We start from the raw sequence: 115,343 nt of genomic DNA on the forward strand, positions 1-115,343 counted from the left end.
TGTGCGCGTCTGCTGTTACAGGCCGGCGCCGATCCCAATCAGCACATCAGCAGCCGCTGGCCGCCGGGATCGCTGGACGCGCCCGATGACAGCAATCCGCTGTCGGCCCTGTATGGCGCCGCCGGGCGTAACCACGATCTCGAGCTGACAAAACTGTTGCTCGAAGCGGGCGCCAATCCGGATGACAATGAATCGCTGTATCACTCGCTCGAAGGCTCTGTGACGACGGGCGTCCTGCTCGAGCACGGCGCGCGGATCGCCGGCACCAACGCGATGTACAAGGTGCTCGACGACGAGAACGTGGCGGCGCTCGAATTGCTGCTGCGGCACGGCGGCGATCCAAACGAACCCGCGCGCAATGCGCCGCTGACGGATTCCGGCTCGCCGCTGATGTGGGCGATCCGGAGGCGGCGGTCGCTGACGTGCATCGCGACACTGCTCGACGCCGGCGCGGACCCGCGCATCACGACACCGGACGGACTAAGCGCCTACCGGTATGCATTGCAGTTCGGTTTGACCGAGGTCGCCGCACTGCTGCGCGAGCGCAGCGGCGACCAGACGCTGGCCGATGACGAACGGTTCGTCGCGGCGTGCAGCAGCGGCGACGCGCGCGAGGCGCGGCGAATCCAGGCCGGGAGGCCCGATCTTCCGGGCTCGCTCTCAGCACAGCAATTGCGATTGCTTCCCGAGCTCGCCGCGGCCGGCGGCGACGATGCGGTGCGGCTGATGGTCGAGCTCGGCTGGCCCATCACGGTGCGCGGCGGCGACTGGGATGCGTCGGCACTCAATCATGCGGTGTTCCGCGGCAATGCCGGGCTGACACGTTTCCTGCTCGAGCACGGCGCTGACTGGACCGAGCAGCACGGCTTCGGCGACAACGCCTCCGGAAGCCTGTCATGGGCCTCCTGCAATGAGCCGGTCAGCGGTGGCGATTGGGTGGGCTGCGCGCAGGCCCTGCTCGATCACGGCATGCCGCGCGCTATACCGGATCGCGACGATCCGGAATGGGTGCTGCTGGCCGGCCGCAGGAAGCTGTTCTCCGACGAGGTCAGGGACATTCTGCTGGGCAACGCTGTGTGAGAGGCTGTATTTCTATCCATCCCGTCATTGCGAGCGAAGCGAAGCAATCCATTGCGCGGCAAATGCGGAGATGGATTGCTTCGTCGCTATCGCTCCTCGCAATGACGAGGTTGATAGCTTCAAATTCTCTGAGGAGCTGAGCCTAATCGATCGAATGCCCGATCATCGTGCTGAGTTCGTGCACCAGTCGATCGGACATCTGTCCGGTCACCGGCAGCTTGCGTGCGCGCTCGAATTTCGCGATCGCGGTCTGGGTGTCCGAACCGATCGTGCCGGTCGGCTTGAGCTGGCCGTAGCCATATTCGGTCAGCGTCCGCTGGACCGCGGCGATGCGCTTGCCGGCCGGGCTCAGATGCGCGGTCGGGATCGGCGCCGGCGGACGAACGACGTTCGACGGTGCCGCGGCCGGCGGCGCGGCGGTCGACTTCAGCACCAGGTTGGCCATCGGATCGACCGGCTTTGCTTCGCCCCTGGGCTCCGCCGGTTTGGCTTCAACGGATCGGGTCTCGGCCGGTTTCGTCTCCACCGGCTTCACATCGACCGGCCGGGACGGCTCCATGGCAGCGGGCTCCACCGACCGGGCAGCCGCCTCGGCCGGGCGCGGGCGCGGCATCGGGCTGGCGGCCGCGGCAGCCGGGGCCGGCGGCGGCAGCGTCACCACCGAACCGCCGAACATCGGCGACGGATGACGGCCGGCCTGCAGGAACAGCGCATTGATCAGGATCGCAACGATGGCAGAGGTCGCCAGCACGCCTGCGAGCAGATCCTTCGGACTGTGCAGCAGCACGCGCAGGACGAGGCCACGCTCTTCCTCGACCGCGATTGCCGCCGCCTTGGCGCCGCGGCGACGGCGCGGCGTTTCGTCATCATCCAAAGTCTGTCTAGGCACTCTTCTTCACCTGATGGGTTTGCTCTTGTAATCCAGACCGCAGCGCGGGCTTCAGGGTCGAGACATTGCTTGATGGTTCGACGGCGGCCGGCGGGGTGAACGCCAGCGGCAGTGCGACCGACACGATGGTGCCCTCGCCGACCTTGCTCTCCACATTCATGTCGCCGTTGTGCAGGCCAACCAGTCCCTTCACGATCGACAGGCCGAGGCCGGTGCCCTCGTGGCGGCGTTGATAGGTCTTGCCGGCCTGGAAGAACGGGTCGCCGATCCGCTTGAGGTCGTCGGCGGCGATGCCGACGCCGGTGTCCGAGACCCGCAGTATGAGCCGCGATCCCTCGACGCCGGCGGACACGGTCACTTTGCCGCCGCGCTCGGTGAACTTGATGGCGTTGGAGACGAGATTGAGCACGATCTGCTTGAATGCGCGCGGATCGCCATTCACGATCGGCAGGTCGTCGGGCACGCGGGTGACGAGATCAACGCCGCTCTCGCGCGCTTTCAACGCCACCAGATTGCAGCAATTGAGCAGCGCCGGCCGTGGCGCAAACGGCTCCGGCGAAATCTCGAAATTGCCGGACTCCATCTTCGACATGTCGAGGATGCCGTTTACCACCGACAGCAGATGCTGGCCGGAATCGTTGATGAGCTGGGCGTATTCCTTGCGGCGGGCCGCATCGAGCCCGAGCACGTCTTCCTGCGCGATCATCTCGGAGAAGCCGATGATAGCGTTGAGCGGGGTGCGCAGCTCGTGGCTCATGGTGGCGAGGAAGCGCGTCTTCGACGCATCGGCCTGCTCGGCGACGTTGCGCGCCTGTTCGAGCGCCTGCTCCTGCACCTTGCGATCAGTCACGTCGCGGATCACGGCCACGACTTCCGCATCTGCCGCGCTCTGATCGAGCGGACGGCAGCGCATCTCGGCCCAGATGAATTCCGCGCCGGCCTCGCCGCGCGCGGCATCGCGCCGCACCCGGAACTCGACGCTGCGGGACTCGCCGCGCGCGGCGTCCGACAGTGCGGTGAGATAGGCCGGGCGATCGGCGACATGAACGCGGTCGAACAGGCCGTGGCCCAACAGCCGCGCCGCCGGCACGCCGAGCATGATCTCGACCGCGGGCGAAATGAAGCGCACCGCGCCGTTGCGGCTGTGTCGCGACAGCACGTCGCTCATGTTATGGGCGAGCAGGCGGTAGCGCTCTTCCTCGACATAGAGCAGCGCCACGCTGGTGCGTGCGAGTGACTCCGCGCCAAAGGCGAGCCCCGCCGCATAGAAGATCGCCGACACCACGCCGAAGCCGACCAGCGTGGCGTTCGACGCAACCGCGGGATCGACCCCCGGCAGCACGTGATAATGGCCGAGCACGCTCAGCAGCGCCGCGCAGATCATCGCCAGCGCGAACGCAAAGGCGACCACGCGCCGCGACGCCGACAGCGCCGCCTCGATCGGAATCACGACGAGCCAAACGGCAGCGAACGATGCGATGCCGCCGGTCGACGCCGCAATCATCATCACGAGGCCGGCGAGCGCCAGCGACGACAGCACATGCGCGCCCTCATAGCGGCCGGTGCGCGACAGGAACCAGGACAGCAGGATCGGTGCGATCAGCCAGGCGAATGCCGCGACCTCGATCGCCGTCGGCGCGCCACGCATAGCCAGGAAAGCCGGGAACGAAGCCAGCGCCGCCAGGCTGCCGAGCAGCCGCGGTGCCATGAAGGCACGATGGCGCGCACGCGTCAGGGCATCATATTGCGCCGACGGATGCAGCAGCGCATCCAGGCAATCGCGGATCAGACTCAAACTACTCACAGCACTCGCGCTTCGGCTCGATCGTCAGACAGACGCGCCGGAACGCCTCCTTGGTGATTGCAGGTCAACGTGTCAGAGCGAACTTAAGCGAACGCTAAGGCTGGGCGGCCTGCTGCCAAACACCGTGCATTGGCGAGGCTTCGACGCTGCCATTCACCGGTCATTTGCCCGGGATGGTGAACGGCTGGTTTCCGGATGCGACAATCTATGGTTTCGAAATGGTGGATGCGGCTCGCGGAGAGCATCCGGCGCCGGTCAACGGCCATCAATCGAAAATTTACGGCGAATCAATTCAGGCGGATTTTCCGCGATTTTTCGGCGGATTTACTTCAATGCACATACTTCCGATTTATCGACCGATGCTAACCGTGAGGGCAAGAGCGGCATCGACCGCGCAAGAAGCAAAAGACAAGATAGACGACCGGGATCGCGCCATGTTCTTCCTGCTCCGTTTGGCATTCTGGCTCGGGCTTGTGCTCGTGCTGCTGCCGAGAGACAAAACACCTGAAGCGGACAAGACGCCGCAGATCAGCGCGTCCGACGCGGTGTCGGCCGCGACCGCGACGATCAACGACATGGGTCAGTTCTGCAAGCGCCAGCCGTCCGCCTGCGAAGTCGGTGGCCAGGCCGCGACAGCGATCGGGCAGCGCGCGACCGATGGCGCCCGCAAGCTCTACCAGATCATCACCGACAAGAAGCCGCCGGACCACACCGGCTCGATCGGCAACGACGATACCGGCCTCGCCAGCGCGTCCCGCGACACGCTGACGGCGGACGATCAATCGATCGACTTCCGCCTGCCGCCGACGCCGTGAGAGGAAATTAGCTGCGGAACCGGTTCCATTTTCGTCGCTTTCGCGGCCCGCCTTCCTATATAAGCCGTTAAGGATAGGACGCGGACCACGATGACGACGATCGACGAAATCAGGGACAATTTTTCGCTGCTGGACGAGTGGGATGACCGTTACCGCTATGTCATCGAGCTCGGCCGCACCCTCGAGCCGTTGTCGGAGGCGGAGCACTCGGCCGAGAACAAGGTGCAGGGCTGTGTCAGCCAGGTCTGGCTGTCGAAGCGGATCGAGCGCGATGCCAATGGCGAACCGCGCCTGATCTATATCGGCGACAGCGACGCCCACATCGTGCGCGGCCTGGTCGCGATCGTGCTGACGCTGTTTTCCGGGCATACGCCGAAGCAGATCCTCGACACCGACGCGCTCGCGCTGTTCGACGAATTCGGCTTCCGCGACCATCTGACGCCGCAGCGCTCCAACGGCCTGCGCTCGATGGTCGATCGCATCCGCAACGATGCGCGCGAGGCGCTGGCGTCCGCCGCGTGAGGTATTACTTCCGCTTCCGCGCCTGCTGGCCCAGTCCCATCTTCTTGGCGAGTTGCGATCGCGCCACCGCATAGTTCGGCGCCACCATCGGATAGTCGGCGGGCAGTCCCCATTTGTCGCGATACTGCTCCGGCGTCATGTTGTACTGGGTGCGCAGATGGCGCTTGAGCGACTTGAAGCGCTTGCCGTCCTCGAGACACACCAGATATTCCGGCGTGATCGACTTCTTCATCGACACCGCAGGCTTGGCCGGCTCGCTCGGCGCGTCATTGCGCCCGCTCGACACCCGCAGCAAGGCCGCATGGACCTGGCTGATCAGGTTCGGAATATCCGAGGCCGGCGTCGGGTTGTTGCTGAGATAGGCCGAAACGATGTTGGCGGTCAGCTCGACCGGCGTTTTGCCTGACGTATCGGACATGGCTCAACCTTCCCCGGGCGCTCGACAGCGCGGCGTTGCGGGCCGTTCGGACAGTATCCGAGCCCGGCAATACATTAAGAGAATCGCTTACTACTTCGCGAATATGAGCGGATTACCGCAAGCCAGACAAGAACGGCCCTGTTTTAGGCTTCGCGCCGCCGGTTCGCAAGTATTGCCGTAGATCTACGGCCGCTGCTCCAGATGCGAGCGGAGCTCGTCGATCGAGGCAAACCGCATCATGCCCTCCGGCATTTGCGCCTCGATCGATCCGTCCGAATAGAGCGAATAGGCCATGCCGTCGACAACGCCCGATTTGAGCACGGTCACCGGGGGCTGCTCCTGCGGCGGCGGCGGATGGCCTGATGACGGCTGTGCGGCCGCGGACTGGGTCTCGCCGAAGGTTGACGGCCGGGGCGTGCGCCGTGGAGCGACATCGACCGATCGCGGCCGGTCGGCCTTCGGCCAGGCATCGTCGAACGTTGCCGGCGCCGGTTCGTCCGCGGCACCCGGACTCGGGCGCAGTTCCGGTGACAACAGATCCGGCGTCAGCGGCTCGGCGGTGCGCCCTTGGCTTCGCTCTCGCTCCTTCCGCGAGGACGAAAACAGCAGGTTGCGCCGCTTCGGCGGCGCTGCGTCGCCATCTGTCGCCGTTGCGCCGGGCATCGGCGGCGGCGCCTCGCCTGAGGCACTGCGTGGGGCGATCTCGTCGTGCCATGGCGGCGGCGCCGCGGGCGCGGACGGCGGGGCCGTTGGAGCCAGTGGCGGCGGCGCCGCGACCCTCGGCTCGGGCGGCGGCGGGAACACCGGATCGTCGGGACCGTTGCGCGGAGAAGTTGCAGACGGCGAGGCTCCGGACCGGAGACCCAGGCCAACCACCGCGTCGAGCCGTGCGCCCATGGCCTGGAGTTCGCGAAGGATGGCCGCAAGGGCCAGAACAATCGCGCCGGTGCAGACGCCGGTCACGCCCGTCGTGATCAACGTGCCGCCGACGCTGAATTCCTTGTAGGGGATTCCAAGGGCAACCGCCGCCAAGCCCACCACGACCAGGCCCGCGCCGACGACCAACAGACCAACCTTCATCGAACTAACCCCCGGAGACCCAACCGAAAATCGGCGCGGGCCGCCAACGCCACGATACCGTCATATTGCCCACACCGCCAACCGCCAATTGTAGACAGAGTTCCCTAAAATCCCGCTTAACCGCGGCGGCGCACCGGAATCGCGATCCGGATCGACTGCACCGCAGCGCGACTCCCGTAGATTCACTGGCTACGAATTGCTGCCAATTTATTGCAACGCATCTGGGAAATTACGCCACAATTACCAATTACTCGGAAACGGAACTGCGCTATGGATGCCGGGGAATGAGGCCCTAAAGCGCCAAACTGGGCCACAGGCACGCCGGTATCACTAGCTATGTCATCGATTACGACGTCTGCCATCGAGGCGCCTGCGCGGCGCTCCGTGGAGAAGACCTGCGACGATCTCGCTTTCCTCGTCCTCGGCGTGGTCGCCGTGGTCGCAGGGCTCACATTCCGCGATTACGGCCTGGGCTGGGACGACTACACCCACGCTGAATATGCCGACCTGCTGCTGCGCATGTACGAGTCCGGCTTCAAGGACACCGGCGCGCTGTCATTCGCGAACCTCTATATGTACGGCGGCGGCTTCGATATGGCCGCGGCCCTGCTGCACAAGGTCATTCCGCTGGAACTGTTCGAGACGCGCCGCCTGCTCGGCGCGATCGTCGGCGTCATCGGCCTTGCCGTAACCTGGCGCCTGGCGCGCCGCGTCGGTGGCCCGCTGGCGGGACTGGCGGCGCTCTTGCTGCTGGCGCTGTGCCCGATCTTCTACGGCCACATGTTCATGAACCCGAAGGACGCGCCGTTCGCCGTGGCGATGGTGGTGCTGATCCTCGGCCTCGTCCGCCTGATCGAGGAATATCCGGCGCCCTCGCCGCGCACGATCCTGATCGTGGGCTTGGGGGCCGGCCTGTCGATCGGCTGCCGCGTGCTCGGCGGGCTCGCCTTGATTTACGCCGTGATCGGCTTCATCCCGCTCTGGATCGAGGAACTCCGCGCGCAGGGCCCGCGCGAGGCGACCCACCGCTTCGCCCACGTGGTCTATGTGCTGCTGCCGGGACTCGTGCTGGGCTATCTCGTGATGGGCCTGATCTGGCCGTGGTCGATCATGGAGCCCGGGCATCCGCTGGAGGCGGTGACCTACTTCTCGCACTTCTTCGAGAAACCGTGGAAGGAGATGTTCGACGGCGCGCTGGTGTCGGTGCCGGACATGCCGTGGTCCTATCTGCCTACGCTGTTCGCGTTGCAGCTTCCCGAAGTCATGCTGGTGCTGCTGATCGCGGCCGTGATCGCCACCTTCATGGCGCTGTCGCGCAATGATGTGGCCGCGAAGCGCAAGTCGATCATGCTGATGCTGACGTTGGCGGCGACGCTGCCGCTGGTGATCGCAATGGTGAAGCGGCCGGCGCTCTACAACGGCATCCGCCACTTCATCTTCGTGATCCCGCCGATGGCGGTGCTCGCCGGCGTCGCGTTCGCGCGCGGCATGGACTGGCTCGGCGAGAACCGCCGCGCCTGGCAGCCTGCGGCGCTCGCGGTGTTCGCATTCGGCCTGCTGCTGCCGCTCAGCGAAATGATCCGCCTGCATCCGTATCAGTATACGCACTTCAACCACATCGCCGGCACGGTGCGGACCGCCGACAATTTCTTCATGCTGGACTATTGGGGCCTGGCGCTGAAGCAGGCATCCGACGGGCTGCGCGAGCAGCTGGCGGAGCGGCAGGAAGTGCCGCCGCAGAACCGCAAGTGGAAGGTTGCGGTGTGCGGACCGCAGCGTCCCGCGCAGGTCGCGCTCGGGCCCGACTTCACGATCGGCTGGGACAGCAATGCCGCCGACTTCGCGATGACGCTCGGCGAGTTCTACTGCAAGGGCCTGGCCGCGCCCGTGATGGTGGAGATCAAGCGCGACGACGTCGTGTTCGCCCGCGTCTACGACATCCGCGGCCGCAGCATCTCGAGCCTGCTGGCGATCCCGGCGCCGTAACGTAAAGCACGTCCGTTACGCTCCTGCCCACTTCCGGAGCATGATCTCCCCGATCGTGGGCCAGCCGTCGCATGCTGACATGACTGTCACGCCGTTACGCTGCCTTGCTGCGCTCGGGCGGCGGCGCTAGGTTTGATGCAGGAAACAGCCATCAACGGAGGAATCGGCCATGTCGCCAGTAGAAGCGCGCCTGAAGGAAGTGCCGTCGAATATGAGTGCGGCGGAATGGGAGCAGCGGATCAATCTCGCCGCCTGCTACCGGCTGGTCGCGCTCTACGGCTGGGACGATCTCGTCGACACCCATATCTCGGCCCGCGTGCCCGGCCCCGAGCATCACTTCCTGATCAACCCCTACGGGCTGATGTTCGACGAGATCACCGCGTCGAGCCTGGTCAAGGTCGACCTCGACGGCAACCAGCTCTCGCAGAGCGACTACAGCATCAACCCGGCCGGCTTCACCATTCATTCGGCGATCCACGAGGTGCGCGAGGACGCCGGCTGCGTGCTCCATCTGCACACGGTCGACGGCACCGCGGTGTCGAGCGGTCCCGACGGGCTGCTGCCGCTGAACCAGACCGCGCAGCTCGTCACCCACGATCTCGCCTACCACGACTATGAAGGCATTGCGCTCGATCATGACGAGCGCCCGCGCCTGCAGCGCGATCTCGGCGCCAAGAACCACATGCTGCTGCGCAATCACGGCACGCTGACGGTCGGCCGCTCGGTCGCCTCCGCCTTCGAGCGGATGTACCATCTGGAGCGCGCCTGCTCGATGCAGGTCGCAACCCGCGCGCTCGGGCCGATCGCCTATCCGGTCGACCAGCTCGCGATCGACAAGAACACCGAGCTGCTGTCCAACCCCGACCGTGCCGAGTTGCGCTCGACGCAGCTGGTCTGGCCGCCGCTGCTGCGCAAGCTCGACCGGGTCAATCCCGGCTATCGTGATTGAAATTTCACAAACTTGGGGTAGGCTCCTTGCCAACACCCTCTGCACTATCGGAATCAAAACGCCGCCCAATTCCGGGCGGCGTTTTTACGTTCGGTGCGTCTCGCTCTATTTGGCGTCGGCGAAAGCGGCCAGAATGCGCGCCCAGGAGCGGATGCCCTTGTGGTAGCTCTTGAGATCGTACTTCTCGTTCGGCGAATGGATATTGTCGTCGTCGAGCCCGAAGCCGACCAGCACGCTGTCGAGGCCGAGCGTGCGCTTGAAATCGGCGACGATCGGGATCGAGGCGCCGGAGCCGATCAGGAGCGCCTCCTTGCCCCATTCATCGGTCAGCGCGCGGCGGGCGGCTGCCAGCGGCTTCATGTTCCAGTCGAGCGCGATTGCCGGCGCTGAGGAATGATCGGTAAACTCGGCGTTGCAGTCCGCCGGCAGGCGCGCCTTCACATAGTCGCGGAATGCGTTGCGGATCTTCTCGGGATCCTGTCCCTCGACCAGGCGGAACGAGACCTTTGCCGACGCCTCGGCCGCGATCACCGTCTTCGAGCCCTCGCCGGTGTAGCCGCCGATGATGCCGTTGATGTCGCAGGTCGGGCGCGAGGACACCTGCTCGATCAGCAGCCGATCCTTCTCGCCCGCGGGCACCGAAAGACCGATCGGCTTGAGGAAGCTCTCCGGCGTCAGATTGAGCTGCTTCCACTGCGCCAGGATGTCCGGCGGCAGATCCTTCACGCCGTCGTAGAAACCGGGGATGGTGATGTGGCCGTTGTCGTCATGCAAGCCGCCGAGGATCCGGGTCAGCACGCGGATCGGGTTCTGCGCGCCGCCGCCGAACACGCCCGAATGCAGGTCGCGATTGGCGGCCTTGATCTTGACCTCGTCATAGACCAGGCCGCGCAGCGAGGTGGTGATCGCCGGCGTGTTGGGGTCCCACATGCCGGTATCGCAGACCAGTGCGAAGTCGGCCTTGAGCTCGGCCTTGTTCGCCTCGAGGAACGGCACGAAATTCTTCGAGCCGATCTCCTCCTCGCCCTCGATGACGATGGTGATGTCGACCGGCAGCGATCCCGTCACGTTCTTCCAGGCGCGGCACGCCTCGACGAAGGTCATCAACTGTCCCTTGTCGTCCTCGGCGCCGCGCGCGACGATGATCTTGCGCCCGTCGGCATGGTCGGTGACCACGGGCTCGAACGGCGGACGGTGCCAGAGGTTCAGGGGGTCGACCGGCTGCACGTCGTAGTGGCCGTAGAACAGCACATGCGGGCGCCCATCGGTCGAGCCGTTCAATTTGCCGACCACGGCCGGATGGCCGGCGGTCGGCCGCACCTCGGTCTTGAAGCCGAGGGTCGCGATATCCTTGGCGAGATGATCGGCGGCTGCCTTGCAGTCATTGGCGAAGGCCGGATCGGCCGAGATCGACTTGATCCGCAGCAGCGTGAACAGCCGCTCCAGGCTGTTGTCGAAATCGGCATCGATGCGGTCGAGGACGGGCTGCAGCTTGGCGTTGGACATCGCGGATATCCTGTTTCATTGGACGTTGCGCCAGTTTGTAGCGCGCCGGCCGCCGCAGGCAAAGCCGGTTGCCCGCTCCACCGTCGCGCGATGTTACCTGCGCAGAATGCCGCCGAGCGCGCCGCGTACCAGCGCGCGGCCGATCGAGCCGCCGACCGAACCGCCGACCGACTTGCCGAGATCTGCGACCACGCCGCCGATCACCTTGTCGGTCACCGAGCGCGTGACGTTGCGCGCGATCACCTGCCCGGTCGAGAGCCGGCCGCGCTTGACATTGGTGCCGAAGATCGTCGCGGCGATCGAACCGATCTGGCCGAGGATGCCGCCCCCCTCGCCGCCACCCGCACCGTCAGCCGGCGCCGCCGCCCCCGACAGCCGCTTCTGGATGATCTCGTAGGCGGATTCAGCGTCGATAGCAGTGTCGTATTTTCCCTTCACCGGGCTTGCATCCATGATCGCCTTGCGCTCCTCCGGCGTGATCGGCCCGATCCGCGCCGACGGCGGCCGCACCATGATGCGCTCGACCATCGACGGCGTGCCGCCGCCCTCGAGGAACGACACCAGCGCCTCGCCCTTTGCGAGCTCCATGATCACCCGCGCGGTGTCGAGCTTCGGATTGGGCCGGAAGGTCTGCGCGGCAGCGGCAACCGCCTTCTGGTCGCGCGGCGTGAAGGCGCGCAGCGCGTGCTGCACGCGGTTGCCGAGCTGCGCCAGCACCTTGTCCGGCACGTCGATCGGATTCTGCGTGACGAAATAGACGCCGACGCCCTTGGAGCGGATCAGCCGCACCACCTGCTCGATCTTGTCCATCAGCGCCTTCGGCGCATCGGTGAACAACAGATGCGCCTCGTCGAAGAAGAACACCAGCTTCGGCTTCGGCAGGTCGCCGGCCTCCGGCAATTCCTCGAACAGTTCCGAGAGCATCCAGAGCAGGAACGTGGCGTAAAGCCGCGGGCTCTGCATCAGCTTGTCGGCGACGAGGATATTAACCATGCCGCGGCCGTCACGGTCGGTCCGCATGAAATCCTTCAGCGTCAGCGCCGGCTCGCCGAAGAATTTCGCGCCGCCCTGGTTCTCGAGCACCAGGAGCTGACGCTGGATCGTTCCGACCGTCGCCTTCGACACGTTGCCATAGCTCTGTGCCGCCTTGCGGATCGGCGCCAGCGGATCATCGCCGTCGTCGGCCCCCTTCTTGCTGCCGTCGGGCGCGATCGCATCCAGCAGGGCGCGCAGATCCTTCATGTCGATCAGCGTGAGGCCGTTCTCATCGGCGACACGGAAGGCAACGTTGAGCACGCCCTCCTGCACATCATTCAGATCGAGCATCCGCGACAGCAACAACGGCCCCATCTCGGTGACGGTGGCACGCACCGGGTGGCCCTGCTCGCCGAACACGTCCCAGAACACGGTCGAGAACTGATCCGGCTGGAAGGTCAAGCCCATTTCCTTGGCGCGCTTCAATATAAAGTCTTTGGCCTCGCCGACCTCGGAGATGCCGGAGAGATCGCCCTTGATGTCGGCTGCGAAAACCGGAACGCCGGCGCGCGCAAATCCTTCGGCCATGACTTGCAGCGAGACGGTCTTGCCGGTTCCGGTTGCGCCCGTGACGAGGCCATGCCGGTTGGCCAGCGCCAGCGTCAGCCAGGCGGTCTCCTCGCCCTTGCCGATAAAAATTTTCTCGTCGGTATCGGCCGACTTGTTGTCGGAGGTCGTCATCGCTTCGCCTCTTCGCGCAGATTAGATCGGTTCGATCGTCGAATCCGGCATCAATCGTTCGAACCGATGCCATCATATTGCATCTTGCAGGTCGATTAAAACTATTGACGGGTGCCGACGTATAATGTCGCGCCAACAGTTCCTCATACTTTATTCCCGTCCAAGTGACGAAAGGCATTGCGCATTGCGACAAGATGGTGTGAATCCGCCGCTCACTCTTGCAGCGAGGCCACAGTCACGGCGCGATTGAAAAAGAATACGAACTGAAATGCGCGGATCGCTTGTATTTCGTGACACAGGCGCTCAAGATAAATCCTCAAGAATGATCCGGCAAAGTCCGGTTGAGGCGGGGCAAGATGGACGAGTTGGTTGGGCAGCTGGCCGCGAAGGCCGGCATCGATAGCGCTGTCGCTGAAAAAACCATCGGCATCGTTCTGGGTTTCCTCCGTAACGAGGGACCTTCCGACAAAGTCCAGGCTCTGATCGACCAAATCCCCGGCGCCGAAGCGGCTATCGCCGCCTCCAACAACAGCGGTGGTCTATCGCGGTTGATGGGCGGCGGACTGATGGCTGTCGGCACCCGGCTGATGGCGCTCGGACTGAGCATGAGTGAAATTCAGAACGTTGCGCGTGAACTTTTCAGGTTCGGTCGCGACAAAATCGGAGCGGATCAAATGGGCGAGATCATCTCGGGGACACCGGGCCTCAGCCAGTTTGCCTGAAGCACCCCTCGCAACGCCCTTGCACGTGCGCTCCCTTCTACCTGCATACGAGTATCATGACATACCCCCTCTCCGAGATCGAAGGCCTGTCCGCCTATTGCGCCACCAAACTGAAATCGCAGGGTATCCGCACGACCGACGCACTGCTTGAAGCCGCCCGCACCGTCAAGGGACGCAAGGCGCTCGCCGCCAAGACCGGAATCAGCGAACAACAACTGCTCGAATGGGCCAACATCTCCGACTACATGCGGATTCCCGGGATGGGCAAGGCGAAGGTCGGCCTGGTCCGCGCCGCCGGCGTCACCACGGTCCGCGAGCTCGCGCACCGCAACCCGTCGCGGCTGGCGCAGAGCATGAAGGACGCCAATGTGCGGCGGAAGCTCGTCCGCGTGATGCCGTCGGAGAAGTCGGTCGAGCTGCTGATCGAAGAGGCACGCAAGCTGCCTCCCAAGATCACCTATTAGCTGCACCTATTAGCATCACCTATTAGCCTGTCTTGACGGCATCCGGCGCCGCCGGCGCCGCGCGCGTCCGCGACACCTTGACTTGCCGCGGCCGTCAGCGCAAAGCCTCCGCATGATGGCAACCAAGCCCATAGCATCTGTGGTGACCGGCCCGGCCGTATCCGCGGTGCTGCCGGCGCTGCTGTCGCGGCCCTACCCGGCCGTGATGGGCATCCTGAACGTGACGCCGGATTCGTTCTCCGACGGCGGCCAGTTCATCATGCCCGAACAGGCGCTGGCGCAGGCCCGCAGGCTGGTCGCTGAGGGCGCCGACATCATCGACATCGGCGCGGAATCGACCCGCCCCTATGGCTCGGAGCCGGTCACGGCCGAGGCCGAACTGGCGCGGCTGCAGCCGGTGCTGGCCGAGGTGATCGCGCTCGGCGTGCCGGTCTCGATCGACAGCATGAAGTCCGAGGTCGTGGCCTGGGCGCTCGACCAGGGCGCTGTCATCGCCAATGACGTCTGGGGCCTGCAACGTGATGCCGGCATGGCGCCGCTCGTCGCCGCGCGCGGCGTGCCGGTCATCATCATGCACAATCGCGAGAGCGCGGATCCTGCGATCGACATCATGCAGGACATCGCGGCCTTCTTCGAGCGCTCGCTCGCGATCGCGGCAAGCGCCGGGATTGCGCCCGACAAGATCGTGCTCGATCCCGGCATCGGCTTCGGCAAGACCCCGGAGCAGAGCATGATCGCGCTGGCGCGGCTTGCCGAGCTCGACGTGTTCGGCCTGCCGGTGCTGGTCGGCGCCTCGCGCAAGCGCTTCATCAGTACGATCGTGCCGTCGGAGCCGCACCAGCGGATCGGCGGCTCGCTCGCGGCGCATCTGATCGCCGGGCAGAAGGGCGCCCGCATCATCCGCGCGCATGACGTCGCCGAAACCGTTCAGGCGCTGCGGGTGGCCGCGGCAATCGAGGGACAGCAATGACCGACACGATCTTCATCACCGGGATCGTCATCCATGCCCGTCATGGCGTGATGGAACATGAGACCGAGGTCGGACAGCGCTTCGTCATCGACCTCGAGCTCTACACCGACCTCTCGGAATCCTCGCGCACCGACCGCCTCTCCGACACGGTCTCCTATTCCAACGTGGTGGCGACCGCGACGTCGGCATTCAAGAACACCAACTACAAGCTGCTCGAGCGCGCCGCCGGCGCGGTGGCCGAGGACATCCTGGCGAGCTTCCCGCGCGTCAGGGCGGTCAAGGTCACCGTGCACAAGCCGCATGCGCCGATCGCGGCGATCTTCGACGATGTCGGCGTTGTGCTGACGCGCTCGCGCCATCCGCTGCCTCACGGGTAACCTCGATGGCCGACGTCCTGATCGCACTCGGCGGCAATGTCGGCGACGTCCGCACGACGTTTCGCAAGGCGATCGCCAATATCTGCGGCATGACGCAGGCCGCGCTCGTGGCGCGCTCGTCGGATTATTCGACCCCGCCCTGGGGCGAAGCGCAGCAGGACAGCTTCGTCAATGCCTGTATCGAGATCGACACCAGCCTCGATCCGCATGCACTGCTGTTCACGCTGCACAAGATCGAGAAGAAATTCGGCCGTGACCGCGCCAGCGAGCAGCGCTGGGGGCCGCGCACCCTCGACCTCGACCTGATCGCCTATGACGACGTCACACTCGACAAGCCGGAACTGACGCTGCCGCACCCGCGCCTGTTCGAACGCGCCTTCGTGCTGGTGCCGCTGGCCGAGATCGTTCCCGACCGCGTTATCGCCGGGCGCCGCGTCGCGGATGCGCTGGCAAAGGTCTCTACCGACGGTATTTTCCGTCTTGCGGACCTCGATTAAAGCCGCACGGCCGCAAACAAAAGTTTGGCTTGGCCGCCCGCCCGTGGCAATTTCCGGCCAAATCAAGGAGCCTCTCGCGGGGCCGACGAAGGACGATTTGGGCGGATGACGACCTCGACTGACGATTTGCCTCTGGCCTCGGATTTTGCTCCGGCAACCTATGACGACTGGCGCAAGCTGGTCGACGGCGTGCTGAAGGGCGCGCCGTTCGAGAAGCTGGTCGGCAAGACCTATGATGGCCTCAAGATCGATCCGATCTACCGCCGCGCCACCAACGCAAGCCCGCTGCCCGGCCGCGCCGCCGCGGCCCCCTGGCAGATCCTGCAGCGGGTGGACCATCCCGATGCCGCGCAGGCCAATGCGCTGGCCCTGCATGATCTCGAGAACGGCGCGACCGGCCTCGAATTCGAGTTCGCCGGCGGTCCCGGCGCGCGCGGCTTCGGCCTCGCCGATGCCAGCAAGAAGACGCTGGCGCGGGCCTGCGGCGGCGTCCATCTCGATGCCGGCATCATGATCGCGCTCAACCCGGTGATCGGGCGCGAGAACGCCGGCGAGACGTTTGCCGACATGGTCGAGGCCCGCAAGCTCGACCCGGCCAAGCTCGACCTGCATTTCAATTACCAGGCGCTCAGCACCATGGCGGCGCGCGGTGCCGCGGCGATCGCCTGGCCGAACTACGAAAAGTCGTTCGGCCAGGTCGTCAACGGCCTGATCAAGCGCGGCTTCAAGGGACCGTTCGTGCTGGCCGATGGCCGGCCGGTGCATGATGCCGGCGGATCCGAGGTGCAGGAACTCGCCTTCACGCTCGCGGTGGGCCTCGCCTATCTGCGCATGCTGGAAGCCTCGGGTCTCGATCTCGATGCGGCGCGTGCGGCGATCTCGTTCCGGCTCAGCGCCGATGCCGACCAGTTCCTGACCATGGCCAAATTCCGCGCGCTGCGGCTGTTGTGGGCGCGGGTCGAGCAGGCCTGCGGGCTTGCGCCGAAGCCGGTCTTCGTCAACGCACAGACCGCCTGGCGGATGCTGACCCAACGCGATCCCAACGTGAACATGCTGCGCGCGACGATCGCGACCTTTGCCGCCGGGCTCGGTGGCGCCAATGCGATCACCGTGCTGCCGCATACGCTGGCGCTCGGCCTGCCGGACGATTTCGCGCGGCGGGTGGCGCGCAACACGCAGCTCGTGCTGCTCGATGAGTCCAATCTTGCAAAGGTCTCCGATCCGGCGGCGGGTGCCGGCGGCATCGAGACGCTGACCTCGCAGCTCTGCGAGGCGGCGTGGACGCTGTTCCAGGACATAGAGAAGGCCGGCGGCATCTTCGCCGCGCTCGAACAGGGGCTGCTGCAAAACAAGGTCGCCGCGACGCGGGCGCGGCGCGAAACCAATGTCGCCAAGCGCCGCGACGTGCTGACCGGCGCCAGCGAATTCCCCAACCTGCACGAGGCCGACCTCGCGGTATTGGATGTGAAGCCGGCCGCGCCGGTGTCATCAGCCGGTGCCAAGGTCACCTTCGATGCCCTCGCGCCGATGCGGCTCGCCGAGCCGTTCGAGGCGTTGCGCGACAGGTCGGACGCCGCGCTGAAGGCGCGCGGCGCACGGCCGAAGATTTTCCTGGCCAATCTCGGCACGCCGGCTGATTTCACGGCCCGCGCGACCTTCGCAAAAAGCTTCTTCGAGACCGGCGGGATCGAGGCCATCGACAGCGAGGGCTTTGCCGACCCGGCGGCGCTCGCCGCGGCCTTCAAGGCCTCGGGTGCGGCGATGGCGTGCATTTGTTCCTCCGACAAGGTCTATGCCGCCAGCGCCGCGGAGGCCGCCAAGGCCCTTCACGGCGCGGGAGCAAGGCATATCTATCTGGCAGGGCGGCCCGGCGACCAGGAAGCGGCGCTGCGGGCGGCCGGCATCGGTGAGTTCGTCTTCGCCGGCGGTGATGCGCTGGCGACATTGCGCGACGCCTATCGGCGGATGGAGCAGGCATGACGGCAGAGGCACCAGCAAAACCCGTTCTGACCGGCGGCTGCCAGTGCGGCGCCGTGCGCTTTGCGGTGTCGGCGGCACCGAACCGGGTCAGCATCTGCCACTGCCGGATGTGCCAGAAGGCCTCCGGTGCGCCGTTCGCCTCGTTCGCCGACATCAACAAGGAGGATTTCGCCTGGACCCGCGGCAAGCCGGCGGCGTTCAAATCCTCCTCGATCGCCGAGCGCGACTTCTGCGCCGCCTGCGGCACGCCGCTCAGCTTCCGCCGGATCGACGGTCCCCGCATCGAGATCATGACCGGCGCCTTCGACCGGCCCGACCGGGTGATCCCGACGCAGCAGTTCGGAACCGAGTCCCGCCACGGCTGGGTGGTCGGGATCGCCAATCTGCCGAGCCAGACCACGATGCAGAATTACGGACCGGACAAGATGGCGACCATCGTCAGCCACCAGCATCCGGATCATGATTAAGGAAGCCGAGGGATGACCCGCATTCCCAATTTCGCCGATGTCGCCTTCCAGCCCGTTGCCGCGGCGATGCCGGGCGCGAGCGCCGAACCTTGGCTGACGCCCGAGGGCATCCCGGTGAAGTCCGTCTATGGCGAGGCCGACCTCGAAGGCATCGATTTCCTCGAGACCTGGCCGGGGATTGCGCCCTATCTGCGCGGCCCCTACCCGACCATGTACGTCAACCAGCCCTGGACCATCCGGCAATATGCCGGGTTCTCCACGGCGGAGGATTCCAACGCGTTCTATCGCCGCAACCTCGCGGCAGGACAAAAGGGCCTGTCGGTCGCGTTCGACCTCGCCACCCACCGCGGCTATGACTCGGATCATCCGCGCGTTTCCGGCGACGTCGGCATGGCCGGCGTCGCGATCGATTCCATCTACGACATGCGCACGCTGTTCGCCGGCATCCCGCTCGACCAGATGAGCGTGTCGATGACCATGAACGGCGCGGTGCTGCCGATCCTCGCGCTGTTCGTCGCGGCTGCCGAGGAACAGGGCGTACCGCCGGAGAAACTGTCGGGCACCATTCAGAACGACATTCTGAAAGAGTTCATGGTGCGCAACACCTACATCTATCCGCCGGCGCCCTCGATGCGGATCATCTCCGACATCTTCGCCTACACCTCGCAGCGGATGCCGAAATACAATTCGATTTCGATCTCCGGCTACCACATGCAGGAGGCCGGCGCGACGCAGGACCTCGAGCTCGCCTACACGCTCGCCGACGGCGTCGAATATCTGCGCGCGGGCTTGGCCGCGGGCCTCGACGTCGATCGTTTTGCGCCGCGGCTGTCGTTCTTCTGGGCGATCGGCATGAACTTCTTCATGGAAGTCGCCAAGATGCGCGCCGCGCGGCTGCTGTGGGCCAAGCTGCTCAAACAATTCAACCCGAAGGATCCGCGCTCGCTCAGCCTGCGCACGCATTGCCAGACCTCGGGCTGGTCGCTGACCGCGCAGGACGTGTTCAACAACGTGATGCGCACCACGATCGAGGCGATGGCGGCAACGCAAGGCCACACCCAGTCGCTGCACACCAACGCGCTCGACGAGGCCCTGGCGCTGCCGACCGATTTCTCGGCGCGCATCGCCCGCAACACGCAGCTGTTCCTGCAGCAGGAGAGCGGCACCAACCGCATCATCGATCCCTGGGGCGGCTCCTATTATGTCGAGCGGCTGACGCAGGATCTTGCGGAAAAGGCCTGGGGTCATATCCAGGAGGTCGAGGCGCTCGGCGGCATGGCCAAGGCGATCGAGGCCGGCGTGCCGAAACTCCGGATCGAGGAAGCCTCCGCCAAGACCCAGGCGCGGATCGACGCCGGCCGGCAGGCGGTGATCGGCGTCAACAAGTTCAAGCCGGAGAATGAGCGGCCGATCGACGTGCTCAAGGTGGAGAATTCCACGGTGCGCCGGCTGCAGATCGACAAGCTGGCGCGGCTCAAGAAGGAGCGCAACCAGAACGACGTCGATGCGGCGCTGGCCGCCCTCACCCGTTCGGCGGGCGAAGGCAACGGCAACCTGCTGGCGCTTGCCATCGATGCTGCGCGCGCCAAGGCAACCGTCGGCGAGATTTCGGACGCAATGGAAAAGGTGTTCGGCCGCCACCGCGCCGAGATCAAGTCCATCACCGGCGTCTACAAGCGAGAGGCAGCGGCGATGTCCAACAAGGTCGAAAAGGTGCAGGCCCTGATCGATGCGTTCGAGGAGGCCGAGGGCCGCCGCCCGCGCATCCTGGTGGCAAAGATCGGCCAGGACGGCCATGACCGCGGCCAGAAGGTGATCGCATCCGCCTTCGCCGATGTCGGCTTCGACGTCGATATCGGACCGCTGTTCGCAACCGCCGACGAGGCCGCACGGCAGGCGGTCGAGAACGACGTCCACATCCTCGGCGTCTCCTCGCTCGCGGCAGCGCATCTGACCGCGGTGCCGGAACTGAAGGCCGCGCTGAAGAAGCACGGCCGCGAGGACATCATGATCATCATCGGCGGCGTGGTGCCGCCGCAGGATTACGACGCACTGTACAAGGCCGGTGCCGAGGCGATCTTCCCGCCGGGCACCGTGATCTCCGACGCCGCCGAGGAGCTGATCCACAAGCTCAACGCCCGGCTCGGCCACAGCGCGGCGGCGGAATAGCGCCGCCGTATCCCTCTCCACAAAGACTCATGCCCGGGCTTGTCCCGGGCATCCACGTTTCTGGTGCCGATTCAAGAAAGACGTGGATGGCCGGGACAAGCCCGGCCATGACAACGCGGAACTGGTGGCTCTAGAACCCTACCAGCGTTATACGCGATTGCTCCAAAGGGAGTTTTCCATGCGCGCCGCTCGCTTGATGACGCCTGCCTGCATCATGGGCCTTGCTGGCCTGCCTGTGCCTTCCGGCGCGTGCCGCCGATCAGAAGCCCGACGCCACGATCAAGAACGCGAGCATCGAGGCCAACGTCTATCTCGACGACAAGATCAAGGCGGACAGCGCGCTGGCGGCCGATTGCCTTGCCGAAGGCAGGAAGTGGATCGACAAGCAGGCGGCGGAAGCTGCCTCCGACCGCAAGCAGGATCCTGATCTGTTCAAGGACCGCGGCGGCTATTCGTTCGAGCGCAAATATTCGGTTCGCTCGGTCGTCGACGGCCGCTATGTCAGCATCCTGCGCGACGACTACATGAATACGCTCGGCGCGCATCCGAACACTGACGTCAACACCATCCTGTGGGACGCGACGGCGAAGAAGCGCATCAGCATCCGTCCGTTCTTCACCGAGACTTCGGACAACGGGGCGACCATGAAGGCCATGCTCAAGGCCGTGATCGCGTCGCTGAGCATTGAAAAGAAGAAGCGTTCCGAAGGCGAGCCGATCGCGGCGAACTGGCACGACGATCTGAAGCCGACCCTGCTCAAGATCGGTGCCGTGACCCTGGCGCCTTCGACGGACGCCGGCAAGAGCTCCGGCCTCACCTTCCATTACCCGCCCTACGCGCTCGGTCCCTACGTCGAAGGCCAGTATGTCGCCTTCGTGCCGTGGGAGACGCTGAAGCCGTATCTGAGCCCTGAAGGCACGAGGATCTTTGCCGGCGCGCGGCCGAAGGGCGACGCGGACGATCAGCACTAGGCGTCATCAACAAGCCGCGCCGGTGCCGATCCGCGTTCCCCTCGCCTGCAATGGCCAGCCGTTGTAAAGCAAGACCATGAACGCCTCGAAGCCTGCCGCTCCCGACATCCACGCCCTCGCCCGTGACCTGCGCGCCGGCCAGCGCGCGGCGCTCGCACGGGCGATCACGCTGATCGAGAGCCGGCGTGGCGATCACCAGGCCTCCGCACGCGAGCTGGTGCAGGCGCTGCTGCCCGACACCGGCAAGGCGGTGCGGGTCGGCATCACCGGCTCGCCCGGCGTCGGAAAATCGACCACCATCGATGCGCTCGGCATGTTCCTGATCGCGCGCGGCCACAAGGTCGCGGTGCTCGCGGTCGATCCCTCCTCGGCGCGCACCGGCGGCTCGATCCTCGGCGACAAGACGCGGATGGCGCGGCTTTCGGCCTCCGACCGGGCCTTCATCCGCCCCTCGCCGTCCTCGGGCACGCTCGGCGGCGTCGCGGCGAAGACCCGCGAGGCGATGCTGTTGTGCGAGGCCGCCGGCTTCGATGTCGTGCTGGTTGAGACCGTCGGCATCGGCCAGTCCGAGACCGCGGTCTGCGACATGACCGACTTCTTCCTGGCGCTGATGCTGCCGGGTGCCGGCGACGAGCTGCAAGGCATCAAGAAAGGCCTCGTCGAGCTCGCCGACATGATCGCGATCAACAAGGCCGACGGCGACAACCTCAAGCGCGCCAATCTCGCCGCCGCCGACTATCGCAGCGCGCTGCACATCCTCGCGCCGCGCTCCGAACACTGGCATCCGCCGGTCGAGACCTATTCGGCGTTGACCGGCGCCGGGCTCGACAAGCTCTGGCAGAAGATCCTCGACCACCGCACCGCGATGAACGCCTCCGGCGAATTCGCGGCCCGCCGCCGGGAGCAGCAGGTGAAGTGGATGTGGTCGATGCTGGAGAGCCGGATGATGGCGCGGCTGCGCAGCGATGCCGCGATCCGCGCCAGGGTCAAGAAGATGGAAGCCGAAGTCGCCGGCGGTCGCATCTCGCCCGCGGTCGCCGCCGAGCAGATCGCGGAGATGCTGCATTGAGCGGCGGGCTGCGCATCCTGCTCACCGGCTTCGGGCCATTCCCGGGCGCGCCGTTCAACCCGACCATGCCATTGGTGAAGCGCCTGACCGCGCTGCGCCGCCCCGCCTTCGACGACATTGCACTGACGAGCCACATCTTCGACGTCACTTATTCGGCCGTCGACCGCGAATTGCCGGAGCTGATCGCAAGCCGTCGCCCGCACGCGCTGTTGATGTTCGGCCTCGCCGGCCGCACGTCCTATCTGCGGATCGAAAGCCGCGCCCGCAACGCGGTGACCACGCGCTTTCCCGATGCCGGCCGCCAGCATGCGCGCAAGGGAGCGATCGCAGGCGGCGCCGATGCGCAGATGTTCGGGCCGCACAGCGAAAAGCTGCTGCGCGCCGCGCTGGCCACGGGCATCGATGCGCGGCTGTCACGCGATGCCGGCAGCTATCTCTGCAACTATCTGAGCTGGCGCGCGATCGAAGCGGTGAACCGGGACAATGGCCTGCACCTCGCGCAGTTCGTCCACGTTCCGCCGCTCGCCCACGACGGAATGGCTGCACCGGGCAAGTCGTCCATCACGCTGGAAGCGCTGGTCGATGCCGGCGAAGCCATGCTGCTGGAGTTCGTGAAATTGACGCGGCAGGCCGCGCGCAGGTGAGCGTGCGGATTGGGGCGAGCAAGTACACGCGCTTAGTCGGCATCCTCCAACTCACGCGTCCGCAAGCTGCGCATCATTTCAATAAATTCAGGCTCCGCGGGATCGATCTTGCGGAATCTGTAGGGCTCGAAGCCGATCATCGGAGGGGGCAACGCGACACCCGCCAGCCCGACGGTCGGAGTCCCTCGACGACTCGTCCCGATGAAATTGACACGGTAGACCCGTCCCTTGCGCAGCAAATGATGGATAGGCACTATCGGCGGAATGGGTCCCTTCTTTGGACCATTGTCGATGCAGACAACCAAATCCCCCACGTCAAACACCGGCCTCTCCTGTCAAGCTAGCAGGCGAGCAAATACTCCAAACGCGTCAACCGCAAATCCCGCCAAATACTAAAATTGGATCGAATGACGATGTCTGCAACGGCCATTCAGTTTCGTCCCGGCGAAGGCCGGGACCCATAACCACGAAAGATCATTGTTGAGCGTCGCTGCAATGACGATTCCCGTTCACAACACAAGCCGCGGCGTAGCGGCGTATGGGTCCCGGCCTTCGCCGGGACGACGTCTGGGAAAGCGCCGTAAGCTCTCATTCTCCCCGGTGTCAGGCCCGCGAATGCGGGGCAGTACGACGCGGCCTCTCGGCTCTAGCAGTGCCGTCGATGGAATATTGGTTCACCCGCATGCGCAGGTGATGACATCGAGTGAGCTGTTCGACATGTGAATCCGGGTTCTCACCCCGTCATTGCGAGCGAAGCGAAGCAATCCATTTTGCCACAAGCGGAGACATGGATTGCTTCGTCGCCATCGTTCCTCGCAATGACAGCGGAGAGCCATCAGTTCCACCCGCGATTAACCCTACCGCCAACAATCGCCCCGCTGCGGCGGCGTGTTCACCATGCCGCGCCGTGTTTCGCGCTACCACTCGACCCGCGAACGTCACCGCTCGCGAATGTTTGCGAGGGCCACGCCCATGGACGTCAACCGCCGCCATCTCATCGGAGCATCCGCCGCCGCCGGCGTCGCCGGCGCGCTTGCGATGTCGCCGGATGCCGCGCGCGCTGCGCAATCGGCCGGCTCGCTCGGCCGCGACGTCACGCAATATGGCGCCCGCCCCGGCAGCTCCGACGATCAGACCCGCAATTTGCAGCGCGCGATCGACGACGCCGCGCGGGCGCAGGTGCCGCTGGCGTTCCCGCCCGGCGTCTACCGCACCGGCCTGCTGCGGCTGGCGCCCGGCAGCCAGCTGATCGGCGTGCGCGGCGCCAGCCGGCTGGTGTTCAACGGCGGCGCGTCGCTGCTGGAGGCCGAAGGCGCCGGCGGCATCGTGCTGATGGGCCTGTCCTTCGACGGCGGCAACGTGCCGCTGCCGGCGCGGCGCGGCCTCGTGCATTGCCTGTCCGGCCGCGACATCCGCATCACCGACTGCCAGTTCACCGGCAGCGGCGGCAACGGCATCTGGTTCGAGCAGATGTCGGGCGACGTCAGCAACAATATCTTCACCGACATCGCGACCACGGCGCTGGTGTCGTTCGACGCGCTCGGCCTGATGGTCGCGCGCAACACCATCAAGGGCACCAGGGACAACGGCATCGAGATCCTGCGCAGCGCGATTGGCGATGACGGCTCGATCGTCGCCGACAACCGCATCGAGGACATCAAGGCCGGCCCCGGCGGTTCCGGTCAGTACGGCAACGCCATCAACGCGTTCCGCGCCGGCAATGTGATCGTGCGCGGCAACCGCATCAAAAACTGCGACTTCTCGGCGGTGCGCGGCAATTCGGCCTCCAACATCCACATCACGGACAACAGCGTCAGCAATGTCCGCGAGGTCGCGCTCTATTCGGAGTTCTCGTTCGAGGCCGCCGTGATCGCCAACAACACGGTCGACGGCGCCGCGATCGGCGTCTCCGTGTGCAATTTCAACGAGGGCGGCCGCATCGCGGTGGTCCAGGGCAACATCATCCGCAATCTGCTGCCGAAGCGTCCCGCAGGCACCGATCCGAACGACGGCGCCGGCATCGGCATCTATGTCGAGGCCGACAGCACCGTCACCGGCAATGTGATCGAGAATGCGCCGACCTTCGGCATCGTCGCCGGCTGGGGCAAATATCTGCGCGACGTCGCCATCACGGGCAACGTCGTCCGCAACGCGCCGATCGGCATCGGCGTCTCGGTGGTGCCGGGCGCAGGCTCCGCGCTGATCAACAACAACATGATCTCGGAAACCCCGCGCGGCGCGGTGGTCGGGCTCGACCACGCCCGCCCGGTCACATCGGATCTCTCGGTGGGCGGCGCCCAGCAATATGCGCAGCTAATGGTCGGCGCCAACGCGGTGCGGCGCTAATCGGTTGTTTGAGCTTGATCTCTGCGCAAGCGCTCCGCGCTTGCTCTACAGCGCGTTGCGCAGCAGCGGGTAGCGCCGCTGGATGGTGTCGAGGTCAAGCACCGGCGGCGGCATCACCTGAGGCGGCATCGCCGGAGGGGGCATCTCCAGCGGCGGCGCGTCGGCGACGACGGGCCGCTCCTCGAGGACCTCGGCCACCGTCTCCAGCGCGGCCGCCACTGCGGTCATCGCGGCCTCCGCCAAGACTGCGGCCTCCGAGCGGCGCTCCGGCATCGGCGAGATGTCAGGCGGCGGCAATTTCGACTTGCCACGGCCGAGCCACGACAGATCGATCGGCGAATTGTCGAGCGCGGCTTCGCGCGTCAGCAATTCCCGCCAGATATCGACCGCGGCGCGGGCTTCCCTGATGTTCTCGAGAAAGGCCTGCTCGCTGTGATAGCGGCGCCAACGTCCGGTTTCGAACAGTTCGCTGAGGTGCTCCAGCCTTTGCTCGGCGAGGTTGCACCAGCGCGCAACGATCTCCTGGCCTCTGGCCACGTCGGTCCGATGTGTCATGGAAACTTGCCCGCAGGAAAAGAGACGGACGCAGACGCAACCGAACCGAACCGAATCAACTGGACGTGACACTGATATTCTGTGGAAAAGGTAAATAAAGTCTAACTAAATTCTTAATCTCAACCGGGCGATGAAAGAAGTCCGCTCGACTACGGAGTTTCTCGCCCGAACCATCGTCAAGTCATCGACTTGCACGGTGACGATGCGCGTCGCTGCCGTGCGCTGCGCTGGGCGAATGATCCACAGCAAACGGTGATGGCCATCGCACTTGCGCTCCGCAACGCCGCAGCCATCGGCCGCGTTCGCCCAATCCGTCATGCAAGGTGGTCCCCAAAATGAAAGACCCGTCCGGGGGGACAACCGGACGGGTCAAAGCCATATGGGCGCTTGGGGTGGATGGGCGCTCGCGCCTGATATAGCCGGGGAGGGATAAACCGCTCCCACGCATATAAGTCGTGACAGGAAGGCGGACGTTCAAATCGCCGGCGATTTTTTTAACCTTGGCGCCGTCTGGTTCCAGCGCACCGTCGCTGGCCCTCGACGCCAAAAATCGCTGCGCATCAAGGCGATCTGCAGCTGAATCGTCGACGGCGCGGCATCGTGCAACGCGCGGCTCACGGAAGTGTTATTGCCGTCCGGGGACTTGCAGGGGCTGCGACGGTTTGTCCATGCCGCGGACAGGTAAGCGGGGCGCGGCCGTCGGTAGTCACGAACGACCGCAACGCGGCGCAGCGTGTTCGGCCGAGGCTTACGGCGTTTCGACCGCCAGGCTGACGATCTTCTCTTTCTGCAAACGGGCAATCAGCGCAGCGACGCCATCCTTGTCCATCGCGCGGAACTGCAAGCGGAACATGCCGCCCTTCCCGTCGAGGATCGAGCCCTGGTAATTGTCGAGCAGCGACGTGATGTCGGCGATCCTGGCTTCCGGCGTGAAGCGCACCAACAGCCGCGTCGGCGTTGCCGCCACGCTGGCGCCGAGGTCACGGGTGATCGGCGCAGGCGCCGCCCTTGGCGCAACGGGCGCGCTGCGCTGTTCGGCGACATCGAGCGAGGCGGTCTGGAACGAAGCCGGTGGGCTGCGCATCAGCACCGCGCCGATCACGCCCGCCTGCAACAGCACCACGAGCGCGCCGAGGCTGGATGACCAGGCGAGCGTCCGCGGCGACAATTTCGAAAAGAACTCCGAGATCCCGGCCGACGCGCGCGCCCCCGCCGACGGTTTCCGCTCCGGCTCGGCATCGATCGCGGCAAACAGCTTCTGCATGGCGCGCGCCGAGGGTGCACCGAGGCTCTCGTTGAGGCCGATGGTCTCGGCATATTCCTCGCGGATGACGGCATATTGCCGGGCCAGATCCGGATCGCTCGCGAGCGCGTCCTCGACGCGGCGCGCGTCACGCGCGTTCAGCGTGCCGGCCGCGTGCCAGGGCAGCAGCATCTCGACATCGTCAGGATCTTGCCCCTGCACCTTCTTGTTGCTCGCAGCCATCATGGCCAACCTCGCTCGACACCGGCTGCCTTCAGCAACTCGGCAAGTTTCTTGCGTGCATAGAACAGGCGCGTCTTCACGGTGTTCTCCGGAATCCCGACGATCTCAGCAACATCTTCCACGGATTTCTCGTGATAGTAGACAAGATCGACGATCTCCCGATGTTCCGCTGATAGTCCCTTCAGGCACTTACGCAGCGTGTCACCGGTGTCCTTCTTCTGCACTACCGTTTCCGGATCGTCGGACGTGTCCTCGATCGCGTTCGCGGCCTCATCGTCCAGTTCGGCGTCCTTCCTTCGCCGCAGCGAAGACAACGCCTTGAACCGGGTAATCGCCAGAAGCCAGGTTGAAACGGCGGATCGTCCCTCGAATTTGCCCGCCTGACGCCACACGTCCAGGAAGACCTCGCTGATGAGGTCCTCCGCCACCTGTTCGTCCCGCACGAGCCGAAGCCCGAAGCGGTACACCCTGACATGATGCCGTCCGTACAGCACCTGCATGGCGAGCCGGTCGCCTTGAGCGATCCGAGCGATCAGAACCTCGTCTGAAGCCGCCTGTGTCGCGCTCAATGGCCGTCTCGCAAAGTTGGTCTGAGGGGGGTGGTGCGTGGTTCGACGCGAGAGCCAAGATTCTTCACATTACGGCAATGTGCGGACCGCATGTGTGATCTATGACACAGTCGGCGATCCAGATGAGAAATAATCGCCGAAGCCCCGTCTAACGGTATCATATTACTAAGAACTCTCGCGGACGCCCACCGTCCGGCAGAACCATATCAGGGCTTTTCCGGCAAGCCAGCACCGTCGCGAAGTCGGCGCCGGCGGAGAGCCCCGGCACGATTGCTCCCGCCTCGCCTCGACGCACGGATTCTCCTTACGAAACAAGGGTGATGACCGGATTACACCGGAGCAGATTCGGTTCCAAAAGATACCAAACCTAAAGGCTTTCCCACTTAGATTTTCGCCGGATTTCACCAATGGCGAGACCATGGGCAGCGCTGCGTCGTCACTTCCCAGCCCGGCCGCGGGCGCATCGGAAAGCGGCCGTCCGAGGTTGACGGTCGAGCGGCTGGCGCGCCGGGCCCGGCAACGCCGCCAGATCCAGTCGATGATCGCCGCCTGCTTCGTGCTCGATGCCGTCGTGCTGCTGATCTACGCGCATGCCGGCACCACGACGGTTCTGGTCGCCGCCGGCTATGCCCTGACCGGCCTCTGTTTGGTCGCGATCTATGTGCTGCTCTCGGAGCGCGGCTTCCACGAGCGCTTCCGCGACCACTACCTGGTCGCGCCGCAATCGGCCGTCAACATGGTGAACCTGCTGGTGTTCACCTACATCGCGCCGGAAGTCGGCGTGCTGTTCCTCTGCAACCTGTTCGTGGTGTTCGGCTTCGGCGCGCTGCGCACCTCGGCGCGGCAGACCGCTGTGGTCTGGACCATCATGGTGCTCGGCCTCGCCGCGCTGTTCCTCGGCACCGACAAGGCGATCGGGATGCCGACCGCGACCCGGATCGACCGCCTCGCCACCATGCTGGTGTTCGCGCTGACGATCGGGCGCTGCATGTATCTCGGCATCTTCTCGAGCTCGATGCAGCAATCGCTGTATCAGAGCGGAAAGAAGCTCAAGGAAGCCTATCGGCGCATCGAGGAACTCGCCGAGCTCGACGAGCTGACCGGCACCTCCAATCGCCGCAGCATCATGCGCACGCTCGAGGAGGAGATCGCGCGCTGCGCCCGCAACGGCAGCTCCTGCGCCGTGGCGCTGATCGATCTCGATCATTTCAAGCGCATCAACGACGTCTACGGCCATCCGACCGGCGACGAGGCGCTGCGCACCTTCGCCATCGGCATGTTCGCCAATCTCCGCAGCGTTGATCGGTTCGGCCGCTACGGCGGCGAGGAATTCCTGCTGGTGCTGCCCGACCTGACGCAGGATCAGGCGATGCGCGCGCTCGAACGGCTGCGCGCGATCATCGCCGATCTCGACTGGAGCGCATTCTCGCCGGGCATGCGGGTGACGATCTCCGCCGGCGTCACGACGCTCAAGCCGTGCGAAAACTCCGACACATTGCTCGCCCGCGCCGATAGCGCGCTTTACGCAGCCAAGGCGAGAGGACGCAACCGCATCGCCAGCGCCTGAAATCCTTTCATTTCCCTATTCGGCGCCGGAGAAGCCGTCGCCACCGCTCCAGGACAGAGTCATGAGTTCGAAGCCCGCGACCGCCCCCGAAAGTCTGCTCGACGAGTTGCAGACAACCCTTGCCCACGGCACCGTCGCGCGCCGTGTCGAGACGCTGCGCCGCGTGACCGACCTCTTCATCAACGGCTCGGTGAACTATTCGGACGAGCAGATCGTGCTGTTCGACGACGTGTTCCAGTGCCTGCTGGAGCACATCGAAAACTCGGCCAAGGCGCTGCTCGCCAACCGCCTCGCCCCGCTCGACACCGCGCCGCCGCAGACCATCCGCACGCTTGCGTTCGACGATTTGATCGAGGTCGCGGGCCCCGTGCTGACACTGTCGCCGCGGCTCGACGACGACACCCTGATCGAAACGGCGCGCAGCAAGAGCCAGGCGCATCTGCTCGCGATCTCCAACCGCAAGACGCTGAGCGGTGCCGTGACCGACGTGCTGGTGCTGCGCGGCAACGACGAGGTGATCCAGAGCGCGGTCAACAATCCCGGCGCGGAATTCACCGAGCGCGGCTTCACCCGCCTGGTCAGCCGCGCCGAGGGCGACGACAATCTGTCGACCTGCGTCGGCCTGCGCCCGAACATCCCGCGCCATCTCTATCTCAAGCTGGTCGCCAAGGCCTCGGACACGGTCAGGCAGCGGCTCGAGGCCGCCAATCCGCAGCAGGCCAAGGAGATTCCGAGCGCGGTGAAGGAAGCCACCCGGCGCGCGCGCTCGGCACCCTCCGGCGTGACGCCGGACACCACGATCGCGCATGCGCTGGTCAAGTCGCTCTTCCAGGACGGCCGGCTCGACGAATTCCAGCTCGCCGCCTTCGCCGAGGCCGGCAAGTTCGACGAGACCAACGCCTCGCTTGCCGCGCTCGCCAACGTCTCGGTCAGTATCGCCGAGAACATGATGATCGAAACTCGCGCCGAGGGCGTGATGATCTTGGCCAAGGTCTCGGGCCTGTCATGGTCGACGGTGCGTTCGATCATCAACCTGCGCGACGACATTTCGGGCGGCGAGCCGACCGATTTGCAGGCCTGCAAGGACACCTATGAGCGGCTGCGGCCGTCGACCGCGCAGCAGGTGCTGCGCTTCCATCGCATGCAGCAGTCCGCGCCCGCGGCCTAGTACCGCAACGCTCGATTTCCCATCAGCGCGCCGACGCTCGCGACGATCGCGGTCGCCAGCGTGTACCAGGTGGCGACGAACAGCGGGGAATCATCCGTGCAGTGCGACGCATAGACGGTTGCCGCGAGCCCTGCCGACAGCAGGCCGGCAATGGCGCCGGCGACGGCCGGCCGCGCCGGCGCACCCTGCCGCAAGCCGTACAGCGCGCCGACCAGCAGCGGCAGCGACATCGCGGGAATCGCGGTCATGCAGGCCATCGAGTTCTTGCCGATCAGGCGCGTCATCATCGGCGTACGCTGCGGCATCATCATCTCGCCGCTGATGGCGGCAACGAGGATGCCCGCGGGGATCAGCAGCCACCAGCCGAAGCCGCGCAGCGAGGCTTCCGGCCGCGACAGATGCAGACTGACCGCGATCGCCGAGGCGGCGAGCGCCAGCGTCACCGCGAACTTCAGGTCGAAGAACGGATTATGCATCGCGGTCATCACGTCGGGCCGCACGCCGAGCTCGGCGAAGAAGATCAAGAGCGAGACCGGCGCCGCCGCCAGCAGTGCCAGCATCAGCGCGAGACCGATCGGACGCGTGCGATAGGCGTTGTCGGCGGTAAGGGTTCGAATGAGTTGATCGGTATCCATGCTCATCGGTCCCGTAATTTCGCGGTGAGGCTCGCAAGCCCACGATGCAGCGCGACCCGCACCGCGCCCTCGGTCATCGAGAATTTCGCCGCGGTATCCTTGATCGAGGCGCTGTCGACCGCGATCGACTGCAGCACGTCGCGCTGCCGCGCCGGCAAAGCCTGCAACTGGGCGGTGACCTCGCTGGGCGACGCCGTCGGCTCCGGTGTTTCGCCCGGCAGGGTCTCGGCAAAATCATCGATATTGACGAAGATGCGCCTGCCGCGGCGGCGCAATGCGTCGATCAGCTTGTTGCGCGCGATCGCGAACAGCCACGGCGCGAACGGAGCGCTCGTGTCCCAGGTCTGCCGCTTCAAATGCACCGCCAACAAAATGTCCTGCACGATGTCCTCGGACTGATCGACCGGTTGTCCCGCGCGCGCCAGGCCACGTCGCGCCGCGGCACGGAGTACCGGCGTGATGGCCCTGAGCAGGCGATGATAGGCCGCGTCATCGCCTGAAATGGCCGACCGCATCAGGTCGGTCCATTCATCCTCACGTTCGCGCACGCAGGCTCCTGAATTGCAATTCGGCCGATCTTTCAGTTCGTTACGCGGCAAGCCAAGGCATCACGAATTCGTGATAACGATCCCTCCGGCAACACCACGCCGATGATCAGCCTCAAAGAATCGCTCCGGCGGGTTTCCAGACGTCACGGCTCATAACACCGATCGGTCCGACAAGCATCGGGGCTCGCTGCCGCCGAGCACCTACTGGGAGGAAATTGCCCAGCTTTCGCCCCCTGAGGCCCGAAGATTCCCTTTTTTTGCCCCGGTGTGGACACGCAACGGGGTCTCATTTCGCCCTTGGGCGGGCAAAATGGGGAGATCATCAGAATGAAGATCAAAGCCAGCGGGCGCTTGGCCTTGATGGTTGCGACGGGGCTGACAGGGCTTGTCGTGTGTCTCGCAGCTCCGTTGCCGGCGCATGCCGCTCCGGACGCAGCAGCATCGAAATCCGACACGGCGACAACCGACACGTCCGCGCAGCAGAGTTCACGGCACAGCCGGCGCCATGCGCGCCATCGCTCATCCAAGCCGGACAAGACGGCCGACAAATCCGAGAGCAGGAACGCCGCCAGCGGTGCGGGCAGCGTGACGTCGGCGGGCATGCCCGCCACGGTCGCCAATGCCAATGCGGAGCTGACCTCCGGCGACGACAACGCGGCCGCGACGACGGTCAAGGCCAATGCGTTGATTGCCGCAGCCGACAAGCCCGCCGACCAGCAGCCTGAAGGCAATGTCGTCGCATCGGACCAGCTCAACGACGTCGACCGGGCCCTGCAGCAGGAGCAGCCGGCGGAACAGCCGCAGCCGGTTCAACCGCAGACCGCCGAGCAGGAGGCGCCCCAGGCGCAGCCACCGGCTGCCCCCGTCGCCGCACCCAAGCCGGCCCCGGTGCTGGCGAGCAGCGACAGTTCGAGCCTGGACCAGACGTCGCTGATCGGGAAGATCTTCATCGGCTTCGGCGCCCTGCTCACGATGGCCTCCGCCGCACGGATGTTCATGGCCTAGCCGAGGCGCGACCGGCGTGCGGCGCGGGTGCGCCGCACCGCGGCCCCAAGACCTCGTTTCAAGACCTCGTTTCAGCCACTTGATGCGCATCCCGCCAGCAGGCACATTGCCCGCCAAATCAGGCACGGGGTTTGCGCCATGGCTACGTTTGAATTCATCATCGTCGAAAGCAAGGGACCGGTCGGCGTGATCACGCTGAACCGGCCGAAAATGCTGAATGCACTGTCGTTCGGCGTGTTCCGCGAGATCGCCGCGGCGGTCGACGATCTCGAGGCCGACGACAAGATCGGCTGCATCCTGATCACCGGCAGCGAGAAGGCGTTTGCCGCCGGCGCCGACATCAAGGAGATGCAGCCGAAGGGCTTCATCGACATGTTCAACAGCGACTTCACCGCCATCGGCGGCGACCGCGTCGCCCGTTGCCGCAAGCCGACCATTGCGGCGGTCGCGGGCTATGCGCTGGGCGGCGGCTGCGAGCTTGCGATGATGTGCGACATCATCATCGCCGCCGACACCGCCAAGTTCGGCCAGCCGGAAATCACCCTCGGCACCATTCCCGGCATCGGCGGCACGCAGCGCCTGACCCGCGCGATCGGCAAGTCGAAGGCCATGGACCTCTGCCTCACCGGGCGGATGATGGACGCGGCCGAAGCCGAACGCTCGGGCCTGGTGTCGCGGATCGTTGCGGCCGACAAGCTGATGGAAGAGGCGCTCGCGGCCGCCGAGAAGATCGCCTCGATGTCGCGTCCGGCGGTTGCGATGGCCAAGGAAGCCGTCAACCGCGCGTTCGAGACGCCGCTTTCGGAAGGCATGAATGTCGAGCGCAACCTGTTCCACTCGACCTTCGCGCTCGAGGATCGCTCCGAGGGCATGGCGGCGTTCATCGAGAAGCGCAAGCCGGTCAACAAGAACCGCTAAAGCGCGATGAAATGAGGTTGAAGCGTCATCGCGCTTTAGCTTTTTGTTTGCGCATGATCTCATCGGAAAACCGCTTCGCACTTTTCCGGATCATGCGTTGCCTCCCCGGCTCCGTTGCAATGCCGCGGTGACGAGCGCGCGATAGGCGCGCTCGGCAAAATGCGTCGGCTTGTCGAGACCGAGCCGCGCCAGGCATTCGCGGTCGGCGGCATCGGGCGGATGCCGCATCCCCTGCCACAGCAGGCCGGCGAGTTGCAGCGGCGTGCGCTGAGCCTGCTGCAAGATCTGCAAGGCCGGGATCAGCCGCTGCTCGACATCGGTGAAGTCGCTGCCGAACGGGAATGACGGCAGGAGACCGGCGTCGCGCGCGGGCTTCAGCGCATCGCGGATACGCTCCGGAAAATTTTCGCGATGAGCCGCTGATATCTCATGGCTGCGCGGCAGCTTGCCGGCGTCCTTGGCCTGCCGCATCAGCTCGCTTTGGAAGCGGGAGTCCGACACCTGCAACATTGCGGCGATCACGTCCGCATCGGATTTTCCGCGCGTATCCGCGACGCCATATTCGGTGACGAAGATATCGCGCAGATGCCGCGGAATGGTCTCGTGGCCATAGGACCAACGGATGTTCGACTGCGTCTGCTTGCCGGACGGATGCGTTGCTTCCAGCGCCAGCACCGAACGCGCACCCTCGAGCGCGAAGGCCTGCGCCACGAAATTGTATTGGCCGCCGACGCCGCTCACGACCTGGCCATTCTCGAGACCGTCCGAGATTGCGGCGCCCAGCAGCGTCGCCATCATCGCATTGTTGACGAAGCGCGCGTCGAGGCGGGCGCGGCGCTTGGCCTCCTCGTCGCCGAAGATCTCGTTGGTGAAGGACACCGGCATCATCTGGATTCGCGTCAGTTGCTCGGCTGTCATCTCGCGCAGGGCGCGATAGAACGATTGCGGACCGAGGAAGAATGCGCCGTGCAGGATCACGCCGCCAATCTCGCGCTTGAGGATGCCGGCGTCGATCAGCCCGAGGAACGCCTCGAACAGCATCTCGCTGACGCCGTAGAGGCCCTTCTCGAACGGGCCGGTCTCAGCCGCCGCGAGTTGTTCGGTATCGGGAGCAAGGCGCCGCATGATTCCGCGGAATTGGGCGTTGTCGCGATGACGCACCACGAGCCCTTGCGCCAGCGCATCGCCGACCTGCCCGATCCCGATCTGCAGCGTCCCGCCGTCGCGGACCAGGCCGGCAGCATGCAACCCGATCGCGTATTTGGTGTCGCTGATCGGCTCCGACGGCGGCGCGAACAGCGGGAAGTCGGTATCGGGACTGTCGAGCACCGCGGCGAACTCATCGGCAGGCAGATCGCCGGGCCCGGGCATGAACGGCAGCTCCGAATTGACCTGGCCGATCAGCTTGAACGACGCCCGCCCCTGCGCACGGGCGCGCAGCACATCGAGCGTCGTGTCGGTGTTGCAGCTCAGGCTGTAGCGCGGCACGCCGTCGACCACCCGCTTGGCGACCAGCTGCGGCACGACATTCAATCCGCGCGACAACAGGTATGACGCCGCATGCGTGTAGTTGGCGGAAATGTAGTGCTGCTGGGCGAACGGCTGATGCAGCCACTGCCCTGCCAGGAAGAAGAACTCGATCACCTTGATGTTGGGCGGCAGCGCCCCGCGATGCAGCGCATCCGCATAGGCGAGATCGGGATAGCCGCCGAACAGGCGATCGATCACCGGACCGATGAAGCGCCGCTCGAGCAGGCTCTTCGGCTTCGGCTTTTCCAGCGTCAGTGCCGAGAACAGCGTCAGATTGATCGAGCGGTCGGCGACCGCCCGCGCATACAGCGCGTTGACGATGTGGTTGGCCTTGCCGAGGCCGAGCGGCAGCCCGACCACCAGTTCGGTTCCGACGTCGCGGATGATGTGCTCCGCGATCGCCTCGGGATCAGAGAAGAATGTGGGCATCTGCAGTGAACCCGGGCAGGCAGTGGATAACCGGTGCCGCTGAATCGGCGGCGGATGGTTTCGACTTATACTTCATACGACTGTTACGTTCGCCTGTGACGAACCGGCAACAGACAAGAACTGAAATGATGTGCAGATGTCGCACGGCGGTTTGCCTGTGGCGGCGCTGCCCCGTAAACAGGTAGATGTGTCGACGGCGTCGGCGGGGGCGGACTGCCGGGGTTTTGGTTTGCGGGATCACATGGTTGAGCGTGCCGCTGAGATTGGCGACGTAGCGAGGCGCGTGCTTGTGTCGGGCATCGGCCTTGGCGCATTGGCGTGCGCGCTGCTGGCCGGCGCCGCCGCTCGCGCCGAAAGCCTACCGGAAGCCCTGGTCAAGGCCTATCAGACCAATCCGCAGCTCAATGCCGAACGGGCGCGCCAGCGTGCGACCGACGAGAATGTGCCGCAGGCGCTGGCGGGCTACCGCCCCCAGATCATCGCCGGCCTCTCGGTCGGCCTGCAGGCGGTGCGCGACCAGCTGCCCGGCAACGTGATCCAGACCGCAACGCTGAAGCCATGGCAGATCGGGGTCACGGTGACCCAGACCCTCTTCAACGGCTTCAAGACCGCCAACAGCGTCCGCGTCGCCGAGTTGCAGGTGCAGTCCGGCCGCGAGGCGCTGCGCAATGTCGGCCAGGGCGTGCTGCTCGACGCCGTCACCGCCTATACCAACGTGCTGGCGAACCAGACGTTGGTCGAAGCCCAACGTGCCAACGTCGCCTTCCTGAAGGAGACCCGGGCAATCACCGAGCGCCGCCTCAATGCCGGCGACGTCACCCCGACCGATACCGCCCAGGCGGAGGCCCGGCTCAACCGTGGCCTCGCGGATCTCAACGCTGCCGAGGTCAACCTCGCGATCAGCCAGGCCACCTATGCGCAGGTGGTCGGCAGCCCGCCGTCGCAATTGCGGCCGGCCGACGCCATCGACCGGCTGCTGCCGCGCAGCCGCGAGGACGCGATCGCGTTCTCGCTCCGCGAGCATCCCGCCGTGACCGCCGCGGGTTTCGACGTCGACGTCGCCTCGACCTCGATCCGTGTCGCCGAGAGCAGCCTGATGCCCAACGTCTCCGTACAGGGCAGCGTCAGCCGCGCCCGCGATACCGACTCCACGCTCGGCACCTTCGGCACCGATCAGGCCTCGGTGATCGGCCAGGTCACGCAACCGATCTATGACGGCGGCACCGCCGCATCGCAGACCCGGCAGGCCAAGGAGGTGGCGGCACAGAGCCGGCTCGTGCTGGACCAGGTCCGCAATCAGGCCAAGACCGCCGCGGTCAGCGCCTGGGTCGCCAATGAGGGCGCCAAGATCGCCGTGTCGGCCTCCGAGTCCGAAGTGAAGGCCGCCGAGGTTGCGCTCGCCGGCGTGCAGAAGGAAGCCGCTGGCGGCCAGCGCACCACGGTCGACGTGCTCAACGCCCAGCAGGATTTGATCACGGCGCGGGCACGGCTGATCGGCGCGCAGCGCGACCGTGTGATCGCCTCCTACACGCTGCTCAGTGCGACCGGACGCCTCGACGTCAAGACGCTCAATTTGAAGACGCCGGACTACCTGCCCGAGGTGCACTACCATCAGGTCCGCGACGCCTGGCACGGCCTGCGCACGCCGTCGGGTCAATAGACCTTGTGGAACCGTTCGCACGGCGAACGGACCCTTTCCGCCCGCTCGCTCCGCCGATAACCTCCTGCCCCGCCGGCAACCGATAATGCCGGTGCGCGGTTCACGCGCATAACAGCCGAGCACGCAGGGAGACGTCCAATGCTGACGCGACGCGATATGATGCTGGCTTCCATCGCAGCCGGAGTGACCATGACCAGCAGCAACGCATTTTCCAAGGCGGCACAACCATCGACCCCGGTGAACTTCGACGTGCCTGCCGGCGCGTGCGACTGCCACACCCACATCCATGGCGACCCCGAGAAATTCCCGTTCTTCGCCGGCCGCGTCTACACGCCGGAACCGGCCTCGCCGGAGGAGATGAGCGCGCTGCACAAGGCGCTGCGGGTCGAGCGCGTGGTGATCGTGACGCCGAGCGTCTACGGCCCCGACAATTCGTCGACCCTGTTCGGCATGACGGCCCGCGGACCGACGGCGCGCGGCGTCGCCGTGATCGACGACAAGACCAGCGAGAGCGATCTCGATGCGATGCAGAAGGCCGGCTTCCGCGGCATTCGCCTCAACCTTGCGACCGGCGGCGTCAACGATCCCAACGTCGGCCGGCAGCGCTTCGCGGCCGCGATCGAGCGGATGAAGGCGCGCGGCTGGCATGTCCAGCTGTTCACCAGCCTCGCGATGATCTCCGCGATCAAGAACCTTGTCGCCACAGCGCCGGTGCCGGTCGTGTTCGACCATTTCGGCGGCGCCGAGGCTGCGCTCGGCACCGGCCAGCCGGGGTTCGACGAACTGGTCGCGCTGGTCAAGTCGGGCAAGGCCTACGTCAAGATTTCCGGCGCCTACCGCGCCTCCAAGCTCGCGCCCGACTACGCCGACGCGACGCCGCTGGCCCAGGCGCTGATCGCGGCCAATGCCGAGCGCGTCGTCTGGGGCACCGACTGGCCGCATCCGGATTCGGTGACGCCGCAGGGCGGGAAAGTCACCGAGGTGACGCCGCTGTACCAGATCGACGACGGCCGCCTGCTCAACCAGCTTCCGCTCTGGGCGCCGGACGCCGCGGTCCGCAAGGCGATCCTGGTCGACAATCCGGCACGGCTCTACGGCTTCACCTGACGTTGTCCTTCGGCCGGCGCGAGAAGTAGGAGATCAGCACCGGCAGCGTGATCAGGATCACCAGCGGCGCCAGCATCATGCCGGTGACGACGACGATGGCGAGCGGCTTCTGCACCTGCGAGCCGATGCCCTCCGACACCGCCGCCGGCAGCAGGCCGACGCCCGCCACGACGCAGGTCATCAGCACCGGGCGAAGCTGCAGCTCGCCGGTGCGGATCACCGCGCGCATCCGGTCATAGCCTTCGTCGATCAGCTGGTTGAACTGCGACAGGATGATGATGCCGTCCATCACGGCGATGCCGAACAGCGCGATGAAGCCGATCGCCGCCGACACGCTGAACGCAATGCCCGAGATCAGGAGCCCGAGCACACCGCCGAAGATCGCCATCGGGATCACGCTCATCGCGAGCATGGTGTCGACCATCGAGCCGAAATTGAAGAACAGCAGCACCGCGATCAGCACGAGGCTGATCGGCACCACGATCGACAGCCGCTTGATCGCGTCCTGCAGATTGCCGAACTCGCCGACCCATTCGAGATGCGAGCCGGGCGGCAACTGGACCTGCTCGTTGACCTTCTGCTGCGCCTCCAGGATCGCGCTGCCGAGGTCGCGGTCACGCACCGAGAACTTGATCGGCAGATAGCGCTCCTGCTGCTCGCGATAGATGTAGGCCGCGCCGGAGATCAGCTTGATCGAGGCAACCTCGCTCAGGGGGATCTGCGTGACCCCGCCATTGGGATTCGTTGCGCCGATCCGCAGGTTCTGGATCGCCTCCGCGCTCTTGCGGTATTCCGGCGCAAGGCGGACGATGATCGGGAAGTGCCGGTCGGAGCCGGGTTCATAGAGATCGCCGGCGGTGTCGCCGCCGACGGCGACCTTGATGGTGGCGTTGATGTCGCCAGGCGACAGCCCGTAGCGCGCCGCCCGCGCCCGGTCGACGTCGATCTGGACGGTCGGCTGGCCGAGCGAGGTGAACACGGCGAGGTCGGTGACGCCCTGCACCGTCGACAGCAGGGATTTGATCTTGTTGGCGGTGTCGGTCAGCGCCTGCAGATCGTTGCCATAGAGCTTGATCGAGTTCTCGCCCTTCACGCCGGACACCGCTTCCGAGACGTTGTCCTGCAGATATTGCGAGAAGTTGAATTCGACGCCGGGAAACTTGTTCTGCAACTGCGCCAGCAATTGCGCGGTCAGCACGTCCTTGTCGTGCGTGTCGGGCCAATCGCTGGCCGGCTTTAGCGGGGCGAAGAATTCAGCATTGAAGAATCCGGCGGCGTCGGTGCCGTCGTCGGGACGGCCGTGCTGCGACACCACCGACACCACCTCGGGACGGCTGCGGATCAGCTTCCGCATTTCGTTGACATAGGCGTTTCCTTCCTGCAGCGAGATCGTCGGCGGCAGCGTGGCCCGGATCCACAGATTGCCCTCTTCCAGCTTGGGGAGGAATTCGAGGCCGAGGAAGCGCACGAAGATGATGGTCGTGACCACGAGGCCGGCCGCGCCGGCCATCACGATCTTGCGGTTGCCGATCGCCCAGTTCAGCGCCGGCAAATAGATCGCATCGAGCTTCTTGACGATCCAGGTCTCGGTCTCGTGGATATGCGCCGGCAGGATGATCGCGCTCAGCGCCGGCGTGATCGTGAACGTCGCCAGCAATCCGCCCGCCAGCGCATAGGCATAGGTTCGCGCCATCGGTCCGAAGATGTTGCCTTCGACGCCACCCAGCGTGAACAGCGGCAGGAACGCGGCGACGATGATGGTCGCGGCGAAGAAGATCGAGCGCGACACGTCGGCCGCCGCCGACAGGATCGCATGGCTCTTCATCCCCATCACCGTATCCTCGGAGATGTGGCTCCGCTCCTCTTCCGACAGTGCCGTAGTCTGCGACAGCCGTCGGAAGATCGCCTCCACCATGATCACGGTGGCGTCGACGATCAGACCGAAATCGATCGCGCCGACGGACAGCAGATTGGCGGATTCGCCGCGCAGCACCAGGATGATCACGGCGAAGAACAGTGCGAACGGAATCGTCGCGCCGACGATCAGCGCGCTGCGCAGGTCGCCGAGGAAGATCCACTGCAGCAGCACGATCAGGAGGATGCCGACCACCATGTTGTGCAGCACGGTGTGGGTGGTCAGCTCGATCAGGTCCTTGCGGTCGTAGATGCGCTCGATCTTGACGCCCGGCGGCAGGATCGAGGAATTGTTGATCTGGTGGACCAGCTGCTCGACGCGGGCAATCGTCGGCGAGCTCTGCTCGCCGCGACGCATCAGCACGATGCCCTGCACGATGTCGTCGTCACTGTCGATGCCGGCGATGCCGAGCCGCGGCTTCTCGCCGATCGTGACAGCGCCGACATCCCTGACCAGAACCGGATTGCCGCCCGATTGCGAGATCATGGTGTTGGCGAGATCGTCGATCGAGCGGATCAGGCCGACGCCGCGCACCACGGCCGATTGCGAGCCGATGTTCACGGTGTTGCCGCCGACATTGATGTTGGCGTTGGAAACCGCCTGCAGCACCTGCGGCAGGGTCAGGCCGTTGGCGACCAGCTTGTTGAAGTCGACCTGGATCTCGTAGGTCTTGGTCTTGCCGCCCCAGCCGGTGACGTCGATCACGCCGGGCACCGCGCGGAAGCGGCGTTGCAGCACCCAGTCCTGCAACGTCTTGAGGTCGAGCACGCTGTAGTTCGGCGGGCCCTTCAGCCGGTAGCGGAAGATTTCGCCGATCGGGCTGGTCGGGGAGATGCCGGGCTGCACGTTGCCGGGCAGCGGTGCGAGCTGCGACAGCCGGTTGAGCACCTGCTGCAGCGCCTCGTCATAGGTGTAGTCGAAAGAGAACTGCAGCTTGACGTCGGACAGACCGTACAGCGAGATGGTGCGGATGGTCTTGAGGTTCTTGATGCCGGCGACCTGGGTCTCGATCGGGATCGTGATGTAGCGCTCGATCTCCTCGGCCGAGAGGCCCGGGCTCTGGGTCACGATGTCGACCATCGGCGGGGTCGGATCGGGATAGGCCTCGATGTTGAGCTGCTTGAACGCAAGCAAACCGCCGATGAAGACGGCGACGAACATGGCCACCATCAAGTAGCGGCGATTGACGGCAAGGGCGACGAGGCGATCCATTCAGATCGGCGCTTTCAGCTGGAAGGATTTTTCTTGTTGAGCATGGTCGATCCGGAAAGCCGGTTTCCCCTTTTCCGGATCATGCATCTCAAGTGCCGGACGCGGCGCGGTCGATGAAGAGGCTTCCCTTCGTCACGATCTGCTCGCCCGGCTTGAGGTTGCCGGCGACCTCGACGAGATCGCCATTGATGAGGCCGGGCTTGATCTGACGCAATTCGATCGTCTTGTCGTCGGTCCGCGCGACCCAGACGCGGACCTGATCGCCCTCATAGATCAGCGCCTGCTTCGGCACGCCGACCGCCGGGTGATCGCCCTTCGAATACAGCGTCACGTTGGCAAACATCTCCGGCTTCAGCCGCATGTCGGCATTGTCGATGGTGGCGCGGACCAGGAGGCGGCGCGACGTCGCGTCGATCGCGGCCGCGACATAGTTGACCCGGGCGTTCAGCACCTTGCCCGGCAGCGCCATCACGCTGAAGGTGAGGTCCTGTCCGACCGCGACATTGTCGGAGTCGGATTCGCGAACGAAGGCGATCAGCCAGACCGTCGAGAGATCGCCGATTACATAGACCGGGTCGCTGGCACCGGTCGAGACATACTGGCCGGGACCGGCCTTGCGCTGAACCACGGTGCCGCCGATCGGCGCAAACACCGTCGTCTCCGGATTGAGGCGGCCCTTCTGCTGCAGCGTCGTGATGGCTTCATCGCCGAAGCCGAGGATGTGCAGCTTGTTCTGCGCGGCTTCCAGCAGCGTCTGCGCCGAGCGCGCATCGTTCTGCGCCTGCACCAGCGCGGCCTGCGCCTGCTGATAATCCTTCAGCGGGATCGCCTTGCCCTCGGACAGGTCCTTGGCGCGCTTCTCCTGGATCTGCGCCAGATCAAGCGCCGACTGCGCCTTGTTGAGGCCGGTCATCGCGGCGACGTAATCGTTCTGCGCCTGCACGGTGTCGGCCGCCTCGATCACGAACAGCGGCTGCCCCTTCACCACGGCATCGCCCGGCCGCACCAGGAGGCGGGTGACGCGCCCGGTGTAGGGCGAGTAGACCGGCGTGGAGCGGTCCTCGTCGATCCCGATCTTGCCCTCGGTCACCAGCTCGGAGCGGAAGGTGTGCTCTGTGACGGTCTGGAAGGTCAAACTGGCCCATTCGGCCGCCGACGGCGTGTAGCGCGTGCCGCCCTTGCGCGACTGGCTGGAGACCTCCGAAGGTGTCTGGTTTTCCGAGCCGAAACGCGTGTAGCCATAGGCCCCCGCGCACGCGACCGCCAGCACCGCCGCGGCCACGACCAGGCGCGGGCGGCTAAAGCTCTGCATTCTCTTGGTAAAGTCTTTCAGCATGCGGTCCGCGGGGTCGATCGTTGCAGCTTCCGGCGGGACAGCCCCAGCGGTGCGCTAATAGTGCCGAATTGGCGTTTCAAACAACCTAAAAATCGCACTTCGGCGACGCCCGTTGTTAAAGTTTGCATAGCCTGAACGGCTGCTGAATGTCTCATCCGGGAAACTCCGGGGCAGGAAACTTTGGGGTAGGAAACGCCGGCGGGTGGCAGCCGAGCGGCATGGCGGGACGGGACCAGTGCGCCGGGGTCCTCGACAGGACCGCCGCGTGCCGGACCGAACTCAGCGTGCCAAAGCCGGACGGCAGCTGCTCGATGAAGGGCCGCACCGCCTCTGCCTTGAGGTCCTCGGTCGCAAGCCCCGCTTCGAGGCGGCCGAGATACCACAGCCAGCGTCCGGTTTGTGCCAGCGACACCCGGACGTGCCAGCTGCCGCCCTCGCGCGCCTGGCGGGCCTTGGCCATCATGGCGCCGAACGCCATGAAGTACCCGGTGGCATGGTCGAGCATCTGGGCCGGCAATTCCTTCGGTCCATCGACGCCGGCGGCCTGCCCTTCGGCATGATTGAGGCCGGTCGTGGTCTGCACCAGCGAGTCGAAGCCGCGGCGCTCCGCCCACGGGCCGGCATGGCCGTAGGCCGAGAGCGTCACATAGACGATCCCGGGATTGATGCGCGCCGCCTCCTGCGGTGAGAAGCCGAGCCGCGCGATCGCCTGCGGGCGATAGCCCTGCGAGAGAATATCCGCCTGCGCCACGAGATTGCGCATCACATCCCGCCCCTGCTCGTTACGCAGCTCCACGAAGCTCGAGAGCTTGCCGCGGCCGGTGTCGATGGTGAGCCACGGGATCGCTGGCAGATCGGGACCGGAGATCAGCAGCACGTCGGCGCCATGCGCCGCGAGCGTGCGGCCGGCGACGGGACCGGCGATCACGCGCGACAAATCGAGCACACGGATGCCGGCCAGCGGCCGGTCGCCTTCCGGCCACGGCTTTGGCGCGGCCTCGCCGATCTTTTCGATCGAGATCAGCGGCAGCTTTGCCAGCTCTTTCGCATGCGGGGTCGCCGACCATTCGTCATAGGAGCGCATCAGGGCAACGACGCCTCCGGCGGCATAGGCCGCGGTCTCGAACGCTTCGCCGTCCCATTGCAGCAGCGCGGCCTGGACCGCGTCCCGCTCGGCATTGCAGCCAAGCACCTTGCAGACGGCGTCGCGGTGATGCGGGAAATTGGTGTGGAGACGGACGAAGCGGCCGTCGCGGACACGGTAGACGCCGGCGATCTTGTCCCAGGCCGGTGGCGGCGGCTTGTCGTCGACGCGCAAATAGCGCTCGCTGCGGCATTCGACGACGGCATGGCGCATGTCGACCGCGACGTCCTGCGTCTCGCCGCTGCGGGCCTTCCAGATCTCGGCCGCCGCAAGGCCGGCTGCCGCGATCGGAGCCTGTGCCGCGGCCGCGACCCGAAACGACGACGGCAATTGCGGCTCGCTGCCGGTCAGCGTCACCGCATCGAGCGCGGACGGCGCGCCACCGGCGCCGGTCCAGACATCGGAAAGGATTTCACGAATGTCCTGCATGCGCATTCCCGTTTGCGATTATTCTATGCCCGGGCATGATGACAAAAAGGCGGTGCCGATCCCAATCGTCTTTCAGGAAACCGTTTCACGTTTTTCCGGATCATGCCTTGTTTGGGCATGATCTCTCCGGAAAACCGTTTCACACTTTTCCGGATCATGCCTTCTGCCTGACCCATACAGGAGTTGCAATGGCTGCCATCGATCCCATCACTGCCGGCGCGGTCTTTATCGCGACCGCGGCCACCGACGCGGTCTATGTCATGTTTACTTCGGCGGTCGTGGCACGCAAGCGCGTGCCGGCGGCGACCTGGAGCAGCATCTGGTATCTGCTCTCCTCCTATGCGGTGATCAGTTACACCGAAAACTGGGTGTATGTCGCCTTCGCCGCAGCCGGCTCGTGGGTCGGCGCCTATGCATCGATCACCTTCCTGCACCGCCCGCCGGGCGGACCGCCGGTCGGCGCCGCGGTGGAATAACAGGCTGGACACACGATATCACCCCAACGTCGTCCCTGCGACGCAGGGACCCATACGCCGCGGCAGATGTTGCGATGGCGACTCCTCGTTCCAATGTCGCGCAATAATCGGCATTTGTGGTTATGGGTCCCTGCTTTCGCAGGGACGACACCGAATTTGGGATCACTTGTCAGCTTCACGTCAGCATCTTGTAAGCTACGTGTCAGCATTCTCGCGACACGATCCGTCCGAGCTTTGCTTTTCGTTTCGCCCTCCTCTCACAGAGGGCGCAGGGAAAGCCGGGTGCCGATCGCACCCATGGGCCCCGAGCAAAAGGTAGAAAGCTCGGGGGTAGGACCACAGGTGTAACCGGAGCAGTCCGGCTTTCCCTGCGCGATGGGTTACGGCTTATACGTGCTCTCCCCGGCGAGACTGGGCTTTGTTGTCACCGTCTTCGCAACGCGCATTGCGCAATCGGAAAAGACACCTACCACTAGGGCGTCAGGCCTGCACGACTTCGCCGTCCGCCTTGCGTGCTCTCGTCAGTACCACGCTCGGCGTCCACCGCATCTCGACCCGCGTTCGTGACGATCGCGAAACGCCCCTCGATCGGGTGAGACGGGCATATTGAACATCTGAGTTGGGGTACGCGTCAAGTTAAATTCCGAAAATCAGAACATATTAATTGACGGTGCGTAGAGTTGTAGGATGGGTGGAGCGCAGCGAAACCCATCCTACGATCTTGTACAATTCTGCGAAGCTTTCTGCCGGGACCGGGAGGCCTCGGCAGAAGCATCGCGTCATTGCCCGCTATTTCAGCGCGGCCTGGCCGGCGAGCGAGATCACATTGTCCTGCGAGCCCGAGCCGCCGCTGACGCCGATGGCGCCGACGACCTTGCCGTCGACGATCAGGAGATTGCCGCCGCGCGAGGCGATCACGTCGTCGAGCGTCGCGAGATAGGAGAAGTACGGTCCCTTGCCCATCAGGTTTTCGAACGTCAGCGTCGGCCGGCGATAGCGCGTCGTGGTGCGCGCCTTGTGCTGCGAGACGCCGATCGAGGCATATTGGCAATTGTCCTGCTTCTCGAAATAGACGAGCTCGCCGGCCGGATTGACGATCGCGATGCAGAACGCATTCCAGTTTCGCTTCTGCGTCTCGGCGACCGCCGCAGCCGCAACCTTCTTGGCGGTTTCGAGGTTGATCGGCTCGCCATAGGGCGGCGGCGCGAGGGCATCGGGGACGACGTCGTTGGGATTGTCGGGATTGGAAGGCACCTGGGCAAAGGCGCCGGTGGCCGTGACGAACGCGACGCATGCCGCGCCGATGAGCGCAGTGAGATAACGCATGGAATGCTCCCGAATTGTTGTTGTTGCAGACCCCGGATCGATCGCCCGGGCGGCCGGGACGATAGCAACTGGCCGATGGCGCACAATCGATGTGCGGCGCGGTATGTGTGCCGTTGCGATGAAAATCGCGTGAGGACGGCCAGCGTTCGAGGTCGCGCGATGCGGCGGTGAAGGATACGGGCGATCTCGAAGTGGCGGAGTTCTTGAGAGCATATTCAACGTCGTCCTGGCGAAAGCCAGGACCCATTACCCCAATTGTCGAACGTTGCACGACGCTGGGGCCACGATCCCTGCGACAACAAAATTCGGTGGCTATGGGTCCTGGCTTTCGCCAGGACGACGTTGGGGAGATAGCTGGCTCAACAGCAGCGCGATCGCGCATCCCCTCAATGAAAGTCGCGCGACGGCGGCAGGATGCGGACGTTGCGGGGGTGGCGGATCTTTTGCGGCGAGTTGTCGCCGTGATCGCGGCGGTCGTCGTTGAGCGGCTCGATCAGCGCGGGGCCCGCCGGCACCGGATGCTTGCGGCTGAGGGATTCATTGGCGAGGCCGATCAGGTCGTGGGAGCGATCGGTCATGCGCTGCGCCACCAGATGCGTCACGCCCTCCGGGCTGCTCTGGATATAACCCTCGACCAGGATCAGGCGCGCGCCCATCACCTCCTTGCGGTACTGCTCCATCACCTTCGGCCACACCACGATGTTGGCGATGCCGGTCTCATCCTCCAGCGTCATGAACACGACGCCCTTGGCGCTGCCCGGCCGCTGCCGCACCAGCACGACGCCGGCGCAGGCGACGCGGCGGCGGTCGTTGCTGCGGTTGATGGTGTGGCAGGCGACGACGCGTTCCCTGGTGAAGGTGTCGCGCAAAAACTCCATCGGATGGCCCTTCAGCGACAGGCGGATGGTCTGATAGTCGGCGACTACCTGTTCGGGGCGCGGCATCTCCGGCAGCGGTTTTGTGCCCTCATCCGGCTGCTCGCGCGCAATGGCGGCCTCGAACAGCGGCAGCGGCACGTCGTCGGGCAGCCGCCGCACCGCCCACAGCGCCTCGCGGCGGTCGAGCCCGAGCGAGCGGAACGCATCGGCGTCCGCAAGCAGGATCAGCGCGCGCTTCGGCAGGCCGGTATCGCGGGCGAAATCTTCCAGCGAGGTGAAAGGCCGGCGGTTGCGCGCCGCGACGATGCGGTCGGCCCAGTCGAGATCATCTCTGTCCAAGGCCGCGCGGGAGGTGGGCGGGTTCCCTCCCCCCTTGCGGGGGAGGGTTAGGGAGAGGGGTGAGCCGCACAGGCGGTGGTCGTGGCTTACCCCTCTCTCCAACTCTCCCCCGCAAGGGGGGAGAGAGCCCATCCATTCGTGCCTCCCTGACTCACCTGCACTACGCAGCGTCTGCTGCTGAGCTTTCAACCTCTCCTCATCCTCATCCAGCCAGTGAAAGCCGTCGATCTGGCGGAAGCCGAGCCGCACCGCGCAATAGTCCCCATCGCGCTCCTCCAGCGTGTTCTGCGCAAAGCTGAAGGAGACATCGACCTCGCGCACCGTGACGCCGTTCTTGCGGGCGTCGCCGACGATCTGCGCCGGAGCGTAAAAACCCATCGGCTGCGAGTTGAGCAGGCCGCAGCAGAACGCGTCGGGATGATAATGCTTCAGCCATGAGGAGATATAGACCAGCTGGGCGAAACTCGCGGCATGGCTTTCCGGGAAGCCGTAGGAGCCAAAACCCTTGATCTGGTCGAAGCAGCTGCGGGCGAACTCCGGATCGTAGCCACGCGCCACCATGTTGCCGACCAGCTTCTCTTCATAGCTGCCGATGGTGCCTAGATTGCGGAAGGTCGCCATCGAGCGGCGCAGGCCGTTGGCCTCTTCCGACGTGAAATGCGCCGCCTCGATCGCAATCCGCATCGCCTGTTCCTGGAACAGCGGCACGCCGAGCGTCTTGTGCAGGACATTGTAGAGTTCATCCTTGTCGCCATGATCCGGCGATGGCGATGGATAGCTCACCTTTTCCTGGCCGTTCCGCCGCCTGAGATAAGGATGCACCATGTCGCCCTGGATCGGGCCGGGGCGCACGATCGCGACCTCGATGACGAGATCGTAGAAGGTGCGCGGCTTCAACCGCGGCAGCATGTTCATCTGGGCCCGGCTCTCGACCTGGAACACGCCGAGCGATTCCCCGCGGCACAGCATGTCGTAGACCTCTTTGTCGTCCTGCGGGACCGAGGCGAGCTCCCAATGCTCGCCCTTGTGGTCACTGATCAGGTCGAAGCATTTGCGGATGCAGGTCAGCATGCCGAGCGCGAGCACGTCGACCTTCATCATATGAAGCGCGTCGACATCGTCCTTGTCCCATTCGATGAAGGTGCGGTCGTCCATCGCGGCGTTGCCGATCGGCACATAGGTGTCGAGCCGGTCCTGGGTCAGCACATAACCGCCGACATGCTGCGAGAGATGGCGCGGAAACTCGATCAACTCGGTGGCGAGCTCGACCGCGAGGTTGATCATCGCATTCGCAGGGTCCAGCCCGGCCTGCCGCACCTGCATGTCGTTGAGTCCCTTGCCCCAGCTACCCCACACGGTGTCGGCGAGCGCCGCGGTGACGTCCTCGGTCAGCCCGAGCGCCTTGCCGACATCGCGGATCGCGCTGCGCGGACGATAATGGATCACGGTGGCGATGATCGCCGCGCGATGGCGGCCATAGCGGCGATAGACATATTGCATCACCTCCTCGCGCCGCGAATGCTCGAAATCGACGTCGATGTCGGGCGGCTCCAGCCGCTCCTTGGAGATGAAGCGCTCGAACAGGAGATCGACCTTGGTCGGATCGACCGAGGTGACGCCGAGCACGTAGCAGACCGCCGAGTTCGCCGCCGAGCCGCGCCCCTGGCACAGGATGTTCTGGCTGCGCGCATAGTGCACGATATCATGCACGGTGAGGAAGTAATGCGCGTATTTCAGCTCGGCGATCAGCGCGAGCTCCTTGTTCAGGGTGGCGCGGAGCTTGTCGTCGATGTTGCCGCCGAAATATTTGTCGACGCCGGCCCAGGTCAGGTCTTCCAGATGCTGCTGCGCGGTCTTGCCCGGCGGCACCGGCTCGTCGGGATACTGGTATTTGAGCTGGTCGAGCGAGAAGTGGATGCGCGCCGCAAAACGCATGGTCTCCGCGATCGCGTCCGGCAGATCGCGAAACAGCCGGATCATCTCATGCGCCGGCTTGAGGTGCCGCTCGGCATTGGCCTCGAGCCTGCGGCCGACAGCCTCGATCGTGGTCTTTTCGCGGATGCAGGTCAGCACGTCCTGCAACTGCCGGCGCGCGGGATGGTGATAGAGCACCTCGTTGGTGGCGAGCAGCGGCACATTGGCCGTGGCAGCGAGATCATGCAGCCGCGCGAGGCGGCGCTTGTCGTCGCCGCGATAGAGCAGGCTTACGGCGAGCCAGACGCCGTCGGCGGCGCTGGCCTTCAGTTGCGCGAGCACGTCGAGCGCCTTCTCCGCCTCGAAACGATGCGGCAGCGCCAGCACCAGGAGCTGACCTTCGGCGAAGTCGATCAGATCGGACAGCGTGAGCCGGCAGTCGCCCTTCTCGATCTTCACAATGCCATCGCCGCGCTTGCCGCGGGTCAAGAGCTGGCACAGCCGGCCATAGGCGGCGCGATCGCAGGGATAGACCAGGATGTCGGGGGTGCCGTCGATGAAGACGATGCGGGCGCCGACCAAAAACTTCGGCGGATGGGCGACCTTCTCGCTGTCGAGCTCCTTCCAGGCGCGCACCACGCCGGCCAGCGTGTTGTGATCGGCGAGCCCGATCACGGGAATCCCGAGCTCGCTCGCCTGATGCACATAGGCGCGCGGATCGGAGCCGCCGCGCAGGAAGGAGAAATTGCTGGTGATGCCGATCTCGGCATAATCTGTAATGGGCGTCTTCATGCGAACAGCCCGTGCACATACCAGTTGGCCGGAACCGGCGCGCCGGCCTCGTCGCGCAGCTCGCTCTCATAGAGGCCGTCGCGAAAGATCCAGAAGCGCTGGCCTTCGGCGTCCTCGACGCGGAAATAGTCGCGGGTCAGCGCCGCGCCGTCCTGCTTCCACCATTCCATCGCGATGCGCTCGGGACCTTCGACCCGCACCACCGCGTGCAGGGCGCGCCGCCAGGTGAATTGATGCGGCGGACCGTCCGGCACGCTCGCGAACGGCACCTTGATCGGCTCGGGCCGCTCGAACAGCCTGAGCGGCCGCAGCGGCGGCTCGCCCGCGACGCGCTCCGGCCAGGCGGCCGTGCTCGCGGCTGCCAGATGATGCTGCGCCGGCAGCGCGAGTGCGGCACGCTCGGGGATGTGGCTCTCGAGCGGCAGATGCACAACGACGCGCTTTCCCCCGATGCGGGCGGCGATGCGGTCGATCAGCGCCGAGATCTCGTCATTGTCGTGCACGGTCGCGTCGAGGTCGCGCTGCTGCTGCACCACGATCTCGGTACGCCCTGCGGCGAGACGGATGAGATCGAAGCCGAAGCCGGGATCGAGCGGATCGTTGAGCGCATCGAGCCGCTCGCGGAACAGGCGGTCGATCATCTCGGGCCGCGTCACCGGCCGCCCGGTCTCGACCATGATCGTGCGCACCGCACCGTCAGTGCGGAAGAAGCTCGCTTCCAGTTGCCTTGCGCCCTTGCTCTGCTTGTCCATCGCCGTCACCAGCATTTTGGCAAGGCTCGAGAGCGTCAGCGCGATCACGGTGTCGGTCGCGATCGGCTCGGGGAAACGCTTCTCGACGATGTAATCGGGCAGCGGCTTGCGCGGGCTGATCGGGGCATCGCCCTGCCCGAGCGCGTGGCTGAGCAAGGTCGTGAAGGCCGCACCGAACCGCGCCGAGATTTCATGCGGCGCGCGCGCGGCGACATCGCCGATGGTCTTCAGGCCGGCGCGGCGCAGGCCGGTGGTGATTGCGGCATCGGCACCGAGCGCCGATACCGGCAGCGGCCCCACCGCTTGCGCCTCCTCGCCGCTGGCGACGATCTGCCCCGAAGTGTAGCGCGTCAGCGTGCGCGCTGCTATCGAGGTGCCGGCGATAGCCGCGCTGACGGCAAAGCCGCGCCGGTGTAACGCATTGGTCACGATCTGCAACAGCGCGCGCTCGCCGCCGAACAGATGGGCGCAGCCGGTGATGTCGAGGAACAGTCCGTAAGGCGGATCGAGCGCGACCAGCGGCGTGAAGCGGTCGCACCAGTCGGCGATGTCGTTCAGCGTCTTCAAGTCGGCGGCGGGATCCGCGTCGTAGACCGTAAGCTCCGGACAGATCGCCCGCGCATTGGCGAGCGGCAGCCCGATCGACAGCCCGGCGCGCACCGCGACCTCGTCGATCGCATGGAGCAGGATCGCGTTGTGGTCTTTTGCGACCACGACGCTGGGGAGTTTGTTGCTTGCTTCGTTCGTAAGGGACGCATGGACAGATGGGTTCCCTCCCCCCTTGCGGGGGAGGGCTAGGGAGAGGGGTGAGCCGCTCGGGCGGTGCTCGTGGCCACCCCTCTCTCCAACTCTCCCCAGCAAGGGGGGAGAGAGCCCTGCCGATGTGCTCGCCTCACTTGAGGCTTCATCAAGCTCACTTGCAACAAGCTCAGCTTGCGAGGCGATGTCCTGCGCGAGCTTGCGCTTGATGCGGTCGATGGGCAGGCGTGGCAGCCACAGGCTGAGGATACGCCGACGGTTCACTGAATTGGCACTCATCACATTTCCATTCCATGATCCATCGCCCGACCGGGCCATGACGGTTGCGCACGAGTTCGGCCTCGACGCGCGGCGCGCCCCAGGCGCTTGCAGCATTGCCGGGCGGCGAATGCGCCGCGCGCACGATCCAGCGGGTCTCCGCGGTCGAGGGGATCGGGGTGACCGCGATCCGCAGCACCAGCGCGGTGACGCCGGAGGCTTGGGCGGCGAGCGTCAATTTGCGGCTGGCGACGAGATCGAGCTGGCGCGCAGGACCCCAGACCTCGAGCACGACAGCGCCGAGCGCATCGCAGGCGAGCGCATCGGCCGCGGTGCGCAGCCCGCTATCGACATCGGCGGCGCGCACCGTGACCAGGAGGCGCGGATCGAGCCCGAGCTCGGCGAGCCCGCGCATCGACAGCGCGCCGTTCTCGCGATCGGAAAAATCCTGCCGCACCCAGACCAGCGGCTTGCGCGCCGATATCAGTCCGGCAAGCCCCGCGATGAAGCCGGTCGCAGCACTTCCTTGATGGCCGGCCGCGAACACCTCGTGCAGCACGGCCGGCGCAAGCCCGCCGCGCAGCATCGCGTCGGCGCCGGCATGGCCGAGCGCGACGCGGTTCGGCATCGCTGCCTCCGATGGCGCCTCGATGCGCGCGATGCTGCCGCGCAGAGACGCAAGCGTACCCATGCGTGCGCCATTCATATGCGCCGCTCCTTCCAGGCAAAATTTGAAGCCGTCACTGGTCGAACAGAGAACCAGGGACTGGCTCATTTGTTCATGATATGTTCTAATATAAAGCTAACAGGGCCCGCGGAGTCAACCGGATTGGTGAGCTCAGTGATTCATGAGTGGAATCAATGGGATTCAGCAGTCATCGAACTCGACAGGCCGTGATCTTCCGCAAGTCAGCACGCAGGCCCCCGAAAATGGCGGCGTGACGGAAACGGAGCCATCGCATGCGTATCATCGTGCTCGACAACGACACCGATTTCGAGGGCTGGCGCAGGGCCGCGCGGCGCTTGGCATTGAACGACGTGAAGCCCGCGGAGATCACCTGGACCGTACGCCGCGACGACGAATTGTCGTTGGCATCCTGCGTGAATGAATTGCCCGATACGCCGCAGGCACAGTTCAACGTGTCAGCCAAATTCGTCGAGCTCGCAAAGGCTGCGATCCTGCATCGCAATGACGAGCGCTTCGCCCTGCTCTATCGCCTGCTGTGGCGGCTGCGCAGCCGTCACGACCTGCTCGCTGCGACTGACGATCCCGATGTCGCCGAGGTCCACGCGATGGCGCGCGCGGTCTATGGCGACATCGACCGGATGCACGCGCAGCTCCGCTTCCGCGAGATCGGCCGCGAGCGGACGGCGCACTACGTCGCCTGGTTCGAGCCGGAGCATCGCATCGTCGAACTCGCCGCGCCTTTCTTCGCCGGCCGCTTCGCCGACATGCCGTGGTCGATCCTGACGCCCGACGTCTGCGCCCATTGGGACGGGCACGCGATCTCGATCACGCCGGGCGTCGCCAAATCCGAGGTGCCGACCGAGGACCGGCTCGAGGAGGCCTGGCGGCGTCATGACAACGGCTTCTCCAATCCCGCGCGGCTGAAGATGATGGAGATGCCGCAGGCCTATTGGAGGAACCTGCCCGAGGACTCGATCATTAAGCCGCTGATCGAAGACGCCATGCGCATGACCAGCGGCCCCTTCATCGCACGCAAGGCGGCCGAGCCGCAGCAGCGGCAGGATGAACCGATGCCCCGCAAGCAAACCCGGGATGTGCGAGCTCACGACACGATTGCCGCCTTGCGCGTCGAGGCCGCCGATTGCCGCGCCTGCCCGCTGTGGAAAGACGCAACCCAGATCGTGTTCGGTGAAGGGCCGCAAGAAGCGACACTGATGCTGGTCGGCGAGCAGCCCGGCGACAAGGAAGATCTCGCAGGCCATCCCTTCGTCGGACCGGCCGGGCAGATGCTCGATCGCGCGCTCGAGGACGCCGGCATCGATCGCGGCAAGGTCTACATCACCAACGCCGTGAAGCATTTCAAATTCGTGCCGCGCGGCAGGATCCGGCTGCACCAGAAGCCGAATACGCCGGAGATCCGCGCCTGCCGCCAATGGTATGAGCGCGAACTCGCCGCCATCAAGCCGGCGCTCGTAGTGGCACTCGGCGCCACCGCGGCGCAGAGCGTGCTCGGCAAGATCACCCCGGTCAACAAGAACCGCGGCTGCCTGATCGACCATGATGGAACCAAGGTGCTCATCACCGTGCACCCGTCCTATCTGTTGCGGCTGCCCGACGAGAAAGCCAAGACGCTGGAATATCAGCGCTTTATCGACGACCTGAAAATCGCCGCAAGTCAGTTGCAGAAATCAGCTGACGCGGCTTGAGATCCGCACGGCGCGCGGAACCGCAGATGCCGCAATTCAACGTGAAATTGTTCTAAAGCCCGACAAATACCTACAACCTTTAATTGATCCATGATAGGGTAACGTGCTCCGCAGGTATCGGGCGTCATGTTCACGCCATGACGTACCCTGAGGCGGGCGCGCTGCGCGGTTTGCTAGCCCCAATCGTGCGGCGCGCCACCTCATCTTGCAATCCTCCCCTCCTTATTCGCTCGCACACGCACGTCCCGCACGACCGGCGACGTTGAGCTTGGCGACGTTGAGCTTTGTGACGTTGAGCTTGGTGACGTCGAGCTTGTCGACCTGGATTGCTGCGACCTGGCCAGGTGCCCACTACCTCGAGAGCCCGACGTCTCGCCGCCGGCCTCCTCGCCTCCCAGATTGTCTCGTTCCATGAAACCCGGGCGGCGAATTCCGCCCCGATCCTTCCGCGATCGGTGATGGTCTGTTGCTGAAGATTGCCACGACGCCGCGAAGGCGCGTGGACCTTCAATGCGTTGCACAAAAAATCGGCGCGATGTCCACCGGCATGGGTCGCCGGCTCATTTCACGAGCCGGATTTCAATTGCTTGTCATATGCATCGATCAAAATCGGAGCCATTGGGACAGGAGTTTACCATGAGCGATATGGCGTTACCCGGCTCGATCGAGCCCGCCTTGAAAAAGGGACCGGACCTCGACAAGGGCTTTCATCCTCTGACCGGCGTTATCTATTTGGGCGTGGTCGCGGCCGCGCTGCTGTTCGTTGCCTACAGCATCTATGCCGACGTCGACGCCACCGGCACGCGCATCACTTCGTTCCTGCCGTACATCCTGCTGTTCGTCGCGCTGCTGATCGCGCTCGGCTTCGAATTCGTCAACGGCTTCCACGACACCGCCAACGCTGTCGCGACCGTGATCTACACCCGCTCGCTGCCGGCGCATATTGCCGTGGTCTGGTCGGGCATGTTCAACCTGATCGGCGTGCTGCTCTCGAGCGGCGCCGTCGCATTCGGCATCGTGTCGCTGCTGCCGGTCGAACTGATCCTGCAGGTCGGCTCGAGCGCCGGCTTTGCGATGGTGTTCGCGCTGCTGATCGCCGCGATCATCTGGAACCTGGGCACCTGGTGGCTCGGCCTGCCGGCCTCGAGCTCGCACACCCTGATCGGCTCGATCATGGGCGTCGGCATCACCAACGCGCTGCTGCGCGGCCGTGACGGCACCTCGGGCGTGGATTGGTCGCAGGCGGGCAACATCGCCAAGGCGCTGCTGCTGTCACCGCTGTTCGGCTTCGTGCTCGCGGCCGGTCTGCTCTACATCCTCAAGATCGTGCTGCAGCGCGCGACGCCGGCGCTGTTCGGCGAGCCGGTCGGCAACCAGCCGCCGCCGTGGTGGATCCGCGGCATCCTGATCCTGACCTGCACCCTGGTCAGCTTCTTCCACGGCTCCAACGACGGTCAGAAGGGCATGGGCCTGATCATGCTGATCCTGATCGGCACCGTGCCGACCGCCTACGCGCTGAACCGCGCGCTGCCGGCGAGCCAGATCGAGCAGTTCGCCGCGCGTTCCACCGCGGCCAGCAAGGTCATCGAAGGCAAGGCCGCCGGTTACAGCGTGATCGGCAACCCGCGCCCGGCCGTGACCAACTATGTCGCGCAGCACCAGATCAACGAAGGCACCTATCCGTCGCTGGCGGTGCTGGTGCGCGACATCGGTCAGCAGGTCGCCCAGTATGGCTCGCTCGCCAAGTTCCCGGCGGACGCGGTCGGCAACACCCGTAACGACATGTATCTGGCGTCCGAGGCGATCCGCTTCCTGATGAAGGACAAGGAAGCCGAGCTGACCGCCGCCGACATCTCGACGCTGAACGAGTACAAGGGCTCGCTCGATGCCGCGACGAAGTTCATCCCGAGCTGGGTGAAGTTCGCCGTCGCCATCGCGCTCGGCCTCGGCACCATGGTCGGCTGGAAGCGCATCGTCGTCACCGTCGGCGAGAAGATCGGCAAGACCCACCTGACCTACGCGCAGGGCGCCTGCGCCGAGATCACGGCGGCCGCGACGATCGCGGCGGCCGACGGCTACGGCCTCCCGGTCTCGACCACGCACGTGCTGTCGTCAGGCATCGCAGGCACCATGGCCGCCAACGGCTCCGGCCTGCAATGGTCGACGATCCGCAACATCGCGATGGCCTGGGTCCTGACCCTGCCGGCCGCGATGATCCTCTCGGGCTGCCTGTACTACGTGTTCTACCACGTGTTCTGATGCCCCATGCTTTCGGCGCGGCAACGCGCCGGAGACGAAAGGCCCGCATGTCGAATGCGGGCCTTTTGCTTTGCAGCCGCGGCGCACGCTCAGGCAGCGTAAGCCCGGGCCTCCTCGGCCAGCAGGCCACGCGCCCATTTGTGCAGGCCGGATTTGGCCGTCCTGGCGCTCCAGTACATGTCGATCGAGATCGGTACGCGGAACGGCAGCGATGCGACGTGCAGGCCGCCGCGCATCGTCCGCGCCAGATGATGCGGGATGGTCGCAACCAGCCGCGTGCCCGTGACGATACGCTCGAGGCTGTCGTGGTTCGGCAGGCTGACCACCGGCTCGATCTCGATCTTCCTCGCCTTCAGCGCCGCGAGATAGAGCGGCTGCCACTCGCCGCTGTGGGTGATGAAGACATGCTCGGCCTTCGCATAGGCCGACAGCGCGATCCGGCCACGCGCCAGCGGATTCGCCGGATCCATCACGCAGACATAGTGATCGGTGAGGATGTGGCGCCGGAAGAAGCTCTCGCCGATGATGCCGACCGGACCGAGGACGATGTCGCACTGGTTCTGCTTGAGGTGGATGTCGCCGTGGCCGGCGGCATCGAGCAGGACGAGACGCACCTTTGGCGCGCCGGCATGCAACCGTGCACAGAACTGCGGGATCAGGGTCTGGCGTTCGTGATAGTTGCAGGAGATCATGATGGTACCCTGCGCCGTCGCCGGATCGAACTCCACCGGTGAGGCAAGCCCGTCGATCTCGCCGATCATGTCCCGCGCCCAGGCAACCAGCGCCGCACAGCGCTCGGTGGCCGTCACGCCGTTGCCGTTACGAACGAACAGCGGGTCATGCAGCGCGCCGCGCAGCCGCTCGACCGCATAGCTGATGGTGGACTGGTTGACGTCGAGCCGCTTGGCGGCGGCCGAGAACGATTGCAGGTCGTAGACCAGCACCAGCGTCCGCAAGCTCCTGATGTCGATCGGATCGATCGAGGAATTGGCCGCCACGCTGCACCTCCCGCTTTGCCGGCGGTCCAGCCTATCACAAGGTCATCAACTATTTCGATGGGCTATATCGGCACCATCGAATTGAGCGATTGCCTCCCCGGCGCTAGCCTTCGCAAAAGCTCCCGGGAGGACCAATGACCAGCGCCGTGCCTGTCGTGACCGACATCGCGTATCAGGATCTGCTCGACGACCCCTATCCGATCTTCCGCCGCCTGCGCGAGCTGGCGCCGGCGGTCTATGTCGAGCCCGCGAAGCTGACGCTGGTGACGCGGTTTGACGACATCATGCGGATCGAGCGCGATCCCGCGACCTACTCGGCCGACAATCCGGCCTCGCTGGTCAACAGGGTGATGGGGCCGACCTTCATGCGCAAGGACGGCGCCGAGCACGCGAACGGCCGCAAGGCGATCGAGCCCTCGTTCCGCCCGGCGACGATCAAGGAGTATTGGGCGCCGCAATTCACCGCGATCGCGCAAGAGCTGATCGACGATCTGGCGGCGGCCGGCGAGGCCGATCTGTTCGCCGCGCTGGCCGCGCCGATGGCTTCGCTCAGCCTGATGGCGATGATCGGCTTTCGCGCGATGCCGTGGCAGTCGCTGGCCGAGTGGTCGCAGGCGCTAATCGACGGCGCCGGCAATTACGCCGCCGATGCCGAGACCGAACGCAAGGCGATGCAGGCGAGCGCCGATGTCGATGCCGCGATCGACGCGGTGCTCGACGACCACCGCAACCAACCCAATCCCTCGATCCTGTCCTCGATGGTCAATGCCGATCCGCCGATGCCGATCGAGGGCATCCGCGCCAACATCAAGGTCATCATCGGCGGCGGGTTGAACGAGCCGCGCGACGCGATCCTGACGCTGGTGCTCGGCCTGTTGGAAAACCCGGCGCAGAAGGACAACGTCCTAGACAGGCCGGAGCTGTGGCCAGCCGCGCTCGAGGAAGCGGTGCGCTGGATCTCGCCGATCGGCATGTATCCGCGCCGCGTCGCCCGCGATGTCGAGCTCTCCGGCACCGCCCTGCCCGAGGGCCATCAGATCGGCCTCTGCGTCGGCGCGGCGAACCGCGACGGCAGGCGCTTCTTCGAGCCTGATCGCTTCGACGTGGCGCGGCCGAAGCAATCGCACCTCGCGTTCGGCGCTGGACCGCATTTCTGCGCCGGCACCTGGGTGTCGCGGCTCACCGTCGGCAAGATCGTGGTGCCGATGTTGTTCGAGCGGCTGCGCGACTTGCGCCTCCGCGCGGAGGCGCCGCCCGTCGTTCGCGGTTGGGTGTTCCGCGGACCGGTGTCACTGCCGGTGCGATGGGATGCGTGAGGCGGTGCGCCGGGCTGACGAGTGGTGCGAGCCTGGCGCCGCAAGCGCCTCTTCCGAGACGTTCAGAGCAGCTCACCAAGATGTTGGCGAACCCATTTCGCCTCCTCGGACGCCGTGCGCCGGAAGTGCCGCTTGAAATCACGGCTGAACTGGGCGGGACTGACATAGCCGACCAGCGCCGCGACCTCGGCGATCGTCTTGTCCTGGCGCGCGATCATCAGCCGCGCCTCGTGCAGCCGCATCGCCTTCACGTACTGGATCGGCGTGCTGCCGGTCAGGGCCTTGAAATGGACGTGGAAGGAGGGAACGCTCATGCCAGCTTCACTTGCCAGCGCGGCGACCGAGATCTCGGAGCTGTAGGTTTCGCGCAACCGGGCGAGGCTTTGCACGATCCTCCCGGACGTGCCGCGCTGCTGCAGGGCTGAGATCATCGCACCGCCCTGCGGGCCGACCAGCACCCGATAATGCAGTTCGCGCAGGATGCCGGCGCCAAGCACCGCAAGCTCAACTGGATCGCGCAGCGCTCGCAGCAGACGGAGCAGCACATCCTCGATACCTGGCTCCATCGGGCTCGAGATCAGACTTCTCACCTGGTCGGCCGAGGGTTCAGTGCGCCTCGCCCGTACTTCCGAGGCGATCTCGGCGGCCAATCCCATGTTGAACTCGACATAGACCGCAAGCAGGGGACGTCCCGCGCTGGCCACGGACGCCATCCGAAACGGAACCGGCACCGATACGGCGAGATAGTGCTTCTCGTCGTAGAGATAGACCTCGCCCTCAAGCATGCCGTGCTTGCGGCCTTGCAACACGAAAACTGCGCCGGGCTTGTAGAGCACGGGGACATCGCGAAGCACCGCCTCGGTCCTGAGAATGCGGACCCCTTCGAGCGCTGTTGGATTGTATCCCTGGCAAGGGGCAAGCAGCCCGGCAAGCTCCACCAGTTCGTGGCGTTCCGGCCTTCGCTTCGCGATCTTCATAGGATTTGGCAAGATTTTTGGAGCTTTGCGGATCGATGACCACCGGTCCCAAGACTATCAGTCATGGCAGTCGACCATCAAGACGAGAGCCAATCGATGTCACCGAAGACCTTCTTCATCACCGGCGCGAACTCCGGTTTCGGCTTCGCGATCGCGGCGGCCGCGAGCCGCCAAGGCCACAAAGTCGTCGGCACCGTCCGCTCCGCGCAATCGCGGGCAGCGCTTGCGGAACGCTTGCCGACGGCAGCATCCATCCTGTGCGACGTGACGGAGTTCGATCGCATCAGCGACGTCGTGCGACAGGCAGAGGATGACCATGGACCTGTCGACGTGCTGATCAACAACGCCGGCTATGGGCACGAGGGCATCCTCGAGGAATCGCCGCTCGACGAGATGCGGCGCCAGTTCGACGTAAACGTGTTTGGCGCCGTTGCGGTCGCCAAGGCATTCCTGCCGCGGTTCCGCGCGAGGCGCCGTGGATTCATCGTGAACGTGACGTCGATGGGCGGCATGATCACCATGCCGGGCATCGCCTATTACTGCGGAAGCAAGTTTGCCCTTCAGGGCATTTCGGAAGTCATGCGCGCAGAAATGGCACCGTTCGGCGTCCACGTCACGGCGCTCTGCCCCGGTTCGTTCCGGACCGACTGGGCTGGACGCTCGATGATCCGAAGCGCGCGATCGATCAGCGACTACGATGCGCTGTTCGATCCGATCCGGCAGGCACGGCAAGCCAAAAGCGGCAAGCAGCTTGGCGATCCCGATAAGCTCGCGGCGGCCGTTCTCGGCTTGATCGAGACCACCAGCCCTCCACCACAGCTCCTGCTCGGCAGCGATGCCCTTGGACTCGTGTCCGAGAGGATCGAACGCCTGGAGCAGGAGATCGCAGCGTGGAAATCGGTGACCATTTCGACCGATGGCTGATGAGGCGGCTCACGCCGCCAGCGCGTTCTCCACGATCTTCACGAAATACGAGGTGCCGTAGACGATCGCCTCGTCGTTGAAATTGTAGGCGGGGTGATGCAGGCCGGCGCTGTCGCCATTGCCGCAGAAGATGAAGGCGCCGGGCCGGACTTCCAGCATGTAGGAAAAATCCTCGGCGCCCATCAGCGGCGGCATCTCGTGCACGTTGGCAGCGCCGGCGACGTCGCGCGCGATGCGGCTCGCAAATTCGGTCTGCGCCTCATGGTTGACGGTGACCGGATAGCCGCGCTCATAGGTCAGATCGATCTTCGCGCCGGTCATCTTGGCAACGCCATCCACCACCTCGCGCACGCGCTTCTCGATCAGATCGCGCACGTCCCGGGTCAGCGTGCGCACGGTGCCGCGCAACTCCGCGGTCTGCGGGATCACGTTGCGGGCGTTGCCGGCGTGGAACTCACACATCGAGATCACGGCGGAGTCGAGCGGATCGACGGTGCGCGCGACGATCTGCTGCAACGCGGTGACGATCTGCGCACCGACCAGAACGGAATCGATGCACTTATGCGGCCGTGCGGCATGACCGCCGAGCCCCTCGATCTTGATGTCGATCGCATCGGTCGCGGCCATGATCGGGCCGGTGCGGATCGCGAACGAGCCGATCGGAATCCCCGGGCCGTTGTGCATGCCGTAGACCTGCTCGATGCCGAAGCGGTCCATCAGGCCGTCCTTGATCATGGCGGCCGCACCGGCGCCGCCCTCCTCGGCCGGCTGGAAGATCACCACCGCATCGCCGGCGAAATTGCGCGTCTCGGCGAGGTAGCGCGCGGCGCCGAGCAGCATCGCGGTGTGCCCGTCATGGCCACAGGCGTGCATCTTGCCCGGCGTCTTCGAGGCGTAAGGCAGGTTGGTCTGTTCGTGGATCGGCAGCGCATCCATGTCAGCGCGCAGGCCGATCACCTTGACGTCGCCCTTGGCCGGCCCCTTCTTGCCTTTGATCACCCCGACCACGCCGGTCTTGCCGAGCCCGGTCGCGACCTCGTCGCAGCCGAATTCCCGGAGACGGTCGGCCACGAATGATGCAGTGCGGTGCACATCGTAGAGCAGCTCGGGATTTTCGTGGATGTCGCGGCGCCAGGCCTGGATATCGGGTTGCAGATCGGCGACGCGGTTGACGATGGGCATGAGAATTCTGGCCTCAGAGGTTGGACGTAGGTGCTGTTTAGCATGCAAGAGCCAGTCCACCCAAACAGATGTGGCATGCTGCCGGCTGGGACCTGCTTTCAAAAATTGCGATGACCGATGTTCCGCGAACACCGGACCGAATGACGATGTGCAAGGCCGCCAGCGCCAAGGCCTGATATGATCGCATCCGACCAAAGCCTAATGGTGTAGGAAATATCCCGCACGGATACTACTGTAGGTTTCCCGCATCGAATCCTCTAGCCTTCCAACGAGGGGCGGCTGTAATGACGCCGGATCAAGCGGTCTTGTTTTCCACCGTCATCCTGCTGGTGCCGATGGGCTACTTCCTGTTGGCCGCGCCGGCGTTCCTGCTGGTGAAGCTCGACGTCCCCCCGGTCACCCGCCTGCTGCGCGGCATGTTCAATGCCTATTTCCTGGTGCTGACCGTATCCGGCGTGATCGGGACCCTCGCGTTTGCCGTGGCGGGCCGGCCGGCCGTCGCGCTCGGCATCGCCCTGATCGCGGCGTTCGCGGTGCTGGCGCGGCGATGGTTTCTGCACCGGCTCGATGCCGAGGCGGATGCGCGCGACTCGGGTGACCCGACCGCGGTGCGGCGGCTGCGCCGGCTGCATTGGGGCGGCATGGCCTGCAATGCAGTTCAGGTGCTCGCGCTGGTGGCCAGCATTCCCTACATGGCGCCGCTGCCGTGAACGCGGTTCGCTCCGCTAAGCCTCGTGCTTCCGATGCGGATCGTATTTCGAAAGCACGTCCTTGAGGTAGTCGCGGCTTTTCCATTCCGGCGCAGGCGGCTCGTATCCGGGCCGGGGCACGAACAGATTCGCCGGCACGTCCGCTGAAGCGCTCATCAAATCGGGCACATAGCGCGGGCAATTCGGGAAGATCTCGCATTTGACGCGCACGACAACCTTCGCACCGTGATGGCTGGCAAGCGTTGCCGCGTCGTCGTGGATCGTCGCCTTGCCCCGAATGCGGGTGCGAAACGTCTTGCCGTCGAGCCGCACGAACAGCAGCCCGACGTTCGGGTTGCGGTGAATATTGCCGAGCGTGCGGTACATGTTGTTGCCGTCATACTCGGGGAACTCAATCGTATCGGGCCCGGTGATCTTGACGAAGCCCGGATCGCCGGAACGCATCGAACAATCGACGTTGTCCTGATAGCTCGTCGCGATGAAAAAGAATCGCGTCTCCTCGATCAGCTTGCGATCCTGTTCCCAGAACTCGAAGTGGAGCCGATACTTCTCGAGGCCGTCGGCGACACGGCGACCATCGAAGCGGTCCTGCAGCTCGCGCATTCCGTCGTGGTAGAAAGGGGCTCGGACCGGGTCTGCCACGGCAATCCTCCAGCAAGTTGCGCAGTCCATCTGCGATATTTGACTCGGCCGGAATTTTTCCTGGCAGTTCAGCCGGCCGACAGGAGCAAGCCTATTCATTCGGCGTGGGCGTGAAAAGCCGTCCATGTCCGAATTGGGTGAAAAGGCGGCGCCGACGGCCGCGCCCTGATCGGCTGGATGAATGTCGCGACCGGGAGCATCTATGCACCGCTCGCGCTCGTCGGCGCCGTGCCCGGCATCGGCTGCTGACGCTGATCGTCTGCGTTCCCCGAGCGAGACATGAGGTCACACTGGCCGAACCGATCCGTCCCTGATCACCCAGCGCACGCCCGGCTGCATCGGCCGGGCTTGTCTCGACCGGCCGCGTCTGGATAGAACTCGGTTCTGACTCTGTCAGAACCGAGTTCTATTTTCTTGTTTTGACGCGTTTTCTTCACGCGAACCGGGCTCCACTTCGCTCGAAAACGCTATAGAAGGCAGTCAACAACAGACGCTTGCCGGGAACGAGGACATGCCGCGAAGGCTCGAGGGTGATTTCGACTACATTATCGTCGGCGCAGGCACGGCGGGCTGCATCATGGCCAACCGCCTGTCGGCCGATCCGAAGAACCGCGTGCTGCTGCTGGAAGCCGGCGGCAAGGACAACTGGATCTGGTTTCACATCCCGGTCGGCTATCTCTTCGCGATCGGCAATCCGCGCTCGGACTGGATGTTCAAGACCGAGGCCGAGCCCGGCCTCAACGGCCGCGCGCTCGCCTATCCGCGCGGCAAGGTGATCGGCGGCTCGTCGGCCATCAACGCCATGATCTCGATGCGCGGCCAGGCCGCGGATTACGACCACTGGCGGCAGCTCGGCCTCACCGGCTGGAGCTACAGCGACGTGCTGCCGGCGTTCAAGCGGCTGGAGGATCACTTCCTCGGCGAAAGCGAGCACCACGGTGTCGGCGGCGGCTGGCGCATCGAGGCGCCGCGGCTGTCGTGGCAGATCCTCGATGCGGTCGGCGATGCCGCCGAGGAGATGGGCATCAAACGCATTCCCGATTTCAACACCGGCGACAATGAAGGTACGAGCTACTTCCACGTCAACCAGAAGCGCGGCCGGCGCTGGTCGTCGGCGCGCGGCTTCCTCAAGCCGGTGCTGAACCGCAGCAATCTCAGGCTCGAGACCGACGTGCTGGTCGATCGCCTGATCATCGAGAGCGGCCGCGCCGCCGGCGTGCTGTTCCGCCAAGGCAATGGGCAAGGCAATGAGACCGTGGAGGCGCGCGCCAAAGGCGAAGTGATCCTCTGCGCCGGCTCGATCGGAACCACGCAGGTGCTGCAGCGCTCCGGCATCGGCCCGGCCGAATGGCTGTCGCCGCTCGGCGTCGACATCGTGGCCGACGTGCACGGCATCGGTCATAATCTGCAGGACCATCTGCAGCAGCGCGCGATCTACAAGGTATCCGGCGTGCGCACGCTGAACGAGACCTATTACAACCTGGTCCGCCGCGGCCTGATGGGCCTCGACTATGCGTTCCGCCGCCGCGGTCCGCTGACCATGGCGCCGTCGCAGCTCGGTATCTTCACGCGCTCGGATGCAACGCGCTCGCGCGCCAACATCCAGTTCCACGTGCAGCCGCTGTCGCTCGACAAGTTCGGCGATCCCTTGCATCGCTTCCCGGCGATCACCGTGAGCGCCTGCAATCTGCAACCGACCTCGCGCGGCACGGTACGGATCCGCTCGACCGCGCCCGACGACAAGCCGTCGATCGCGCCGAATTACCTCTCGACCGAAGACGACCGCCAGGTCGCGGCCGATGCGATCCGCACCACGCGCAAATTGATGAAGCAGAAGGCGCTCGAGAAATATCATCCCGAGGAATTCCTGCCCGGCCCTTCCGTCGGCGATGACGACGCCTCGCTCGCCAAGGCCGCGGGCGACATCGGCACCACGATCTTCCACCCCGTCGGCACCGCGAAGATGGGCATGGCCAACGATCCGATGGCCGTGGTCGACGAGCGTCTGCGCTTCTACGGCCTGCACGGCCTGCGCATCGCGGATGCCTCCGTGATGCCGACGATCACCTCGGGCAACACCAACACGCCGACCGCAATGATCGCCGAGAAGGCGGCGGCGATGATCCTCAGGGATGCGCGATAGCAAACAATGACGCAGCCGCAGCGAATTCTGGTTGGCGATGCCGGCGCGCAGATCGCGGTGGCGCGATGGGGCGAGCCCTCGTCCGGCAAGCCGGTGGCGCTGCTGCTGCACGGCACGGGCTTTGTCGCCGAAGTGTGGACCGAGGTCGCGGAGGCGCTGGCCACTGACTACACCGTCTACGCGCACGACCGCCGCGGCCACGGCCTGAGCCACAAGCCGCCGGCCGAGCGCTATCACTTCCAGGATTTCGCCGCTGATGTCTGCACGGTGGTCGAACGCCTCGATCTCCAAGGCATCTACGGCATCGGACACAGCGCCGGCGCGACCGATCTGCTGCTTGCAACCAAGCTGATGCCGGACCGCTTCGCGCGGCTGTTCGTGACGGAACCGACCGCGATGGACCCGAGCGCGCCGCGCAGCGGCGACCTGAGCGACATCTCGAACGCGTCCATGCAAGGCGTGCTGCGCCGCCGGACCGAATTTGACAATGCCGACGATTTATTTCGGCGGCTACGCGCAGCGCCGACCTTCGCGCCATGGACCGAACGGTCGCTGTGGGCCTATGTGCATCACGGCTTTGCGCGGCTCGACGACGGCCGTCTTCGGCTGCGCTGCACGCCCGAGATCGAGCAGGCGATGCTCAAGCCGATCTACCAGGCCATCGAACAGATCTACACCGGCGACGCCCGCGGCAATCCATTCCCGTGGCTCTCCGAGATCGCCTGCCCCGTCCGCATCGCGACCGCCGAACAATCATGGCCGGTCTACAAGGAGATGGCCGACCGCGCTTCGGCGCTGATCCCGCACGCGAGCCGCTGGAGGTTCGACGGCGTCGGCCATTGCGCCGCGCAGGAGGCGCCGGAGTTGATGATTGCGGCGCTGAGGACGTTCGCGGTGCGCAGCAGCTAGGTGGTGCACGCACAAAGCCGTTGTGTCCGCTCCTCGCCAAGGCCGAGGCGACATGGGTCCATAGACGTTACTGACCAATTGCGCGCTGCTGGCAGCCGATCATCAAATCATCGGTGATCGCCGAATGGCCTCGCCGGGTAGACCGATGCACGCACCGGCTGGATCGTCAGCCGATAGGCGATCAGATTGGTGCCATCGAATGCTTCGAGCAAGTAATCGCAGACAGGGCAGTGATACTCACCCTTGGCGCCCGGTTCAGACCATAGCTCCAACCGCCGGAAACCTGCGCCACAGCACGCGCACGTTACATCCGTTTTCCGCACGTTCATCCTCTTGGTCGCTCTGTAAGAAATTGGTGAAACTCGGCAAAGAAACGGAGGTGTCGCCGGACTGAGGCGAGACCGAATGTCATGGAACTCCCAAGCTTGCATTCTAGGCAAGATGCCTCGGCTGCAAAGTGCAGATTGTGCCTGAGCAGGATAACGACAGACGGCCGCCGTCGTTCAAACGCGCGCTCCGCAGGGCGAGCCATTTTGAATGGCGATTGCATTTCGTTGATCTACGTCAAGCCTGCGCACCGAAATTGTCGCAGTTTCGCCGTTCGCCATCTCGTCCGTTAGGGAGGACACGCCATGCTTCGTTGTATCCTCGCCGTTCTGGCAGCTCTGGTGCTCGTCGCAGTCTGCCTGATCCCTGATGATGCCTTTGCCCGTCGTGGAGGCGGAGGCGGCGGCTTCCGCGGTGGCGGAGGCGGCGGATTTCACCGCGGAGGCATGCATGCCGGTGGCGGACGGATGCACGCCGGTGCCGGACGGATCCACGGCGGACATCGCGTTGCCGGCCGCCCGCGCCCCTCACACCCGATCGCCGGCCGTCCGGGCTATCCGGGCCGACCCATTGCAGGGCGTCCGGGCTATCCCGGTCGACCGGTTGCAGGTCGCCCTGGCCGTCCGGTCGCAGGTTATCCCGTATACGGCGGAGGCTACTATCGACCCGGTTACGGTGCAGCGGCGGCCGGCGCTGCGGCCGCGGCCGGCGCGTATTATGGCAGCTATGGCTATTACGGGAACCAAAACAACTGCTACTACAACGAATACAATCAAATGATCTGCCCGCAACAGCCGTATTGACGGCAGCGCGAATGAGCCGTGACGGCCGGCTCCTTCGTGCCGTCACATCGCATGGTCGCGTTGATCAGACTTGTGGAGACGTCTTGCGCTTGCATCTCTGGGAGACCAACCGATGGAGTACGGCGCCTTTAGCGACGCGAGCCTGAAGATGATGCACGAGGCGGTTCGCGGCGCCCTCCAGGCCGATGATGAATTCGAGCGTCGTGGAGACGAGCCGGTTTTCCGGGTGCGAACAACGGCCGAGTGGAAGCGTCACGCCGCCAATCTCGAGGACGAGATGTCAAGACGAGGCCTCCAGGTTGACGCCATAGACTGGACGAGCAGGCAGGGAGAGCTGGCACTTTGAGCTTGCCGCCGCGCCGGTCCGGGCGCCGCAAGTGCTTTGTTCTTCCCTCCCGGAGGCAACAGGAGCGGCTTGATCCAGATCAACGGCTTCCCGGGCGTATGGCGTTCAAACCACGCCGGGTAGGACCGCAGGATTGGAGAACAGGCATGAAGGCGAATCCAAAGGCATTCGCGTTAGCTGCGACCATCGTCGCATGTGCCACGCTGCTGTCCGTTGGCTGGTCGGAACAAGGCGGCGTCTCGGTTTCCGTCGAACGCGCGCAAGCGCGCGTCGGCCGTCCCTTGACGCCCGTAAGCGTCGCCGGTGTTGCCCGCCGCCAGACACGACGGGCGGTGTACGGCACCGCTGCCGTGGGAGCTGCGGCCGCAGCCGGCGCGTATGGCTATTACCACTATCCTTCCAACGGTCAGGGCTTCGTCTGTCAGCCCGGCACGTATTTTCGCGGCGAGGACGGCCGCCAGCATCTCTGCCAGTAGACAGAGATAATCCGCGATCAAGCGGACGCGTTGCCGATCAGATCGGACCGTGCGATCCCGGTGGCACCATATACAGTGTCATGGCAAAAATCGCGTAGATGAACACCAGCAAGGCGCCGATGAACCACGCCGACCTTCCGCTGTTGGTGATGAAGCAGGACGTGACGGAGGCGATCATGACCATCGTCACGGCACCCGGCCAGAACTGCAGGTCCATTGGCTTCGGACCGACGACGTAGCTGAGAAGAACCAGCGCCGGCGCAACGAACAGGGCGATTTGAGATGCGCTTCCGAGCGCGATGCTGACACTCATGTCCAGCCGGTTCTTGCGCGCGGCAGAGAACGCGACCGCCATTTCAGCCGCGGCGCCGACCAGCGCGACGATGATGAAACCGACAAACGCCCCGCTCAGTCCCAGCGTCTCACCCGCCTTCTGCACCGAGCTCACGAATATCTCGCTCACCAGGGCAACCAGCACGGTAACCACGATGAGCGTGCCCGAAGCCAGTCCGATCGGCCAACCAGCGCCATCCGTCTCGCCATGGTCCCCGCTCTCAAACAGTTCCTTGTGGGTCTTGAGCGAGAACAGCAAGCCAAGTCCGTAAGCACATATCAGCAGCACGGCGAGGCCGGTGCTGAGCGTCTGCGCCATGACCTCGCCTCGTGCCTGATCAAGGTCGGCAACGGCTGCTGGCGCAAGCAGCGCAATCGTGGCCATCAACAGCAGCGCTGCGTACATCCTCCCGCCGGCCCTATTGTACTCCTGAACATGATAACGAAGCCCACCGAGCAGGAATGATGCGCCGAGCATGAAAAGCGAATTGGTGACAATCGCGCCGGCGATCGATGCCTTGACCAGCATGTATTCCCCGGCGTGCAGTGCGGCGATCGCGATGATCAACTCCGTCAAATTTCCGAGGGTTGCATTGAGCAATCCTCCGATCGCATCGCCGGTCTTCTCAGCGACGCTCTCCGTTGCGTGACTGAGAAGGGCGGCCAGCGGCACGATGCTCAGGACCGCGAGCACGAACAGGGCCGTGTGAGCGGTGGGAGCCACATGTTCGACCACCAGCACGACCGGCACGAAGACCAGCATCCAAAGTATCGGATTGTGACGAATTTCCTTGAGCAAAAGATGCATCGGACCGCTCAATCGCAGGAAGCTTGACGGCGATTTCTGCGCGCCACGCGCCGATCGGGCTTGATCTAGCTCAATCCGCCGCCGGGAAGTCGCCGGTCACGGCGAGCCGAAATGCCCGTGTTTTTCGACCGGTCAGGAGCGTGTCCCCATGTACCGCTCGTGACTCCTTGACTTAGGTCAACCCGCGCTGATCCGGCCGTGTCTTTCTGCGCGCGGACATCACCAATGGTCACATCAGGAGTTTGCCATGACGAGGAACGCAGCTGTCGCAGCGGTTGCACTGTTGGTAACGACCTCGTCTCTCGCCCTCGCGGCGGAGACATCCTCGACTGTCGGAGTGGCGCCACCCAACGCCGCCGACCTGAAGAGCCTGACCGATATGCGCGTCGGCATTGTCAAAGCCGCCTTGCAGCTTACACCCGATCAGGAGAAATACTGGCCGGCCATCGAGGATGCGATCCGCACCAGAGCGAAGAATCGGCAGGCCCGGTTGGAGCAGGTCGCCGAACTGCACCAGAACGGCCCGATGGACGGCCTTCATGACGGCAATCCCGTCGAATTGATGCAGCGCAGAGCCGACCGGCTCATTCAGCGTGGGACCGACCTCAAGAAGCTCTCCGATGCCTGGGAGCCGCTCTACAAGACATTGAGTGATGATCAGAAGAGAAGGATGGCATTCGTATCGTTCGCCGTCATGCGCGGCGTACGAAATGCGATCGAGCAGAACGGCGGCCCGGAAGACGAGGACGAATAAGGACGAACGGTCGCGGTCCGCGCGCAAATGAAAAACGCCGCCCCCTTGCGGGGACGGCGGAAGCTACGCACGCAGTACTGGAACGGTTAGAGCGTTTTCGAGCGAAGTGGGCATCGGTTCGCGTGAAGAAAACGCGTCAAAATTAAAGAGCTAGTGCTTGCCGTGGTGCTCGGCGTGATGCCGGCTCGCCTCGGTGTGGTGGTGCTGGGCATGGCTGGCATGGCCATGGGCGCTGTGCGCGTGGTGCGCCGCCTTCTCGTGATTGCCCTCTTCGTGATGCTTGGCGGCTTCGCGGTGGTGCCGCGCCGCGTGCTCGTGATGCTCAGCTGCCTTGTGATGATGCTCAACGCCTGCGTGGTCGCTCATGATGATCTCCCGGTCTGGCGAATGAAGTCCGCCATCTTTAAGCAGCAGCGCTGACATTATGCTGACGGCTGCAAGACAGCTTTGTTGCGGCCGTTCATCTACCTTGCAGACCAGAACCATGTTGCGGCGCGCATCGTCGCCACAGCGTGCATCGGCCCCCGGTCACTCCGTCGGTGGAAAGCGATCGAAGGCCGGCAACGCATGCGCGGTTTCCATCCAGCGCAGGCGCTCGGCGACCTGGATATGCATGGTAGCCGGCAGCGCATCGGGATCATCATAGGTGCCGCTCTGGATGTCGATGAACCCGGGCAACATGTTGCTGTTGGTGTAGAAAAGCCCGCTGCCGCAATTCGCGCAGAAGTGCCGGCGGCCATGCTCGGAGGATCGGTAGATCGTGGGCTGCCCCTTGGTCAGCTTGAGTGCATCCTCGGCGACCATCACCCAGCCGACCATCGGCGCGCCGGCGTGGCGCCGGCAGTCGGTGCAGTGGCACAGCGCATGGACAACCGGTTCCCCGATGACCTCGTAGCGAACCTCGCCGCAATGACAGCCTCCGGTCACATTGCCCATGGTTTCCTCCGGTCGATCAGTGGTTTACCGGGTGGATAGCGCCGCACGCGCCCGAGCTTCAATGCCGCATCTTGCCGTTGCGTCCACCTGTCGCGCGGACGCTCACGAAATCGTCATCCCTGCCCTCGGCGCCCTCCCGGGCCCCGGGAATAAAGCCCCGGCCGCGCCGATCACCTTCCCGGAAACCCAATCCCTGGGACCACGGGAGACTTGTCATGAGCGGACACGATCACAATCACCACGATGAGGAGAAAGGCGTCAGCCGACGCAAGGTGCTGGAATGCATGACCTGGGCCGGCACCGGCGTGCTGTGGACGGTCACCGGCGGCGTGCCGCATTCGCTCGGCATCGTCGGCTCGGCGGCGGCAGCGGAAGCCACCACCGGCATGACCTTCATGCAGATCAGCGACAGCCATGTCGGCTTCGACAAGCCGGCCAATCCGAACGCCATCGGCACGCTGGAAGAGGCCATCAACAAGGTCAAGGCGATGCCGGTCAAGCCGTCCTTCATGATCCACACCGGCGACATCACGCATCTGTCCAAGGCGTCTGAATTCGATGATGCCGATCGCATCATCTCGCAGGCCAAGCTCGACGTGCATTACGTGCCGGGCGAGCACGACTTCATCGACGAGGAGGTCAAGCTCTACAAGGAGCGCTACGGCAAGGGCACCAAGGGTCCGGGCTATTATTCCTTCGACGCCGGCGGCGTGCATTTCGTCGGCCTCGTCAACGTCGTCGACCTCAAGGGCGGCGGCCTCGGCAATCTCGGCAACGAGCAGCTCGAATGGCTCGAGAATGACCTCAAGGGCCGCTCGAAGTCGACGCCGATCGTGCTGTTCGCCCACATCCCGCTGTGGACGGTCTATCCGCAATGGGGCTGGGGCACCGAGGACGGAGCCCGCGCGCTGGAATACGTCAAGGGCTTCGGCTCCGTCACGGTGCTCAACGGCCACATCCACCAGGTGATGCAGAAGGTCGAGGGCAACGTCACCTTCCACACCGCGCGTTCGACCGCCTTCCCGCAGCCGGCGCCGGGTGCCGCCCCCTCGCCCGGCCCGATGAAGGTCGAGGATGCCAAGCTGCGCAGCATGCTCGGCGTCGCCAGCATCAACTTCAAGCAGAACAGCCAGCCGCTGGCGATCATCGACACGCCGCTGCAAGGCTAAGGGACGAGACCGATGAGTTCGATCAATCGACGCGACTTCGGCATCGCCGTGGTCGCGGCCATGCTGCTGCCGGTCACGGCGGCGCGCGCCGAAGACACCGCGGTCCACATCGACAACTTCTCGTTCACGCCGAACCCGCTCGACGTGAAGGTCGGCACCACGGTGACCTGGACCAACCGCGACGACATCCCGCACACCGTGGTGTGCGCGGGCAAATTCCGCTCCAAGACCATGGATACCGACGGCACCTTCTCGTTCACCTTCACGGAGCCTGGCGAGTACAAGTATTTCTGCTCGCTGCATCCGCACATGACAGGCAGTATCAAGGTTGGGTAACGTGATCACCCATACAATCACAACCATGCCCGGCCGGTGGCCCTCAGCCCCCGGCCGGGCACAAGCCGTCTCTCGACATGCCGGGCAGGACACGATGGTTGTCAACGCGTCGCAAGACGATCCCGAAAAGGCGCGGCGCTTCCGCGAAGCCGCGCTGCCGTACCTTGACGACGCCTACACGCTGGCGCGCTATCTGCTGCGCGATGCCGCCGATGCCGAGGATGCGGTGCAGGAATGCTATCTGCGCGCCTACAAGCATTTCGACAGCTACCGGGGACCTGCGATGAAGCCGTGGCTGTTTGCGATCCTGCGCAATGTCTGCCGCGCCGAATATGCACGGCGCAAGACCGCCCCCACCGCGGTCGAGGAGCTGCCCGAAGGCGGCGAGCAGACCCCGCTGTGGAACGAAGCCCCGGAGACACCGGAAAAGCAGCTGCTGCGCCGCTTCGACGGCGACACCGTGCGCAAGCTGGTCGCGGCGCTCGCCGAGCCGTTCCGCGAGACCTTCGTGCTCAGGGAAATCCAGAATCTATCATACCGCGAGATCGCCGATGTCGCCGCCGTGCCTGTCGGCACCGTGATGTCCCGCCTCGCGCGCGCCCGCGCCATGCTGCGATCGGCATGGCTTGCGGAACAGGAGCAAGTGAAATGACCTGCGAGGAAGCCGAAGTGCTGGTTCACGCGCTGATCGACGGCGAACTCGACGCCGGCCATGCGCGCGAAGTGGAAGCCCATATCGAGGGGTGCGCGCATTGCGCCGCCTTGATGAAGGAGTATCAGGAGATCCGCCAGGCGATCGCCGAGAGCGACGTGCGCTACAAGGCGCCGCTCGAGCTGCGCCGCAAGATCGAGAAGGCATTGCCGCAACCGCAGACGCAGGCGCAGGCGGCGCCGAGCCGGCGCTCGGTGCTGCGCGGCTTCGCGATGGGCTCCGCGGTGTCGGCGATGGCCGCAACCGGCCTCGTTGCGATCGTGCTGCGCAGCGACGACGAGCAGCGCATCGAGAACGAGGTGGTGTCGGCGCATCTGCGCTCGCTGCAGGCCGGCCACCTGATCGACGTGGTCTCGACCGATCAGCATACGGTCAAGCCGTGGTTCAACGGCAAGCTCGACGTCTCGCCGCCGGTGATCGACCTCACCGCGCAGGGCTTTACGCTGATCGGCGGCCGGCTCGACTACGTCAACGCCCGCGAGATCGGCGCCGTGGTCTACAAGCGGCGCCAGCACGTGATCAATTTGTTCGTGGCGCAGACCGCGAACACCGAACGGAAGAGCGCGAAGATCTCGACCTTGCAGGGCTTCAATATCAGGCGCTGGAGCGACCGTGGCCTGAACTACTGGGCGGTCAGCGATCTCGGCGCCGACGAATTGACCGAGTTCGGCGACAAGTTCGAGAGCGCGATGCGCGCGAACAAGGAAGGGTGATTTTCGCCCCACTCATCGTCATTGCGAGGAGCGACGGTGACGAAACAATCCACACCTCCGCTTGCCGCGGGATGGATTGCTTCGCTCCGCTCGCAATGACGAATGAGATGATCGTGTAGCCCGGATGCAGCGCAGCGCAATCCGGGAACGATTTGACCCGTGTCGAGAAACCCGGATTTCGCTGCGCTGCATCCGGGCTCGACTAGTCGCAGATCGGGTATGACTGCTGGCGACCAACGATTCTGGGCAAGCGAAGGGTTTTCTCTCCCTTCTTCCGATTGGTCCAATTGCTGTTGTCAAAATTGCCGGTCAGGGCTTGAGCCGTTACCTTTCCCCTAAAGGTCATGACCTGTCCGTTGGAACCCTCAAGTGCAACCTTAAAGAGGATGTCCCCCTTCTTTGGATCGACGGTCGCCGCTCCAATCTGGGGATCACCGAGCTGCCCTTCGGCCAGCTGGTGGACGACGTAGTCACCTTCCTTCAGCCGAAGGAGAACAACTCGCATCCCGAGCAGGTCGCCCGACTCGGGATGATAGCAAACGTCGGAGTAAACGGCGGCGACGCTATCATCGGTCGGCGCGGCGTTGGCAAACGTCCCAGCAATCAATGAAAACGCGCCAGTAATCAACACACAGCGCAAACTACAAGCGATGGCCATGGACCGCATTGTTTGTAGCCCGAATGGAGGGAAGTGTAATCCGGGAATGGACTCACCAGTTTTGAGAACCCGGATTTCGCTGCGCTGCATCCGGGCTACAGGTTCGAACTCACGCCGACTTGCGCACCGCGTTGTCGACCAGCGTTTTGCCGAGCGACCAGATCGCGCCGGGCACCTTGTGGCTGCCGGCGATCACATCGTCGAACGACTTCTCGATCCAGCTGCAGTCCTCTTCGGTGATCGTGAGCGGCGGCAGCAACTTGATGGTGTGCAGGCCGTGGCCGGCGACTTGCGTGAGGATCTTGTGATCCTTGAACAGCGGCACCGTGATGAGCTGGCAGAACAGGCCCTTGTTGGCGGTCTCCAGCAGATTCCACGACGCCTTCAGGCGCAGCGATTTCGGCGGCCCGAACTCGACGCCGATCATCAGGCCCTTGCCGCGGACTTCCTTCATCAGTTCGTAGCCGGGCACCATGCGCGTCAGCGCAAGACGGAGCTCGGCGCCGCGCTTGGCCGCGTTCTCGACCAGCCGCTCGGCCTTGATGACGTCGAGCGTGGCGATACCGGCAGCCATCGCCAGATCGTTCTTGGCGAAGGTCGAGCCGTGCACGACCGCGCGGTCCATCTGGTTGAAGATCTTGTCGAAGATGTTCTTGCGCGTCAGCAGCGCGCCGATCGGCACGTGACCGCCGGAGAGCGCCTTCGCCAGCAGCACCATGTCGGGCTCGATGCCCCAGTGCTCGATCGCGAGGAACTTGCCGGTGCGGCCGATGCCGGTCTGAATCTCGTCGGCGATGAACAGCGTGCCGTATTTGCGGCACAGTGCCAGCGCGCCGGGCAGGAACTCGTCGGTGGGCATGTTGACGCCCTTGCCCTGGATCGGCTCGACAATGAACGCACTGACCTGGCGCGACGACAGCGCCTTCTCCAGCGCCTCGAGATCGTTGAAGGGGATCGCGGTGCAGCCCGGCAGCAGCGGCTCGAAGCCGCCGCGGAAATTCGAATCATCGGTCAGCGACAATGCGCCGTAGGACAGGCCATGGAACGAATGCCCGCAATAGACGATACCCGGACGACCGGTCGCGCCACGCGCGAACTTGATCGCGGCTTCGACGGTTTCGGCGCCGGAATTGGCGAAAAACACCTTGTCCAGGTATGGAACATGTTCCAGAAGCCGCTCCGCGAGCACGCCGGCGAGCGTCGAGACATCGAGCTGCACCAGATTGGGCAGGTCGGCGTCGAGCACACTCTTCAGCGCCTGGCGCAGGGCCGGATGATTGCGGCCAATCGCAAAAACGCCAAATCCACTCAATAGATCAAGGTAACGAGCCCCCTGACGATCGAAGAGGTATTGGCCTTGCCCCTTCTGGAAACCGACGTCGTAGCCGATGGTCTTGAGGACGCGAACGAGCTGCTCGTTGAGGTGACGCGTGTGCATGGCACCGCGCTGCCCCTCGCGCTCCACAAAAATCTCGGAAACGTCTAAATTGGAACTTACCATTCGTTACATACGTCGGTTGATGGCCATCTCGTCAACTTAAAACGCTCGCTAGCGGCGTTTTGACCCCCGCTCGGATCGTCTAGTTAAGCACAGGTTTGGACCATGTTGCACTGCCCAAGAACTTTCGCGCGTACAATAGCCTTTTCAGGTTTATTTTTGGCCACCGTATTATCACCGGCACTCGCAGCCGACCCGACCGGCGACTGGAAGGTCGCGGACGGTGTCGCCACCATCCGCGTCGCCCAGTGTAATGGCAACATGTGGGGTGCTGTGTCCTGGGAAAAAACCCCTGGCGGCAAGGATAAGAACAATCCTGATCCTGCAAAGCAGACGAGGCCGACGCTCGGCATGCCGATCCTGATCGACATGAAGAAGAAGGCCGGCGTCGATGCTTGGGAAGGCCAAGTCTACAACGCGAAGGACGGCCAGCTCTATAGCTCGACCATCAAGCCCGTCGGCACCGACCAGCTGGAGATCCAGGGTTGCGTGCTCGGCTTCCTGTGCGGCGGCGAGACCTGGACCCGCGTCGGCCCGCCGATCCCGGTGAGCGCGGCCGGCAATCCGGCCGCAGGCGCTTCGGCTGCGAAGGGCGCCAAGTCAGCAGCGCCGCAGAAGACCACCGGCTCCGTGGCGCCTGCCACCAAGCCCGGTCAAAAGCAGGGGACCCACGCGCCGGCCAACGCCAATGCGCAGGCCGACACGGTGGGCGATATCTGCCTGCTGCCGGACATCGCGCGGCCGACCCAATAACACAGGTTAACGGGCAACCCGGCCCGCTGACATCGCGGCTCGGCGGCGCTTGCCGCCAAGCCGGAGCGAAAGCGAACCGCCAACGCGTCAGGTGACGTCGTTGGCGATATCCTCCTCCTTGAGCGCCTCGCGCGGCTTGCCCATCAGCGCCGGCTGGAACAGCAACACCGCAGCCAGCGTGGTGACCAGCGAGAGTGCAAGCAGCTTGCCCATGCTCGCGGTGCCGGGATGGCTGGACAGCCACAGGCTGCCGAACGCGGTCGCGGTGGTCAGCGCGCTGAAAAAGATCGCACGCGTCAGGCTCGACTGCAGCAGATTCGTCCTGCCCTGCCGCCACGCCGTGACATAGTAGATCTTGAACGCCACGCCGACGCCGAGCAGCAGCGGCAAAGCTACGATGTTGGCGAAGTTGAGCGGCAGCCCGATCAGCACGCAGATCTCCAGCGTGACGATGCCGGCGACCAAGAGCGGCACCAGCGTCATCAGCACGTCGACGACGCGGCGCAGCGTCAGCCACAGCAGCAGGCTGATCGTGACCAGCGCCAGGATGCCGGCGTGGATGAACGCGTTCACGATCACATCGCCCGACTTCAGGATCGAGACCGGACCGCCGATCGCGGTCGGCTCGGCGGCGAGCACGGCGTCGGCAAAGCGGCGCAGATTGTCGTTGTCGTTCGGATCGCCCTTCGGCTCCGCCTCGACGCGCATCAGGCCGTCCTTGGTCTTCCAGCTCGCGACCAGTTCCGGCGGCAGGGTCTGCAGCGTGACGGTCTGGGCCTGCAATGTGTTGCGGAGCTGATCGAACACGATCTTCATCGGCGCGACGAAGACCTCCTGCGCCTTGTCGCGGGTCGCCTGGGTCGAATCGGCAAGCTTCTGCAGGGCGTCGGCGAGCCGGCGCGCGGCGACCGCACCCGGCCCCTTGCCGTCGCCTGCGGTCCTGCGCAGGCTGTCGACCGAACTCTTCAGCGACTCGACGTTCTCCTGATCCGACGGCGCCGGATCGACCGAGTCCGGGTTGAGCGCCGGGCCGAGCGTCTTGGCGGCCTGCGCGATCAGCTTCAGCTTGGCCGGCTGGTCGTCAGGCACGAAGCTGTCGAGCGACATCACGCGCGACACTTCCGGCAGCTTCTCGAGCTTGGCCTCGATCTTCTTGGCGTCGGCTTCCGAGCGCGTCATCACGTCGATGGCATTGGCGCCGGTGTTCGGATCCTTCCTGAGGTCGAGGAAGGTCGCGATCGATTCCGCCTGCTTGTTGCGCAGGTTGATCGGGTTGAAGTCGAACTTCATGTAGTGGAGCAGCGGCAGGCCCGCGACCGTGACCAGCAGCGTGCCGACGATGATCGGGACGCGATGCTTCTCCAGGAAGTGATCGACCGGCGCCAGGAAGGCGTAGCCGACCGGCTCCTTCTCTCCCGGAGGGTTGAGCAGGTCGAGCAGCGCCGGCAGCACCGTGATGCTGGTGATGAAGGCCACCAGCATGCCCGCGCCGGCGATCTTGCCGAGCTCGGAGATGCCCTTGTAGTCGGTCGGCAGGAAGCACAGGAAGCCTGCGGCGGTCGCCATCGCCGCGAGCGACAGCGGCACCGCGGAGCGGCGCGCCGCGTTCTCCAGCGCCAGCGTCAGATTGTCGTTCTTGAAGCGCTCGGAGCGGTAGCGCACGCTGAACTGGATGCCGAAGTCGACGCCGAGGCCGACGAACAGCACCGCGAAGGCAATCGAGAGCAGGTTCAGCGACCCGACCATCATCAGGCCGACCGCCGTGGTGATGGCAAGGCCGATGAACAGGTTCACGAACACCGCGAAGATGATCTTGCCGGAATGCAGCGCCATCCAGAGGATGATCAGCACGATCACCACGGTGCCGATGCCGTTGGTGATCGCGCCATCCTGCACGGTCGCGTATTCCTCGTTGGCGATCGGCACCGGACCGGTCAGGCGCACGCGCGCGTGATAATCGGTCGGAAATTTCAGATCGGCGGCCGCCTGGCGGATCGCATCGGTCGCGGCCTTGCCGGGCTCCAGCGCCGAATAGTCGATGATCGGCTTGACCTCGATGAAGGCGCGCTTGTCCGAATCGGTCAGCGGCTTGTCGCTGGTGAGCTCGCGCCAGGAGAAGGTCGCGTTGCCCTTGGCGAGGATGGTCTCGACGGTCTCGGAGATCAGGTTGAAGGGCGGGGCTGCGTTGTCGAGCTTGACCTGCCCGCGCTTGACGCCGGCAAGGCCGGTCTCGAGCGCGCCGGTCAGTCCGCGAATCGACGGATCGCCGGCCATGATCTCGATCAGCGGCGCGGCCGATTCGAGCTGCCCCGCGACCTTGCCGACTTCTTCGGTCGGCAGGAACAGGAGGCCGTTCTTCTCGAAGAATTCGCCGGAGCCGAGCGCGGTGATCGCCTCGAAGTTCTTCTTGTCGGCTTGCAGCTTCGCGGTGAGCGCCTTGGCGGCCGCGCTGGTCAGCTCGGGCGTCGCCGCCTCGACCACAGCCAGGATCAGCCGCTCGCGATCAAACGCTTCCTCGAACTGGTTGTCGCGCTTACGCCAATCCAGATCCGGCGAGATCAGCTTGTTGATGTCGGTGTTGATCGAGAAGTTGCGGGCCGTATAGAAGCCGGCCCCGATCGACAGCAGCACAGAGATAATCACAACCGGAAGGGCAAAACGCGTACAGGTCCTAACAACGGAGACGACAATATTTGTCAGCACTTCGTTTCTTTCTAATCTCGGGGAAGCATGGCCGAAAACGCTCGCTCTGTAGCGGAGTTCCCGGGACCGATCTAATGTTGTTTTGGTTACCCTCCTCGACGGAATGGCGAGGAGGTTCCAAACGACAGGGACGGCCACGAAGGGCCGGTATAAACCGCATCAGTGGGCAATAAAGTGACGAACAAGTGAGGGGGACGGAGGGTCGCAGGGCCCGAAATCCATACCATATTACCTCACATGAGCCTCTTTACTGATCGGACGGCCGCTAGAGGCGCTACCTTTTTGCCACAAATCCCTGTATTTCCATGCGCTTGGGGCGGCGATCCCATGCAGGAACTGTGACGGCGCGGACATTGCAACTGACGTTGCGACGTCCGACGTGAGGAGTGCGTTGCCGAAAAGGCCGCAGGGCATTGAACGGGATTGGTGCAATTTGCGTAACGGACGTCCGATGGAAGTTTTTCTTGCTCAGCCGCGCGGCTTCTGCGCGGGCGTCGTGCGCGCGATCGAGATCGTCGAACGCGCGCTTCAGAAGTATGGCCCGCCGGTCTATGTCCGCCACGAGATCGTTCATAACAAGTACGTGGTCGAAAGCCTGAAGAAGAAGGGCGCGATCTTCGTCGAGAACCTGTCGGAAGTGCCGGCCAGGGCCGTGACCGTGTTCAGTGCCCATGGCGTGGCCAGGAGCGTCGAGGAAGAGGCGGAAGCGCGCGACCTCCCGGTGCTCAACGCCACCTGCCCGCTCGTCACCAAGGTCCATAACCAGGGCAAACGCTACATCTCGCGGGGCCGCACCCTGATCCTGATCGGGCACGCCGGCCACCCCGAGGTCGAGGGAACCATGGGCCAGGTTCCGGCACCGGTTCTGTTGGTCCAGAGCGTTCAGGATGTGGCGGAATTGCGGCTGCCGACCGACGCGCCGGTCGCCTACATCACCCAGACCACCCTGTCGGTGGACGATACCAAGGACATCATCACGGCTCTTCAGGCAAAATTTACAGATATTCAAGGCCCGGACACCCGGGATATCTGCTATGCGACACAGAACCACCAATCTGCGGTAAGGGACCTGAGCAAGCTGGTGGACGTCATTCTGGTGGTGGGGGCCGCCAATAGTTCCAACTCGAACAGGCTTCGTGAGATCGGCACCGAGGTCGGCGTCGCGAGTTATCTCATTGCCGATGGGAGCGAGCTCAACCCGGATTGGCTGAAGGATGCGAAGGCCGTCGGCATCACGGCGGGTGCATCGGCACCTGAAGTCTTGGTCGACGATGTCATCGAGGCCCTGCGGCGCATCGGACCGGTGTCGGTCTCGGTCGTTCCGGGCCGAGAAGAGAATATCGAATTCCGGCTGCCAGCCGAACTGACTGCGGGCTGATCTGAACCCACTTCCCTTTGAATAAGTGCAGAAAGAAAATCGTCTAATGGCTATACCGTTCTTCAAGGAAATGCGTATCGGCGGCTATCTGATCAAGCAGAAGCTGCTTGGCCGCAAACGCTATCCGCTCGTGCTGATGCTGGAACCCCTGTTCCGTTGCAACCTCGCCTGCGTCGGCTGCGGCAAGATCGACTATCCGGATGCGATCCTCAATCGCCGCATGACTGCGCAGGAATGCTGGGACGCGGCCGATGAATGCGGCGCGCCGATGGTGGCGATCCCCGGCGGCGAGCCGCTGATCCACAAGGAAATCGGCGAGATCGTGCGCGGCCTCGTGGCGCGCAAGAAGTTCGTCTCGCTGTGCACCAATGCGCTGCTGCTCGAGAAGAAGCTCGATCTGTTCGAGCCGTCGCCCTATCTGTTCTTCTCGGTGCATCTCGACGGCCTGAAGGACCATCACGACAAGGCCGTGTCGCAGAAGGGCGTGTTCGATCGCGCCGTCTCGGCGATCAAGGCGGCCAAGGCGCGCGGCTTCACGGTCAACGTCAACGCCACCATCTTCGACGGCCATCCGGCCGAAGAGATCGCCAAATTCCTCGACTTCACCACCGAGCTCGGCGTCGGCGTCTCGATGTCGCCGGGTTATGCCTATGAGCGTGCGCCCGACCAGGAGCACTTCCTCAACCGCACCAAGACCAAGAAGCTGTTCCGCGACGTCTTCGCCCTCGGCAAGGGCAAGAAGTGGAACTTCATGCATTCCGGGCTCTTTTTGGACTTCCTCGCCGGCAACCAGGAATACGAGTGCACGCCCTGGGGCATGCCGGCGCGCAACATCTTCGGCTGGCAGAAGCCCTGCTATCTGCTCGGTGAAGGCTACGCCAAGACCTTCAAGGAGCTGATGGACACCACCGACTGGGACACCTACGGCACCGGCAAGTACGAGAAGTGCGCCGACTGTATGGCCCATTGCGGCTACGAGCCGACCGCGGCGACCGCTGCGATCAACAATCCGCTGAAGGCGATGTGGGTCGCGCTGCGCGGCATCAGGACCTCGGGCCCGATGGCGCCCGAGATCGACATGTCGAAGCAGCGTCCGGCGCAGTACATCTTCGCCGAACAGGTGCAGAAGAAGCTCTCGGAGATCCGCCGCGACGAGGCGGCTGCCGCCGCCGCCAAGCAGCAGCAGAAGGCTTCTACCGCCGCCTGATGCGCGCGGAGCACGGAACGATGAAAGGCCCCGGTTCAGCGAACCGGGGCCTTTTCCTTTGATCAGGATGCCGCCTGCTCTTCGCGGCGCGCTCGCAGCAGCTTTTCGATCTCTGCGGCGCGCGGCGCGCTGAGTGTGCCGCGCTCGATCCCGAGCGGGACATTGCGCAGAGCCAGTTCGCGATACAGCGCACCCGAGGAGGGAAAGCGTTCGTCCAGCGCGCTGATATGCTTGCCGATCGTTCCAACGTCGCCGCGCGCCACGCAACCGCCCATGCCGTTGGCCAGCCCCCCGTCGAGCACGGCCGCGACCGTCCCCCGCAGCAGCGGCATCATCGCACGCAGCGCGTCGGCCTCGCTGGCGCCAAAGCTCTTCCAGAGCTCGACGCCCTCCTTGAGGAGCGAGATCAGGAACGGACCGACATAGTAGGCCGAGGCATGATAGAGCGCCCGCACACCGGCCGGCAGCGCCAGCGGCTCGCACCCGATGCTGATGGCGAGCCGATCCAGCTCGCGCCTGAAGTCGGGCTCGGCCTCGATGCCGACGGTGCATCCGCGCAAACCCTCGAGCGCGACGTCGGGATTTGCAAACATCTGCATCGGATGGAATCCGCCGGTTGCGGCGCCCGCGGATTTCGCATGATCGAGCGCGGCCAGTTCGGTCGCGCCGCTGCAATGAACCACGCGGTGATGCGGCTGCCAGCGCAAATCGCGGCAGGCCGGCAGGATGGCGTCGTCGCTCACCGTGAGGAAAATCATGTCGCAGCTGTCCACGACCTGCTGCGCGTCCGTCATCGCGGTTGCCGACGGCACCCGGGAGCCGAGCTGCTGCGCGGCGTCGGCACCGCGGTTGTGGAAAGCCGCGACATTCAGGTTTGCGCGGGCGAAGGCCGGCGCCAGTGTCTGCGCCACGCGGCCGGCGCCGACGAACCCGATCCGCAACGCGGCCTGCGACGCGCTCATTGCGCGTAGCTCCCGTCGAGGCGATCGAGCCTGCGCCGCAATGCCGGCCATTCCAGCAGGCCGTAACCGGCTTGCTGGTTTTGCGCCGCTTCATTCAGCACCGGATTGGTGTCGCGCTCATTATCCAGTGTGATCTCGGTGCCGGCAAAGCAGGTCACCGTATTGCCGATCGCCAGTTCGCTCGGCGCGTGCAGCGGCCGGCCGCAGCCGAGCGCATCGACCTGGATGCGGCAGGCCTGCTCCAGCCAGTAGATCGCATTGAACGCCTGCGGAATCGTATTGCCGCAGACCAGGAGGCCGTGATTGCGCAGGACCAGCACATTGTTGCGGCCGAGATCGGCGACCACCCGATCGCATTCGTCGCGATCGATCGCCGGCCCCTCGAAATCGTGATAGCCGATCCGCCCGTGAAACCGCATCGCGGTCTGCGACAGCGGCAGCAGCCCCTCGGCAAGCGTGCTGACCGCAGTGCCTGCCCTGGTGTGGGTATGCAGGACGCACTTCACGTCGGGCCGCGCGCGATGGATCGGGGCATGCAGATAGAAACCGGCCACGTTGACGTTGTAGCCGTGGTCGGGCTGCAGCAAGGTGCGGCCCTCGATGTCGATCTTGACGAGGCTCGACGCCGTGATCTCCTCGTACAGCATGCCGTAGGGATTGATCAGATATTGATCGTCATGTCCGGGGACCTGCGCGCTGATGTGGTTGTAGATCAGGTCGGTCATTCCATAGAGCGCGACCAGGCGGTAGCACGCCGCGAGATCGACCCGGGTCGCCCACTCCTGTTCTCCCACGCGGGCCCTGACATCGTGGACGGCACAAATTTCGGTCTGAAGCATGTGACTTCGGCCCTTAGTGATGGATGACGGAAGCGCGCGCGACGATCCCGGCGAGGCCTTCCGACGAAGGCAGCGTGCCGAAGACATGCATCCCGCCCGCGCCAAGCCTCGAATGCACGAACAGATCGGCGGCAGCGGCGTCGCCATGCCTCAACATCTCGGCAGCCTGCAACGCATGCGCCATGCGGGTGACGAGCACCCTCGCATGCCCGTCGTCGGGATATCGTGCATGCAATCGATCGGCGAGATCGTCCGTGCTCTTGTCATAGACCGGGTTGAGGCCCCGGCTCGCGCGCAATTCATCGATGAACGCGTCACGGCAATCGGCGTCCCTCTGCATCGCTCGCAGCACGTCCATGCACATCATGTTCGAGGTACCTTCCCAGATCGAATTCAACGGCGCCTCGCGATAGAGCCGCGCCATCGCATTCTCCATGATGAAGCCGTTGCCGCCGTGCACCTGCAGGCACTCATAGGTGAACGCCGGCGCGCGTTGGCAATTCCAGAACTTCACCACGGGTGTCGCGACCCGCGCCAGCAGCCGCTCGTGGTCGCTGGTTTGCATACCGTCGGTCGCGCGCGCGACGCGGAATGCGCCGAGCATCGCCGCCTCGCTCTCGAGCGCGAGGTCGGCGAGCACGTTGCGCTGCATCGGAAGCTCGGACATCGGCTTGCCGAACGCGGTTCGCGTCTGCGCGTGGTTCAGGGCCAGGCTCAACGCCTGCCGCATCAGCCCGGCCGAGCCGACCGCGAAATCCAGCCGCGTCAGATGCGCATGCGAGAGGATTTCGGCGATGCCGCGGCCTTCTTCGCCGACCAGGATCGACCAGGTGTCGTGGTACTCGATTTCGCTCGACGCGTTCGAACGGTTGCCGCATTTGTCCTTCAGGCGCTGAATGTGGATGCGGTTGGTGCTGCCGTCCGGCAGCAGGCGCGGCACGAACAGGCAACTGACACCGGATTGGGTGCGCGCCAGCGTGTAGAATCCGTCGGCGACCGGCACCGAGAAGAACCATTTGTGCCCGGTGATCGCATAGATCTCGCCATGCGCGCCGCGCTCGACGAAGCGCGCAGTGGTCTGGGTCTCGCGCAGATCCGAGCCGCCCTGCTTCTCGGTCATCGCATAGCCGATCACCGCCGCACGCTTGGCCTCGATCGGAAGCCTACGCGGATCGTAGTCCGCGGCCAGCGTCCGCTCGCGCCACAGGCTGAATTGCGGCTTGCCGGAAAACCCAGCGATCGCGGCGTAAGCCATTCCGGTGGGACAGCCGACGCCGTTCTCGATCTGATTCCAGAGATAGCTCAACGCCGCGCGCGCCAAATGGCCGTGCGGTTCGCTCGTTGACCAGGCCAGGCTATGGACCTCGCTCTGGAACGCCAGCGCCATCAATTGATGCCAGGCCGGATGAAATTCGACCCAGTCATTGCGGTTGCCATAGCGGTCATGGGTCAAGAGCTTCGGTTCGTGCTCATTGGCGAGCCGCGCGGCCTCCTGCACAGATTCGGAGCCGGCATGGGCGCCGAGCGCGGAGAGCCTGGCCTGCGCCCACGGCGCCATCTCTGCGATCACGCCGCTCAGCGCGCGGTCGTCATCGAACGCGTTGAAGCCGAGCGCCGGCCGCGCCTGATTGCGAACCTCATGGGTCGCGAACGCACTGGCTTTTGCATCCGCGACGATAACCGGCTGAACACGCTCATTCATGCGGAGACTCTCGATACAGGGGTCAATTCAGGCGTGGCGTGGCGAAACAGCATGCGCGCGGACAGCCCTGCGATCGCCTGCGCGATCGTCCTTGCCGCATCGGAATCGGGGGCCGCTTCGGGCGCCAACGGGCCGACCAGTGCCTCCATGAAGGCGCCGGCCACGCAGGACGCCGCGACGTTGGCGTCGATCTCGACGAACTCGCCATTGGCGATGCCGCGCCGGACCAGCCTTGCGATCTGATCGGCCAGCGCCGCCCGGTATTTCAGGCGAGCCGCGTCGATCTCGGGGTCACAGGGTTCGGCGATCAGCGCGTAGGCCAAACGGCGGCCGCGCATCGCCCGGACCGCGAAGGTGTAGATCGCATCCACCAGACATTGGGACGCAGATCCCTCGGCCTCGACGATCGCGGCCACCACGGCCACCTCGCGCTCGGACACCAGGGCGAGCACCTGCGCGTACAGATCCGCCTTCGAGTCGAAGTAGCGATAAACGCTGCCGGTGGCCACGCCCGCCCGTGAGGCGATCAGGGCGATCTGGGCATCCTTCCACCCGCTCAGCGCCACGGCTTCCCTGGCGGCATCCAGAATGCGCGCCTTGGTCTCGACGAGTTGGTTGAGACGAACCGCAGCGATTGCCATAGTGAACCTTAATTCATGAACACAGGATCATAGTTCATAGTCAGCCGAATGCCAGTGCCTGTCAAGCATCCCCCGGCCACCTGCCGCCGCAAGACGGCACCCGGTCGTGCCAACGCGGCGGCGAGCGGGTGCCATAGGGCCTATGGATCCATTGGGAGCGTGGCGAGGGCGACAGCATGGCGGTATGCCCCTCGCCTCTCAGCAGGCAATACGGGCTGGCAGGTTCCCGCTGAGCGTGCGGAGCCGGAACGGCCTGGCGTCGACCCAACCGTCAGCGCCAAAGCAAAAGGCCCGATCGCGAGGCGATCGGGCCTTTGTTGTTTGGGCTTGATGCGGCGAGAGCCTCGGGACCTGGATCAGGCCGCCTTCGCCGTGATCAGAACGTCGTCCACCGGCATCAGCACGTCATTGCCGAGCAGGAAGCCGCGGCAGCTGCGCAGCGAGCGCAGCGCGCGGTTGAAATCGATCCCGGTCGACACCAGCGCCCGCAGCGTGCGCGGATTGCGCGCGATGCCGCGCAGCACCTTGCGCAGGTCGATGTCGCCGTTCGGCTTCACCGCGGATTTCGCCAGCTCCGGCAGCGCCCGGTGCGCGGGATCGCTGATCACGCGCAGTGCGGCGAACGGAATGCGTGCTTTGGCGGCATAGGCCGCCGCGATATGGCTCTCCATATCGACTGCGGCTGCGCCCGTCATCGAACGCAGCGCGGCCTTGCAGGCCTTCGCCGCGATCACCTCTTCCACGCCGGCGAGGCCGCCGCGGACGATCCGGCGGCGCTTCAGCGCGGCGCTGGCGATCATCTCCTCGTTCAGGGCGGATGCTGCCAGGAAACGCGTATCGCCCGACATCACTTCGGTCGCGACCACGACGTCGCCCGATTTGAGCGACGGGTCGAGCCCGCCGGCCACGCCGAACGAAATCACGCCACGGAAGGTGGTCGGATCCAGTGTCGCCAGCAATTCACGCAGCTGCTGCGGATCGCTGGAGCTACAGATGACGATCATGCCGGGGCCTGCCGCGATGCGGGCCTCCTGCACCAATCCAGTCACAATCAATACCGGCCGAGGATCAATTCTACTGCCCACGGTCTCGGCGGCCCCCGCCTCAACAATCACATCCCGACCCCTACCACCCTGCTATTGGTGCTTCTCAAATTCCGATACCGCGCCAGCGCCCAGAGCGGAAAGAACTTCGAGTAGCCATGATATCGCAAGTAAAATACCCGCGGAAACCCCGTAGCCGTGTATCGCTGCTCGTCCCACAGCCCTTTTTCCGTCTGTGTTGCCTTTAGGTACTCCACCCCCCGCGCAACCGCGGGATTTTCGACCTCTCCGGCCGCCATTAATCCAAGCAAGGCCCATGCCGTTTGCGAGGAAGTCGATGGCGCAACTTCATAACCCTTGTAATCCAGCCGGTAACTGACGGCGTCCTCGCCCCATCCGCCGTCCTGATTCTGGACCGACGCCAGCCAGTCGACCGCCTTCCGAATCATCGGATCGTTGCGATCGACGCCTGCGACATTTAGCGCACAAAGCACCGACCAGGTGCCGTAGACGTAGTTCAGGCCCCAGCGGCCGTACCAGGAGCCCTCGGCGAGCTGGGTGCGACGCAGGTAGGCAATGCCGTCGGCCATCACCTTGCTGCTCTCCGCAGTCTCGCCGAGCTGGCCCAGCATCGAGATGCAGCGCGCGGTGACGTCCTCGGTAGGCGGATCGAGCAATGCGCCGTGATCGCTGAACGGGATGTTGTTGAGGTAATATTCGAGGTTGTTGACGTCGAACGCGGCCCAGCCGCCGTCGCGGCTCTGCAGCCCCTCGATCCACTCGCGGCCGCGTGCGATCGCCTCGTCATATTCCCGGGTTCCGGTATGACGCCGCACGCGATCCATCGCCATCACGACGACGGCGGTGTCGTCGAGATCGGGATAGTGGTCGTTGTTGTACTGGAACGCCCAGCCGCCGGGACGGACGTCCGGCGCCTTGACCGCCCAATCGCCCTTCAGCTCGAGCACCTGGCGTGGCTTCAACCAGTCGAGGCCTTGCTTGGCCTTGGCGAGCGTATCGTCGCCGCCCGCTTCCTGCAGCGCATGGCAAGTCAGCGCGGTGTCCCACACCGGCGAGACGCAGGGCTGGCAATAGGCCTCGTCGTCGCCGATCACGAGCAGCTTGTCGATGCCGCGGCGGGTGATGGCGCGCGGCGGGAAATTCTCGTCCTTGCCGAGCGCCTCGTACATCATGACGATGTTGGCCATCGGGGGATAGATCGCGCCCATGCCGTCTTCACCGTTCAATCGCTCTTCGGTGAAGGCGAGCGCGGCGTCGATCGCGCGCTGGCGCAGGCTGTTCGGAAACATCGGCTCGATCGCGCGCAGCACGGCGTCGAGCGAGCGGAACAGATAAAACCAGCTCGCGCTCTGATGCGGCGCCTTCGGCGCCATGCGCACCGATTTCGGGTCCTCCAGGAACAGTTCGTCGATGCCGACGCCCTTCGGATTCTTGGCGCGCGGCTTCAGCGCGGCGAGCACCATCAGCGGCACCATCGTGGTGCGCGCCCAATAGGAGATCTTGTTGATGTGGAACGGCGACCACATCGGCAGCAGCATGATCTCGATCGGCAGCACCGGCGTCGCGCGCCAGGTGACGACGCCGTAGAGCGCGAGCAGGAAGCGCGTGAACACATTGCTGCCCGAAGCGCCGCCGCGGGACCGGATCGCCTCGCGCGCCCGCACCATATGCGGCGCGTCGACGGAATCGCCGATCATCTTCAGCGCGAAATACGACTTCACGCTGGCGCTCATGTCGAACGGGCCGTCATGCACCAGCGGCCAGCCGCCATGCGCGCCCTGAACGCGACGCAGATAGTTGCCGAGCTTGGCCTCGAGGGCGGCATCGACGGGCTCGGCGAGGTAGTGACGCAGCAGGATGTATTCGGCCGGAATGGTGCTGTCGGCCTCGAGCTCGAACACCCAGTGCCCGTCGGACTGGCGATAGCCGAGCAGGGCTTCCGTTGCCTTGGAGATGCTCTTCTCCAGCGCGACCGGATCGACTGCAACGCCGTGATCTCTCGAAAGCATTTCGCTCGATATCCTCTTCATCGCGGGCCGGCTGGAGCCGCGCCCACTCAACAGGTCGAATCTAACGCCTGGCCAGAACCAGATCTGCGGCGCGATCACCTGATCGCACCGATCCCTCGATGGTTGCTGGCAACCCGGTAGCAGTCCAATCGCCGGCAAGGAACAGGTTTTTCTGCGCCGTTGCGGCCCCAGGTCGCAGCGCGTTCTGCTCCGGCGTCGCCTCAAATGTGGCGCGACGCTCGCGCACGATCTGCCAGGGCGGCAAGTCGCCGGACACGCCGGACGCCTTGCAGATATCCCGCCAGATCGCCTGCGCGAGTTCCTCGCGCGGCATGTCGACCAGGCGATCGCCGTTGCTGATCGTGATCGATAGCCGCTGCGGGAACGCGAACAGCCACTCCACGAGGCCGCCGACCACGCCGAGAATGGGCGCGGCGTCGCGCGGCGGATCGACGCGGAAATGCGCGTTGACGATGGCGCGGAATTTGGTCGGCGTTTTCACGCCGGGGAGCAGCGATGCCGCAGCACGCGGCGGCACCGCGAGCACGACGGCATCGTCGGTCGCCAGCACGATCTTGTCGCCACCGCCAAAGTCGAGCTCGCTGACGCGATCACCGGACATGCCAAGCGTACGCAATTCGTGACTGAACTGGACGCTGTGCCCCCGCTCCTGCAGCAGCTTCACGGCCGGCTCGATCAAGACCGAGCTCAGGCCGTCGCGCGCGATCAGCGGACGGCAGGCCTGCCCGCCGGCAAGCAGCGTCTCGCGCACGATGGCGCCGGCAAGCCCGGCCGAGCCCTCCGGCGGATCGACGTTCAATGCCGCGAGCAGCAGCGGCTGCACCAGGCGGTCATACAGCGTGCCCTTGCAGGGAATGGTGTTGCCGACCAGCGCCTCGGTGCCGGCCCAGGCCAGCGGCGCCAATGCCAGATAGTCGCGCAGGGTGGTGTCCGGCACGCGGCGCGCCTCGTCGAACACCCACAGCGGCAGGCGGGAATCGCCGAGGTCGAGCTGCCAGCGCTGGCCGGTGGCCAGATCGACGAACGGAAACTGTGCGCGCGCGGGTCCGACGAGGCCGGCCTCGGTGCCGATCGAGCGCGCGTAGCCCAGCGCATGGCGATTGCCCGACAGCAAGAGATGGTTGCCATTGTCGATGGTCAGATTGGTCGCGGCGTCGAAATAGGAGCGGCAGCGTCCGCCGGCCTGCTGCGTCGCCTCGTGGACGGCCACCTTGTAGCCGCCATTGGCGAGCCGCACGGCGGCAGAGAGGCCGGAAATACCGGCACCGATGATATGAACGGTCTTTTGCATCAGATGATCGCGTAACGGAGAAGAATGCCGATCTTGGCCGCCTTGGACACACGCACCGGCTCACGCGGAGCGGCGAAGCCGCGCGCGATCAACAGATCGAGGATCGCACGGTAGTATTTCGACATGATCCGCGGCGCACGCACGGCGCGGCGCGAATTGCGCTTCATGATCTCGTCGGACTTCTGGAAATGCATCTTGGCGCGCTCGGCGAGCGGCGTGCACACCTTCGGCAGCGCGCGATCGGCGGTGACGCGTGCCGGGTCGTTATTGGTAATGCCGGCGTGCCAGAGCCATTCGCGCGGCAGATAGAGCCGGCCGAGCCCGGCATCCTCGTCGATGTCGCGCAGAATGTTGGTGAGCTGCAGCGCGCGGCCGAGATGGTAAGCGAGCTGGATGCCATCGTCCTCGGGCAGACCGAACACGCGCACCGACAGCCGGCCGACCGCGCTCGCGACGCGATCGCAATACAAATCGAGCGTCGCGAGATCCGGCGCGCGAATGTCCTGCGGCACGTCCATCTCCATGCCGTCGACGATCGCGACGAAGTCCTCGCGCTTCAGGCCGAAGGTCTTCACCGACGCGACATAGTCCTTGAGGCGCGCCGGCGGACGTCCCGCATAGAGCGCGTCGATATCGTCGCGCCACTGCTGCAGCGCGGCCAGCCGCTCCGGCCGCGGCCCGTCGGAATCGGCGATGTCGTCGACCTGCCGGCAGAAGCTGTAGATCTGGAACATCGCCTCGCGCTGCGCGCGCGGCAGGATCCGCATCGCGGCATAGAACGAGCTGCCCGACGCGGTGCTGTCGTAATTTGCGTTGGCCGCCGCCTCAGCACTCATGCGCCTGCCGCCGTCCTGGATGCTGCACGCCGTCCGGTCGCGCGCTGCGCGGTCTCGCCGGCGACGCCACCGAGGCTCTGCAACAGCAGCTCGACCTTGCTCAGATGCACACGCTCGCTGAGCGGATCGCGCACCTTCAACATGTTGACGATCTTGTCGGCGAACGCCTGGATCACCGAGATCTCGAGCCCGAGCCGGAAATCCTTCACCTCAGCGGCGAGCGACTTGCTCTCATCGAGCAGCGCTTCGGTCCGCACCGCGAGTGCCTGCAGGCACTTGAGCAGGGCCGGCTGCGACTTCGCCTCGCCGAGCATCTCGACGGTTGCGCCCGCGGCGGCCAAGGCATCGCGCGGCAGATAGACGCGGTTCAGGTTGCGGTAGTCCTTGCCGCAGTCCTGAAGATGATTGTTGATCTGCAGACCCGCGCAGAGCGCATCCGACGCCGCCCAGGTCGAAACATCCTCGCCATGCACGTCGAGCATGAAGCGTCCGACGGGCATCGCCGAGTACCGGCAATAGTCGATCACGTCATCCCAGGTCTCGTAGCGCAGCTTGGTGACGTCGAGGCGGAACGCGACCAGCACGTCGAGCGCGTGCCGCGGCGGCATGCCGCGCTCGGCCAAGGCCCGGCGCAGATTGACGGCCTCCCTCTGCGTCTCGCCATTGCCGAGCAACTCGGCCTCCATGAGGTCGAGGTAGCGCAGCTTCTCCTCCGCCGGCAGCGTGGCGTGGTCGGCGATATCGTCGGCGGTGCGGACGAAATTATAGAACGCCAGGATCAGGGCACGATGCCGCGGATGAATGATCCACGATGCGACCGGAAAATTCTCGTCGCGATGGGTCTTTCCGGATCGCAGGTCGCTCGCGGTGGTCATGGGAAATTTGGGCTACACCTGGTCAGGGCACGACGCAGGCGCGAAAGCTCGGCGCATGCGGGGGATTTGCGAGCCCCATATAGGGGAATACGCCACCAAAACCAATGCTATCTGTGACCGCCAGCATATGTGGCCGCGGCCGGCATGGCTGCCAGCCGCGGTGTCGATAGCGGTCCCTTGAGACCTGAATTCGGTCTTACTGGCCGTGGGTCTTCAGCACCTGGTCACAGGCGGCGCTGATCTTGCTGCGGTTCTGCTGCAGGCAGGCGAGAATGGTGAAATCGCCCTGATCGATCACGGAGCGGCAGTGACGCTGCACGTCGCGCGTGCAGGCCTTTTGCTCATCGGGTGTACCGCGTCCCTGCTGCTGCTGGGCGACGGCGCTGGACGCGAGCGGGATCGACAACAGGGCAAGTGCCAAGAGAAATTTACGCATCGTATTCCTTCATTTCCGACAGCAGAAAATCTGTTCCCGAAAAGCGCTTCGGCATGGCCGGGACGGATTTTGGGGATTTCAGACGCCACGTAACGCGGCAACGGACTGACGACAAGCACCGCTAAATGCGGCTAAATTTGCGGCGCTGTAAACCCCCGCATAAGCCGTTGATTCACAACAATGATTCATGCCATCACTTTGTCGCGTTCAGGTATTGCGGATGGCACCCGCGCAAAGCTACATCGATCACAGAGGCCGACGGTTTCTGATTCTGTTCGGTGACAATATTCGGCGTCGCGCGCCGATTCTGTCGTTTGAACCTAACATTCTTCGGTGACACTAAACCTTCGATGCGGCGAGACGCTTTCTTGCGTAAGGAGCGTTGATTTTGATGGGAAAATTCACAATGAAACTGTTTGGTTCCAGCCTTTATGGTCAGGCTCTCAGGGCTGTGGGCGTCGGCGCCGCGCTGATGCTGTCCGCCTCCGCCGTCCATGCCCAGGCCAGCGGGCCGTTTGCCGGTTTTGCCGGGTCGTGGACCGGAACGGGCACGGTGGCGTTGTCCAACGGCACGACCGAACGCATTCGTTGCAAGGCGGATTACAAGGTCGCGCCATCGGGCATGAACCTGAAGCAGTCCCTGCATTGCGCCAGCGACAGCTACAAATTCGACCTCTCCAGCGACGTCACCAGCCAGGGCGACCGGATCTCCGGCAACTGGAGCGAGGCGAGCCGCAACATCTTCGGTAATCTGCAGGGCACCGCAGGCGGCGGACGGATCGACGTGTTCGTCGAGGCGTCCGGTTTTGCCGCGAACCTGAACTTGCAGACCAACGGCTCCAAGCAGGTCGTGCAGATCGACTCCAAGGGTGAGATCCGCGGCGTCTCGATCACGATGACGAAGAGCTGACGCTCCCGCCGATTTCGCAGGCGAATAAAAAAGGCCCGGTTCCGAACCCTTCGGAACCGGGCCTTTTGTTGTCAGCACATCAGGCCTTTTCGATCGGCGCCGGCTGCCCGCCTTTGCCGCGCAGCTTTTGCGACAGGTTGATCAGGAACATCGAGGTCGGCCGCAGGATGAAGAGATCCGCGACCAGCGCTGCGACCATCGAGAACGCGCTGAGCCAGCCGAACAGACGCAGCGACGGCAGGTCGGAGAACACGGTGACGACGAGGCCGCAGGCCAGCACCACCGTGGTCAGGATCAGCGCAGGACCGACCAGGACGGTGGCACGCTCGACCGCGAGTTCCGGCGTGACACCGGGCTTGGTCTCGAGCCGCAGGCGGTTGAGGAAGTGGATGGTGGCGGAGAGCCCGAGGCCGAACGACACGGTCAACGCCACCACGCTGGCGAATTGCAGCCCCTCCCCGAGCAGCCACAGCACGGTGCCCGACAGCACCACGGGGAAGATGCCGGGCAGGATGCAGGAGAACATCACCACGACCGAGCGGAACGCGAGCCCGATGAAAACTGCCACCAGCAGGAATTCAACGGTCAGGCCACGGTTCAGTTTTTCGATCATGTTGGCGCTGTTGCGCGCTGCGATCACCGATAGGCCGGTGACCGCGATCTCGTAACCGGGATGCTCGGCGCGGACCTTGTCCAGCGAGCTATCCAGCTTGTTCACCACCGGAAGCAGCTGGCTCGAGTCCAGATCCGGAACCCGGCCCGACACCACCACCGCATCCTGATCCGCCGAGATGAAGCGGCGCACCAGATGCTCGGGAATCACGCCGACATACTCCTTCAGCGTCGCGACATCGTTGCTGCCGGCCTTTTCGGCGAGCCAGCGGCGCAGGGTTTCCAGCGACCAGACGTTGCCGACGCCCGCCGCGGTTTCGACCATCGCGTGGACGTCGGCGATCGTCTTCAAGGTCTCCGGCGAGTAGAGCGATTGACCCTTGGGGAATTCGATCAGCACGTCGACCGGATTGGCGCCGGTCAGCTTGGCGTCGAGCCGGCTCGACGCCGCCACCGCCTGCCGCTTGTCCGGCACCTGGTCGGCGAGCCGGTAGCGAGGCTCGAGATTGGCGTAGATGATGCCGAGACCGCCGACCACGATCACCGCGATCAGGCTGAACAGCCCGGGACGGCCCACCATGCGCACCGCGATCCAGTAGCAGAAATTGCGCAACGCCTGGACGCCGGCATCGGCGCCCTGGAACTTGACCGCGAACACTTTTTCGTTGCGTACCAGAAGCATTCCGAACGCAGGCACCAGCGAGAGCACTGCGATCAGCGCGATGATGGTCGCGGCGAGCCCGGCCTCGCCGAACTTGCGGATCAGGTCGGAATTCGAGAATTGCAGCGCGATGAACGAGATGCCGGCAGTGCCATGAGTCAGCACGCAAGCCGGACCGACCACCATCACCGCGTTCCTGAACGCGGTGTACTTGTCCTGGCCGGCGATGAGGCGGTCTCGTGCCGCAAACGTCAGCTGCATCGAGTCGGAGAAGCTGATCACCATGATGAGCGGCGTCATCACGTTCAGGAACATGTTGAGATTGAAGCCGGCCCAGCCGAGGCCGCCTAGCGCCAGAAGGATCGCAATGATCGGCGGGAATGCGGCGATCACCATGAACGATATCTTGCGGAAGAAGATGATCGCGATAATGCAACCGGCCAGAATGCCGAGGATATTGTAGGTCAGCCCGTCGCGCTTGACCGCGTTGCGGATCTCGAGCTGCATAACCGGAACGCCGGAGAGCTGGGCGTTGAGTCCGCTACCGCTGAGATCGTCGGCCATGATCTTTCTCATGTCCGCGACGACTTTGCTGAGCTTGTTGCTGCCGACGACCTCAGGCTCGAGCGACAACACGATCAGCGCGAGCGTTCCATCCTCGGACAACAGCTTGCCGCGAATGATCTCGTTGGATTTGACGGTCTCGACGAATTTGTCGTAGGCGGCGCCTTGCGGCAGCTCGGACGGGAACAGCGCGGCCGGCAGCTTGCCGGGCTCGGGCGCCTGACGCGCCGAAAACAGCGAGACCAGACCGCGCACGCCCTCGACCAGCTGTAGGTCGGTGACCATGTCGCGCACCTTTTCGAGGTTCTCGCGCGCAAGGAGCGTCTTGCCCTCGATCACAACGAGCACATCGAACTCGGTCGCGGGGAAGCGTTTGGTGACCGCTTCGTACTGCTTGTAATCCTTGGAATTGGAACGGAACAACTGGCTGAGCGAGTCGTCGATCTTGATGCGCTCGATGCCGAAAACGGCCGCGACCATCAGCGCGAGCAGGATGATGACAGACAGGACCGGCGCCTTGATCGCGATCAGGCCAATACGCTCCAGCCCGAATGCGATGCTCGGGCCCGCGTGTGGCTCTTCGACCTTCTCGACGTGGACCTGACTTTCGGTGTTCTTTTCGAGCATGCCCTGTCCAGTTCTGAAAACGGCTCAATCTGTCTAGCTTGGGTCTAAAGCGCGATGAGATCGGGTTGAATCATCGCGCTTTAGCGTCTTGTTTGCGCATGATCTTTTCGGAAAACCGCTTGGCACTTTTCCGGATCATGCTTCAGGGGCGCGAATGAGGCGGGTGAGCGCAACCGATCGGCGCTAGTCCTTGAAAACACGCGAATATTGACCGGCGCCGGTTTTACCTGTCCGCCCCTTCGCTCGCAAGCGCGAGGCTCGCGCCAAATCGACCGGGAACCGCCGATCCCCAGCATTAAGTAACTGATTTGCCACACCCCGGGAGCGCATTCTGTGACGATCCACCGCCGCTTTCATCTTTCAGCGCGACCCCCGTGATCTGGCGCGCCAGTCCCTCACGCACAAGCCACGAAATCCTGAACGCGGCTTCCGCATAGCTCAGCCCGGCGCGATGGATGTTGGAGACACAGTTGCGGTCGGCGTCGGTGAGACCGATCCGCGGCGCGAAGGTCAGATAGGCGCCAAGGCTGTCGGGCGCGGAAAGGCCGGGCCGCTCGCCGATCAGCATCACCAGCATGCGAGCGCCGAGGATGGCGCCGATCTCGTCACCGAGCGCGACCCGCGCGCCCGATGCTGTGATCACCGGTCCCGCGTCGATCCTGTCGGCCGCAAGTTGCGGCACCAGATGCCGGACCAATTCGACGGCATGCACATTGACCGCGGTCGGGGACAGGCCGTCACCGATCACGATCGCGCAGGAGCACGCGGTGATACCGCTCCCCTCCAGCGATCGTCGTGATGCGGAATCCAGCATGCGGCCGAGATCGGGCCGGCGCAGATAGTCGCGCCGGCTGGGCGCCTGGCTCGACACCTCGCGCGGCGCGAGGCCGAGGCCGGCAAGACCGGCCGCAATCCCGCTGACGTCGAAAGCCGCGTGAACCGCGTCGCGGGCGCGGGCATGGTCGAGCGTGAAGGAGAGCAGCGCATTGGTCGGCAGGCTGGCCCCGGATCGGCCGAGACCGACGCGGGCCGGCGTCAGGTCGCGCAGATCGGGCAGCGAAGGGGATGATGGCGCCGGCGGTGTCGTCATGCTGTTATTCGGCGGGAACGGAAGCCTCGCGCAGCCGGATCGAGTAGTTCGAGGCGTTCTGCCGGCCGCTGGAGGCGGCACGCGCAAACGTGATCAAGTGATGGGCAACCAGCGTCGCCGAGATCAGCCCCTCGATGTCGCCGCGCTTGAGCCGGCCCAGCGCAAATTTCCAGAACACGCGCCTGTAGTCGCCGAGCACGCCGACCTTCCAGAAGATGTTGCGCAGCATGATCAGGCCGCGCCGGATGTTGGCCCAGCTCTTCATCTCCGGGCTGACCGGCACCTTGATGCGGTTGGCATAGGTGTAGTTGCACTGATGCAAATAGCGCGCGAACAGCGTCTTCGGCTCGTAGGCGATTTCCATGCATTTGCGCCAGGAACTGACCACGTCCTCATAGGGCAGCAGGAACTCGACATTGGAGTCGCGACCGTCGTCATGGACCAGCCGCCCGGCCTTTTCGAGCCGGTCCCACAGCGGCGTCTTCGGCAGCGCCTGCAGCAAATTGATGGTGAGGAGCGGAATCCGGGACTCCTCGACAAAGGAGATCAGCGCGTCGCCGGTCTGGGGCTTGTCGGTATCGAGCCCCATGATGATGCCGGAGACCACCTCCATGCCGAACGAATTGATGGTGCGCACGCCCTCCAGGATCGGAACCATCATGTTCTGATCCTTGTGCATCGCCTTCAGCGCATCGGGATCGGGCGTCTCGATGCCGACGAAGATCGTCACGAAGAAGGCTTCGCGCATCTTCTCCAGGATCTCGGGGCGCTTGGCGATGTTGAGCGTCGCCTCGCAGGCGAGCCGCGTGACGTAGCCGGTCCGCTTCTGCCACTCGATCAGATGCGGCAACAGCTCGCTCGCCGCCTTGCGGTTGCCGATGAAATTGTCGTCGACGAAATAGACGGTATCGGTCGCGCCGCATGCGCGCAGCTTGTCGAGCTCGGCGATGATCTGCTGCGGCGACTTCAGGCGCGGATTGCGGCCATAGAGCCCGGGGATATCGCAGAACTCGCACTGATAGGGACAGCCCGAGGAGAACTGGATGCTGCCGAGGAAGTACTTCTTGGTTTCGGCGAGCTCATAGGCCGGCAGCGGAAAATCCGTCATCGGCAGGCGGTCGATGGTCTTCAGCACCACCTGCGCGTCGGGACGGCTGGTGTCCTCAGCGAGGCGCTTGATCAGCTCATTGGTGGCGTCGCCGAGCTCGCCGACGTGAAGGTAGTCGAATGACGGATAGTAGTCCGGGCAGGCGCTGACCGACGGACCGCCGATCGCGACCACGAGATCGTGGTCATGCGCGCGATGACAGATGTCGTTCATCTGCTGGCGCTGGATGTGCATACCACTGACGAACACCGCGTCCGCCCACTCAAAATCCTCCGCCGTTGCCGGACGCAGGTTCTCGTCGACGAAACGGACCGGCCAGTTCTCGGGAAGATAGGCGGCGATCAGCAGCAGGCCCTGCGGCGGCATGAACGCCTTGACGCCGTCGGTCAGGGGGTAGGCGTGCTCGAAGGTGCCAAACGACGACGTATAGCGCGGAAAGACGCAGAGGATACGCCGAACTGTGTTTATGCCCTCAGCTCTCATCAAATGACCCCGAAGCACCTGCAAATCTAACCACGGCGCGGAACGCTGGGCCAGAAATTCTTCAACATTGTGGCACTACTTAACGTCACAACGATGAGATAGTTGCTCTGCAGAATATCGCTATCCCGTCACGTCAAGAGCCTGGCAGCGAGGTCGGGCAGCCGCGCCGTATCGGCAATCAGGCGGAAGTCCTGCCCGGCAAGGCCTGCGCGCAACAGCCAGTCGTCGAATTCGGGCGCCCGCCTCAGACCGAACAGGTCGCGGATGTAGAGCGCATCGTGAAACGATGTCGACTGATAGTTCAGCATAACGTCATCCGCGCCCGGCACGCCCATGATGAAGTTCACGCCGGCAGCCGCGAGCAGCGTCAGGAGATTGTCCATATCGTCCTGATCGGCCTCGGCGTGGTTGGTGTAGCAGACGTCGATCCCGAGCGGCAGGCCGAGCAGCTTGCCGCAGAAATGATCCTCCAGCCCGGCGCGGATGATTTCCTTGCCGTCATAGAGGTATTCAGGACCGATGAAGCCGACCACGCTGTTGACGAGCAGCGGATCGAACGCGCGCGCCACCGCATAGGCCCGCGCCTCGCAGGTCTGCTGATCGACCTGGTGGTGGGCATTGGCCGACAGCGCCGAGCCCTGCCCGGTCTCGAAATACATCACATTGTCACCGACCGTGCCGCGGCGCAGCGACAGCCCCGCCTCACGCGCCTCCCGCAACAGCGACAGGTCGACGCCGAAGCTGCGGTTGGCGGCCTCGGTGCCGGCGATCGACTGGAACACGAGATCGACCGGCAGCCCCCGTCCGATCAGTCCGAGCGTGGTCGTGACATGGGTGAGCACGCAGCCCTGCGTCGGGATCTCGAGCCGGGTGATGATGTCGTCGAGGAGCCGCAGCAGGGTGCCAATGACCTTCGGATCGTCGCTCGCCGGATTTATGCCGATGCAGGCATCGCCCGATCCGAGCAGCAGCCCGTCGAGGATCGAGGCGGTGATGCCCTTGGGGTCGTCGAACGGATGGTTGGGCTGCAGCCGCGTGCTCATGCGCCCGCGCAAGCCGACGGTGTTGCGGAAGCGGGTCGTCACCTCGCATTTCTTCGCCACCAGGATCAGATCCTGGTTGCGCATCAGCTTCGACACCGCCGCCACCATCTCCGGCGTGATGCCGCGCGAGATCTTCCTGAGCGCATCAGTGGTGGCGGCATCCGACAGCAGCCAGTCGCGGAAGCCGCCGACGGTCAGCGACGACACCGGCAGGAAGCCGGCAACGTCGTGGCTGTCGAGGATCAGCCGGGTGACTTCGTCGTCCTCGTAGGGGATGACGGGCTCATCGAGGAATTGCTTGAGCGGCACGTTGGCCAGCGCCAGCCGTGCGGCAATCATCTCCTCCGCACTGTCGGCTGCGACGCCGGCCAGGCGATCGCCGGAACGCGGCGGCGAGGCCTTGGCAAGCAGGATGCGCAGATCGTCGAATGCGTAATTGGTGGCCTCGATGGTGTGACGATAGAGCATGGGAATTCGCGTCGCGGGCTGGGGCAGCGTAACCTAGCACCTCTTTGCGAAAGTCGCGCCATCAGCTTCGCCCGGTGCGCCCGCTGATGTTGATGGATGATGATGATGGCGGCGCGTCATTGGACAGCGCGGCCAGGCCAGCGGAACCCGGCAGGCTCGGTGCGCCATGTAAGACCTTGGTATTATTTAGAGATTTTAACGGTTGCGGCCACGGAAAACGCACGCATTAAGAAATTGTCCATGAAGATTTTGCATAAGCTTTAGTCGGCCGAAGGTACTCCCCGGCCTCTTGGAGTGCCCGCAATGCCCGCCCCCGCCACATCCCCCATCTCCACATCCGGGCCTCAAATGGCATCCCGATTCTCGCTTGCTGCCAGGCTGTACTCGACGTTTGCGCTGATTGCGGCGCTGACCGCGGCCATCACGTTCCTGTCCGAATACAATGCGCGGCGCAATGCCGAACTGACCGAGGCGGTCGACCTCGCGAGCCGTGCCGCACTCAATGTCGAACGGGTCAATTCACTGGTCTATGCCGTGGTGATGGAATCCCGCGGCATCTACATGTCGACCGACCCAGCGGCAGTGAAGAAATACGGCGCCGGGCTGCTGGCATTCAACGAACGCATTCTCGGCGTGGTGAAGAATTGGGAAACCCTGGTGCAGGCCGACGACGCGGCCCAGTTCGCCGTGTTCAAGAAGCGCATCGAGCAGTTCGTCGAATTTCGCAAAGAGCTGGTCCGCCGCGGCATCGAGATCGGCGCCGCAGCCGGCCGCGAGTGGGGCGACAACGACGCCAACCGCGACGTGCGCACCGCACTGAACAAGGATCTCGAGGCGCTCTCCAAAGTCTATGCCGAACGCAGCAAGAGGCTGGCGCAGCAGACCGACGCCAACCGCACGATGGCGCTGGTGCTGACCGGGCTCGGCGCGGCCGCCCTGATCGTGGTGCTGCTCGGCGTGCTGATCATCGCCCGCTCGGTGGCCCGGCCGCTGTCGCAGATCACCACGACCATCAAGCGCGTCGCCGAGGGCGCCGACCATGTTGAAGTGCCGCATGTCAATCGCGGCGACGAGATCGGCGCGCTGGCACGCGCCATCAAGGTGTTCCAGGAGGCGATGGACCGCAATCGCAGCCTGAACGCGCAAGTCGTGCAGGATTCCGCGGCCCGCGACGAACGCGGCCGGCACATCGAGGACTTCGTCGAAGCATTCCGCGGCACCATCGGTGAGGTGCTGCGCGCGGTGCACGACAATGCCGCGACGATGCGGCAGACCGCGCAGACCATCGCAACCGTCGCGACGAGCGCCAGCGGCCGGGCGGTTGCGGCGGCAGGCGCGACCGAACAGGCCTCGAGCAACGTCTCCGCCGTGGCCGGTGCGGCCGAAGAGCTGTCCGCCTCGGTCGAGGAGATCGGCCGCCAGGTCAAGCAATCCTCCGGCGCAGTCGATCAGGCCGGTGCGCGCACCGACCGGTCGATCACCGAGATCGAGAGCCTTGCCGCCACCACCCAGCGCATCGACGGCGTGCTGAGCCTGATCCAGGCGATCGCCGAGCAGACCAATCTGCTTGCCCTCAACGCCACCATCGAGGCTGCCCGTGCCGGCGATGCCGGCCGTGGCTTCGCTGTCGTCGCGCACGAGGTCAAGGCACTGGCCGGGCAAACCGCGAAGGCGACCGCCGAGATCAGCGAGAATGTCGGCCTGATCCAGGCTTCGACCCGCAACTCGGTAGCCGCCGTGCGCGAAATCGGCCAGGCCGTGCGCGAGATCAGCGACGTCACGTCGAATATCGCAAGCGCGATCAGCCAGCAGGACGCAGCCACGCGTGAAATCTCCGCCAACGCGCAGATGGCCGCCCAGGGCAATGAAACCCTGGTAACGAATGTCGGCTCGCTCCGCGACGACATGGACCAGACCAGCAAGGCGGCGGAATCAGTGCTTGCGGCATCGAATGATCTGACCGCAACCGCCGAGACGCTGTCGCGCGAGGTCGAGCAGTTCTTCCGCAACCTGCGCAGCGACGCCGCCGACGGCCTGCAGCGGACCGGAACCTGAACGGATCAGACCGACCGTCGCGGTGCCCGCGACCGGTTCCGGCCAATCCGGAATGGTTAAGACTCTCCCAATCCGCGCGCGCAAATTGCCAACGCTTGAGGTCGCCTTTCTCAATTTGATGCCCCCATAGAAAGTGGCAACGCGCGGGGGCGCCGAGAATTGGAAGCGAGCAATGAACGGGCTCATGCCAAAGCCGAAGGCGGTGCCGACCAAACGGCTCCTTGCGCTCGGGATCGGCCTCGTTTTGTGTTTTTCGGCGATCTGCGCATCCATCCTCTGGGAGATGGCTGGCAAGGACTATCAGCATGCGAAGGAAGGCGCGACCAACCTCGTCGCCTCCATCGCGAGCGAGATCGACCGCAACATCGAGCTCTACGACCTGTCGCTGCAGGCCGTCGCCGACGGCGTCAAGCTGCCGGAACTCGCCAAAATCAGCCCCGAGCTTCGCCAGGTCGTGCTGTTCGACCGCGCCGCCACCGCCAAGGATCTCGGCTCGATCCTCGTGCTGAATGCGGCAGGAGACGTCACGCTCGATTCCCGGACATTGACGCCGCGGAGCGCAAATTTCGCCGATCGAGACTTCTTCCGGGCGCACCAGACGCGCGCGAACGGCGGACTGTTCATCAGCGCTCCCTGGGTTACTCCGGACGGCGAGTATCTGATCAGCCTGAGCCGCCGCATCAGCAATGCCGACGGATCTTTCGCCGGCGTGGTCGCGGGCAGCATGCGGCTCAGCTATTTCCACAACCTGTTTCGCAAGCTGAACTTCGGCTCCGGCGACAGCATGGCGCTGTTCAACACCGATGGCATCATGCTGATGCGAATGCCTTTCGACATCGGCAAGATCGGGCAAAGCATCAAGGACTCCCTGGTCTTCAAGCAGTATCCGGCACGGCAATCCGGCTCCTACGTGACGAAATCGATCGTCGATCATGTCGGCCGCCTCTTTGTCTTTCAGGCGGTCGGACAGCATCCCCTGCTGATCATCGAGGGTCTCGCGTTGGACGGCATCTATGCCGACTGGTGGCAACAGCTCTGGCTGATCGGCAGCGTCGTGGCGGCGCTCTGCGGCTTCTCGATCATCCTGATGTTCTACCTGCTGGCCGCGCTCAAACGGCGGGCCGCTGCAGAAGGCCGGCTTGCGCACCTCGCGAGCACGGATGCACTGACCGGCCTCGCCAACCGCCGCAGGCTCGACGATACCCTCGACGTCGAATGGAGTCGCGGCATGCGCGCAAAGTCGCCGGTCTCGCTTCTGATGATCGACGTCGATCATTTCAAGGCGTTCAACGACACCTACGGACATCAGGCCGGCGACGTCGTGCTCGCCACCGTGGGACGGTGCATCGCAGACAGCACCAAACGCGCAACCGATCTCGGAGCGCGCTATGGCGGCGAGGAGTTTTCGGTGCTGCTGCCCGGCATCGGCAAGGCGGGCGCATTGGAAGTCGCCGAACGGATTCGCGCAAAGCTGACGGCCGCGCGCGAGTCCGAGCATGAATTGCCGACCGTCAGCATCGGACTGTCTTGCCTCGTCCCCGACCACGAGCGCACGTCGCGCGATCTGGTCAAGGCGGCGGACCTCGCGCTCTATCAAGCCAAGGCCGAAGGCCGCGACCGCGTCATCGTCAGCCCGATCGGGTGGGACAAATCGGGCAAACGGCACGTGGCCTGATCGAGATCGCGCCGGCGCAATCGCGCGCCCGCGCCGTCCTTCTCACTCCACCGGCAGCACGTCGACCGCGACGGCAAGCTTCTGCTTGCGCGCGCCGACGATGACGCCGTCGACCGGCGAGACATCGGCAAAGTCGCGGCCGATCGCGAGAATGATGTGGTCGCCGCCGACCATCAGATCGTTGGTCGGGTCGAAGCCGACCCAGCCGAGCTCGCTGCCGCACCAGACCGACACCCAGGCATGGGTCGCGTCGGCGCCCTGCAGCCGCGGCTGGCCCGGCGGCGGGATGGTGCGCAGATAGCCGCTGACATAGGCCGCAGGCAGGCCGAGGCCGCGCAGCCCCGCGATCATCACATGGGCAAAATCCTGGCAGACGCCGTGGCGCTTCTCGAATACATCGCGCAGCGGCGTCGAGATCACCGTCGCCTTCGGATCGTATTTGAAGTCGCCGCGGATGCGGCGCATCAGGTCGGCCGCCCCAGCGAGGATGCCGCCGCCGGGCGCAAAGCTCGCGGACGCATAGGCCGTCACCGGCCGCAGCACCGGCACAAGCGCGCTGGCAAAGACGTAGCCGACCGGCGAGGCCGCGTCGAGGCTCAACGCCTCGAACGCGTTGTCGCGCACGCTCTCCCAGCCAGGGCTCGCCGCGTCACGCGCCGGCGGCTGCCGCGTCACGGAGACCCGTGAGCGGGAATCGATGCGAAGGCTGCGATGCGCGGTCTCGATCAGGACGCTTTCGGTCAGCGTGCCGAAGAAGTCGCGCCGCGCGGTGCGCTCCGCGGGCCTCGGACGAATATCGATCGCATGCGAGATCAACTGCTGGCCGTCGCCGCTGATCGGCTCCAGCCGCAGCGAGCAGCGCGCGAAGCTGACCTGGGTCTCGTAGCTGTAGGTCGTGACGTGGCGGATGTCGTAGATCACGCCAGCCCCGTGAGCTTCTCCGGCCGGCTGGCATTCGGTCCGTGCGGGAAGTAATGCAGCCCGACCGCGTCGGCGAGATTGAGCAGGTCCTGCTCCAGTGCAAACAGCCTCTTGACGTCGAGGCTCGAGGCTTCGGCCGTCGTCAACATCGCCTCGACGGCGACCGCGAGCCGCTGCGGTCGCTCGATCAGGCCGTGCTCCTTCAGGCTCGGCAGCGCGGCGATATGCTCGTTCAGCGCCGCGACCTGGAATGCCACCGAGCGCGGATTGTAGGGGTCGAGCACCGCGAGATCGCGCACCGGTGTCAGCAGCGGCTGCACCAGATAGCGCGAGCGATAGGTGATCTGGCAGTCGACCAGTGTAAGCAGGACGTCGAGGTCCTCGTCACCGGCCTCGTCATAGGCGAACTGCCGGGCGAAGCGCGTGGTGTTGATGGCGCGCTCGGCGCGGCGCCCCATTTCGAGGAAGCGCCAGCCGGCGGCGCGATTCATGTTCTCCTGCGCAAGCCCGGCGAAGCTCGCGAGCTCCTGCAAGGTCAGTTCTGCGGCGCTGACGACGCCGTCATCGTCATGAACCTCGATCGCGAGCCGATCGGCCATCTCGGTGATGACCTGCCAGGCGTCGGGCGACAGCCGTTCGCGGAGCGACGTCGCAGTACGCTGCGCGGATCGCACCAGCGACAGCGCCGAGCCGAACTTCTCGTCGCTTTGCAGCGCTTCGAGCGCGACCTTGGCCGGATTGGTGCGCGCGGTCTGCGAGGCCCCGCCCCAGGCCACCAGCATGCGCTGGATGCGCTCGGCCGAATGCATTGCCGGTGCCGAACCATTCGAATTCGCCCGCGCCGGATCGCGCAGCGGCGTGCACAGCGCGCGGATCAGCCGGATGGTGGCCTCGGCGCGCTCGAGATAGCGGCCGAGCCAGAACAGATTGTCGGCGGCGCGGCTCGGCAGCACGCCGGCGATGCGACGGATGCGCACGGTGTCGCCCGCGGGCAGCAAGGTCGAGGTCGCAACCGCCTTGTCGGAAACCACCCAGACGTCGGCGGACACCGCGCCATCGCCCATCGACACGGCGCGCGCATCCGCCCGATCGGCAATCCGGCAGAAGCCGCCGGGCAACACGGTCCAGCCGTTCGGCGTCGCCGCCGCGAACACCCGCAGCACGAACGGCCGCGGCGCGATGCGGCCGTTCTCCCACACCGGCGTGGTCGACAGCCGCACCAGCTCCTGGCCGACATAGTCGATGCCGCGATGGCTGATCGCATCCTTCAGACGGTCGCGGTCCGCCGCCGACAATTCGCCCGGGAGCACTGGGCCATCCCCTGGAAAATCCGCAACGCCGCGGCCATAGGCTCCCTCGATCGCGAATTCGTCGAGCCGTGACAGAACCTGCTCGCGGGCGGATTTCTGACCGCACCACCAGGTCGCGATGTGCGGCATCATCAGGTCTTCGGAGAGCAGGCGCCGGCACAAATTGGGCAGAAAGCCGAGCAGCGCCCTCGCCTCCATCACGCCGGAGCCCGGCATGTTGGCGACCACGGCGCCGCCCTTGCGCAGCACCTCGACGAGGCCGGGCACGCCGAGATAGGACGACGCATCGAGCTCGAGCGGATCGAGCATGTTGGAATCGACCCGGCGCAGCAGCACGTCGAGCCGCTTCAATCCGGCAACGGTGCGGATGTGGATGCGGTCGCCGGAGACCGCGAGATCGTCGCCCTCGACCAGCAGAAAGCCGAGATAGCGCGCGAGCGTGGCGTGCTCGAAATAGGTCTCGCTGAACGCGCCCGGCGTGAGCAGGCCGATCCGCGGCTCGTCGCGGTCGGCGCTGGCGCGGAGTGAATCGCGGAACGCTTCGAAGAACGGCGCGACGCGTTCGACATTCATCGACTTGTAGAGATTGGAAAAGGCGCGCGACAGCACCAGGCGGTTTTCCAGCGCATAGCCCGCGCCCGACGGCGCCTGCGTGCGATCGCCGAGCACCCACCAGCGGCCGTCAGGTCCGCGGCCGATATCGGCGGCGTAGAGATGCAGATGGCGGCCGCCCGGCGGCTTGATGCCGCTGACCGCGCGCAGATATTCGCCGCTGCCGGCGATCGCAGCGGCAGGGATCGCGCCATCGGCGACGAGACGGCCCTCGCCGTAGAGATCGGCCAGCACCATTTCCAGAAGCTGCGCCCGCTGTGCGACGCCGGCGGCGAGCTGGCGCCAGTCGGCCGCGTCGATGATCAGGGGCAGATGACTGAGCGGCCAGATCCGGTCCGACGTATCGCCGGGCGCGCGATAGGTGACGCCGGCCTCGCGCAGATGGCGATCGGCGGAGGCGAAGCGGCGCTCGATATCGGCCGGCGACAGCGCGGCAAAGGCGTCGAAGAAGCGGGCCCAGGCCGGCCGCGGCGCGCCGTCTTCGGCAATGTATTCGTCGGGAATGCCGGGCAGCCGGACGTAGTCGCGGGTCCATTGCGCCATCCGGCGCTGACCGGGCCGGGCCCGGCTCTCCTGACTGCTGCCTTGGCTGCTTCCTTGGCCACCCGATGCGGTCATTGCACACTTCCCCTGCAGCCAATTAGTGCAGGAGCGGCGTCCGCAAGTCGAGGGTCAAGGGAAACTCAATTGTGCGTTCCTCCGGCGGCGTCTCGATCCTGCCGGGGGTGTGGCCGTGTTCCTGGAAGCGCGCCAGCCGCCGCGCCTCGGCCTCGTAGGAATTGACCGGCTTGGTCTCGTAGTTGCGGCCGCCGGGGTGGGCGACGTGATAGACGCAGCCGCCGAGCGAGCGGCCGTTCCAGCTGTCGATCAGGTCGAACGTCAGCGGCGCATGCACGGGAATGGTCGGATGCAGGCCGGAGGCCGGCTGCCAGGCCTTGAAGCGGACGCCGGCGACCGCCTCGCCGGGGCGGCCGGTCTCGGTCATCGGCATGCGCCGGCCGTTGCAGGTGATGACGTGGCGGCCCTCGACGAACCCCGTCGCCTTCACCTGTAGCCGCTCGACCGAGGAATCGACGTAGCGCACGGTGCCGCCCGACGTGCCCTCCTCGCCCAGCACGTGCCAGGGCTCGAGCGCCTGCCGCAGCTCGAGGCCGACGCCGCCGTGATGGACCCGGCCGAAGGCAGGGAAGCGGAATTCGAGCTGGGCCTGATACCACTCCGGCTCGACGTCGTAGCCGGATTGCTTGAGCTCGCCGAGCACACCCAGAAAATCCTCCCAGAGGAAGTGCGGCAGCATGAAGCGGTCGTGCAGCGCGGTGCCCCAGCGCACGAACTTGCCCTGCTGCGGCTCGCGCCACAGCTTTGCGATCAGCGCGCGGATCAAGAGCTGCTGCGCCAGCGACATGCGCGGATCGGGCGGCATTTCGAGCGCGCGGAATTCGACCAGGCCGAGCCGGCCGGTCGGGCCGTCAGGCGAATAGAGCTTGTCGATGCAGATCTCGGCGCGATGGGTGTTGCCGGTGATGTCGACCAGGATGTGCCGGAACAGCCGGTCGACCAGCCACAGCGGCGCGTCCATGCCTGGCGGCGGCACGTGCGACAGCGCGATCTCGAGCTCATAGAGCCCGTCATGCCGCGCCTCGTCGATCCGCGGCGCCTGACTGGTCGGGCCGATGAACATGCCGGAGAACAGATAGGACAGCGACGGATGCCGCTGCCAATACAGCACGAGGCTCTTCAACAAATCCGGCCGGCGCAGGAACGGCGAATCCTCCGGCTTGCTGCCGCCGACCACGATGTGATTGCCGCCGCCAGTGCCGGTGTGACGGCCGTCGATCAGGAAACGGTTGGCCCCTAACCGCGTCTTCGCGGAGTCCTCATAGAGGCCGAGCGTGATGTCGACTGCCTCGCGCCAGCTCTGCGCCGGCTGCACATTGATCTCGATCACGCCGGGATCGGGCGTCACCTTGATCACCTCGATGCGCGGATCGAAGGGCGGCGAATAGCCTTCGACATGCACCGCGAGCTGCGTTTCCTCGGCGGTCGCCTCGATTGCCGTGATCAGTTCGAGATAGTCATCGACCTTTTCGACCGGCGGCATGAAGACGCAGAGCACGCCGTCACGGACTTCGATCGCCATTGCGGTGCGCACCGGCAGCGGCTCGGGGATGTCCTTCAGCGCCTGCTTCAGCTCGGCGTCGGCAAGCGCCTCGCGGGGCGCCATCGGATCCTGCTCGACGATGTAAGGATAGTCTTCCGGCGGGACATGTTCGAGCGAGCCGATCGGCAGCCGCAGGCCGAGCGGCGAATCGCCGGGTGATGCGAACAGATGGCTGCGGCGGATCTTCCAGTGCTCGCTACGCCAGCGCGCGGGGATTTTATCGGCCAGCGGCGTCCAACGCTGGATCGGCAGCACAAAGCCTTTCGGCGTCGTCAATCCCTCGTCGAACACCCGCGCCAGACGCGCGCGCTCTTCGGCATCCGTCAGCTTGGAGTTATCCGGCGTGACGTTGGCCGGCAGCCCGGCTTCTCGCTGCAGCCAGAACGCCGGGTCTTCATAAGCCGGCATCACATAGTCGGCGCCGAGCCCGAGCTTCTTCGCGGTGCCGACGACAAAGCGCTCAGCATCGGCAACCTCGGCCTTGCGCGGATTCTCGATCGACGCGATCAGATCGGCGTTCTTCCAGATCGGCTTGCCGTCCTTGCGCCAGTACAGCCCGAACGCCCAGCGCGGCAGGCTCTCGCCGGGATACCATTTGCCCTGGCCGTAATGCAGCAGGCCGCCGGGCGCAAACCGCGTGCGCAGCTTGCGGATCAATTCGTCGGCGAGCGCGCGCTTGGTTGGACCGACCGCGGCAACGTTCCACTCCGGCGATTCCAGGTCGTCGACCGAGACGAAGGTCGGCTCGCCGCCCATGGTGAGCCGCACGTCGCCCTTCACCAAGTCAGCATCGATCTGCTCACCGAGCCGGTCGAGCCGCGCCCATGATGCATCCGAAAACGGCCTCGTGATGCGCGGCGCCTCGCGGATGCGCTTGACGCTCATCTCGAAGCCGAACTCGACATTGGCGGCGCCTGCAGTGCCGGTCACCGGCGCAGCTGAGCGGAAGTGCGGCGTGGCGCAGACCGGGATGTGGCCTTCGCCCGTCAGCATGCCGGAGGTGACGTCGAAACCGATCCAGCCCGCGCCCGGCAGATAGACCTCGGCCCAGGCGTGCAGATCGGTGAAGTCGCTCTCGACCTCGCGCGGCCCCTCGAGCGGATCGATGTCGGGCCGCAGCTGAATGAGATATCCGGAGACGAAGCGTGCGGCGAGGCCGAGATGGCGCAGCGTCTGGATCAAAAGCCACGCCGAGTCACGGCAGGAGCCGGAGCAAGCCGCCAGCGTCTCCTCCGGCGTCTGGATGCCGGCCTCCATGCGGATCACGTAGCTGATTTTCTTCTGCAACTGCGCGTTCAGCTCGACCAGGAAATTGACCGCGCTGTCGGCCTGGCGCGGAATGTCCTTCAGGTAGGCCGCGAACAATGGCCCGGGCTCGTCGGTTTCAAGATACGGCGCGAGCTCGGTCTTGAGATCGCCGGGATATGCGAACGGAAAGCTGTTGGCGTAGGGCTCGACGAAAAAGTCGAACGGATTGACCACCGTCATCTCGGCGGTGAAGTCGACCTCGACCTTGAGCTCGGTCGCCTTCTCCGGAAACACGTAGCGCGCCAGCCAGTTGCCCTGCGGGTCCTGCTGCCAGTTCACGAAATGATTTGATGGCGTGACCTTGAGCGAATAGCTCAGGATCGGCGTGCGGGTGTGCGGCGCGGGCCGGAGCCGAATGGTCTGGGGCCCGAGATCGATCGGCCGGTCGTATTTGTAGTGCGTGACGTGATGCAGTGCGACGAAGATCGACACGGACCAAGGACTCCAGCAGCTTTTTTGAGCAGAACACTGGTTCCGGTCGACATCAAGCACTAACAACGGGCACGGGGTGCCCAGGAATTATCCGCGCGTTGTCCCAGAGCTCAGCGGTTGGCGCCGCTGATTGCCGTCGCCGGCTAGCGGCCAATCGCGCCGGAGACCTGCGAGGCAAGCGACTGGGCGAGCATGTGGTAGCCCTCGGGGGTCAAATGCACACCGTCGGGCTGATGGGGGAGTCCGCCCAGCATGCCGTTGGAGAGCATGATCACCGTGATGCCGCGGGCGCTGAGACGGCTTTGAATATCAGCCGTCCGGTCAGGGCTGCCCTTGCGCCGATCGTTGCCGCCCGGCTGCAAGACAACCGCGCGGGTCCCGTTCGGGACGGCCTGGTCCAGGCGTTGCAGCATCCCTTCCGTGGTGTCGCCATTGATGCCGGCGTTCACGACATGGACGTTCAATCCCTTTGCCCGCAAGATCGCTTCGAGCTGCGCGGGATAGGCCTGATTGCGCGCCACGCCCTTGCCGTAGGTGTTGCTCGCGCCAAGCGCCACGACGGTGGCGGCGTCGGCTGAGCTGACGCCAAGCGTCAAAGCGGCCAGCAATGCGAAGCATCCAATAAACCCGAACCGAAGCGCGCGCATGTCTTCTCCGTCCAGTCGTAGCCTGGATGGAGCGTAGCGCAATCTGGGGCGTTTCGGAAACTGCAGTCGTCGTCCCTGCCTAGTGCGCAATTGCGCACGGGAGCAGGGACCCATACCGCGTGATCTATCGATTCGAGGCGGTGGTGGATACTTTTCACATAACCATGGCCGGTGGTTATGGGTCCCTGCTTTCGCAGGGACGACAGCGGAGTGGAGGCCGGACCTCGGCTTCTAAATTACATCGTCGCGCCGAGCACCCACGGCGCGAACTCGGCACCGCCGAAATCAAAGCTCTCGCTCTTGGTCTGCTGGCCCGAGGCGGTCTTGAGGATGAGGTCGAAGATGCGCTGGCCGCATTCCTGCACGCTCTCCTCGCCGTCGAGAATGGTGCCGCAGTTGACGTCCATGTCGTCTTCCATCCGCTTGTACATCGGCGTGTTGGTGGCGAGCTTGATCGACGGCGCCGGCTTGCAGCCGAACACGCTGCCGCGGCCAGTGGTGAAGCAGACGAGGTTTGCGCCGCCGGCGACCTGCCCGGTGGCGGCGACCGGGTCGTAGCCGGGCGTGTCCATGAACACAAAGCCCTTCTTGGTGACGGGCTCGGCGTAATGCAGTACGTCGACGAGGTTGGTGCTGCCGGCCTTGGCCATGGCGCCGAGCGACTTCTCCAAAATGGTGGTGAGGCCGCCGGCCTTGTTGCCGGGGCTAGGATTGGCGTTCATCTCGGCGCCTTCGCGCTGGGTGTATTCCTCCCACCAGCGCATCAGCCCGACCAGCTTCTCGCCGACCTCGCGGCTGACGGCGCGACGCGTCAGCAGATGCTCGGCGCCGTAGGTCTCCGGAGTCTCGGAGAGGATCACCGTGCCGCCGTGACGAACCAAGAGATCGCTCGCCGCGCCGAGCGCCGGATTGGCCGACACGCCGGAATAGCCGTCCGAGCCGCCGCATTGCAGCGCCACGGTCAACTCACTTGCCGGCACGGCCTCGCGCTTGACCTTGTTGGCATCCGCGAGCGCTTCCTTCACGAAGGCCACGCCGGCTTCCACGGTCTTGCGGGTGCCGCCGACCTCCTGGATGTCCATCGCGCGCAGGCGGCCGGCGAGCTTCTGCTCCTGCATCAGGCCGCCGATCTGGTTCACCTCGCAGCCGAGGCCGAGCACGATGACGTTGGAGAAATTGACGTGCCGCGCGTAGCCGCCGAGGGTGCGGCGGAGCAGCGCCAAGGGCTCGTCCTGGGTCATGCCGCAGCCGGTCTTGTGTGTCAGCGCGACGACGCCGTCGACATTCGGGTAATCGGCGAGCGGATTATCGCCGGTGAACGGATTCTTCTTGAACATGTCGGCGACGATGCCGGCGACATGGGCGCTGCAATTCACCGAGGTGAGGATACCGATATAGTTGCGCGTCGCGACGCGACCGTCAGCGCGGCGAATGCCCTCGAACGTTGCCGGCAAATCGAAATTCGGCACCGGCTTGACGTCGACCCCATAAGCATAGTCCTTGGCAAAATCGCCCATGCCGCAGTTCTGGGTGTGCACATGCTGGCCGGGCGCGATCGGCTGCGTTGCGAAGCCGATGATCTGTCCGTAACGGCGGACCGGCTCGCCTTGCGCGATCGGCTTGATCGCGACCTTGTGGCCGGCCGGAATGCGATCGACCGTGGTGACGCCCTCGCTCACCTCGAGCCCCGGCGGCAGGCTCGCGCGCGCGATCAGGACGCTGTCGTCGGCGTGCAGGCGGATCACTTGTGCCGAGGCCATGGGAGTTCTCCTTTGAAGTTCTTCACCTCTCCCCGCCCTTTTGCGGGGAGAAGTCGAATTTTCGCGAAGCGAGAATTCGGGTGAGGGGCGAAGCACTATTTCAATTAAAGCGATGGTACTCGCCAGATAGAAGCCCCTCACCCCAACCCTCTCCCCGCTGGCGCGGGGCGAGGGAGAGGATCCAGTTACGCCTTGCCGCCGGACTTCTCGCGGGTCTGGTTGACCTGCATCCTGGCATAGACCTGCATCAGGCCGACTTCGTTCGACAGCGTCACGAGCTTGAAGCCCATGTTGATCGCGCGCACCGCGCCTTCGGCGCCCGAGCAGTGGATGCCGGGGTTGAGGCCGCGCTTGCCGCACTCCTTGATGATCTTCTCGTAGATCTTGAGGATCTCCGGCTCGTCGCGATCGAGCTTCGGCACCAGGCCGTAGGAGAAGCCGAGATCCGACGGGCCGATATAGACGCCGTCGATGCCTTCGACATCGAGGATCGCTTCCATGTTCTCGACCGCGGTCTTGGTCTCCATCATCGGCAGCAGCACGATCTCGTCGTTGGCGGTCTGCTGATAGGTGCCGGCCGAGCCGTACATGCCGGCGCGGATCGGACCGTTGGAGCGCACGCCCTTCGGCGGATACTTCGCGTAGGAGACGAGGTTCTTGGCTTCCTGCGGCGTATTGACCATCGGGCAGATCACGCCATAGGCGCCTCCGTCCAGCACCTTGCCGATGATGCCGGGCTCATTCCAGGGCACGCGGACCATCGGCGTCACCGGATGGGCATGCATCGCCTGGAAGCATTGCACCATCGACTGATAATCCTGCACACCGTGCTGCATGTCGACAGTGACGCTGTCGAAGCCGCATTGCGCGATCACTTCGGCCGAAAACCCGGAGGGGATCGCGAGCCACGCGTTGACCACCGCCTTGCCCGATGCCCAGACCTGCTTGACCTTGTTTGCCATTGATTGCGTTTCCTTTTGTGGTTCTCGGAGGTTTTCTTGGGAAAGCGGACCTCAGCTGGTCGCCCGCTGGATCGAGACTTCGCTGACGCCGACTTCGCGCGCGGTATTCACTATCGCCGCCCAGGTGTCGTCAGGCAAGGGGATGCCGTTCCTGGTGCGATCGGCGCGGGTCTTGCGCTCGGGATCACCCGGAACCAGCACGGAATCCGTGCCCGCAATCGGCTTGGTGGCGCGGATGAAATCGGTGTAGCGGGTGATCTCACCGTCGAAGAAATTGCTGGTGTCGATCACCTTGGGATCGATGTAGAACGCCATCATGCCGTTGGCGAAACGCCGGTCCGACGATGTCGCGCCGGTGCCGGTGAGCGCGCCACCGAGCAGCTCGCAGATGAAGGCGAGGCCCGAGCCCTTGTGATCGCCGAAGGCACGGATCGCGCCGGTTCCCTTGGTATGGTCGCGCGGCCCGTCGGGCGTGTACGGACCGTACAGCACGTGCGGGTCCTCGCTCAGCGTGCCGTCGGCATCGACCAGCGCGCCGATCGGCAGCTTCTTGCCGCCGCGGCTTGCCACCAGGCACTTGCCTTCGGCGACAACAGACGTGGCGAAATCGAGCACGATCGGGTCCTGGCCCTGGCGCGGAATGCCGACGCAATAGGGCGCGGTCGACAGCCGCTTCTCGACACCGCCGTAAGGCGCGACCAAGAGCGAGCCCGCCGCGGTGACGAAATGAATTGAAACAAGGCCCT

96 protein-coding genes (2 of these 96 cut by a window edge) are annotated in these 115,343 nt (G+C 64.9%); 45 read left to right on the forward strand and 51 right to left on the reverse strand.

Going from position 1 to position 115,343, the window contains the following annotated elements; translation table 11 throughout:
* Window positions 1-1,080, forward strand: partial view of an ankyrin repeat domain-containing protein gene (locus tag BI327_RS19030; protein WP_076862343.1) — the 3' portion only. The gene continues 564 nt to the left of window position 1, outside the view; only the last 1,080 of its 1,644 coding nucleotides appear in the window; the start codon falls outside the window, past its left edge; its stop codon occupies window positions 1,078-1,080.
* 142 nt (window positions 1,081-1,222) lie between these two features.
* On the opposite strand, the gene BI327_RS19035 is transcribed toward BI327_RS19030, so the two are convergent.
* Both BI327_RS19035 and BI327_RS19040 read right to left on the reverse strand, forming a co-directional pair.
* The gene (locus tag BI327_RS19035) at window positions 1,223-1,969 is read right to left on the reverse strand and encodes a peptidoglycan-binding domain-containing protein (RefSeq protein ID WP_245334874.1); all 747 of its coding nucleotides are present in this window, start codon (window positions 1,967-1,969) and stop codon (window positions 1,223-1,225) included.
* Window positions 1,962-3,773 carry a PAS domain-containing sensor histidine kinase gene (locus tag BI327_RS19040; RefSeq protein ID WP_076862345.1) on the reverse strand — a complete coding sequence of 604 codons (1,812 nt, stop codon included), beginning with the start codon at window positions 3,771-3,773 and terminating at the stop codon, window positions 1,962-1,964. Before BI327_RS19040 ends, BI327_RS19035 begins: the two co-directional genes overlap by 8 nt.
* A gap of 434 nt (window positions 3,774-4,207) precedes the next feature.
* On the opposite strand from BI327_RS19040, the gene BI327_RS19045 reads away from it, so the two are divergent.
* Together BI327_RS19045 and BI327_RS19050 are read left to right on the forward strand one after the other, a co-directional pair.
* Entirely contained in the window at window positions 4,208-4,588 is a 381-nt protein-coding gene (locus BI327_RS19045) for a DUF5330 domain-containing protein (protein WP_076863056.1), read from the forward strand.
* A 90-nt stretch (window positions 4,589-4,678) separates the two neighbouring features.
* Window positions 4,679-5,110: a SufE family protein gene (locus BI327_RS19050; protein WP_076862346.1), complete on the forward strand. Its 432-nt coding sequence runs from the start codon at window positions 4,679-4,681 to the stop codon at window positions 5,108-5,110.
* Between the two features lie 4 nt (window positions 5,111-5,114).
* Here the strand turns inward: BI327_RS19050 and BI327_RS19055 are convergent, their stop codons facing one another.
* Window positions 5,115-5,528, reverse strand: a complete 414-nt coding sequence (locus BI327_RS19055; protein WP_076862347.1) for a MucR family transcriptional regulator — start codon at window positions 5,526-5,528, stop codon at window positions 5,115-5,117.
* A gap of 183 nt (window positions 5,529-5,711) precedes the next feature.
* A complete protein-coding gene (locus BI327_RS19060) occupies window positions 5,712-6,608 on the reverse strand; it encodes a hypothetical protein (protein WP_076862348.1) in 897 nt (298 codons plus the stop codon).
* Between the two features lie 336 nt (window positions 6,609-6,944).
* Between BI327_RS19060 and BI327_RS19065 the strand changes: the two genes are divergently transcribed.
* Complete coding sequence (locus BI327_RS19065) at window positions 6,945-8,594, forward strand: glycosyltransferase family 39 protein (RefSeq protein ID WP_076862349.1); 1,650 nt, start codon at window positions 6,945-6,947, stop codon at window positions 8,592-8,594.
* Between the two features lie 169 nt (window positions 8,595-8,763).
* A complete protein-coding gene (locus tag BI327_RS19070) occupies window positions 8,764-9,543 on the forward strand; it encodes a class II aldolase/adducin family protein (RefSeq protein WP_076862350.1) in 780 nt (259 codons plus the stop codon).
* Between the two features lie 105 nt (window positions 9,544-9,648).
* Here BI327_RS19070 and BI327_RS19075 read toward each other — a convergent pair whose 3' ends face one another.
* Both BI327_RS19075 and BI327_RS19080 read right to left on the reverse strand, forming a co-directional pair.
* Window positions 9,649-11,049: a M20/M25/M40 family metallo-hydrolase gene (locus BI327_RS19075; RefSeq protein ID WP_076862351.1), complete on the reverse strand. Its 1,401-nt coding sequence runs from the start codon at window positions 11,047-11,049 to the stop codon at window positions 9,649-9,651.
* 93 nt (window positions 11,050-11,142) lie between these two features.
* On the reverse strand, window positions 11,143-12,765 hold the full coding sequence (locus BI327_RS19080) for a helicase HerA-like domain-containing protein (protein WP_076862352.1): 1,623 nt from the start codon (window positions 12,763-12,765) through the stop codon (window positions 11,143-11,145).
* A 356-nt stretch (window positions 12,766-13,121) separates the two neighbouring features.
* Here BI327_RS19080 and BI327_RS19085 point away from each other — a divergent pair, with 356 nt between their 5' ends.
* The 11 genes from BI327_RS19085 to BI327_RS19135 all read left to right on the forward strand — a co-directional run bounded on the left by BI327_RS19085 (window position 13,122) and on the right by BI327_RS19135 (window position 23,095).
* Window positions 13,122-13,487: a hypothetical protein gene (locus BI327_RS19085; protein WP_076862353.1), complete on the forward strand. Its 366-nt coding sequence runs from the start codon at window positions 13,122-13,124 to the stop codon at window positions 13,485-13,487.
* Between the two features lie 56 nt (window positions 13,488-13,543).
* Complete coding sequence (locus BI327_RS19090) at window positions 13,544-13,951, forward strand: DUF4332 domain-containing protein (protein WP_018270650.1); 408 nt, start codon at window positions 13,544-13,546, stop codon at window positions 13,949-13,951.
* Between the two features lie 115 nt (window positions 13,952-14,066).
* Window positions 14,067-14,921 (forward strand): dihydropteroate synthase, encoded by an 855-nt coding sequence (gene folP / locus BI327_RS19095; RefSeq protein WP_076863058.1) that lies wholly within the window; start codon window positions 14,067-14,069, stop codon window positions 14,919-14,921.
* Complete coding sequence (folB, locus tag BI327_RS19100) at window positions 14,918-15,298, forward strand: dihydroneopterin aldolase (protein ID WP_050403309.1); 381 nt, start codon at window positions 14,918-14,920, stop codon at window positions 15,296-15,298. The genes folP and folB overlap by 4 nt, the downstream gene beginning before the upstream one ends.
* Before the next feature lie 5 nt (window positions 15,299-15,303).
* Window positions 15,304-15,795 carry a 2-amino-4-hydroxy-6-hydroxymethyldihydropteridine diphosphokinase gene (gene folK, locus BI327_RS19105; protein WP_076862354.1) on the forward strand — a complete coding sequence of 164 codons (492 nt, stop codon included), beginning with the start codon at window positions 15,304-15,306 and terminating at the stop codon, window positions 15,793-15,795.
* Between the two features lie 105 nt (window positions 15,796-15,900).
* On the forward strand, window positions 15,901-17,775 hold the full coding sequence (locus BI327_RS19110; protein WP_076862355.1) for a methylmalonyl-CoA mutase family protein: 1,875 nt from the start codon (window positions 15,901-15,903) through the stop codon (window positions 17,773-17,775).
* Window positions 17,772-18,242 carry a GFA family protein gene (locus BI327_RS19115; protein ID WP_050420173.1) on the forward strand — a complete coding sequence of 157 codons (471 nt, stop codon included), beginning with the start codon at window positions 17,772-17,774 and terminating at the stop codon, window positions 18,240-18,242. The genes BI327_RS19110 and BI327_RS19115 overlap by 4 nt, the downstream gene beginning before the upstream one ends.
* Before the next feature lie 12 nt (window positions 18,243-18,254).
* A complete protein-coding gene (gene scpA, locus BI327_RS19120) occupies window positions 18,255-20,411 on the forward strand; it encodes a methylmalonyl-CoA mutase (protein ID WP_076862356.1) in 2,157 nt (718 codons plus the stop codon).
* A gap of 221 nt (window positions 20,412-20,632) precedes the next feature.
* A complete protein-coding gene (locus tag BI327_RS19125; RefSeq protein ID WP_245334875.1) occupies window positions 20,633-21,382 on the forward strand; it encodes a DUF3298 and DUF4163 domain-containing protein in 750 nt (249 codons plus the stop codon).
* Between the two features lie 76 nt (window positions 21,383-21,458).
* Window positions 21,459-22,451 carry a methylmalonyl Co-A mutase-associated GTPase MeaB gene (gene meaB / locus BI327_RS19130; RefSeq protein WP_076862358.1) on the forward strand — a complete coding sequence of 331 codons (993 nt, stop codon included), beginning with the start codon at window positions 21,459-21,461 and terminating at the stop codon, window positions 22,449-22,451.
* A complete protein-coding gene (locus tag BI327_RS19135; RefSeq protein ID WP_076862359.1) occupies window positions 22,448-23,095 on the forward strand; it encodes a pyroglutamyl-peptidase I in 648 nt (215 codons plus the stop codon). Before meaB ends, BI327_RS19135 begins: the two co-directional genes overlap by 4 nt.
* Before the next feature lie 32 nt (window positions 23,096-23,127).
* Here BI327_RS19135 and BI327_RS19140 read toward each other — a convergent pair whose 3' ends face one another.
* Complete coding sequence (locus BI327_RS19140; protein ID WP_143271661.1) at window positions 23,128-23,418, reverse strand: hypothetical protein; 291 nt, start codon at window positions 23,416-23,418, stop codon at window positions 23,128-23,130.
* A 649-nt stretch (window positions 23,419-24,067) separates the two neighbouring features.
* On the opposite strand from BI327_RS19140, the gene BI327_RS19145 reads away from it, so the two are divergent.
* A complete protein-coding gene (locus BI327_RS19145; protein ID WP_076862361.1) occupies window positions 24,068-25,441 on the forward strand; it encodes a TIGR03808 family TAT-translocated repetitive protein in 1,374 nt (457 codons plus the stop codon).
* A gap of 45 nt (window positions 25,442-25,486) precedes the next feature.
* Here the strand turns inward: BI327_RS19145 and BI327_RS19150 are convergent, their stop codons facing one another.
* The 3 genes from BI327_RS19150 to BI327_RS19160 form a co-directional block, all read right to left on the reverse strand.
* Window positions 25,487-25,996, reverse strand: a complete 510-nt coding sequence (locus BI327_RS19150; RefSeq protein ID WP_076862362.1) for a TIGR03809 family protein — start codon at window positions 25,994-25,996, stop codon at window positions 25,487-25,489.
* Window positions 25,997-26,744: 748 nt separating this feature from the next.
* Complete coding sequence (locus BI327_RS19155) at window positions 26,745-27,482, reverse strand: hypothetical protein (protein WP_076862363.1); 738 nt, start codon at window positions 27,480-27,482, stop codon at window positions 26,745-26,747.
* A complete protein-coding gene (locus BI327_RS19160) occupies window positions 27,482-28,051 on the reverse strand; it encodes a sigma-70 family RNA polymerase sigma factor (protein ID WP_076862364.1) in 570 nt (189 codons plus the stop codon). The genes BI327_RS19155 and BI327_RS19160 overlap by 1 nt, the downstream gene beginning before the upstream one ends.
* A 418-nt stretch (window positions 28,052-28,469) precedes the next feature.
* On the opposite strand from BI327_RS19160, the gene BI327_RS19165 reads away from it, so the two are divergent.
* Together BI327_RS19165 and BI327_RS19170 are read left to right on the forward strand one after the other, a co-directional pair.
* A complete protein-coding gene (locus BI327_RS19165; RefSeq protein WP_076862365.1) occupies window positions 28,470-29,618 on the forward strand; it encodes a GGDEF domain-containing protein in 1,149 nt (382 codons plus the stop codon).
* 61 nt (window positions 29,619-29,679) lie between these two features.
* Window positions 29,680-30,786 (forward strand): DUF2336 domain-containing protein, encoded by a 1,107-nt coding sequence (locus BI327_RS19170; RefSeq protein ID WP_076862366.1) that lies wholly within the window; start codon window positions 29,680-29,682, stop codon window positions 30,784-30,786.
* On the opposite strand, the gene BI327_RS19175 is transcribed toward BI327_RS19170, so the two are convergent.
* Both BI327_RS19175 and BI327_RS19180 read right to left on the reverse strand, forming a co-directional pair.
* On the reverse strand, window positions 30,783-31,421 hold the full coding sequence (locus tag BI327_RS19175) for an NrsF family protein (RefSeq protein ID WP_076862367.1): 639 nt from the start codon (window positions 31,419-31,421) through the stop codon (window positions 30,783-30,785). The genes BI327_RS19170 and BI327_RS19175 overlap by 4 nt on opposite strands.
* A gap of 2 nt (window positions 31,422-31,423) precedes the next feature.
* On the reverse strand, window positions 31,424-31,969 hold the full coding sequence (locus BI327_RS19180; protein WP_076862368.1) for a sigma-70 family RNA polymerase sigma factor: 546 nt from the start codon (window positions 31,967-31,969) through the stop codon (window positions 31,424-31,426).
* Window positions 31,970-32,296: 327 nt separating this feature from the next.
* Here BI327_RS19180 and BI327_RS19185 point away from each other — a divergent pair, with 327 nt between their 5' ends.
* Together BI327_RS19185 and BI327_RS19190 are read left to right on the forward strand one after the other, a co-directional pair.
* Window positions 32,297-32,974 carry a hypothetical protein gene (locus BI327_RS19185; protein ID WP_076862369.1) on the forward strand — a complete coding sequence of 226 codons (678 nt, stop codon included), beginning with the start codon at window positions 32,297-32,299 and terminating at the stop codon, window positions 32,972-32,974.
* 138 nt (window positions 32,975-33,112) lie between these two features.
* Window positions 33,113-33,892 carry an enoyl-CoA hydratase gene (locus BI327_RS19190; RefSeq protein WP_076862370.1) on the forward strand — a complete coding sequence of 260 codons (780 nt, stop codon included), beginning with the start codon at window positions 33,113-33,115 and terminating at the stop codon, window positions 33,890-33,892.
* Between the two features lie 90 nt (window positions 33,893-33,982).
* Here the strand turns inward: BI327_RS19190 and BI327_RS19195 are convergent, their stop codons facing one another.
* Window positions 33,983-35,851 (reverse strand): acetyl-CoA hydrolase/transferase C-terminal domain-containing protein, encoded by a 1,869-nt coding sequence (locus BI327_RS19195; RefSeq protein ID WP_076862371.1) that lies wholly within the window; start codon window positions 35,849-35,851, stop codon window positions 33,983-33,985.
* Between the two features lie 241 nt (window positions 35,852-36,092).
* Between BI327_RS19195 and BI327_RS19200 the strand changes: the two genes are divergently transcribed.
* Window positions 36,093-37,511: a TolC family outer membrane protein gene (locus BI327_RS19200; protein WP_076862372.1), complete on the forward strand. Its 1,419-nt coding sequence runs from the start codon at window positions 36,093-36,095 to the stop codon at window positions 37,509-37,511.
* Window positions 37,512-37,649: 138 nt separating this feature from the next.
* Window positions 37,650-38,618, forward strand: a complete 969-nt coding sequence (locus tag BI327_RS19205; protein WP_076862373.1) for an amidohydrolase family protein — start codon at window positions 37,650-37,652, stop codon at window positions 38,616-38,618.
* On the opposite strand, the gene BI327_RS19210 is transcribed toward BI327_RS19205, so the two are convergent.
* From BI327_RS19210 to BI327_RS19220, 3 genes are all read right to left on the reverse strand, one after another.
* Window positions 38,611-41,745: an efflux RND transporter permease subunit gene (locus BI327_RS19210; RefSeq protein WP_076862374.1), complete on the reverse strand. Its 3,135-nt coding sequence runs from the start codon at window positions 41,743-41,745 to the stop codon at window positions 38,611-38,613. The genes BI327_RS19205 and BI327_RS19210 overlap by 8 nt on opposite strands.
* Window positions 41,746-41,833: 88 nt before the next feature.
* Complete coding sequence (locus BI327_RS19215; RefSeq protein WP_076862375.1) at window positions 41,834-43,081, reverse strand: efflux RND transporter periplasmic adaptor subunit; 1,248 nt, start codon at window positions 43,079-43,081, stop codon at window positions 41,834-41,836.
* A gap of 151 nt (window positions 43,082-43,232) precedes the next feature.
* Window positions 43,233-44,654, reverse strand: a complete 1,422-nt coding sequence (locus BI327_RS19220; protein WP_076863060.1) for a CoA transferase — start codon at window positions 44,652-44,654, stop codon at window positions 43,233-43,235.
* A gap of 188 nt (window positions 44,655-44,842) precedes the next feature.
* On the opposite strand from BI327_RS19220, the gene BI327_RS19225 reads away from it, so the two are divergent.
* Window positions 44,843-45,130, forward strand: coding sequence for a hypothetical protein (locus tag BI327_RS19225; RefSeq protein WP_021080824.1), 288 nt, complete (start codon window positions 44,843-44,845; stop codon window positions 45,128-45,130).
* A 789-nt stretch (window positions 45,131-45,919) separates the two neighbouring features.
* On the opposite strand, the gene BI327_RS19230 is transcribed toward BI327_RS19225, so the two are convergent.
* From BI327_RS19230 to BI327_RS19245, 4 genes are all read right to left on the reverse strand, one after another.
* A complete protein-coding gene (locus tag BI327_RS19230) occupies window positions 45,920-46,456 on the reverse strand; it encodes a GlcG/HbpS family heme-binding protein (protein ID WP_076862376.1) in 537 nt (178 codons plus the stop codon).
* Between the two features lie 386 nt (window positions 46,457-46,842).
* Window positions 46,843-50,379, reverse strand: a complete 3,537-nt coding sequence (locus BI327_RS19235) for an error-prone DNA polymerase (RefSeq protein ID WP_076862377.1) — start codon at window positions 50,377-50,379, stop codon at window positions 46,843-46,845.
* A complete protein-coding gene (locus BI327_RS19240; RefSeq protein ID WP_394329868.1) occupies window positions 50,376-52,169 on the reverse strand; it encodes a Y-family DNA polymerase in 1,794 nt (597 codons plus the stop codon). Before BI327_RS19240 ends, BI327_RS19235 begins: the two co-directional genes overlap by 4 nt.
* The gene (locus BI327_RS19245; RefSeq protein WP_076862378.1) at window positions 52,060-52,854 is read right to left on the reverse strand and encodes an ImuA family protein; all 795 of its coding nucleotides are present in this window, start codon (window positions 52,852-52,854) and stop codon (window positions 52,060-52,062) included. Before BI327_RS19245 ends, BI327_RS19240 begins: the two co-directional genes overlap by 110 nt.
* Before the next feature lie 254 nt (window positions 52,855-53,108).
* Here BI327_RS19245 and BI327_RS19250 point away from each other — a divergent pair, with 254 nt between their 5' ends.
* Both BI327_RS19250 and BI327_RS19255 read left to right on the forward strand, forming a co-directional pair.
* Window positions 53,109-54,542 (forward strand): UdgX family uracil-DNA binding protein, encoded by a 1,434-nt coding sequence (locus BI327_RS19250; RefSeq protein WP_076862379.1) that lies wholly within the window; start codon window positions 53,109-53,111, stop codon window positions 54,540-54,542.
* 636 nt (window positions 54,543-55,178) lie between these two features.
* Entirely contained in the window at window positions 55,179-56,801 is a 1,623-nt protein-coding gene (locus BI327_RS19255) for an inorganic phosphate transporter (protein ID WP_076862380.1), read from the forward strand.
* Between the two features lie 89 nt (window positions 56,802-56,890).
* Here BI327_RS19255 and BI327_RS19260 read toward each other — a convergent pair whose 3' ends face one another.
* Window positions 56,891-57,799: a LysR family transcriptional regulator gene (locus BI327_RS19260; RefSeq protein ID WP_076862381.1), complete on the reverse strand. Its 909-nt coding sequence runs from the start codon at window positions 57,797-57,799 to the stop codon at window positions 56,891-56,893.
* A gap of 134 nt (window positions 57,800-57,933) precedes the next feature.
* On the opposite strand from BI327_RS19260, the gene BI327_RS19265 reads away from it, so the two are divergent.
* Complete coding sequence (locus tag BI327_RS19265) at window positions 57,934-59,115, forward strand: cytochrome P450 (protein WP_076862382.1); 1,182 nt, start codon at window positions 57,934-57,936, stop codon at window positions 59,113-59,115.
* A 62-nt stretch (window positions 59,116-59,177) separates the two neighbouring features.
* Here BI327_RS19265 and BI327_RS19270 read toward each other — a convergent pair whose 3' ends face one another.
* The gene (locus BI327_RS19270) at window positions 59,178-60,107 is read right to left on the reverse strand and encodes an AraC family transcriptional regulator (RefSeq protein ID WP_076862383.1); all 930 of its coding nucleotides are present in this window, start codon (window positions 60,105-60,107) and stop codon (window positions 59,178-59,180) included.
* Between the two features lie 81 nt (window positions 60,108-60,188).
* Here BI327_RS19270 and BI327_RS19275 point away from each other — a divergent pair, with 81 nt between their 5' ends.
* Window positions 60,189-61,016, forward strand: coding sequence for an oxidoreductase (locus BI327_RS19275; RefSeq protein ID WP_076863063.1), 828 nt, complete (start codon window positions 60,189-60,191; stop codon window positions 61,014-61,016).
* A 9-nt stretch (window positions 61,017-61,025) separates the two neighbouring features.
* On the opposite strand, the gene BI327_RS19280 is transcribed toward BI327_RS19275, so the two are convergent.
* Entirely contained in the window at window positions 61,026-62,198 is a 1,173-nt protein-coding gene (locus tag BI327_RS19280) for a M20 aminoacylase family protein (RefSeq protein WP_076862384.1), read from the reverse strand.
* A 284-nt stretch (window positions 62,199-62,482) separates the two neighbouring features.
* Between BI327_RS19280 and BI327_RS19285 the strand changes: the two genes are divergently transcribed.
* Window positions 62,483-62,908 carry a hypothetical protein gene (locus BI327_RS19285; RefSeq protein ID WP_076862385.1) on the forward strand — a complete coding sequence of 142 codons (426 nt, stop codon included), beginning with the start codon at window positions 62,483-62,485 and terminating at the stop codon, window positions 62,906-62,908.
* A 15-nt stretch (window positions 62,909-62,923) separates the two neighbouring features.
* Here BI327_RS19285 and BI327_RS19290 read toward each other — a convergent pair whose 3' ends face one another.
* Window positions 62,924-63,676, reverse strand: a complete 753-nt coding sequence (locus BI327_RS19290) for a pyridoxamine 5'-phosphate oxidase family protein (protein ID WP_083742157.1) — start codon at window positions 63,674-63,676, stop codon at window positions 62,924-62,926.
* A gap of 385 nt (window positions 63,677-64,061) precedes the next feature.
* On the opposite strand from BI327_RS19290, the gene BI327_RS19295 reads away from it, so the two are divergent.
* Both BI327_RS19295 and BI327_RS19300 read left to right on the forward strand, forming a co-directional pair.
* Window positions 64,062-65,693: a GMC family oxidoreductase gene (locus BI327_RS19295; protein ID WP_076862387.1), complete on the forward strand. Its 1,632-nt coding sequence runs from the start codon at window positions 64,062-64,064 to the stop codon at window positions 65,691-65,693.
* Window positions 65,694-65,699: 6 nt separating this feature from the next.
* A complete protein-coding gene (locus BI327_RS19300; protein ID WP_076862388.1) occupies window positions 65,700-66,602 on the forward strand; it encodes an alpha/beta fold hydrolase in 903 nt (300 codons plus the stop codon).
* Between the two features lie 503 nt (window positions 66,603-67,105).
* Here BI327_RS19300 and BI327_RS43680 read toward each other — a convergent pair.
* Complete coding sequence (locus BI327_RS43680) at window positions 67,106-67,432, reverse strand: hypothetical protein (RefSeq protein ID WP_159450473.1); 327 nt, start codon at window positions 67,430-67,432, stop codon at window positions 67,106-67,108.
* A 412-nt stretch (window positions 67,433-67,844) separates the two neighbouring features.
* Here BI327_RS43680 and BI327_RS19315 point away from each other — a divergent pair, with 412 nt between their 5' ends.
* Entirely contained in the window at window positions 67,845-68,078 is a 234-nt protein-coding gene (locus BI327_RS19315) for a hypothetical protein (RefSeq protein WP_076862390.1), read from the forward strand.
* A gap of 146 nt (window positions 68,079-68,224) precedes the next feature.
* Window positions 68,225-68,554: a hypothetical protein gene (locus tag BI327_RS42780; RefSeq protein ID WP_076862391.1), complete on the forward strand. Its 330-nt coding sequence runs from the start codon at window positions 68,225-68,227 to the stop codon at window positions 68,552-68,554.
* A gap of 37 nt (window positions 68,555-68,591) precedes the next feature.
* Here the strand turns inward: BI327_RS42780 and cax are convergent, their stop codons facing one another.
* Window positions 68,592-69,695 (reverse strand): calcium/proton exchanger, encoded by a 1,104-nt coding sequence (gene cax, locus BI327_RS19325; protein WP_076862392.1) that lies wholly within the window; start codon window positions 69,693-69,695, stop codon window positions 68,592-68,594.
* Window positions 69,696-69,942: 247 nt separating this feature from the next.
* Here cax and BI327_RS19330 point away from each other — a divergent pair, with 247 nt between their 5' ends.
* Window positions 69,943-70,449: a Spy/CpxP family protein refolding chaperone gene (locus BI327_RS19330; protein WP_076862393.1), complete on the forward strand. Its 507-nt coding sequence runs from the start codon at window positions 69,943-69,945 to the stop codon at window positions 70,447-70,449.
* A gap of 153 nt (window positions 70,450-70,602) precedes the next feature.
* Complete coding sequence (locus BI327_RS42385) at window positions 70,603-70,869, forward strand: hypothetical protein (protein ID WP_159450474.1); 267 nt, start codon at window positions 70,603-70,605, stop codon at window positions 70,867-70,869.
* A gap of 108 nt (window positions 70,870-70,977) precedes the next feature.
* Here BI327_RS42385 and BI327_RS19340 read toward each other — a convergent pair whose 3' ends face one another.
* Window positions 70,978-71,385: a GFA family protein gene (locus tag BI327_RS19340; RefSeq protein ID WP_076862395.1), complete on the reverse strand. Its 408-nt coding sequence runs from the start codon at window positions 71,383-71,385 to the stop codon at window positions 70,978-70,980.
* A gap of 215 nt (window positions 71,386-71,600) precedes the next feature.
* Between BI327_RS19340 and BI327_RS19345 the strand changes: the two genes are divergently transcribed.
* The 4 genes from BI327_RS19345 (at window position 71,601) to BI327_RS19360 (ending at window position 74,315) form a co-directional block, all read left to right on the forward strand.
* Window positions 71,601-72,554, forward strand: coding sequence for a metallophosphoesterase family protein (locus BI327_RS19345; RefSeq protein WP_076862396.1), 954 nt, complete (start codon window positions 71,601-71,603; stop codon window positions 72,552-72,554).
* Between the two features lie 12 nt (window positions 72,555-72,566).
* Window positions 72,567-72,890 (forward strand): cupredoxin domain-containing protein, encoded by a 324-nt coding sequence (locus BI327_RS19350; RefSeq protein WP_076862397.1) that lies wholly within the window; start codon window positions 72,567-72,569, stop codon window positions 72,888-72,890.
* Between the two features lie 94 nt (window positions 72,891-72,984).
* Window positions 72,985-73,542, forward strand: coding sequence for a sigma-70 family RNA polymerase sigma factor (locus tag BI327_RS19355; RefSeq protein WP_076862398.1), 558 nt, complete (start codon window positions 72,985-72,987; stop codon window positions 73,540-73,542).
* Window positions 73,539-74,315: an anti-sigma factor family protein gene (locus BI327_RS19360; protein WP_076862399.1), complete on the forward strand. Its 777-nt coding sequence runs from the start codon at window positions 73,539-73,541 to the stop codon at window positions 74,313-74,315. Before BI327_RS19355 ends, BI327_RS19360 begins: the two co-directional genes overlap by 4 nt.
* 202 nt (window positions 74,316-74,517) lie before the next feature.
* Here BI327_RS19360 and BI327_RS19365 read toward each other — a convergent pair whose 3' ends face one another.
* Both BI327_RS19365 and hpnO read right to left on the reverse strand, forming a co-directional pair.
* The gene (locus BI327_RS19365) at window positions 74,518-74,973 is read right to left on the reverse strand and encodes a hypothetical protein (RefSeq protein WP_143271662.1); all 456 of its coding nucleotides are present in this window, start codon (window positions 74,971-74,973) and stop codon (window positions 74,518-74,520) included.
* Window positions 74,974-75,082: 109 nt separating this feature from the next.
* Window positions 75,083-76,474, reverse strand: coding sequence for an aminobacteriohopanetriol synthase HpnO (gene hpnO / locus BI327_RS19370; protein ID WP_076862401.1), 1,392 nt, complete (start codon window positions 76,472-76,474; stop codon window positions 75,083-75,085).
* Window positions 76,475-76,576: 102 nt separating this feature from the next.
* Between hpnO and BI327_RS19375 the strand changes: the two genes are divergently transcribed.
* Window positions 76,577-77,224 carry a DUF2147 domain-containing protein gene (locus BI327_RS19375; RefSeq protein WP_076862402.1) on the forward strand — a complete coding sequence of 216 codons (648 nt, stop codon included), beginning with the start codon at window positions 76,577-76,579 and terminating at the stop codon, window positions 77,222-77,224.
* An 87-nt stretch (window positions 77,225-77,311) separates the two neighbouring features.
* Here the strand turns inward: BI327_RS19375 and hpnN are convergent, their stop codons facing one another.
* The gene (gene hpnN / locus BI327_RS19380) at window positions 77,312-79,927 is read right to left on the reverse strand and encodes a hopanoid transporter HpnN (RefSeq protein ID WP_076862403.1); all 2,616 of its coding nucleotides are present in this window, start codon (window positions 79,925-79,927) and stop codon (window positions 77,312-77,314) included.
* Between the two features lie 451 nt (window positions 79,928-80,378).
* On the opposite strand from hpnN, the gene ispH reads away from it, so the two are divergent.
* A complete protein-coding gene (gene ispH, locus BI327_RS19385; protein ID WP_076862404.1) occupies window positions 80,379-81,305 on the forward strand; it encodes a 4-hydroxy-3-methylbut-2-enyl diphosphate reductase in 927 nt (308 codons plus the stop codon).
* Window positions 81,306-81,351: 46 nt separating this feature from the next.
* Window positions 81,352-82,512, forward strand: coding sequence for an adenosyl-hopene transferase HpnH (hpnH, locus tag BI327_RS19390; protein ID WP_076862405.1), 1,161 nt, complete (start codon window positions 81,352-81,354; stop codon window positions 82,510-82,512).
* Between the two features lie 62 nt (window positions 82,513-82,574).
* On the opposite strand, the gene BI327_RS19395 is transcribed toward hpnH, so the two are convergent.
* The 10 genes from BI327_RS19395 to BI327_RS19440 form a co-directional block, all read right to left on the reverse strand.
* Window positions 82,575-83,474, reverse strand: coding sequence for a Rossmann-like and DUF2520 domain-containing protein (locus BI327_RS19395; protein WP_076862406.1), 900 nt, complete (start codon window positions 83,472-83,474; stop codon window positions 82,575-82,577).
* Window positions 83,471-84,313: a class II aldolase/adducin family protein gene (locus tag BI327_RS19400; protein ID WP_076862407.1), complete on the reverse strand. Its 843-nt coding sequence runs from the start codon at window positions 84,311-84,313 to the stop codon at window positions 83,471-83,473. Before BI327_RS19400 ends, BI327_RS19395 begins: the two co-directional genes overlap by 4 nt.
* A 13-nt stretch (window positions 84,314-84,326) precedes the next feature.
* Entirely contained in the window at window positions 84,327-86,015 is a 1,689-nt protein-coding gene (locus BI327_RS19405; protein ID WP_076862408.1) for an acyl-CoA dehydrogenase family protein, read from the reverse strand.
* Entirely contained in the window at window positions 86,012-86,656 is a 645-nt protein-coding gene (locus BI327_RS19410; RefSeq protein WP_076862409.1) for a TetR/AcrR family transcriptional regulator, read from the reverse strand. The genes BI327_RS19405 and BI327_RS19410 overlap by 4 nt, the downstream gene beginning before the upstream one ends.
* A 356-nt stretch (window positions 86,657-87,012) precedes the next feature.
* A complete protein-coding gene (locus BI327_RS19415) occupies window positions 87,013-87,771 on the reverse strand; it encodes a phosphorylase (RefSeq protein ID WP_076862410.1) in 759 nt (252 codons plus the stop codon).
* On the reverse strand, window positions 87,768-89,729 hold the full coding sequence (shc, locus tag BI327_RS19420; protein ID WP_076862411.1) for a squalene--hopene cyclase: 1,962 nt from the start codon (window positions 89,727-89,729) through the stop codon (window positions 87,768-87,770). The genes BI327_RS19415 and shc overlap by 4 nt, the downstream gene beginning before the upstream one ends.
* Window positions 89,730-89,790: 61 nt before the next feature.
* Complete coding sequence (hpnE, locus tag BI327_RS19425; RefSeq protein ID WP_076862412.1) at window positions 89,791-91,041, reverse strand: hydroxysqualene dehydroxylase HpnE; 1,251 nt, start codon at window positions 91,039-91,041, stop codon at window positions 89,791-89,793.
* Window positions 91,041-91,877, reverse strand: coding sequence for a presqualene diphosphate synthase HpnD (gene hpnD, locus BI327_RS19430; RefSeq protein ID WP_076862413.1), 837 nt, complete (start codon window positions 91,875-91,877; stop codon window positions 91,041-91,043). The genes hpnE and hpnD overlap by 1 nt, the downstream gene beginning before the upstream one ends.
* Window positions 91,874-92,752, reverse strand: coding sequence for a squalene synthase HpnC (hpnC, locus tag BI327_RS19435; RefSeq protein WP_076862414.1), 879 nt, complete (start codon window positions 92,750-92,752; stop codon window positions 91,874-91,876). Before hpnC ends, hpnD begins: the two co-directional genes overlap by 4 nt.
* 196 nt (window positions 92,753-92,948) lie before the next feature.
* Entirely contained in the window at window positions 92,949-93,188 is a 240-nt protein-coding gene (locus BI327_RS19440; protein ID WP_050420121.1) for a hypothetical protein, read from the reverse strand.
* 406 nt (window positions 93,189-93,594) lie between these two features.
* Between BI327_RS19440 and BI327_RS19445 the strand changes: the two genes are divergently transcribed.
* Window positions 93,595-94,098, forward strand: a complete 504-nt coding sequence (locus tag BI327_RS19445) for a hypothetical protein (protein WP_076862415.1) — start codon at window positions 93,595-93,597, stop codon at window positions 94,096-94,098.
* A 79-nt stretch (window positions 94,099-94,177) separates the two neighbouring features.
* Here BI327_RS19445 and BI327_RS19450 read toward each other — a convergent pair whose 3' ends face one another.
* The 4 genes from BI327_RS19450 to BI327_RS19465 form a co-directional block, all read right to left on the reverse strand.
* A complete protein-coding gene (locus tag BI327_RS19450) occupies window positions 94,178-96,562 on the reverse strand; it encodes an efflux RND transporter permease subunit (protein ID WP_076862416.1) in 2,385 nt (794 codons plus the stop codon).
* A 295-nt stretch (window positions 96,563-96,857) separates the two neighbouring features.
* Complete coding sequence (gene eutC, locus BI327_RS19455; RefSeq protein WP_076862417.1) at window positions 96,858-97,652, reverse strand: ethanolamine ammonia-lyase subunit EutC; 795 nt, start codon at window positions 97,650-97,652, stop codon at window positions 96,858-96,860.
* A 4-nt stretch (window positions 97,653-97,656) separates the two neighbouring features.
* Window positions 97,657-99,243: a B12-binding domain-containing radical SAM protein gene (locus BI327_RS19460; protein ID WP_076862418.1), complete on the reverse strand. Its 1,587-nt coding sequence runs from the start codon at window positions 99,241-99,243 to the stop codon at window positions 97,657-97,659.
* 128 nt (window positions 99,244-99,371) lie between these two features.
* On the reverse strand, window positions 99,372-100,754 hold the full coding sequence (locus BI327_RS19465; protein WP_076862419.1) for an ethanolamine ammonia-lyase subunit EutB: 1,383 nt from the start codon (window positions 100,752-100,754) through the stop codon (window positions 99,372-99,374).
* Between the two features lie 348 nt (window positions 100,755-101,102).
* Here BI327_RS19465 and BI327_RS19470 point away from each other — a divergent pair, with 348 nt between their 5' ends.
* Together BI327_RS19470 and BI327_RS19475 are read left to right on the forward strand one after the other, a co-directional pair.
* Window positions 101,103-102,809, forward strand: coding sequence for a methyl-accepting chemotaxis protein (locus BI327_RS19470; protein WP_089025535.1), 1,707 nt, complete (start codon window positions 101,103-101,105; stop codon window positions 102,807-102,809).
* A gap of 172 nt (window positions 102,810-102,981) precedes the next feature.
* Entirely contained in the window at window positions 102,982-104,484 is a 1,503-nt protein-coding gene (locus tag BI327_RS19475; RefSeq protein WP_076862421.1) for a sensor domain-containing diguanylate cyclase, read from the forward strand.
* 42 nt (window positions 104,485-104,526) lie between these two features.
* Here BI327_RS19475 and BI327_RS19480 read toward each other — a convergent pair whose 3' ends face one another.
* The 7 genes from BI327_RS19480 to BI327_RS19510 form a co-directional block, all read right to left on the reverse strand.
* Entirely contained in the window at window positions 104,527-105,405 is an 879-nt protein-coding gene (locus tag BI327_RS19480) for a transglutaminase family protein (protein ID WP_076862422.1), read from the reverse strand.
* Window positions 105,402-107,945, reverse strand: a complete 2,544-nt coding sequence (locus tag BI327_RS19485; RefSeq protein ID WP_076862423.1) for a circularly permuted type 2 ATP-grasp protein — start codon at window positions 107,943-107,945, stop codon at window positions 105,402-105,404. Before BI327_RS19485 ends, BI327_RS19480 begins: the two co-directional genes overlap by 4 nt.
* 22 nt (window positions 107,946-107,967) lie before the next feature.
* Window positions 107,968-111,228 (reverse strand): transglutaminase family protein, encoded by a 3,261-nt coding sequence (locus tag BI327_RS19490; protein ID WP_076862424.1) that lies wholly within the window; start codon window positions 111,226-111,228, stop codon window positions 107,968-107,970.
* A gap of 143 nt (window positions 111,229-111,371) precedes the next feature.
* Entirely contained in the window at window positions 111,372-111,875 is a 504-nt protein-coding gene (locus BI327_RS19495; RefSeq protein ID WP_076862425.1) for a GDSL-type esterase/lipase family protein, read from the reverse strand.
* A 236-nt stretch (window positions 111,876-112,111) separates the two neighbouring features.
* On the reverse strand, window positions 112,112-113,635 hold the full coding sequence (locus BI327_RS19500; RefSeq protein WP_076862426.1) for a UxaA family hydrolase: 1,524 nt from the start codon (window positions 113,633-113,635) through the stop codon (window positions 112,112-112,114).
* A gap of 185 nt (window positions 113,636-113,820) precedes the next feature.
* Window positions 113,821-114,597 (reverse strand): HpcH/HpaI aldolase family protein, encoded by a 777-nt coding sequence (locus tag BI327_RS19505; protein ID WP_076862427.1) that lies wholly within the window; start codon window positions 114,595-114,597, stop codon window positions 113,821-113,823.
* A gap of 51 nt (window positions 114,598-114,648) precedes the next feature.
* A protein-coding gene (locus BI327_RS19510) for a malate/lactate/ureidoglycolate dehydrogenase (RefSeq protein ID WP_076862428.1) crosses the window boundary here: on the reverse strand, window positions 114,649-115,343 show its 3' portion. The gene runs 391 nt beyond the window's last position; the window shows 695 of its 1,086 coding nt (coding positions 392-1,086); its start codon lies beyond the right edge, outside the window — the gene reads right to left on this strand; the stop codon is at window positions 114,649-114,651.

This window comes from Bradyrhizobium mercantei (genome assembly GCF_001982635.1).
GTDB classification, from domain to species: Bacteria; Pseudomonadota; Alphaproteobacteria; order Rhizobiales; family Xanthobacteraceae; genus Bradyrhizobium; species Bradyrhizobium mercantei.

Coding starts and splice junctions, on each gene's coding strand:
- BI327_RS19350 (WP_076862397.1), top strand. CDS start 72,567: ATGAGTTCGATCAATCGACGCGACTTCGGCATCGCCGTGGTCGCGGCC.
- BI327_RS19330 (WP_076862393.1), top strand. CDS start 69,943: ATGACGAGGAACGCAGCTGTCGCAGCGGTTGCACTGTTGGTAACGACC.
- scpA (WP_076862356.1), top strand. CDS start 18,255: ATGACCCGCATTCCCAATTTCGCCGATGTCGCCTTCCAGCCCGTTGCC.
- BI327_RS19220 (WP_076863060.1), bottom strand. CDS start 44,654: ATGCAGGACATTCGTGAAATCCTTTCCGATGTCTGGACCGGCGCCGGT.
- BI327_RS19315 (WP_076862390.1), top strand. CDS start 67,845: ATGGAGTACGGCGCCTTTAGCGACGCGAGCCTGAAGATGATGCACGAG.
- meaB (WP_076862358.1), top strand. CDS start 21,459: ATGAACGCCTCGAAGCCTGCCGCTCCCGACATCCACGCCCTCGCCCGT.
- BI327_RS19485 (WP_076862423.1), bottom strand. CDS start 107,945: ATGACCGCATCGGGTGGCCAAGGAAGCAGCCAAGGCAGCAGTCAGGAG.
- BI327_RS19115 (WP_050420173.1), top strand. CDS start 17,772: ATGACGGCAGAGGCACCAGCAAAACCCGTTCTGACCGGCGGCTGCCAG.
- BI327_RS19505 (WP_076862427.1), bottom strand. CDS start 114,597: ATGGCAAACAAGGTCAAGCAGGTCTGGGCATCGGGCAAGGCGGTGGTC.
- BI327_RS19195 (WP_076862371.1), bottom strand. CDS start 35,851: ATGCCCACATTCTTCTCTGATCCCGAGGCGATCGCGGAGCACATCATC.
- BI327_RS19405 (WP_076862408.1), bottom strand. CDS start 86,015: ATGAATGAGCGTGTTCAGCCGGTTATCGTCGCGGATGCAAAAGCCAGT.
- BI327_RS19255 (WP_076862380.1), top strand. CDS start 55,179: ATGAGCGATATGGCGTTACCCGGCTCGATCGAGCCCGCCTTGAAAAAG.
- BI327_RS19245 (WP_076862378.1), bottom strand. CDS start 52,854: ATGAATGGCGCACGCATGGGTACGCTTGCGTCTCTGCGCGGCAGCATC.
- BI327_RS19230 (WP_076862376.1), bottom strand. CDS start 46,456: ATGCGTTATCTCACTGCGCTCATCGGCGCGGCATGCGTCGCGTTCGTC.
- BI327_RS19465 (WP_076862419.1), bottom strand. CDS start 100,754: ATGCTCTATCGTCACACCATCGAGGCCACCAATTACGCATTCGACGAT.
- eutC (WP_076862417.1), bottom strand. CDS start 97,652: ATGACGACACCGCCGGCGCCATCATCCCCTTCGCTGCCCGATCTGCGC.
- BI327_RS19085 (WP_076862353.1), top strand. CDS start 13,122: ATGGACGAGTTGGTTGGGCAGCTGGCCGCGAAGGCCGGCATCGATAGC.
- BI327_RS19185 (WP_076862369.1), top strand. CDS start 32,297: ATGAAGATCAAAGCCAGCGGGCGCTTGGCCTTGATGGTTGCGACGGGG.
- BI327_RS19275 (WP_076863063.1), top strand. CDS start 60,189: ATGTCACCGAAGACCTTCTTCATCACCGGCGCGAACTCCGGTTTCGGC.
- BI327_RS19190 (WP_076862370.1), top strand. CDS start 33,113: ATGGCTACGTTTGAATTCATCATCGTCGAAAGCAAGGGACCGGTCGGC.
- BI327_RS19145 (WP_076862361.1), top strand. CDS start 24,068: ATGGACGTCAACCGCCGCCATCTCATCGGAGCATCCGCCGCCGCCGGC.
- BI327_RS19235 (WP_076862377.1), bottom strand. CDS start 50,379: ATGAAGACGCCCATTACAGATTATGCCGAGATCGGCATCACCAGCAAT.
- BI327_RS19360 (WP_076862399.1), top strand. CDS start 73,539: ATGACCTGCGAGGAAGCCGAAGTGCTGGTTCACGCGCTGATCGACGGC.
- BI327_RS19065 (WP_076862349.1), top strand. CDS start 6,945: ATGTCATCGATTACGACGTCTGCCATCGAGGCGCCTGCGCGGCGCTCC.
- BI327_RS19210 (WP_076862374.1), bottom strand. CDS start 41,745: ATGGATCGCCTCGTCGCCCTTGCCGTCAATCGCCGCTACTTGATGGTG.
- BI327_RS19400 (WP_076862407.1), bottom strand. CDS start 84,313: ATGCTTCAGACCGAAATTTGTGCCGTCCACGATGTCAGGGCCCGCGTG.
- BI327_RS19300 (WP_076862388.1), top strand. CDS start 65,700: ATGACGCAGCCGCAGCGAATTCTGGTTGGCGATGCCGGCGCGCAGATC.
- hpnE (WP_076862412.1), bottom strand. CDS start 91,041: ATGCAAAAGACCGTTCATATCATCGGTGCCGGTATTTCCGGCCTCTCT.
- BI327_RS19090 (WP_018270650.1), top strand. CDS start 13,544: ATGACATACCCCCTCTCCGAGATCGAAGGCCTGTCCGCCTATTGCGCC.
- BI327_RS19070 (WP_076862350.1), top strand. CDS start 8,764: ATGTCGCCAGTAGAAGCGCGCCTGAAGGAAGTGCCGTCGAATATGAGT.
- BI327_RS19410 (WP_076862409.1), bottom strand. CDS start 86,656: ATGGCAATCGCTGCGGTTCGTCTCAACCAACTCGTCGAGACCAAGGCG.
- BI327_RS19285 (WP_076862385.1), top strand. CDS start 62,483: ATGACGCCGGATCAAGCGGTCTTGTTTTCCACCGTCATCCTGCTGGTG.
- BI327_RS19075 (WP_076862351.1), bottom strand. CDS start 11,049: ATGTCCAACGCCAAGCTGCAGCCCGTCCTCGACCGCATCGATGCCGAT.
- BI327_RS19080 (WP_076862352.1), bottom strand. CDS start 12,765: ATGACGACCTCCGACAACAAGTCGGCCGATACCGACGAGAAAATTTTT.
- BI327_RS19280 (WP_076862384.1), bottom strand. CDS start 62,198: ATGCCCATCGTCAACCGCGTCGCCGATCTGCAACCCGATATCCAGGCC.
- folB (WP_050403309.1), top strand. CDS start 14,918: ATGACCGACACGATCTTCATCACCGGGATCGTCATCCATGCCCGTCAT.
- BI327_RS19495 (WP_076862425.1), bottom strand. CDS start 111,875: ATGCGCGCGCTTCGGTTCGGGTTTATTGGATGCTTCGCATTGCTGGCC.
- BI327_RS19440 (WP_050420121.1), bottom strand. CDS start 93,188: ATGCGTAAATTTCTCTTGGCACTTGCCCTGTTGTCGATCCCGCTCGCG.
- BI327_RS19340 (WP_076862395.1), bottom strand. CDS start 71,385: ATGGGCAATGTGACCGGAGGCTGTCATTGCGGCGAGGTTCGCTACGAG.
- BI327_RS19150 (WP_076862362.1), bottom strand. CDS start 25,996: ATGACACATCGGACCGACGTGGCCAGAGGCCAGGAGATCGTTGCGCGC.
- hpnO (WP_076862401.1), bottom strand. CDS start 76,474: ATGGTAAGTTCCAATTTAGACGTTTCCGAGATTTTTGTGGAGCGCGAG.
- BI327_RS19215 (WP_076862375.1), bottom strand. CDS start 43,081: ATGCTGAAAGACTTTACCAAGAGAATGCAGAGCTTTAGCCGCCCGCGC.
- BI327_RS19470 (WP_089025535.1), top strand. CDS start 101,103: ATGGCATCCCGATTCTCGCTTGCTGCCAGGCTGTACTCGACGTTTGCG.
- hpnD (WP_076862413.1), bottom strand. CDS start 91,877: ATGAGTGCTGAGGCGGCGGCCAACGCAAATTACGACAGCACCGCGTCG.
- BI327_RS43680 (WP_159450473.1), bottom strand. CDS start 67,432: ATGTCCGCCGTGGATCCGTCCGGCACCGGCGTGCATCCGTCCGCCACC.
- BI327_RS19225 (WP_021080824.1), top strand. CDS start 44,843: ATGGCTGCCATCGATCCCATCACTGCCGGCGCGGTCTTTATCGCGACC.
- BI327_RS19450 (WP_076862416.1), bottom strand. CDS start 96,562: ATGCTCGAAAAGAACACCGAAAGTCAGGTCCACGTCGAGAAGGTCGAA.
- BI327_RS19345 (WP_076862396.1), top strand. CDS start 71,601: ATGAGCGGACACGATCACAATCACCACGATGAGGAGAAAGGCGTCAGC.
- BI327_RS19055 (WP_076862347.1), bottom strand. CDS start 5,528: ATGTCCGATACGTCAGGCAAAACGCCGGTCGAGCTGACCGCCAACATC.
- BI327_RS19170 (WP_076862366.1), top strand. CDS start 29,680: ATGAGTTCGAAGCCCGCGACCGCCCCCGAAAGTCTGCTCGACGAGTTG.
- BI327_RS19060 (WP_076862348.1), bottom strand. CDS start 6,608: ATGAAGGTTGGTCTGTTGGTCGTCGGCGCGGGCCTGGTCGTGGTGGGC.
- BI327_RS19445 (WP_076862415.1), top strand. CDS start 93,595: ATGAAACTGTTTGGTTCCAGCCTTTATGGTCAGGCTCTCAGGGCTGTG.
- BI327_RS19265 (WP_076862382.1), top strand. CDS start 57,934: ATGACCAGCGCCGTGCCTGTCGTGACCGACATCGCGTATCAGGATCTG.
- BI327_RS19365 (WP_143271662.1), bottom strand. CDS start 74,973: ATGGCCATCGCTTGTAGTTTGCGCTGTGTGTTGATTACTGGCGCGTTT.
- cax (WP_076862392.1), bottom strand. CDS start 69,695: ATGCATCTTTTGCTCAAGGAAATTCGTCACAATCCGATACTTTGGATG.
- BI327_RS19355 (WP_076862398.1), top strand. CDS start 72,985: ATGGTTGTCAACGCGTCGCAAGACGATCCCGAAAAGGCGCGGCGCTTC.
- folP (WP_076863058.1), top strand. CDS start 14,067: ATGGCAACCAAGCCCATAGCATCTGTGGTGACCGGCCCGGCCGTATCC.
- BI327_RS19205 (WP_076862373.1), top strand. CDS start 37,650: ATGCTGACGCGACGCGATATGATGCTGGCTTCCATCGCAGCCGGAGTG.
- BI327_RS19110 (WP_076862355.1), top strand. CDS start 15,901: ATGACGACCTCGACTGACGATTTGCCTCTGGCCTCGGATTTTGCTCCG.
- BI327_RS42780 (WP_076862391.1), top strand. CDS start 68,225: ATGAAGGCGAATCCAAAGGCATTCGCGTTAGCTGCGACCATCGTCGCA.
- BI327_RS19500 (WP_076862426.1), bottom strand. CDS start 113,635: ATGGCCTCGGCACAAGTGATCCGCCTGCACGCCGACGACAGCGTCCTG.
- BI327_RS19295 (WP_076862387.1), top strand. CDS start 64,062: ATGCCGCGAAGGCTCGAGGGTGATTTCGACTACATTATCGTCGGCGCA.
- BI327_RS19290 (WP_083742157.1), bottom strand. CDS start 63,676: ATGGACGGCTTTTCACGCCCACGCCGAATGAATAGGCTTGCTCCTGTC.
- BI327_RS19050 (WP_076862346.1), top strand. CDS start 4,679: ATGACGACGATCGACGAAATCAGGGACAATTTTTCGCTGCTGGACGAG.
- folK (WP_076862354.1), top strand. CDS start 15,304: ATGGCCGACGTCCTGATCGCACTCGGCGGCAATGTCGGCGACGTCCGC.
- BI327_RS19375 (WP_076862402.1), top strand. CDS start 76,577: ATGTTGCACTGCCCAAGAACTTTCGCGCGTACAATAGCCTTTTCAGGT.
- BI327_RS19165 (WP_076862365.1), top strand. CDS start 28,470: ATGGGCAGCGCTGCGTCGTCACTTCCCAGCCCGGCCGCGGGCGCATCG.
- shc (WP_076862411.1), bottom strand. CDS start 89,729: ATGCTTTCGAGAGATCACGGCGTTGCAGTCGATCCGGTCGCGCTGGAG.
- hpnC (WP_076862414.1), bottom strand. CDS start 92,752: ATGACCACCGCGAGCGACCTGCGATCCGGAAAGACCCATCGCGACGAG.
- BI327_RS19395 (WP_076862406.1), bottom strand. CDS start 83,474: ATGAGCGCGTCGCAGGCCGCGTTGCGGATCGGGTTCGTCGGCGCCGGC.
- BI327_RS19460 (WP_076862418.1), bottom strand. CDS start 99,243: ATGAGAGCTGAGGGCATAAACACAGTTCGGCGTATCCTCTGCGTCTTT.
- BI327_RS19175 (WP_076862367.1), bottom strand. CDS start 31,421: ATGGATACCGATCAACTCATTCGAACCCTTACCGCCGACAACGCCTAT.
- BI327_RS19475 (WP_076862421.1), top strand. CDS start 102,982: ATGAACGGGCTCATGCCAAAGCCGAAGGCGGTGCCGACCAAACGGCTC.
- BI327_RS19200 (WP_076862372.1), top strand. CDS start 36,093: ATGGTTGAGCGTGCCGCTGAGATTGGCGACGTAGCGAGGCGCGTGCTT.
- BI327_RS19155 (WP_076862363.1), bottom strand. CDS start 27,482: ATGGCTGCGAGCAACAAGAAGGTGCAGGGGCAAGATCCTGACGATGTC.
- BI327_RS19250 (WP_076862379.1), top strand. CDS start 53,109: ATGCGTATCATCGTGCTCGACAACGACACCGATTTCGAGGGCTGGCGC.
- ispH (WP_076862404.1), top strand. CDS start 80,379: ATGGAAGTTTTTCTTGCTCAGCCGCGCGGCTTCTGCGCGGGCGTCGTG.
- hpnH (WP_076862405.1), top strand. CDS start 81,352: ATGGCTATACCGTTCTTCAAGGAAATGCGTATCGGCGGCTATCTGATC.
- BI327_RS19045 (WP_076863056.1), top strand. CDS start 4,208: ATGTTCTTCCTGCTCCGTTTGGCATTCTGGCTCGGGCTTGTGCTCGTG.
- BI327_RS19240 (WP_394329868.1), bottom strand. CDS start 52,169: ATGAGTGCCAATTCAGTGAACCGTCGGCGTATCCTCAGCCTGTGGCTG.